The sequence below is a fragment of the Vibrio sp. SSH13-20 genome, from assembly GCF_040104475.1.
GTDB lineage: Bacteria > Pseudomonadota > Gammaproteobacteria > Enterobacterales > Vibrionaceae > Vibrio > Vibrio harveyi.
In genome coordinates this window covers 806,563-921,905 of sequence record NZ_JBECOU010000001.1, presented here as the reverse complement: position 1 = coordinate 921,905, position 115,343 = coordinate 806,563, and the positions used below count along the sequence as shown (strand labels likewise).

Sequence of the window (115,343 nt, the reverse complement as noted above, 5' to 3'; positions counted from 1 at the left end):
AGGCATGTTTACTGTGCTAGGCTTTAGTGAAAACCAAATGGCGCAACTGCGTGAAGATTATGGCATTTATGGTGTCGGTGATGGTCGTATTAACATCGCTGGTTTGACCGAAACTCATATTCCTTACGTTGCTGACGCGATCCAAAAAGTATCTCAACGTTAATTGGGAGAGTTAATGAAGAACTGGAAACTGATTCTGCCGCTAATGATGAGCGGCGGTCTTATTGCTTGTACATCTACACCGACAACCACTGAGCCTGCTGAGCCTGAAACAGAAACGCCAGTTGTGGAGCAACCGGTAGAGAAGCCGGACGTAAAACCTGAAATCGAGCCAAAACCTGAGGTGAAACCGGAGCAAAAACCGGAAACAAAACCTGAGAAAAAGCCGGAGCCAAAACCAGAAAAGCCAGCTAAGGTTCAAAAAACGCCTGATGGCATGCTGGTCCTTGGTGCAGAAGAATGGGTTTACGTACCAGCGATTGACCGCACATTTAAAGCTCGCATTGATACAGGAGCAACAACGTCTTCTATCAGCGCAACCGAAGTGGTTCCGTTCGAGCGTGATGGTAAAGATTGGGTTCAGTTCAAAATCGATATCAACGGTAAAGCAAGTAAAGAATTTAAACTTCCAGTAGAGCGTTGGGCAAAGATACGTCAGTCTTCTTCGGAAGATGTTGATAAACGTCCAGTTGTTGTTGCTTACATCCAGGTAGGCGACCTAAAAGAGCAAACCGAGTTTACTCTAACAGAGCGTGGACATATGAAGTTTCCGATGCTCTTAGGACGTAGCTTTTTCCGAGATGTCGCTGTTGTGGATGTATCAAAAAAATACGTTCAAAACAAACCAAGCGGTAAGTAGTTCATCGTTTGGAAACTGAAACAAAAGAAAGCCTCTCAACTGAGAGGCTTTCTTAATTTTTTCAATAAGTTAACCGAGTTTTAGTTCGCTTGGTTAACCTGTAGAAGTTAGTAAGCGAAACGCGCTGACAACACAAGTTGTTGACCGTAAGTACCGTTATCTTTCAAATCAGCACCTAAAGATAACTGTTGAGTCGAATGGAACCTTGCACCAAGGTTGTAAATCGTTTTTGAATCATCATTATCGATTAATTGGCCAATTCGACCGTGCAATTCGATGTTCTGCATAAACCAAACGCGAGTACCGATGTTCACTTCGGTCTTCCATTCGTCACCGACAAGATCACCACTGTCTTTTTTAATGTTGTGAACCAGCATTTGACCATAGATATCAGCAAACTGACCTGCCGGACCATTAAAGCCAATACCACCGGCGATGTCCCAGTCACCACTGAACTCACTGTCTGCGCGTCCAATAAAATGCGTGTTTTCTGTAAAGTATGTTGTGACTTCGCCGCCAAACGTGCCTGGGCTTGTACCCATGCGGAATTCCATCATGTTGTAATTGAAATTGTTAGCGTGTGCGGCAAGTGGCAAAACAGCGCACAAACCAAAGGTTGCTACCTTTAGAGCTTTACCTAGCATGGGTGTCTCCGGCAAAAAATAATACGAACGAAAAAAAGGTCTGCAAAATGCAGACCAAGATTTACAAAATATCATTATAGGTGTTTCCCGTCACCCTATGCACTAGGACAAAGTGCGCATGATCAATGTTTTATTGCCCAAATTGGCGTTGAACGGGCAGAACTACATCACAACTAAATGTTCGACTTCGATTTCCGGTTTGCTTCCGCCTTCAAACTCACCGAATAGACGTACTTTTGTCGTTTGGTCAATAGGAGTTGTTAGTCGAATATCATCATCCAATTCAACCATGATTTCGCCAGAGCCATCGCTGAAGATAAATTGGTCAGCACGAGTTTGACGTAGTAGATTGCCTTCTACGACAACGTCTTTCTCTGTAAACATGCTTGATTCTTTGATCAACGCATCTACCTTTTCTACCGTTACAGGTCCATTAAATTGGATGCTTGATTGACCGTGGTTGTGGTCTTTAGCCATTGCAACAGTAGGAGCGATAGCAAGTGCAGCGATAGTAGCGATTACAGTATTTTTCATAATTTGGTTTCTCTATATAGGTGTTCGTTTTTGATGGTGCTATTAAAACAAACCGTATTTGAACCATTACTGATTCGAACATTCATATTCGATTCATTTTCTTGAGTCCGATACTGAGATAACGTTATGATTGTTCACCTTCTTTTTTCTCTTATTAAACGTTCATGAAATCACCAATCCCTTCATTAATGGTACAAGGCACGACTTCTGATGCCGGAAAAAGCGTCCTTGTGGCAGGTTTATGCCGTGTACTAGCCCGTAGAGGGATAAAGGTTGCCCCATTCAAGCCACAGAACATGGCTTTAAATAGTGCAGTAACCAAAGATGGTGGGGAGATTGGGCGTGCTCAAGCAGTGCAAGCGCAAGCGTGTAATGTCGAACCAACCGTTCACATGAACCCAGTGCTAATCAAACCGAACAGCGATACAGGTGCACAGATCATCTTACAAGGTAAAGCTTTGTCGAACATGGATGCTGTCGGATTTCATGATTACAAAAAAGTGGCAATGGGAACCGTATTGGACTCATTTTCAAAACTGGTGGATGAATACCAATCCGTCATGATTGAAGGAGCAGGCAGTCCGGCAGAGATTAACTTAAGAGAAAATGACATCGCCAACATGGGCTTTGCAGAAGAAGCCGACGTACCCGTTATTATTATCGCGGATATCGACCGTGGTGGTGTGTTTGCCCATCTGTATGGGACGCTAGCGTTACTATCCAAATCTGAACAAGATCGCGTCAAAGGCTTTGTGATTAATCGCTTCCGTGGCGACATCAGCTTACTTGAATCTGGTCTTGATTGGTTAGAAGAGAAAACGGGCAAGCCTGTACTGGGTGTATTGCCGTATCTTCACGGGCTAAACCTCGAAGCAGAAGATGCCATTACGGCACAGCAAGAGCTGTCTTCACAAGTGAAACTCAATGTTGTGGTACCAGTATTAACCCGCATTAGTAATCACACCGATTTTGATGTGTTGCGTCTTAATCCAGACATTAACCTTCGCTACGTTGGCAAGGGCGAAAAGATCGACAAAGCCGACCTCGTGATCTTGCCGGGTACTAAGTCAGTTCGAGACGATTTGGATTATCTACGTAGCCAAGGCTGGGATAAAGATATTCAACGTCACATCCGTCTGGGTGGCAAAGTCATTGGCATTTGTGGTGGTTACCAGATGCTTGGCAACGTAATTGACGACCCAAATGGCGTAGAGGGTCAGCCTGGTTGTAGTGAAGGTCTTGGTTTGTTAGACATCACTACAACTCTAACCGACAGTAAACAGTTAACGCATACACAAGCGCAGCTTTGCCTAAACGGTAAGACAGCAGACGTGAAAGGCTATGAGATTCACGTTGGTCGAACTGAAGTTAAGAGCGCTCAACCTCTCAAGTTAAATTCAGGGGAGGCAGAAGGATCGCTGAGTGAATGTGGCCAAATTATGGGAACTTACCTACACGGGTTCTTCGATGAGGCAGATGTGTTGAGCTTGGTTTCAGAGTGGGTAAACGGCACTCAAATAAAACAACAAGACTTTGAAGAGTTAAAAGAACAGGGCATTAATCGCATTGCGGATGCGATAGAACAACATATGAATCTTGACTTTCTGTTCAAATAAAACCAGTTTTTAACTGTTTGAAGCACAAATAAAAGTGGACAGATAGCTCCACAGTTTCAACTTCTGCCTGCCTAGAACCGGAGTGTTTTTATGAAAGCATGGAAAATACATGCTTGCCTAGTGGCAATATTGAGCGTTTCATCAGCAGCAAACGCAGCAACTGAATTAAAAGTCTACGCAGCTTCGTCAATGACCAACGCGGTCAACGATATTGCACAACAATTCGAGACAAAGTATGACGTAACGGTCACGCCTGTTTATGGGGGGTCTTCGTCTATCGCTCGCCAGATTTTAAACGGCGCACCTGCAGATATTTTTATCTCGGCAAACACTAAGTGGATGGATTACTTAGTAAAATCAAAAGCAGTAAAAAATGACAGTGTCACTAATTTAGTGCGAAATAGCCTAGTTTTGATTGCACCAAAAGCCTCAACAATCGAGCCTTTTGATTTTTCAGATGCAAATGCATGGAACCAAGCATTAGAAGGTAATCGTCTCGCTTTAGGTAACCCTGTATCTGTTCCTGCTGGTATGTACGCGAAAGAATCGCTCACCAACCTTGGTGTTTGGAAGAAACTAGAACGCCAAATTGCACCTGCAAAGAACGTTCGTTTAGCTTTAGCGCTCGTTGAACGTGGCGAAGCCCCATTGGGCGTGGTGTATAAGACGGACGCACTTTTAACAGATAAAGTAAAAGTGGTGGGCGAGTTTGCAAATGACACTCACGCGGACATCATTTACCCAGCAGCGATTGTTAAAGACTCTACGCAATCCGAGCAATTTTTCGAGTATTTGAAATCGGACGATGCTAAAAAAGTGTTTGCACAGTACGGTTTTCAATAAAAAGGGCACAGAGTGACAGAACTTGAATACCAAGCCTTAATACTGAGCCTTAAAGTTGGAGCATATGCTGTCCTGTGGTTGATTCCTTTGGGAATTGCTTTTGCTTGGTTACTTTCACGAAAAGAGTTTATCGGTAAGTCTATTCTAGACAGCTTGATCCATCTGCCATTGGTTTTACCGCCAGTGGTAATAGGTTATCTATTGCTGATCTCGCTTGGTCGCCAAGGCTTTTTGGGGAATTGGCTATATGAACATTTTGGTTTGGTATTCAGCTTCAACTGGAAGGGAGCAGTGGTTGCTTGTGTTGTTGTAGCTCTACCTTTGATGGTGCGTTCCGTCCGTCTGAGTTTAGATAATGTTGACCCAAAACTTGAGCATGCCGCATCGACGTTAGGCGCATCACCTTTGAAGGTGTTTTTTACGATCACATTGCCTTTAACCATTCCCGGAATTATTACCGGAACGATGTTGTCTTTTGCCCGTAGCCTTGGTGAATTTGGTGCCACAATCAGCTTTGTTTCTAACATACCAGGCGAAACCCAAACCATTCCTTTGGCGATGTACAACTTCATAGAAACGCCAGGAGCAGAGATAGAAGCTGCTCGTTTGTGCGTTATTTCCATTGCTTTAGCACTGTCGACCTTAATGATCTCTGAATGGTTAAATCGTAAAGCGGCTTCACGTTTGGGAGCTAAGCGATGAGTATCAAAATTCAATTTAAACAATTACTTGGCGAAACTGACTTTGACATTGATCTGACGTTACCGGGTAACGGAATAAGTGCCTTATTTGGTCGCTCAGGAGCAGGAAAAACAACGTTAATCAATGTGATTAGCGGATTGGTCACACCCCAACAAGGCAAAGTGTCCATTGGGGAACATGTTCTTTTCGATAGCGATGTTGGCATTAATTTACCCACGCATAAACGCAGAATCGGTTATGTCTTCCAAGACTCGCGTTTATTCCCGCATTACTCAGTGAAAGGCAATTTACTCTACGGTGTCGTGGAAAAAGATGAAGATTATTTTGATAAGGTGACAGAACTGCTAGCTATTAAGCCGCTACTGAAACGCTTTCCAATCTCTTTATCCGGTGGTGAAAAGCAACGTGTCGCTATTGCAAGAGCGCTTCTTTCCAATCCTAATCTACTTTTGATGGATGAACCTTTGGCGTCTCTAGATATGCCGCGTAAGCGTGAAGTAATGCCATTTTTGGAAGAGCTGTCTGAGCAAGTCAATATTCCAATCGTATACGTTACGCATAGCTTGCAAGAAATCTTACGTTTAGCGCAGCACCTGTCGATTCTAGACAAGGGGCGAATCATGACGTCTGGCAAGTTAGAAGATGTGTGGGCATCTCATGCCATGCGCCCTTGGCAGTCATTCTCGGACCACAGTAGCTTGTTTGAAGGAAAGATCGCGACTCATCACGAGAAATACGCGTTGACGTGTGTGAAGCTCGCACCAGGAGCTTGTCTGTGGGTGCAAAAAGTCGATGGCGAGCCAGATACGTCAATTCGTCTTCAAGTACGTGCTAACGATGTTTCTATTGCGTTAGAGAAGCCTGTTGGCACCTCTATTCGTAACGTCTTGGCAGCAACAGTCGCTTCCATAGAAGAGCTGAATACAGGTGAAGACAAGCAAAGTATTACCGTTTCGCTCAAACTAGATGAAGAGTGCCATTTGTGGGCAACGATTACGCCATGGGCATTGGACGATTTGAACCTAAAAGTCGGCGATGCCGTCTACGCTCAGATAAAAGGCGTAAGTGTTACACAACGAGATATTGCGTTAGCTCATCACTGATTACCAGAACCTCAAATACACAAAAGGCCGCAGATGCGGCCTTTATTTTGAAGAGTTTCGGAATTACTTCACGAATACTTCTTTGAATTCACGTTTAAGAAGAGGATCGCGACGTGCTTTCTTAAGTTGCTTAACCATGTCTTTCACGCAGTTGTGTAGAACATTGTCTAGCAGTTGAGCACGGTAGTCTTCTTTGTCTTCATCTGTCATGTTTTCTGGCAGATTTAGTGTCGGGAATTCTTCCATTACATTTAGGCCAGCAAAAGCTTGACCAACAGATACTAGAGCGTGGAATTGCTCGAAGTTGTCCAGAATGTTTTGTGCACTCGCTGGCATTTCATCCCAAGATGCACGAACAGCTTCTTCAGACACTTCATGGATAGAGGTAACCATCTCGAACATTTGCTCAGGAACTTCGTCAAACTCGATAACTTTGCGCAGTTCTGGAGAAATAGTTTCTAGATCGATTTTTTTACTTTCGTTGTTAGTTGCTTCTGACATGGTAAGTCCTGTTAGTACATAAGTGCGCACATTACTTTTAGTGCATAGTGTAACCAGATTACAGTGGCTCTCGTTACAAAAGGCGGGAATATTAATACCAAATGCATCAAATAGCTACCATAAGAACTATTTGATTACGTGACCGTTCAACAAAAAAATATAGCACTAAATTTGTAGCGTAATGCAACAAGTCTGTGAGTATGATATATGTTTAATAAAGACTGATAAAAGAATGGAACGCGCTATGCAACCGACAGGGACATCGATGCGCATTCTGTTAGTTGATGATGTTCAACTAGACCGAATGCAGTTGGCTATCCGATTAAAACAACAAGGTCATATAGTTAAAGCCGTTGGAAGCGGGCTGGAAGCACTCAATACCTATGAAAGCTTCGACCCAGAGCTCGTATTGCTCGACATTGCGATGCCCGACATGAATGGCTTCGAAGTATCGCTTCATATCAGAGAAACCTTCCCGGATTGGATTCCTATTATCTTCTTAAGTAGCCATGAAGAGCCAGAAATGATCGCGAAAGCGATAGAGGCGGGCGGTGATGACTATTTGATAAAGCCGGTCGACAAATTGGTGCTCAATTCTAAACTAATGGCAATGCAGCGTATTGCCCACATGCGTCGTGAATTGAAGCAAGCAACCGCGCAACTTGAAGAAATGAATTCGCGTCTGCAGCAACAGGCGAACGAAGATGGTTTAACAAAGCTGTATAATCGACGCTATATCGATCATAAACTTGAAACCATGATCGCGTGGCATGGTCGCCATCATATGCCGATGGCGTTAATTCTTCTCGATGTAGACTTCTTTAAGCCATTTAATGACAACTACGGTCATATAGAAGGGGATCGATGCTTACAAGCAATCGCAAACCAACTCAAAGCGACATTCTGCCGTTCAGGAGAATATGTAGGTCGTTACGGCGGTGAAGAGTTTGTCATTTTACTGAACAGTACAGACGCCCAGACCGCAGAAAGAGAGGCGGAGCGAATCCAAGAAGCGATGTACTTCTTAGATTACCCACATGCATACTCTAGCGTTGCAAATAGAGTGACAGTGTCACAGGGCGTGTTTGCATTTCAGCCAACAGGTAAGGATAATGTCGCTGAATTATATGCGACTGCAGATAGAGCACTTTACACATCAAAGTCGCTAGGTCGCAATACGTATACTGTAGTAAATGCAAGTTAAATCAATACGATAGAATGAGATACACGCTAGTGACATTGTCACTTATTTCGACTGTTACTTTTGCAAATTCAGCGCAAGTACAGCAAACCTTACAAAAAGAGTTTGAGCGTAATTTCGCAATTGGCATCGTCTTATCCGATAGTGATGTGTTTACGTTAGGATTTCACGATTTTGACCCAAACAAATACCTAAATATCGACAATGAGGATATTGGTACCCAAGATTCGATTGATTTGAGAAAACAGGTCGCAATTTCGACGCTACCTTATCACCTTTCACTGACTGACAACGAACAAACGAAGGCTCGATACAACTTAAAAGGCAGGTTGTACGCACTCAGTATTGATCAAGATGTCACGGTAAACGATGATAAAAGACCTGACCGAAACAAAGAATTGATTCTAGGCGCGTACAATGAACTCCAACGTCAAGACACTCTCTCTGAACACCTCACGCTAAGCACCGCAGCAGGTGCCCATTTTATGTATTATCGCAACGACTATGATTACCGTAGCGATGCTCTCGATAACTTGAAGCCCTATCTAGAGGGAATTTACCTCAATACCGATGCGTGGGCATTGGTTGGTGAAGTTAATGCAGAGCTCAAATACTTAGAAAATGAAAAGTGGGGGAAATGGTACGTTTGGTCTTCGCCGCATTATTTTTACGGTGCCGGCTGGGGCGAAGGTAATAATGGCGATGTGGGTAACCCTGAGGGCTGGTACTGGGTCAATGGCGTAAAGCTTTTCTATGATTTTACTAAGGTGGGTCGCACGGTTCAGTCTGTTTATACAAGCTTTAATCGAGTAGATGTCGGTGGCGATACCAGTAAACCGATGAATACTTCATACTATTATGAAGCAAGCGTCGGCTGGTTGATGACACCGCCATTCAAATCCGATTGGATTGACAATGTCGGACTAGGTCTGACGATCAACTACGGCAGCGCACTCAAAGGCGGCAGTTTGGTTTTGTTCTTTAATCAAGAGTAGAGTCAGTCTATCTCTCTCGGTTGAATTTTGTTCGGATGAGGGACGCCTAGTCAAAATTATTTTAGGCGAGGCAAGGACTGTGTCGTTTAGCCTTCCAAACAAATACTGCTTAATAAACCAGCATAAAACCGCTTGAAAACGCAACCGCTCCTAGGCATAAAGAAAACATTTGCATTTATTTCTTCTCCAAGCCAAAATCGCGCCCCATTTTGCTTAATAGGAACATAAGCACATAAACCAAGTCATGGAACGGCGATAACAAACACATAAGAGTTATGCGTAAGTTGGCTTGTCTGGCGATGGTTTTCGCCTCTACTTCTTCTTATTCCAGTACGGTTCAAAAACAACTTCAAAAAGAGTTCGATTATAACTTTGCATCCAGCATTGTGCTTTCTGACAGCGATGTTTTCACGTTTGGATTTTCAAACTTCGACCCTAATGAGTTCCTTAACCTTGATGATGAATCGTTGGGTGACAGTGAATCCGTCGATTTACGAAAAAAAGTCTCTGTGATGTCTTTGCCATTCAGTGTTCCCGTTAACCATTATCGTTATTCTCCTTATCAAACTAAGGTAAATGGAAGGGGGTATTTACTGTCTGCTCAACAAAAAATATCCGCATTTGAGTCGAGTACACCCGACGAAATGGATGAGTTGACTTTTGGTGGCTACTTAGAAGTCGAACAGGAAGCGTATCTCAACCGAAATGTAACGTTAAGCGCGGCGGCAGGTACACACGTCATGTATTACCAAAATAACTATGCGTACCAGAGTGATACATTAGAAGACTATAGAGACCAGATTGATGGCGTTTATGTCAACACGAGCTCTGTCGCTATGGTTGGTGAACTTAACGCGACTGTAAAATACAGCCCTTACGGTCATTTTGGACAGTGGTACTTTTGGTCCTCACCACACTATTTCAATGGTTTTGGCATCAATCTAGGGAAGGGAGATGATGCTATTAATCCCGAAGGTTGGTACTGGGTCAATGGCGTGAAAGTCTTCCATCGGTTGGCTATTTGGCAAAATATGGTCCAATCGTTTTATACCAGTTTTAATCGTGTAGACATTGGTGGAGACACGAAAAAGCCGTTAAACACAGACTACTACTACGAAGCAAGTATGGGCTGGTTGATGACTCCGCCAGTCAAAATTCCGTTTGTCGTTAACATCGGTGTGGGGATGAGCCTGAACTATGGTAGTGCATTCAAGGGGGGAAGCTTGGTGCTTTTCTTCAACCAAGCATAATGTCCGTACATTGATGTAATACGGATTAAGCGTGGCAGAACCTAACGCAGTTTCTGCCTGCTTTTTTCGCCTTGTACAAGGCGTCATCCGCTAACTTAATAACATCAGCAGGATTGCGAGCACTGCGGCTGTCTGCCACACCAAAACTTGCCGTTACTGACACGGTTTTCTTCTTCGGATCGGTATTACCACGTTTTTTACGACCTTGTTTGTTATCTTCAGGACGGTTGTCTTGATCGCGTAGAATCATTTCATATTGTGCAATCAGTTCGCGAACTTCTTCCACATGCGTTTCGCAATCTTCGGTGTACTTGCCTTTGAAAACGATCGTGAACTCTTCTCCACCAAAGCGGTATACCTTGGCGCCGCCCTGGGTTTTCATTAGGCGAGAAGCCACCATCTTCAATACATCATCACCAGTATCATGCCCATAGGTGTCATTGAATTTCTTAAAATGATCCACATCGAGCATCGCAATGGTGAACTTTCGCCCCATATGTTTTAAGTCTAAATCTAATGCGCGGCGGCTTGGGATGAGCGTCAGGCTGTCAGTAAATGCCAGCTGATGACTTGCTGATGTTGAGTAGATGATGATCAACAATCCAGTTAGCGTGAACATGGTGCTAGATATGTATTGAACATCGAAGAAAATAAACGTTGCTGATGCCAGAACCATTGCAGAATAGGTCATTGCATGGATGATCTTGTTCTTCTTAAGCACTAAGATTCCAAGAAAACAGACAATGCCAATGCAGTAAAGCACCAAGACCAAAGGAAGCTTGGAGATACTCGGTACGATAAACAAGATACCATTAGTCCACTGTTCAAAGCCGCCTTCGACGTAATACGTCAATGTTACGTAAGACCAAAACACAAACAGGATCAACATCAACATGTACGTTAGGGTTGCTCGTGAATCGAAGCCTTCTTTATTGAAGAGAAAAACAGCTAAGAAAGACACAGGAAGCAAACTTGCGAGGATGGTAAGCTCTAAAAGAGCTGTGCCAGTTTGAAGTGGTACCTGTAAGCGGTGCTGAATCACAAAATAAGCGAGGAGCATAGCGATACACACCATGGACTCGCGACCTTGCTTGAACGAGTAACACATTAGTAGTGCACAGCCGAGCAAAATATACGGCAAGTTTGCAGCGATTCCCCAGTTCGACTGAGTCATCTGAATAATGCTATCCATACCCACGCTGACCATACCCAATAACAAAATTGGGAATAGAAACCTAAAGCCTGGGGAGGTCATTAAAGATGAAGCCATCTACTACAAATTACCTTCAAATAGTTGAATATATCTAATGAGTTACATTAAGCATTCAATTAATACCGTGTGTGAACAGTATAAATTCACATGCTTTCAAAACTAACAAGAATACGTGTATTTAGGAAATTTCCAAGCATTTTACAGTCAATGCTTACAAAAAGAGAGAGGTTGATTAAATTAAGAGCAATCAACAAGTTGCATGTAACTTGTGGGTGCTATACTTTCAAAGTGTTGAACAAAGGAGAAAATCGATGCAGATCAGTTCAGACGTACACAATTACATGGAAACTTTGGTAGGACAGGTGCTTGCTTCAGAGCAGTATATCGATGAGTTTGACAATGAGCAGCTCGCCGATATTGCCTGCCTCGCGCTCATACAGTTAAAACCGGTTTATATTCGACACGACATCGATTTTCTTTCTGCACTTCCTGAGCGAAAGCTGGCTCAGTTTAAGCAAAGTGTTGATATCGCAGTCCAAAATGCAGCGGCAATGATCCTAGAAGACAGACGCAAAAATCGTAACAATGATGTGCCTGTAATTTTGTCCCATACCAGTTATGATGAAGACAAAGAACTGGATTGGTTCGAAAAACCGATCCTCAACGTCAACATAAAATAATCGATGTTCATTAGTATCTAAGAGAAGGTACAGATAGTGTGCATCCCCAAGGAGGAACCGTGGGATTCTTTTCACGCTTGTTCGGTGGCAGTGAAAAAGCTGCTGAAGTAAAAACGGTTGAACCAGTTGAGTACAAAGGGTACCTAATCTATCAAGAAAGCCTTTCAGAAGGCGGTCAGTACCGTATTGCTGGACGTATCGAAAAAGACTTTGATGGCGAAGTGAAGTCACATCGTTTTATCCGTTCTGATTTATTGGGTTCAGAGCAAGACGCCAATGAACTGATGCTCAAAAAATCGCAGATGTTTATTGACCAAATGGGTGAAAAGATCTTCGATTAAGAATTCACTGCAACTTGATACGAATCATCTTAAAGAGAGCCATTAGTGTATATGCTGATGGCTCTCTTTCTTTTTTAGGCTTAAATATCTGTTAAATAAGCAGTTAGAGTGTGTCTGGTTAGACCTCTGCTTAGTCATGCTAATCGTTGTTATTTTTCAGCGCGAAGTGGAGAATTATTCATTCCGTGGCGTTATATGTAATGAAATTTAGTATTTTTATTACAAAACACTTGAAGTCACGATTGACGTTAGATAAAAACAGAATAATAACAGGGCTGTTAGTCAAGATGTGACTATGCAAGTGGGTGACCCCAAACACCATCATTCGTTTGCATTTATCTTGCGTCGTAAACAGATAGAAATAAAAAAGAATTAGAGTAGAGCTACGCTCTGTTTTGGGACTAATTATTGATATGTATACAAGGAGTATGCGTTTTGCAAATCGGTGTACCTAGAGAAATACTCGCAGGTGAATCGCGAGTAGCTGCATCACCAAAGTCGGTTGAGCAGTTAATTAAGTTGGGGTTCGATGTCGCTATCGAATCTCAAGCGGGGGTGCTAGCCAGTTTCGACGATGCAGCTTATGAAGCCGCAGGGGCGAAAATTGTATCTAGTGAAGAAGTATGGACATCAGGCTTAATCCTTAAAGTCAATGCGCCGCTCGTGGATGAAGAGAAAGGCATCGACGAAATCGCATTACTACAAGATGGCGCAACACTAGTAAGCTTCATCTGGCCTGCTCAAAATGCAGAGTTAATGGAACAACTTTCTAGCAAGAACATTAACGTTCTGGCAATGGACGCCGTTCCTCGTATCTCTCGTGCGCAAGCATTAGACGCACTTTCTTCTATGGCTAATATTGCTGGCTATCGTGCAGTGGTTGAAGCTGCACATGAGTTTGGTCGATTCTTTACTGGTCAAATTACGGCAGCAGGTAAAGTTCCACCAGCGAAAGTGTTGGTTGCAGGTGCCGGTGTTGCGGGTCTTGCGGCGATCGGCGCTGCTGGTAGTCTTGGTGCTATCGTTCGCTCTTTTGATGTTCGTCCTGAAGTAAAAGAGCAAGTTGAATCGATGGGTGCAGAGTTCCTGACTGTAGACTTCAAAGAAGACTCGGGCTCAGGCGACGGCTACGCGAAAGAAATGTCAGATGAGTTCAACAAAAAAGCGGCTGAGCTGTACGCAGAGCAAGCTAAAGACGTTGATATCATCATCACCACCGCACTAATTCCGGGTAGACCGGCTCCGACGCTAATCACCAAAGAGATGGTGGATAGTATGAAAGCCGGTAGCGTTATCGTTGACCTTGCAGCAGCAAATGGCGGTAACTGTGAATACACTGTAAAAGATCAAGTCATCACAACGGCTAACGGCGTGAAAATCGTTGGTTACACCGATATGGTAGGTCGACTGCCAACGCAATCTTCTCAGCTATACGCGACCAACCTTGTAAACCTTCTAAAGCTGCTGTGCAAAGAGAAAGATGGCAACATCAACATTGATTTTGAAGATGTTGTTCTTCGCGGTGTCACTGTAGTGAAAGAAGGCGAGGTTACTTGGCCTGCACCACCGATTCAGGTGTCTGCGCAGCCACAAGCTAAACCACAAGAACCTGTTAAGCCACAACCTAAAGTTGAAGAACCAACGTCACCAGTTAAGAAGTTTGGTGCACTGGCAGTAGGCGTTGGTGCGTTTGCGTGGGTAGCGTCTGTCGCTCCAGCAGCTTTCCTGTCTCACTTCACCGTGTTTGTGTTGGCGTGTGTGGTAGGTTACTACGTAGTGTGGAACGTAACACATGCTCTGCATACTCCTCTAATGTCTGTAACGAACGCGATTTCGGGCATTATCGTAGTAGGTGCACTGCTACAAATCGGTCAGGGTAATGGCGTTGTTACCTTCCTATCATTCATTGCTGTTCTCATTGCAAGCATTAACATCTTTGGTGGCTTTACCGTGACCAAACGTATGCTTGAAATGTTCCGCAAAGATAAATAATAGGAGTAACCAATGTCTGCAGGATTAGTACAAGCGGCATACATCATTGCTGCGCTATTTTTCATCTTGAGTCTCGCGGGACTTTCTAAACAAGAATCGGCAAGAAACGGTAACTACTACGGTATTGCGGGTATGGCGATCGCGCTTATCGCGACGATCTTCAGCCCAAATGCGGAAGGTTTTGCGTGGATCATTATTGCAATGGTGATCGGTGGTGGTATCGGTATCCACTACGCGAAGAAAGTAGAAATGACTGAAATGCCAGAACTGGTTGCGATTCTACACAGCTTTGTAGGTATGGCAGCAGTACTTGTTGGCTTTAACAGCTACTTAGAGCCACCAGCACCAGTTTCAACTGACCTTGCTGGTATGCACGCTGAACACGTGATTCACCTTGTTGAAGTATTCCTTGGTGTATTCATCGGTGCAGTGACCTTTACCGGTTCTATCGTAGCGTTTGGTAAACTGCGTGGCATCATCTCATCATCGCCACTTAACTTGCCTCACAAGCACAAAATGAACCTTGCGGCGATCGTCGTTTCTACGCTTCTTATGATTTACTTCGTAAAAGCTGACGGCAGCATGTTCGCATTGATCATCATGACGCTAATAGCGTTTGCATTCGGCTACCATTTGGTTGCATCGATTGGTGGTGCAGATATGCCAGTAGTCGTTTCAATGCTGAACTCATACTCAGGTTGGGCAGCAGCAGCGGCTGGTTTCATGCTAGCAAACGATCTTCTGATCGTGACTGGTGCACTGGTTGGTTCTTCAGGCGCCATCCTGTCTTACATCATGTGTAAAGCAATGAACCGCTCATTCGTGAGTGTAATTGCAGGCGGCTTTGGTCAAGAAGTTGTGATTTCCAGTGATGAAGAGCAGGGCGAGCATCGTGAAACGTCAGCTGAAGAAGTTGCAGAAATGCTGAAGAACTCAAAATCAGTGATCATCACTCCGGGGTACGGTATGGCAGTAGCTCAAGCGCAATACCCTGTTCACGAGATTACTGAAACGCTACGCGCTCAAGGAATCGAAGTTCGCTTTGGTATTCACCCAGTAGCGGGTCGCCTACCTGGTCACATGAACGTACTGCTAGCGGAAGCTAAAGTTCCTTACGATATCGTGCTAGAAATGGACGAGATCAACGATGACTTCCCAGAAACGGATACGGTTCTTGTTATCGGCGCGAACGATACAGTTAACCCAGCAGCACTAGAAGATCCAAATAGCCCAATTGCAGGTATGCCTGTATTGGAAGTTTGGAACGCGCAAAACGTAGTCGTATTCAAGCGTTCAATGAATACTGGCTATGCAGGTGTTCAGAACCCATTGTTCTTTAAAGAAAACACCTCAATGCTATTCGGTGATGCGAAAGAAAGTGTCGAGGCGATTTTCAAAGCACTTTAAAATAAGTTGCTTTAAAACTAATCAAGGTCAGCATTCGCTGGCCTTTTTTTGTGCTCTTTCAATGTTATAGTACTGCAAATCCTTAAGCCGTCTAATGTCATTTGCTTGTTTATTGATGTATAGTTCTGGCTAATATAACAAGTAACGGTAACAGTTTGATTAAACAGTTTTTGCTCCGTTCTGCTCTAATGCTGCCACTTTTTTCGGCACCCGCATTTGCAGATTCATTACCAGAACGAATAGATACATTTACAGAGCTATTTAATTATGAAGTGGCTCTTAAATCGTATGATATACGCATACTGCAATCTAACTACCCAACTAAGTTGCTTTCTCCGGATTCAATGCTGCCACAAACCGCAGATTACCCGCTGAAAGACATCCAGCAGTTGTACCGTTTGGCGAACACATGTCGCGGAAAATTACCGTTAAGCCCTTTAATTACTGAACCTTTGGTGTTTACGCGTGCCATATGTAAAGGGACGCAGCTTACACCACGTTGGTTTTCTCGAAGCGGTCTGATCCACCCAGGTGGTGGTACATACGCAGCGCGTTATGCGGAAAAGTATCCTGAGCTACGTAACAAACTTGCTCAGTACATGCATATCAAAGAGAGAAGTAATGATGAAGGAGATGAACTGCTTTCTAGCCTGCAAAACATGGATGACGATGCAATTAATGCACTCATCGCTGGTGCAAGTATGTTCATTGAAGGCAAAGAACTGTGGCTTCGCCGTGGCGACCATTATTTTGTATTCGCTAAAAACGTATGGCAGGAGAACGTTGCAAACGCCGGTCTGTCTTACGGTTTAGCATCAGAAAGCCGAAGCTGCTTCGTAAAACGTGGCAACATTTGTTGGGATGTGGAAGATCACTCGCAAGTGTTGCGGATCAGTATGATCATCCTCGTCATCGCCAACATTTTGTTGGTGATCGGTTGGGCGGTATATCGTTGGAATAGCAAGCGTGAAGAAATGCGCAGCCGTATGTTGGTTCTGCAAATTTTAACGCACGAACTGAGAACGCCGATCGCATCATTGTCGCTAACTGTAGAAGGGTTTCGTCGAGAGTTTGAACACCTTCCGGAAAGTGTCTACGATGAATTCCGTCGATTGTGTGAAGATACGCGCCGATTACGCCAGTTAGCAGAAGCAAGTAAAGATTATTTGCAATCTGATAACCAAATGCTTGCAACAGACTGGGTTCCATCCGTTGCAGAATGGCTAGAATATAAGATTGAAGAAGAATTTGATAACGCTGTACTTTTCAAAATTAATGAAGATGTAGCTGCGAAAGTTAACGTGTATTGGCTCGGGACCTGTATCGATAACTTGCTGCGTAACGCATTGAAGTATGGCGAAGCACCGGTAGAACTTCGTGTTGAAACCAGTGCAGAAAAAATCATTATCCAAGTCATAGATGCCGGCAGCTTGACTGCAAAAGATTGGGCAAACCTAAGAAAACCGTTTGTTAGTAAGAGCGGACTAGGGCTTGGATTAACAATAGTTGAATCAATGGTAGGCCGCATGGGCGGAAAAATGTCCCTAATGGGACCACCTACAACCTTTATATTGGAGATACCTTGTGAAACAGACACTGCTTCTCGTTGAGGACGATAAAAACTTGGCTGACGGCCTGTTAGTAAGCCTGGAACAAGCAGGATATGAGTGTTTACATGTGGAGCGTATTTCAGACGTTGAGCCACAATGGAAAAAGGCTGACTTAGTCATTCTCGATCGCCAACTGCCTGATGGTGATTCGGTACAATCACTTCCTGAATGGAAAAAAATTAAAGATGTCCCAGTTATTCTGCTGACTGCACTGGTGACAGTTAAAGATAAAGTTGCGGGTCTTGACTCTGGCGCGAACGATTACTTAACAAAACCGTTTGCTGAAGCGGAGCTATTTGCACGTATTCGTGCACAGTTGCGTGCACCAGATTCAGCAGAACAAGGTAATGCCGATAAAGTCATGACTAAAGACCTAGAAATCGACCGTGCAACACGCGAAGTCGTTTTCAAAGGGGAGATGATCACTTTGACTCGTACCGAGTTTGACTTGTTATTGTTCTTAGCATCAAACCTAGGTCGTGTCTTTACTCGTGATGAGCTACTTGACCATGTATGGGGTTACAACCATTTCCCAACCACACGTACTGTAGACACACACGTACTGCAGCTTCGCCAGAAGTTACCAGGTCTTGAAATCGAAACGCTTCGCGGCGTTGGTTACAAGATGAAAGCGTAAGAACAAGAATGAAAACACTACTTCCTGTAGTTCTATCATTACTGTTAGTGAAACCAGTCCATGCAACGGACTGGTTTCAATCCAACACACCGCTGACACAAGCACACCAACATCTTTTAGAAGATGACCTCGGTGGCATGTTCAACTCTCTTGTCGAACTTTGGCAAAGTGAACCTAATAAAGAACTAAGACCACACCTTAATGACTTGCTCGCTCAATCACTATCAAAAGACTGTGGAAAATCTTTAACGGGAGTGACTCTACCGGAGTGGATAAGCGGGATTAACGTTATCCGTCAAACCATACAAAGCCCCGGGCGTGATACCTATCGCTTAGTCGTTAAGCTACGTGCAACAACCGACATCGATGACATTTCTTTTCGTCGTTGGGTTGATAGCTCAATCTCGGCGGATAGTTCTTTTAACTACGAAGAGCCTCAACAAGGGACGGAATTAGCCAACGAACGTAACTTCCTCAAGCGCTATAACCTTACGGGTAAACTAGACGCTGGCTTATACCACCTATCTGTGACGACAAAAGACAAACGCACTTACAGAACTTGGGTAATATTAGGTGATTCAAATTCTTCACAATATGTTCGTTGGACCTCCAAAGAAAACTGGAAAGTAGAAAAGAGCGCGCTACGCAACCCGCATTGTCCTTTACCACAACTTGAAGTCGGACTTTACGATTACGTTGAAGGCCAGTATGAACAAGTGTGGAAAAAAACGTATGAGTCGAATTATCCAAACTCATTAGAGTTAGAGGGAATACCAAATGATCGCTATGTTTTAGCTGTAAGTATCAACAGTCGTCGTTGGCAAGGTGACATTATTGTTGAGCAAGCTCAAACTATTAGCCGAACCTATGATGTTTCTCTCGAAGAATAGCTAAAGAAATTACATTTGTGCCGATATAAGTTCAGGAAGAACGAAAACACAAGTGTAGTATGAAGACACAATTCAAAATTTTAGCCACCACCATGACTGCAGCGCTGTTCTCCGGCGCTGCTTCTGCTGCAACTTACGCAATTGAAGCACGCAGTGATGCGATGGGTGGAGTGGGCACTGTATCTGCCTCTTACCTAACCGCGCCATTCTTTAACCCAGCACTGACCGCAATCTATCGTCGTAACGATGATGCAGGCATGATCGTGCCAAGTTTCGGTATCAATTATAACGACCAAAACGGTCTGATTGATGAAATCGAAAGAATCGGCAAACTCACAGATCCAGCAGAGATCGCAAAAGGTCTGAATGGCATCAACGGTCAAAAAATGGATTTCGATATCGGTGGTGTTGTTGCTGTTGGTATCCCTAACAAATTCCTATCTGCGACCGCTTACGGAAAGCTCTACACAGAATCCTTTGTTCAACCGGAAGTTAACGACGTTACGGACATCGACAAAAACTATGTTCGAGGCGTTTCAATCGGTGTAGCAGAGGCGGGGATCTCTTTAGCGAAATACGCTAACTTCATGAATCAACACTTGTCCTTTGGTATAACTCCAAAACTGCAGCGTATATACACTTACTCATACGCTACAAGTTTTGCGTCTTTCGATACCAAAGATCTTCGCGAAAATGAAACCGCAGAAACCATGTTTAACCTAGATGCCGGTGCATTGTGGTTCTTCGGTCCTTACCGATTAGGTATTTCAGCTAAAAACTTGATTGGTCGTGATGTGAAAACAAAAGCGTTTACGTTCACTCAGGGCGGGAATAATTACAACATCAATTCATATGAGTACAGCATGCGTCCCCTTTACACTGTGGGTGCAGGCTACGTAGCGGACTACTTTAGCTTCAGCGTTGACTACGATTTGAATGAAGAGAAAAAGTTCTCTACGTTCGATGACAACACTCAAATGATTCGTGCCGGTTTCGAAATCGATGTACTGCGTCAACTAGCTCTGCGTGGCGGTTACATGAAAAACCTAGCGCGTTCGGATGACGAAGGCACAATTACTGCAGGTATCGGACTGTCACCGTTAAATCTAATCGAAGTAGATATCGCCGCACAGTACACTAACGAAGACGCAATGGGGGCTTCAATTAATTTCCTTGCGACCTACTAAGCGAATCGTTATAGTCAGCTCCTCACAATGAGGAGCTTTTTTTATGTTTGACGATTTACCACCTCTGTCCCACGAAGAACAACAACAAGCTGTTGAGCGCATCCAAGAATTGATGACGAAAGGGACGAGCACAGCAGAAGCAATCAAGATTGTTGCAGAGCAGATTCGAGCCGAATACGCAGCAAAGCAACAAAGCTAAGAAAATTCCAAAGAGCAGGGCAATGACCCTGCTTTTTTGTATCTATCGAAAATCAAATCCTCCCGCAGCAATAGTCCCGCCAATCAATTAAAATTCGACGTTACCACGTCACTAAAAACAAGCGCAAAACAACTGTTACCACTAGAGTAATGAGTTAGTAAAATTTTACTAACTTGCATTAACCATCGCGCACTCAGGCTGGGGTGAATGTATGGCAATCACATAAAAACAAAGCAAACAGGCTATATTTCAATGAGTTACGAAAGAACAAATCTCCACAACGAACAATACCAAACAACCATTGTGTAATTTAATTACAGACCAATTATTTGTGAATAATTTTGGTAGTGATTTATGCTGTAAAAATCTAAAAGAGACAGCGTCACAACAAATTTTCAGAACTTAGCTTTTGAATAACGGGCTATTAGAGAACAGTAAGCGCTTGCGAACAAAATTTGGTCGAGACACAAATTCCCGCCTTAAAATAAGGCGACATCAAAAAACAATCGGATTAGGGGTATGAAGAAATAAAATCTAAAGCAGTAGAATCGATGTAAATGATCTTCAAGTTACATCTATGCGTGTCTATGGAGGGGTAAGCGTTTTACTAAGTAGTTACCGCGTCACAACGAAAGACTGGAACAGAGCCAAGTGTAGATTCACGCTCTCGTTCAAATAGCCGTAGTAGGCTACTACCATCTCTAGATGGTCACACGGAGCAGTGAAAAAAGAACCAGGAAGAAACGAGACGAAGAAGTTTGAATTACATTATTTCGAGAAAGAAATGTATTACCCGTCTAAGCATCATGTACAAACATTAAGCCAAACACTTAAACCTTGCGACGAGCTTCAGACCTACACTAATGATGATTTACATACTGGCAATCGACTCGCTACCTTTGTCATGTCTATTGACCTAGACAGGCTTCAAGAAAGTTAAGTTTTACGTACCAATGATCAGTGAGAAGCCTATTAAAAAGCCGAACCCTTGGCGATGGGGTTCGGCTTTTTTGCATGAAGCAGAGAGAAAGTTAGAAGTTGTATTGCGAAATTTGAGTTGGGGTACCAATGTCAGTCATTGGTTGTGATGCTTTAATCGTGTTGATCTTCATTTGACCACGGTTGAACCAAAATTCAACTCGTTCACCATTGGTTAGCTTTAAGCGATAACGGGTCTCTAAGCGTTGAAAAGAGCCATTGCATTCAAAGTCCTCATATTGGATGTCTAACCCGACAACCTGATCTTGCTGATGACCATTGTTAAAATAGAAATGGTTCGTTTTGAAATCTGCCTGTTTTAATAGATCCAGCATCAATGCTAGCGAATCCGCTGTGAAAATAACCATACGATGGTTCTCCTACCTGTCTTGTCTTATTTATATTGTTTTATTTAGAGCTGCGAAAGAATATATAGGAGAGACTTATTGATGTATGTAAGGAATAGTAAGGAGCAGTAATCCTAAACGTACCTTTGTTAACAGAGCGTTAGATGTGGAGGGAGTTAGCTTCAATTGGTTGCTTAGTCTTTTCGCTCAGAGTCAAAGAGGATTCCAACAACGGGCAGGGAGCCAATACATTTGGCAGGTTGATTGACCTTGACAGGCTTCCAATTCGTTTTCATCGACGTCCACCAAAATCAAGAAGCCTACAGGAAAGCCGAGGGAATAACCTCAGCTTTAATTATTCTAAGTAGGGAGGTAATTACTCTGACAGTTTGCCTTAATTGCATATCGCGCTTTTTTATATAATTCCTGATAAAATCAATGGGTAATGATTCCATTAAGGCATGTATTTATAAATGAATGAAAACTTAACTGTCACAACAACGTCTCCGACAACAGCAGAAACAACTCCATTGTCACTAACACCCTTAGATGCAGACGCCTCTCTACAAACTATTGAGTCAAGTCAAGACATGGAAGCAATCAGCATAAAACAAACAGATCGTGTTCGTCTTGTATTCAAGCCAACGATAATCCGTGATCCAAACAAAAAATTCTGGATCAAAGGGGACTTCCTTTATCAGAAAAAAGGTAAAGCTGATGAATGGCAAGATGTAGATACAGTTAAGTTAAGTTCGTTAAAAAAAGGCGAAGGCGTAAGACTATCACTGACCAGTGACGAACTAGGGGAGTTTTTGCGTTCTGTTGGCGCAATTTTCTCTAGCAAAATGAATCTTGAGCTTAAGCAAGGTAAATCAAGTTATGTGAAAGTAGATTATGATAGGAAAGAATCGGTTCAAAAGTTGCTGACTATCAAGGAGCATGAAATTGACGAGATTCTGGACTTAAGGAATGGCGACTCATTCAACATTATGAAGAAAGTTGCTCAGATGCTTACCAATAGCAAGCATTCGGACCTTATCTTAAGTACGCTTTCACAGTTGCCAGCTGATGACATTAGTAAATTAAATGCTATTACTGGCATTACTACATTAAAAGCTTCGCTGGAGTACTGGGAAAAGAATAAGTACTCTAAAGATGAGGGGATGTGGCAAAAGTATTTTGAAGAAAATCCCTATATTCTAAGCAATATTCTGTGTATTCCTGCATATAAACTCAAAGGTGGCGCGTATACTGGTGGTAAATCAGTCTTCAACCAAGGTGGAAACCTAGTTGACTTTATGTTCAAGTCAGCCCAAACGGAAAATCCAGTTTTGATCGAGATAAAGACTCCCGAAACAAAGATTATCGGAGAGCCATATAGACAAACGTATAGTATGTCGTCTGAAGTATCTGGCTCTGTAGGGCAGATTCTAAACTACTCCAACATGTTGGTGAAAAATACAATGACATTGCTCTATGAATCAAGAAACGATGATGAGCAAATTGATGTATTTAAACCGCTACTTTATGTAATTCTGGGCAATACTAAAGAACTAACATGCTCAAGCAAGAAAGAAGCATTTGAACTCTATCGAAACAATTTAAAAGATGTTCAAATCATCACTTTTGATGAAGTGTTTGAAAAGGTTTCACGTCTAATCGAAACTTTAGAATCGCAAAGTTAACTCATTTAAGTTTACTAGGAACCCATTCGGCGGCTTTCATTCGACGGCCGCCTTTGTTTTCTTTAGCAGGATAGACCTTTGATTGGTCTATATGCCCAAATGTCTCGACTAGCTGACGATGTTCGTCACGCCAGAACACAAAACTTTCTAATTCTTTAGGGCTGAACTCACGGCCAGACGGCGTGATGATGATAGCCCGTTGCTCACAAACACGAAAACCAGACCAACGAATATCATTAGGCAAGTAACCAAGTGATTTGATGAGTAGAAGTTTTTCTGCCATCGGGTTAACAGGCATGGTGCCATCAAGCCAACGTACAACGGTTGGTTTGGTTACATGAAAGTAATCAGCGCCTTGCTTAATAGATTTAAACTCACGCCAAAAGAGTGTGCGGAATGATTCGTGAAACATGACAACAATCAGGTCGGTAACGAGGTTAGTAAACCCGGGGCTTGCGTTTAGAGTGTGGGACCGCAAGTCCGTCGGCGATCATCCATTCGTAATCGACACCGGGTAAAACCTCAAAAGCAAACAATGTTGTTAATCTTAGGAGGACATTTTAACTTGGGTTAAATAGTGACATTACAACTTTGCGCCTACATCTAGAGTGCGCATTATATTTGCTTATGTTTAATGTAGTTGCATATTCAATATTTATAATATGTTCCTCTTTTGAGGGACAATTCAATGAAGTATCACGAAATGACAAAAAACTATATTTTTCGTGAGTTTGAATGTGGTTTATCCGTCGAACAAGCTGCTGAACTTTGTTTAAAAACTGTGAGAACAGTCAAAGAATGGGATAAGGGAAAAACGATTCCACCGGAGTGTAAAAGGCTTATGCGGATGACAAAAGGAAGAGAACTAAGTTCATCTGAGCAGTGGGAACACTTTAAGATGCATCACGATAGATTAGAGCTACCGACTGGACAGCTGGTTACTGCTCAACAAGTTTTGACTGGAATTGCGTTGTTAGAAATTGGTGCGCTTACAGATCTAGAGTCTGCAGGACTTGTTCTCAAGTATGCAAGGGCACTAAAAAATATGATGGAATAATAAAAAGGGCTCCATCAGGAGCCCTTAATCTACAGCTTAAAGCTAATATCTATGAGATCAATTTTCTTACTCGTATCTGAGACTACTGCTTCAATATCAGCAAAAACAAAGTCTCCTACAGGTAGTTCATTAAAAGCACCTTCTTCTATATCGCGACTTCCTTTGTATTGACGGTTCTTAACATCAAACTTAAAGAATACAACATGCTTATTTCTATTAGAAAGCGGTACTGACTTTTTCTCAATATAAACAGGAACGTTTTTAAAGTACTCATCAGAAAAGTTTTTCAATGTTTCTTTATAAGACTGTAAACGTGTTTTAGTATTCTCTTCAAAGACAATCAGAGTTGGTAGTGGTTTATGATCGACTTTACAAGATGATGCCCAATCGAAACTAAACTCTATTTTCTCAGCGCTTTTTGAGAAGAGTTGAAGGAAGTCACTACATAGTTTAGGGTCAATTCCATGCTGTATGAGCTTCGAATAACTTGGGTTTACATTCTCTTTTGTAAACTTACTCAGTTCGAATAGGTTATGCGCTAAATTCTCATTGATACTACGAACGAAGTCTCCCTGACATTCTTCAAATAAATCACCAACTGAATTTTCCACAGGGCAACTTACGTCAGAGGATAACTCAAACTCTGCTTGATAGATAAAAGAGCCAGCACCTGGAGCTAACAAATAGCAACTGTCTAAATATTCACTTAAACCTTTTTTCAAAGCCCCTTTGTGATCTCTAAGCGTTTTTTTGGCTGAATGTATTATCAGGTTATAAAAAGCCTCATGTCCTTTAACTCCCTCAGAAATAGGAATTTTTCCATGACGGATTTCTTCACCTGCAGCACGAATAGAAACTGAGTCAACAGCCTTGTTGTAGCTGTGATAAAACTTCCTTCTTTCCTCAACCATCTTACTGATAGCTTCTTTATCATTAGCTTTGATAAAAGAGGTGTTTTGCCACTCACTATCATAACGTTCTTTTAACGGGCGTGAAGACACAACTCTTTGAGTGGCGTTGTTTAACCATTCCAAAGCGTCATCAAAATTAGATTTTGATTTCATCATTCTTCACCTCCATCCAAAACTTCTTCAACAACAGGTACTTGTGTATCTTGTTCTGTTAAGCTTTCTACTTCTTCTTCAGAAAGCTGTTCCAGTAAAAACGACCTGTGTTCCTCGCTATAGCCTTTAGTCCTAAAAACCGCTTGAGGAGGAATCAAAACTTCTTCCTCATCATCATCATAAAAAGACCACGGAGCTATATATCTACCATTATAGTGTTTTATTAGCAATCTATGGGCACAACCAGACAAATAAAAACCTGCATCACGCGAGGTACTTGTAAATGATGGCTCTTGGATTAGGTTACCTTCCTCACTAACAAGTTCTAGATGCTCGGGAGAGAGGTTTGTCCAGCGAATTACAAAGAGCCCTTCATAAACTGGTAGATTCTCCAAAGCTTGAACAAGTAGTTCTACCGCTATTTGGTGCTTCTCATTTGTCTGGCCACTGCGTATGAGACCATTGATATCTGTAAATCTACGATATGTGTAATTACGGATAGCGACTAAATGGTTGGTTCTTGTTTTATAGAGTTCTGATTCCTCGATGCCTAATTCAGCAGCGAGTTGTTCGTACATCTCTTTGCCAATGACTCTTTGCATAAACAACCTGATTTTTTTTTGGTTTTTATAGCATGAGTTACTGAAAAATAACAGAAATTTCGATAAGTCACGAGCGGGCAACTATCAGCGTGAGTTATGAATGAAGTGAACGTTGTTGATGTAACGTTCCGGTTGCTTAGGAGAGTATGCATTGGCTCTAGGCTTACCGTTAAATAGAACAACATAAAACTCACCCCATTTTCTTATACCTATCAGATAGTGACTCTCTGGAATCTTTATCCAGTTCTTCCCATCGTCAAAGCTGTATTCTGTGAAGCCAACCAACTTAACACGTTGAAAGGAACCACACTCAAAAGCGTTAATCATGCCTCGAAATTTACTGTACTTATATTCGCCATCTCGCAGCAACGCTGGAACATCAACATGCTTCCCGTATATGTCTAAACCGTCAGAGTCGAGTAGGTGGCCAACATGGCTCTTTACGTATCGAATCAGCATAAAATCACAAACACTGTATATATATACATATATATTAGCAAAAGTAGCTCTATTCTATAAACCAAAACTCTCGATACTGATACAAAAGCCGAAAAGAGAAGCCTGTGATCTATTCAGCAGGTTCTACATGCGCAATTGATTTTATATGTATTTTTAATGAAAATCCCCGCAAACAAAAACACAAAAGATATCAATAAACATCCAAGAGAGAACAACTAGAAGATGAAATATAAATGCCTAATACTTGCACTTGCTGCCGTTGCAAACCTTGCATATGGTCAGACATCGGCTTTTCACGAATACGCACCAAGTAAGACTACGAATCACACAACTAACAACAACCAAGTTTTAGTCTCACTTCCGAACAAATACGATGCTTCTGACATACTAAAAGTCGAGATTAACGATTACAGCTATCTAAGTGTCCACTATTTGAATAAGACTACGGGACGAGAAGATGATGTGTGGTGTGCTAGATATACAGATTCCGGTCTAAAAAAAATGGATGCTGCGTTCAAGCCTGTCACAAGACCATTATGTGAAGCAGGAATAGCTGCATTCGAAAAAGCAGCACACTAAGTGCCTCAGTACAGAGAACTGCGATAGTTCTGTGGAATTTACCCCCGTAATACAGATTCGGGGGTTTGACCTCCCGCGCACGTAGCGCAATCGTCCTAGCCCGTCCTCACTTGCTACGCGCTCTGGTCGGTAGGTCTCATCTGATACAGGAAAAGCCTTGCTCGACACTCGCAAAGCTTTGATGTTGATGGTTCGGTTTGTTCCAGTAGGTTCGAACGCCTTTGATGTGGTGAGTCTCTGCAAGGCAGATTCTGGCAGGGCGAGGGGTGGTATTACCTATTTGGCTTGGGCAGATAGGGACACTCGCCAGTCTAAGCAAGTGCCCAAGATCGACAGTAGTGGGTGGCTCGGTGCTTCGTCGTCGCTTCGCAACTCCTTATATCTCGGTGACTCCCTTCGGTCGGGGCGATGCCCATCCTTATTGCGTTAACTCTCGTAAACTATCGAGCGCACCAACATAGTCATTGATTGCTTCTGTATGTCTATACAGTTCGCCTCTAAGCTGTTCATTCTTCCTACGTTCTGCAAGGTATAGCTCTTTGTACTTCAAAGCCTCGTAACCACCTTTGAGCAGCGCTTTACTCATAGTTGATGTGCCCGTTTGCTCTTTCAGCTGTGAGAGCATTTCTGTGTGTTCCTGAGTATCTCGAATTGTAATTGCCATCATTTTACCTCTCTGCAGCAAGTTCCCTGGTTCGATTACGATGGCAAAACAGCATCGATAATCCTGGCACCGGTTCGTATTTTGATAGCAAACGAACTCAGCCATAAATGGCTTTGCTCATCGCTATCTCAAACCGTAAAACAAATAGCCTACGCTCCTGAAACTGCTCAAATGTCGGTGGCCCAACTAAAACGAACGCGCCAAGCGGGGAGTTATAGACCGCACGATTAAACCGTTCTTCTGATTTCATCTTCATTGTCCGTTTTCCTTATTCAGATAGTCAGACAGCATTCGAACACCACTACGAAAGAGATCGTAAACAATGATGACTATGATCGCGTTAAGCATGGAGAGATGGTCAAACAGTTCGATGATTTCGAGCAGTTGCCCATGGGTTACGTATTCGTTCATTAGCTTTCATCGCCTCCAAACAGCCCACCAACAGGCTTGAGCTCAATGTCTGATTTCTGGTTTTGCGCAATCTGCTCATAGGGTGAACACGTCACAAAAAAGTTAGATTCGCCGTCCGATAGCTTCACCAAGCAATCGTCGAGGTATTCCATCTGAACGCCGACTTTCTTTAGGAACACATCATCAAGATAAGACACACCTCTAGGTGTGGTGATTTCGAAATGAACATTCACGTAAACGACTTTTTTCTTGTACCAGCGCTCAACCGCTGAGACATAGATACTTTCAGAATTCGATAGTGGGAACCAAGCTGGAACCGAGCCTACATCATAATAAGACCGACCATCGCAACCAGCGCCCGAACAATCAGAACCACCAGAACCCACGACAGAATGAACCGCATGGTTTTGATTAGGGCGCGTTTGACGGTTTGAAGATGAAACAGCACCTTGCTGCGAAGTTTGATGAGCTGGCGTTCCTTGCGAAGATGTCTCCTCAGAACCAGAAAAAATACCAATAAGCGCATACGTTAAATATCCCATTGAAAGAATGAAGATAGCCACAGCGGCTAAGAACTTAGGATTAAGAAAGATGTTCTTACCAAGCCCCGATTTAGTGATTTGCCCAGTCACCGTAGAGGCATAAAGCAAATGCACATCGAGAGGGACTTTTAGGTTGTAAACCACATCATCTTTACTTGGCACCGTGACAGTACGAAGCGGGTCATGCTCCAATATTCTTGGCTTACGATTAGAAAAGAAGATCCCGTCTTTCCCTTTGTGTTGCTTTGCCAGCTCGGCGACGCCTTTTAACTCTTTAGGGATTTGAGCGAAGTCGGGCGTCAGTAACACAATGTCCCAGTTGTAATGGCGATGCTCCATAAACGCGTTGTTGAAGTTCTCGGGATAGATGATGCGACCTTGCTCATCAAAGCGGGTACGTTGGCAGTCATCGACTTCACCACGGTCTAAACTGGAGGTATCCACAGTAAGCCAGCGAGAGTGGAAGATTTCCGAGAATCCTTGCGGTAAGTGAGGCTCAAAATCAGAGAAAGGGCGCTTGTGTATGTTCGCCATCTTGAAGCCAGCATTGGTGGAATAGATTTGCTGACACTCATCGATGAGGATAAAAGAGCCAATAGGAGCCCAGCAGAAAAAGTACTTCCAAAGCTCGAAGCCGTCAGGGTTTCGAGAGCTAATGCGGATAAGGCGAGCACTGTCAGGAAACTTCTCACCGAGTCTTTTCTCGATCACTTCTAAGGGCTGCATGCCATGGATGTTGGTAATACAGACTCGACCTTCACGAAGTGCCGGAAGTAGGTCAAACCATACTGCGCATGCTGATTTGTAAGAGCCGCCATGACCGTATCGAAATGAAGTTGCCATGTTATCACCAGTTGAAGAAGCGCATGACTAGCGAAGCGGCGAACGAGTCAAAGATAACCCGCAAGCCAGACGTTACCCCGTACTGAGTCAGGATGTAACGCACGTCAGAGGGAAGGGAGTTGAAGTTACTCTCAATCAAGGTATAGACGCCATAGTCTGCCAGTAACGTCTGCGCGATCCTCAACGAAATCTGAATCGATGCGATTTTGATATCCAGCCAAACGGAGATGCACCACAGCGCCGCATACTCGACACAATTAATGATCAAGTCAGGGATGTTTTGAATGAAGTCGAGCAGCGTTTGACCAACATTGGCAATGAACTCCAAAGCTGCGTAGATGTAATCCATGTTATTTACTCCTAGGACCGAACAAGATCCAAAGTGCTATCAAAGCGCAGATAAACAGCACCACTGGGCGAACGTAGCCAGAGACCGAATCGAAACGTTGTAAACCCGATTCAACCGTAGTGCCTTTAACGGTGAATGACTTATCACTGAGTGAGCCGTTATTAAAATTGGTACTGATAGAGACCAGCCCTTTCACCTGGTCGACGTAATCTTGAATCGATTGGCGCTTGTCGTGAATGGTTTCGTTTATTGATACAAAGTCATCTGAAGAGAAGATAACCTCGGCAACATCCTCACCATTGGGTGAGCCAAAGTTACCGCCCGTAAGCAGTCCTTTGATGTCATCTAAATTGCCGTTCAAATCGCCAACGGAAGCATCAAGTTCTTTGAGTCCTTTGACGGTTGCGTTGGTGTTCTTATTCACGGCGGTGGTGATGTCCCCATTCGCTTGTTGGATGAGCGCTTTGGTGTTGTTGTAAATCTTGTTGTCGTTGATTTGCTGCTTTTGAATGGCTTGCGTGTTGCCGACCACCGAGGCTTTTAGGTCAATGACCGCATTGTTAATCTTGGCGTGGGATTCATTCACATCGACGTTTAAGTCATGAATGCCACTGTTCACGTCAGCATTGAGCCCTTTAATCGCGGAAAGAACTGCCGTGTCTGTTGAATCATCGGTGTCCGGGTCTTCCACATCTGGCTTGTCATTCACATCAGGAGGCGTCACCGTATTGGTGGAGTCATCGGGTAAGACGCTTGGGTCTTCGATGTCACCCGTAGGGTCGTCAGGTTTATGCTCTGGGTCATCAGGGTTATCTGGATCAAATGGATCATCTGGACCATTCTTTCCCCAAAATAGTGTGCCGCCATCGCATTGTTTTCCGGTAAAGACAAACTGTGATGTGCAAGTCGTGTTTTGCGTAAACTCACCAGAATCCGCATCAGTACATACCGTCACTGAGACCGGAGGTCGACGCAACTCACATCGAGTAGCACCGAAATCACCATAACAGGCGCCAGTCACTTCAGGACCATAAACATACGCTGACCAATGAAGCAGCTTTTGTTCATTGACAGATTGCTTGAATTGGCAAGCATCCATACAAGAGCCGTCAGGGTTTTCACCAAACTCACATTGGGATTCACACAATCGGGTAGTCGGATTGTATTCCTGATTTTCAGGGCAGGTATCTTGAAACTCCCAGTTAAACCAAATCCGATGTTGAACCGAGTTACGAGTATAAATAACCGAAGCAGAAGGACCGATTTGGATAGAAATACAGTTGATGCCGTTAGGCAAAATCTTCCGAAGAGGAATGGTTTTATTACCCGAGGAATAACCGATATAAGAGCCCACTCCGATGTTCGCACATTGGCGAGCAAGCGGCTCTTCAGCGCTGTTAACGAAGCTGGTTACCTTGGCATAAAAGACTTGGTTAGCATTTGCGTAAAAGGACAGCAAAAGTAACGGCAGGATGTGAAGTAGTTTTTTCATAGAACAACCAAGAAAAAAGGGAGCCGAAGCCCCCTGATTCACTGATTAGTGAGTATTGATGCCACTCACAAAGCCATGGAGAAATGCCCCCGCAAAAGCAACACCTAGAACGATAGCGAGAACATCCCCAAGTAAATTACCAGATATCGGAGGCATAGAGACGAACCGTTACTTACGAAGGAAGCCAACAATCATCGTTACACCAAAGCCCAGTGCCGCCATACCGATAAGACCTGCAACCGTCAACGATACGTTAGCTTGACCACTGGTTGTAGCCGCTGTGATGGCATCGGTAATGCCGTCAGCAAATGCAGGCGAAACCGACGCGACCATAAGCGCAGCACCCACCGCGACTTTCTTGTTTACCACGGCGCTTTTTACGTTATTTACAATAAGTTCTAGTTTTTTCATAAGAATTACCTTTTACTCATAAGGCGAACAACACGGCCTGACCAATGCCCAACAATCATGTTGACCAAAAGCACGCCACTTACATATAAGAACAGGTCGCTATTGAAGGCGACAGGCTCTTGATATTGATTGAAGTCAGTGACCGACATCATCACGTAAGAACTACAGTGCTGAGTAGATTCTCCAGTGGCTTGAAGCCAACCACGACGAGTAACATCGACACAAATAGGCATGGATTAACCTTGCGCTTTCATTGAAGTTTCAAAATGCTTCTTGATTTCTTGGTCGACGGGGATCAACTCCGTCACAATCGCACCGGCCAATGGGTCGTCTGGGTTGATTTCCAAACGCAGCTCGTACTCACGGCGAGGAACAAGCGCGCCAGTGCGTTCAAGGAGCAGGGCGTAAGTATGATCAATCATCAAAGGTTGATCCCATTGCGGGTTAACATCACCCGATTCGCCAATGGTGCGGCGCTTGAATTTCTCCGAGTTAATTTCACGTAGTGGACGTGACACGTTCAGTTGCGCACTGTCACCACGCGCTGAGTTCCAAGTGATGTCCATGCCTAGAACAAAAACAGATTTAGCCATTTGTTAAGTCTCCAATATGTGAGTCACCAACTTGCCGTAGGTATCGGGGAAGGTGAATTTCGTTCCATCACGGACAAGGGAACCGAACACGGTTTCAATGTCGCCCTCATGGAATTCGATTAAAGAGTTGAGAATTTTCCCGTACTGACGACGCATCCAGTGAGCCGAAGCCAACAGGTCTAACGCCGCGCGTTTGGTCGGGACAGGTTTTGTATTGAATTTCTTTGCGGTAGAAATCGACGCCGAGAAGTCATTCAGTGCAGCGAATGCACCAGCTGGGTTGAGCAGAACGTCGATGTTCCATTTTTTAAGTTCGACCTCGGAGCGATACCAAACCAGCCCCGTGTTCGCGAGTTTCTGCTCAAGTGCCTTGTTATAAACACGCCAGTAAATGCGAGAGGTACGAGAGCCAATCGAATATTGCTCTTTGGTGTAATCAGGGCGACCACCGCGATAGCCCGCAATGGTGTGGTCGACATGCAGCACTGGATTGCGACCGCGTTCAGCCGTTCGAAATGCATTGTCATTCCAGGCCGTGCGCGCGTATTCACAATCAAAAATCCCGTCGTAATCATCATAAGCGAGGTCAACACGCGCCAATGTTTGCACACCCAACACGTTAGTCAGCCAATCATGCAGTGACCAAGGCGCGCGACGCGCAAAGACATGCTTGCAGCCTTTACCATTAATCTGAAAATGCACCGTGTCATTGTTGCCACCGATACCAACGAAACCGCAGAAGTCTTCACCGTTCGCTGAGGTAAGTTTCATGGATTCGGTGTAGAACTGAAAACCAAGCCCACGAGGCGCAGACAGCGACAAGCCCAACACTTGATTGGTGAAGATACGAAGACATTCTTCTAAGTAATTTCGGTAACAGATTTCAAAGGCGTCGTTGTACGCATTAATCTCATCCGCCGTCTTGGCAATGGTCGAATTAAACTGAGGTGGAGCAGGGAACTTAGGTGCTTTACAGTTACGCTGTAACAGAGATTTGGGCGCTAATCCTCGGTATTCCTCATGCTTATGCAGACGTTGAAGCGCGTTGTGACAATGGCGTAAGTCCTTGACTGAAAATGTAAAACATAGGTAGTCAATATGAACCGATTGCTCATCAAACTTCTTAAGGATGTTAGTTGCAGTAGTCATCGAACACCCCTAAATCAACGCGCTCTTGGTAAGTTGTGTTGGTGATAGAAACCAACTCGTAAGATAGAAATTGAGACGAAGCCCAAGACTCGAGATGAGACATCGACTTAAGCAAATCCCATTCATCACAGCCTTTGACTAACACGGAAACCGTGTAATCAGGCAGCAAGTCGTAATAGATGATTTGAGCTTCGCTCATGGTTAACGCGCCTCAGTTGCCTGAGAAATAAGAAGACGTTTTGGCTCTTCTTTGATGAAAATACGGATGTCAGCGACTTCGTTAGGCGTTAACTTGCCATCGCTCAACAGCTCGTTTAGCAGCGGTTTTGCTGATGGATGTTCATCAACCCACGTTTGGACTTTGGCGTAAGACTCAGCCGTAGCGTCCATGTAATTGTTCTGATAAAACAAGAACGCCGCAGCGCATAAACCCGCGAGAAGAACTAAGAATGTAAATGAGTGATCACGTTCCATGGTTATCACTCCGAGAAAGAAATAGTGACGCCGTCACAGTTTTGAGTGAACAGATTTTTCATAGCAACACCTTGACCGTTGAGAGCGACCACCAAGGACAGACGAAAGCGTCAAGGGCGAACGCCCGAACCAAGGTGGTTAATACGAAATATTTCGTATAGTTAATACGAGATTCTTCATAGTGTAAATACGATAAATCTCGTACAAATAAGCTAGAATCAAAAGACGTGTTCGAAAGGCAGGATTCAAAAATGTATACAAACCAACTCATTGACGCTTACAAAGAGCAAATGAAGTATGTGCAATACAAACAAATCGCTCCAGATTTAGGTATAAGTCCTCAAATGCTCACAGACGTACGAAAAGGAAGAACGTACTTAAAAGAAAATCAGATACTTATGCTTGCAGAAGCAATTGGTGAAGATAAAGAAAAGGCTTTAGTTGGTTTGGCGTTAGATAAAGCGAAAACATACGAAGCTCAAACGCTATGGACGAATATCGCAAAAAAATTTAATGGGCTTGGATTAGCAAGTATTTCAATGGCTTGTGCAGGATTTGCCTTAGCATTTTCAAGCCCAGTGGGATCCTCAATTCAGTGCGCATTATATGTGTTATGTTAAATAGAATATCAACGTACGCCAATTCTTTCTTCGTTTTGGCTCCTATCCCTCTCAGATTTTAAAATATAAGGCTTTTTATGAGTGTCATTAAACATAACCGCGATTTACCATAAAATAGCTAATATGGATCTATCAATCTGCGATTGCTTGCTCTGCTATTAGCACACTCTTTGATTTTTAGAAAAGTATGAGTTCTAGTCAGTATTCAATATTGATTATCTACTGAGATTGCATCCATCTAGTACAATCGTTTGGCTGACAGTGTTAGTTTGCGCTTTTAAGTATAATCACGCGGGAACATTATGCGTCAGCATTTACAATCTATCGAAAACTATCGAGGGTTCGCCATTATTTGTATTGTCGCAGTACATTGCTTTCATTATGGCATGAGCACTACTTCTGGACCTTGGTTGGCTTTTCAGAGCTTTTTCTATGGCTCAACTTCCTTGTTTGTATTTATTTCGGGATACATGTTTCATCATGTCTTTTACCAACGTGGGACAAAAACAACTGACTTTTATTTGAATAAGTTCAAGGCAGTTGTTTTGCCTTATTTATTCTTGGGCTCTCTAGCGACCATGTTATTGTTCGCTACAAAAACAGGATATTTCGAACCTGGCGTAGAAATTGATTCACGGATGCTCTTCAGTTCTGACGATTCTGTGTTCGCAACCGCAGTTAAGTACATTTTGACAGGACGTATGTTAACGGCTTACTGGTACATTCCTTTTGCTGTATTGCTATTTGCGTCTGCGCCTTTACATACTAAGTTCCTCAGACTTAAAGCGTACCAGCAAGTATCGATACTCGTTTTACTATGTTTAGCGTCTCTGTTTATTCATCGTTCATACGAAAACACGAACCCACTTCAAATGTTTATTTATTTCACGCCAATCTATCTCATTGGTTGTAGTGTTTCTCAACATAGAAGTTCATTGTTAGTAAATGCTAAATCTAAGCTCCTGATTTTAGGAATAATAGTGCTCTGCTTATGTATTTATGAAGCATCTGTTGGTCATCGGGGAAATTACATTAAGGAAATGCTGGTTTATGGCGGGGTTGATACAATGTTTTTACAAAAACTATGTCTCGTGATCGCGTTATTTTACTTCTTCGAAGCCTTTCAGTTCAAATCACACTTGTTATCTCTGTTGGCAAAAACAAGTTTTGGCGTGTTCTTCATTCACCCATGGGTGCTTACTGTACTTAAAAGAACGCCGCTTTACCAATATGCAGAAACTCAAGATACCAACCTCCTACTCTTTCTGTTGACTCTTGGCTTTACACTCACGGTTAGCGTTTCTATCGTTCTTATTACTAAACAGGTTTTCGGGAAAAAACGATATTCTCAATACATTACTGGATATTAAAAAAAAGAAGCCCTCAAAGGGCTTCTTTTTTACTATTAACCGCCGGCTAACTTGACTGTCATGCCTTTCTTTTCAAGGTGCGCTTTAATCTTATCACGCGCATCTCCTTGAATTTCAATGCTTCCATCTTTCACTGAGCCACCACAGCCGCAAACTTTTTTCAGTTCAGCTGCCAGTAGCTTTAATGGCGCGTCATCCAAATCTAAACCAGTTACGATACAAACGCCTTTGCCTTTACGACCTTTAGTTTGGCGTTGAATGCGAACAATACCATCACCTTTAGGACGTTCGATCTTCTCTTCTTCAGGTTTGATTCGACCAGTTTCTGTTGAATATACGAGTGTCATATTCTTATTTCTTTTGTTGTTGAGCTTGTAGCGCTTTCTGTTTTGCAACTAAATACGCTTCGATGTGGCGCTGAATCGCAGCTTTGCCGCCTTTGATTAGTTTGCCATTGAACATACAATACCAAGCGTTTGGCTCGCCAGTGTCGTTCTTTATCGTGTAGCCGTTAAATATTTCAGTTTGTGGACTGTTAGTGCTTTGTGCGCGTTGACCTAAAGTTGCAAACTCTTTTGGATCAATAATAGACGCGGTATCGCACCACCAATCTATGCTCTTTTTTACCGCCGTCAAACTGCCTTGTAAAACGTGGTTTTTGATTTTTACCTTCCAAACGCTACCATCAGGTCCGCCTGATTGCAGGTTAAAACCTCTATAATTTGAAATTGCCATACCACTGAGCCATCTATTTAGTGCTTTTTTACAATCATAATTACAACTGAGCAATAATCAAACATTAATGTTGTTATATCGCTCAGTTATGCCTATTTCTACCACAAAACAAACGACGGTAACGTTATTTAGATTGCAGTATTAATACAATCTGCTAAAAACTCGTGGAACTTGTGACCGTTGTTCTGCAGCATTTTAGGGAACATAGAGATTGGAGTCATACCTGGGAAGGTGTTGACTTCATTCAGATAAATCTCATCATCTTCTGTTAAGAAGAAGTCAATGCGAGATAAGTGACGCAGATTCATCTGTTTAAAGACGGTTTCAGAAGCAATTTGAATCGCTTCAACTTGTTCTGCTGTTAAGTTCTTTGCTTCAACCTCTGTCAAAGAGTGGCTTGAGCTGCTGTACTTCTCATCATAAGAATAAAACGCGCCATCTGGAGCAATGACCTCTCCGGGCTTAGTAATGAACAGTTGACCATTCATTTCGTACGCTGCGACTTCTAGCTCACGCGGCTTCACAGACTTTTCAACTAAAACTTGCTCAGAGTAGCCAAATGCATCGTTAACGGCTTGAATTACACCACCCCTTTCAGTGACACTGTAACAGCCAACAGATGAACCTTGTCGTGCAGCTTTGACAAAAACTTTACCCCATTTATCAAACGCTTGTAATGCTTGCGCATGAGCTTGCTCGTCGTTACGAGTCAAGAATAAGTAAGGTGTATTTGGGATGCCAATCGCGTCGTACCATAGTTTCGAAGTAATTTTGTTGAAGCTGTTACTGCTTGCTTCTGGTCCACAACCTAAATATGGAATGCCTGCGATTTCGAACATAGACTGGATATCACCGGTTTCGCCAGGAAAACCATGGATACAAGGGACAATGAAATCGACTTCTAAGCTTAAGTTGTCAGAACACAATTTTTTGGTGTTGAGATCTAAGTAAACCAACTCACCTTGGTTAGTCACCCAACCTTCATTTTTAATTTCTACACGCGTAACGTTCACGTTTTCGACGAGGTTTAGCTGCTGCTCAACAAAATTAGCAGATAACAGTGAAATTTCGTGCTCAGAAGAGCCGCCACCGCATAGTAAAAGGATATTTTTAATCATGAATCAATCTTTCCGTGATCTCCAAAAGATACTATTCAGTATGATAAACCTTTGAGTAGTAACGTACAGTTATTTTACTGTGAGGAATGCTGTTCGAATAGGATTTGACCAAAAAAGAAGGGAGCATTTCGCTCCCTTCTCTTCGTTAATTAATTTAGCTTATTAAGCGTAGGATATGCCGAGTTCTTAATGGCATCGATACTCTTCACAAATGGCTTAAGCTGTTGAAAATGACCAGGCAGAGAAGAAATTGCCTGCTTTGCTTCTGCACTTGTTGCGTAGTCACCGTAAAGTACCGAGAACCACTTAGTACCGTTCACTACTTTGTAGTTTTCCCAAATTGGCTGACCATTTTGAGGAAGCTGGCGAGCGAACTGATCCACTTTAGCTTGGCTTCCAACCGCGACAACTTGAATGGTATAACCAAAACGCTGGATACCCGCTTGTTTCTTGCTTGGCGGTACGATCTTAACTGGCTTTACCTGCTCTTTCGGTGTCAGCTTAACTACCTTTTTCTCTTCAGGCTTCGCAGTCATTTTAACAACTGTTGGTTCTACGTCTTTCTCTACTACAGCGCTTTCAGACGACATAATAGGTTTTGAAACTGAAGGAGTTTGGTAGTCCTCACGGTAGCTTTCTGAGGTTACATCTGTAATGTAAGTTTCCGAAGCACAAGCAGAAAGCAGTACTGATAAGCCGATGATTGCGATTTTTTTCATGGAGTAACAAACGCTCTAAATAAATATTACGATAAATCATGCCGATAGCAGGTCATTTTATCAAGCACCAAACACAATAAACTGTGATTTTCATGTGATGAGTGACACAAACTCTGTACGCTTGGCTCACTTTTGAGCCAATGTCTGCTTTGTCCATATTTAAAGAGATGCTTATTCGTTTATGATTGTATGAGGAGTGACCAACCGTTCTAGGCGTAAGAGGCCAAGGAGAAAGAATGAATAAATTACAAAAACTCTTCAAACCTAATTCTGTTGCGGTAATCGGCGCCTCTCAAAAAGAGTTACGCGCAGGACAAATAGTAATGCGGAATCTTCTTCAGAGCGGGTTCGGTGGTGCAATCATGCCCGTGACACCGAAATATAAGTCTGTATCTGGTGTTATCGCATACCCTAACGTAGCCTCCCTGCCCTATACCCCAGATATCGCCATTCTTTGTACGAATGTGTCACGTAATAAACAACTACTTGTTGAATTGGATCAGCGCGGCACGGAGTTTGCCATCGTCATTTCAGATGACGTTGAAAGTATTGATTTCTCTGACCTAAACATAAGAGTCTTAGGACCAAATAGCCTCGGGATAATTCTTCCTTGGCATAACTTCAACTGCTCCTTTTCTCCCGTGGCAGCGCAACCGGGTAAAATTGCGTTCATCTCTCAATCCGCTGCAGTGTGTACCACGGTTCTTGATTGGGCAAACGACAAGAATATTGGTTTTTCTTCTTTTATCTCAATCGGTCAAGGGCAAGACATCGACTTTGCAGAACTGCTTGATTATTTAAGCATGGATGCAAAGACCGAAGCCATTCTTCTTTATGTTGATTCAATTAAAGATGCTCGACGCTTTATGTCAGCAGCACGTGCAGCGTCACGAAACCGTCGTATCTTGGTTCTCAAAGCTGGTAGGTCATCACAAGCTCGCCCATTTAGCGATGGCAACACTGATTCATTGGATGTTATCTACGATTCTGCGATAAGAAGAACGGGTATGCTGCGTGTGGGTAATACGCACGAGTTATTTGCGGCAGTAGAAACGTTGACACATTCGGTTCCGCTTCGAGGCGAACGCCTAGCTATCGTAACCAATGGCGGCGGTCCTGCAATCATGGCAGTCGATACTCTATTTGAAAGAGGCGGCAAGCTCGCAACGTTAAATGAAGAGTCTGTCGAACAACTAAAGTCCGCATTGCCTGTTAGTTGGCGTGGTGTTAACCCTATTGATCTTGCAGGAGATGCAACAAAGAAACGTTATGTCGATACCATAAACGCGCTGATGAACGGAGACTGCGCTGATGCCATCTTAATAATGCATAGCCCTTCAGCGGTGTCGGATTCATTAGAAACCGCGAACGCTGTGATTGAAGCAATTCAAGCTCATCCCCGACATAAGCATTTCAATATATTAACCAATTGGTCTGGTGAGCAGACATCGAGAGAGGCTCGGCTAGCCTTTACACGTGCGGGCATTCCAACTTATAGAACACCTGAAAGTGCTGTCGTTGCTTACATGCATTTGGTCGAATACCGACGAAATCAAAAACAATTGATGGAAACTCCAACAACCGCTGAACCTTTACACTCCGGTAGCGTGAGTTCAGCTCGTGAATGGGTAAACGAACAATTACTGGACAAACAAACAGTAATGCTGGATACGCATCAAACCAGCCCTTTGTTTGAACAGTTTGGCTTTAATATTCTTCCGACTTGGATCGCTTCTGAAGTTACTGAAGCGGTCCATATGGCGGAAAATATTGGCTACCCGGTCGCGGTAAAGCTTCGCTCTCCCGATATTCCTCATAAGTCTGATGTACATGGTGTTGCACTCAATTTGCGTAATAGCCAAGAGGTATCTAGCGCCGCGCAAGCCATTCTCGACACCGCAAAGCTGAGCTATCCAGCGGCGAACCTACAAGGGTTGTTGGTCCAAGGAATGGCGAAACTAGGTAGCGCTGAGGAGCTCAGAATTAGCATCGCGGTTGATAAAGTATTCGGTCCAGTGATTTTGCTCGGACAAGGAGGCTCAGATTGGAACATCACTCAAGATGCGGTTGCGGCATTGCCACCACTGAATATGAACCTAGCTCGTTATTTAGTGGTAATTGCGTTGAAATCAGGGAAAGTTCGCTTGCAAAAGCATAAAGACGCGATTGATGTGAACGAACTGTCAAAGTTTCTGGTTCGCATATCTCAAATGGCGGTTGAACTACCAGAAATAGAAAGCCTGGATATACATCCAGTATTGGTATCAGGTAGTGAATTAACCATAATCGACGCAGACGTGACACTCAAAAAGTACCATGGAGATGCGCAGGAACGCTTAGCTATTCGTCCTTTCCCCGCAGAGTTTGTTGAGACAGTGACATTACGTGACGGGCAACCTATTCTGTTGCGCCCAATTCTTCCTGAGGATGAGCCAATTCACGCTCAATTTATAAATAGCGTATCTAAAGAAGACCTCTACAATCGGTTTTTCTCCGATGTTGGGGAGTTTAATCATGAGGCGCTTGCAAATTTAACTCAAATTGATTACGACCGTGAAATGGCATTTGTTGCTGTTGCCTTTGATGATAATGGACCTTCCATTATTGGTGTATCTCGAGCTCTGATAACACCGGATAATAGTGATGCAGAGTTTGCGATTTTGGTCCGATCAGATTTAAAGGGTAAAGGTCTGGGCAAAGTACTGATGCAAAAAATCATTAGTTACTGCCAAGCAAAAGGCACCAAGCAGATTTCCGGAATGACAATGCCAACCAATCGAGGCATGCTGTCACTCGCACAAAGTTTAGGATTTGAGTTGGACGTACAATTTGCAGATGGCACTGCAGATATGGTGTTACCACTCAAACGAAAATGATGTCTGATAAAGCAAAGATTTGGGCTGTAAGTTTTCAGCCCTACCTATTATCCTAACTTCAGACTTTGTTGGATAACCTGAGTAAACATTTCATAAAATAATAAACCAATCGCAAATCATGCATAACTACCGCCATGACCCATGCACCACAACAATACGTAAACACCATTAAATCACACTGGCGCATGCCTACTTTTTCATCAAACTGCAATTTACGTGACCGACATCTCATTTGCTAATTTTATAGAACTTATCGTCGAGCTTATGTCATAAAAAGCTATCCTGTTGAATTTTATGCACTAAATACAAAAAGGTCATTTCTCTGACATACCTAACAACCACTTTAGTGATAACAATAATAGCACTTGCAAACAAAACCGGGGACCTTGAGTCTTTAGTTGCTTACACTCGCCGTGATGGTAGCGAGCTTGATAACTTTGGTGATTTAGCGGATGCCGATACCTTTGCCAATAACCTTTTAGTGAAATTACAATATCAGTTAAACGAAGCAAATAGACTTGAATTTAACGGTAACTACATTCGCAATGAAGGTGATGGCATTCAATCATATGATGGCTACACGGATGGACGAAGCGAAGATACAACTGAACAATATCAAGTCGGTATTAAGCATATTTGGGATGCTCAAGCATCAATTGCTGACACATTAACGTGGCAACTAGATTACTTAAGTAAAGACGAAACTGGCATAACACATCGTGTCAAAGGCTTGAACAATCAACGCAAAGATTACACCTACAGCGATGAAGGCTTCCAGTTCGACATGCAGTTAGATAAGTACCTAACGCTTGGTAGCACTGAACATTACATTGTTTATGGTGCGTCTTACTTAGATAAAGACATTAAGAACATAAACAAAGAGTTCAATAGCGCTGGGACGGATAAAGAGATCTTCTACATCCCTTCGGCAAGTGAACGTCGTTACGGAGTCTTCCTACAAGACGAGATTACCGTCGGCAACTTCATCATTACTCCTGGTGTTCGTTATGACTCATTCGAAACCGATCCTGGCAACGCTAGCGACAACCCAAGTGGTAACCCTGATAACGAATACAAAAAGTTCTCTGACTCCGCGTTTACTGCTCGTTTAGGCACGATCTACAAACTAAACGAACAACACCGTTTGTTTGCCCAGATAAGCCAAGGTTTCCGCGCACCTGATTTTCAAGAGCTGTATTACTCGTTTGGTAACCCGATGCACGGTTACATAAACAAACCAAACCCAGACTTGAAAGCAGAAGAAAGTATTTCTTATGAGTTTGGCTGGCGCCACAACAACGACATCTCAAGTAGTGAAGTCGCGGTATTCTACAGTGACTACGATAACTTTATCGAGCGAAAACAAGTTTCAGGCAGCTTTATTCCAGGTATCGACCCTGCGGTTTACCAATCCGTGAACATTGGTAAAGCAACAATTAAAGGTATTGAATTTTCCAACCAACTGTCTTGGGATAAGTTCATGCCAGTAAAAGGTTTTAGTTCTCGAGTTGCTGAAGCCTACATTGAAGGTGAAGACGGAAACAACGATCCATTAAACAGTGTTAACCCATGGAATCTAGTTGCTGGCTTCAACTACGACTCTGAACAGAACTGGGGTTCTTCACTAACGGTTAACTACACTGCGTCGAAAGACAGCAGTGATATCAATGGTGATGACATCCTACCAATTTCTTCAGCAACCGTTGTTGACGTAACTGCATACTACAAGCCAATTAAAGATCTCACCCTGCGAGCGGGAGTATTTAATGTGGCAGACGAAGAATACTACAGTTGGAATGATGTAAGCGGAATGAAAACTGAGAATAAAGACCTAACACAAGCTGGCCGTAACTGGGCTATTACAGCGAAGTACGAATTTTAGTTATCAACACACTTCTTAACGAAAAATCCCAGCATCATATGCTGGGATTTTTTTATTTGAGACGCCAATTTTTCTTAAGGTATTGTACGCACCAAGATTTGGCTTCGCCCATCGTATTTCTGCGCCACGCTAAAATAATATCAATTGGCTGTTCTTCCGTACCTTCAATGCGTTTAAGAACGCCACTCTCAATTAAAGGTTCCGCGATTTGACTTGGTAGCGTCCCAATACCTAACCCGGAAGTTAGTGCTTCCACTTTGGCAGGGAAATTGGTCACTGTGAGTCTTGGCTGTTTTTGCATTACATTGATTGATAGCGCTGGCTGCTCTCTTGCCGTATCAGCAATCGCAATAACGCGATATTTTTCTCGGGCATTGTCATCAAACGCCCCACTTCGCTTATGCACATAATGATCAGAAGCGGCGACCCAAACCATACTCATTTTACCAATTTTTTCGGCCTTAACATCTTGCGGAAGTGTATCGAGAGCCGGACATATCAATAAGTCTGCCCTTCCGGTATTTAGCGACTCCCAACTTCCCGCAAGAATCTCTTCTTGTAACCTCACCCTTGTACTACTCACGTTAGATAGCGCATCTACCATTGGGAAGAAATTTGAAATAGGAATAATTCCATCAAAAGCCACCGTAATATCAAGTTCCCAACCATTGGCCAGGAGCGTTGCATCATTAACAAGCTTCTCACTAGCTTGCAGAATTGCCCTACCACGCTCAAGAATCAACTTCCCGGCTTCTGTGAAATGTGCTTTGTGACCTGAACGATCGAAAATGATGATATCGAGATCTTGTTCCAGTTTCTGAATTTGATAGCTAAGCGAAGAAGGCGCGCGATCTAATTCGTTCGCAGCAGCAGCAAAACTTCCTCTTCTATCAATAGCATCCAAGATATGAAGTGCTTCTAAAGTGATTGGGCTCTGCACTATAGCTCCCTATTTGCGTGATTTAAATCACAGTAGTGGTATTTAAAAATTTATACTAGAAAATGACTTTAAACAATATAACAGATTGATAAATAAAGACTAGGTTGCGCATAGCACAAATTTCCATTGACAAAAATAACACCAAATAACAATAGTAATGATAGTAATTACCATTTGTATAAACTAAGATACCGCACGTTGTTATTGCCTATTATGGATTTAAGGTATTGAAGCCAATGTATAAAAAATCAACTTTGTCAGCCTCTATTCTCATTGCCCTATCACAAGGCGCATACGCAGAAGAAAGCTCAACTTTCAATGAAGTTGTCGTCTCTGCAACTCGTACCGAACAAAACGTTAATGATGTTTCAGCTTCAGTTGAGACCGTATCGTCAAAAGATATTGACCGCACACTTTCAAAGAACCTTTATGATGCCGTTCAATATACCCCTGGTGTGGAAGCAACGACTTCCGGTCGTTTTGGCATTTCGGGCTTTAACATTCGCGGCATGGAAGGCGACCGTGTGAAAGTTGTGATTGATGGCGTTCAGCAAGTTACTCCTTTCAATCCAGGTGGCGGTGCGGTTCAAGCAATTTATCCGAACGCGATTGAACTCGACACACTGACCAGTATAGAGATTAACAAGGGTCCATCCTCTACCCTATATGGTTCTGACGCAGTGGGTGGCGTTGTTGTTCTTAAGACAAAAGATCCTTCAGACGTTCTAAAAACTGACGGTGACGAGACTCGTTTTGGCATTAAATCGAGCTACTTCTCTGCAGACGAACAATTCAAGAACACGTTAACTTGGGCAATGCGCCGTGGCAAGTTTGAAACACTATTGATGGGAACTTACTCTACCGGCAGCGAGCTTGAAACCTACGGTGATGGTTCCGACATTGATGGTTCAGCACGCGGGCTTCAGAACCCAGCAGACAAAGATCTAAATAACATTTTGGCAAAAGCTTATTACAACATTAACGATGTCAACAAACTCGGCTTTGTCTTCGAGCGCTATAACTACAACTACGATGAAAACGATCGTCGTGGCAACTACACACTTAATTTTGGTCCAAGACCTGGCGTTACTTATGCTAACGCAAAAGCTAGTGATGACATGACACGTACGCGTTATGGCGTAAACTACGAACTCACTAAAGCAAATGCAGCTTTCGACTCAATGAAATTAGACCTTAACTATCAGGTCACAGAGAGCGAAAACTCTAACTTCGCTAATGTCACTGACCATTTAGGTTACATTGGCTATAACGGGGATCGCACTCGCCTACGTCAAGCTGAAGACGAGTCACTTCAGTTTGATGCTCAGTTCGACAAGGTAATCACAACCGGAAATGCAATTCACGAACTGACCTACGGTCTAAATTCTGTGGTGACAGATTTTAGTCTAACGAATGTGGATATTTACCACGACAATGGGACTAGTAAACCTGGCTCAACGACAATCCCTGATGCCACCGTCACCGAATGGGGTATTTTCCTTCAAGACAATGCATTCTTACTTAACGATACACTAGTACTAAATGCGGGCATCCGTTACGATTCATTTGAAGCGGATCCAACATCTGACGCAGGCTTTACTACCGAACGAGGTAAGAACAGTAATGACGCATTTACTGGGAAACTGGGCGCGGTTTACCACCTTAACGACAAACTAAGTACTTTTGCCCAAATCAGTCAGGGCTTTAAGGCACCTACAGTTGAGCAGCTTTACTATGAATACGACACTGGTGCTGAATTCGTTCCTAACCCAGATTTAGAAGCCGAGAAAAGCCTTTCTTACGAAATTGGCTTCCGTGGTCAAAACAACTTTGCGCAGTTTGAACTCACAGGCTTTATCACTCAGTACAAAGACTTTATCGACTCAGAAGAACTACCAAAAATCGATCCAAATAAAGACCGATTCACGATCGTAAACCGAGATGAAGTCGACATTTCTGGTGTTGAATTTAGTTCTACACTTTTGCTAGATGAAGCTTTTGACGCCCCTAAAGGTATGTACACGAGAGTATCTGTGACATACCTAGATGGTGAAGATAAAACAACAGGTAAAGCACTAGATAGTGTCGCTCCTTTGTCTTCTGTACTTGGTTTAGGTTACGACAACGTCGAGCATCATTTTGGTGGTCTTGCGTCTCTTAAGCTTGCAGCTAAGAAAGACGACTGGTCTAGTGATGACCAAATTGATTCGGCAGGTTACGGTGTAATGGACTTAACCGCATATTACATGCCTATCAAAGACCTAACGCTGACAGCAGGCTTGTTCAATGCATTTGATAAGAAATACTGGACATACCAAGATGTTCGCGGTCTCGAAAGTACGGACAACAAAGACTTCCATAGCTTACCGGGTCGTAACTGGGCAATTTCTGTAGATTACCAGTTCTAAGTGACATCAATTTATAAAACTGTTCGTAAAGCACCCGCTTAGTTGGGTGCTTTTTTGTTTTTCCACTTTCAAACAAAGCTAACTATCTGCAGTGGCATCGTGAAAATGATTGATAAATGAGTCATAAACGAAGAACTTGCGCTACAAAAACAAAAAAGCCAGCAATATGCTGACTTTTTTTACGCGTTTTCATTTCAAAAATGTTAAGAAAAGAATGAAAAATGAAAACTTACTGCTTTGCCATCTCTTTTTTCACCATGATTGCTGCAGCCACGATGAAAGCGATGATTAGACCAAGTTCCATGAACTACCCCGATAGTCTTAAGAAAATTTACGACCTAAATTAAGAGTCGGACATAGTTTAGCAGTTCTATTTATCTAAGCTACCTTTTAACCAGTAATTTACGAATTTTTCCGATTTAGATCAAAAAAGGCGCAGAAGTGCGCCTTTTTGTTATTAATATGTAAAACTTGATTTTTTAAGCGTCAGGGTAACCTTGAGGGTTATTTGACTGCCAACGCCAAGTATCACCTGTCATTTCTTCTAACGTGCGCTCAGCCTTCCAACCAAGTTCGTTTGCAGCTTTTGAAGGGTCAGCCCAACATTCCGCGATATCACCAGGGCGGCGATCAACTAACTTAAACGGCACTTCTTTGCCTGATGCGTTTTCAAATGCTTTAACCATTTCAAGAACGCTATAACCATTACCGGTACCAAGGTTGTAAATATGCAGGCCAGCTTTATTGCCAACTTTTTCAAGAGCGGCTACATGACCATCAGATAGGTCCATTACATGGATGTAGTCACGCACACCAGTACCGTCTTTTGTTGGGTAGTCACTACCAAACACAGATAAAAACTCACGACGACCTACTGCGACTTGCGAGACAAAAGGCATTAGGTTGTTTGGGATGCCTTGAGGATCTTCACCTAGCTCACCCGTTGGATGAGAACCAACAGGGTTGAAGTAGCGGAGAAGCGTAATACTCCAATCTGGGTTCGCTTTTTGGAAGTCTGTTAGACACTCTTCAACCATTAACTTACTACGGCCGTAAGGGTTAGTTGCGCTAGTTGGGAAGTCTTCAGTGATAGGCACAGATGCAGGATCACCATATACTGTCGCTGAAGAACTAAATACGATGGATTTAACTCCTGCTTCACGCATAGCATCAACAAGCACTAGCGTACCATTAACGTTGTTATCGTAGTACTCAAGCGGTTTTTCTACCGACTCGCCCACTGCTTTTAAACCGGCGAAGTGAATAACAGCTTCAATGTTGTGCGCTCTCATTGCTTCAACAAGCGCGGCTTTGTCGCGGATGTCCGCTTCAATAAACTCAGGTCTTGCACCACAAACCTTTTCAATGCGCTCAAGCACTGTAGGTTTGCTGTTGTATAGGTTATCAAGGATCACTGGCGTCATACCAGCTTCGATCATTTGAATACAAGTGTGGCTGCCAATGTAGCCCATACCACCCGTAACAAGTACTTTCATGTTATATATCCTTCTGACGCGAATCAGGCTAGTCTAAAGGTTTTTAGCCCACAGTTAAACAGTCTCTGGGGATTCGCAACCCATTAAAATTGCTTGACCTTTACCTGCTTTCTTAGCTTGGTACATTGCTGTATCGGCACTCTTAAGAATACGCGTTGCGTCACGCTCGTTAACGCCAACCAGTTTCACACCAATGCTCACGCCAACTTTGAGCAGGGAGCCTCGGTATTCAATTGGAGAGCAAACCGTTTCAAGTAACTGTTCTGCAATCCTTGTTACGACCTTCTGATTTGCTGGGTTGACCAACATGACAAATTCATCTCCCGATAAACGAGCAATCAAATCGCTATGTCGAGTTGCCGCAGCCATCCGGTCTGCCACTTGTTTGAGCACTTCGTCACCTGCATCATGACCATAAGTGTCATTGATATTCTTAAAGCCATCTAAATCCAAGTAAAGTACCGCGAATTCGTCGCGCAAATAGCCTGATCTTTGTACCAATTCTTCGAGCTCTAGGTGGAACTTAGAACGATTTGCCAACCCGGTTAAGGCGTCGTGATGTGCAAGATACTCCAAACGCTCCATCTCTTTTGCACTTGATAGGTCGGTTAGAATGATGACCATGTCATAAGTGTTTTGGTCATCGCTCTTGTTAATGCAATTAACCTTTGCAAACATTGGAACGAGTTGACCTAGATGGTTCTTCTCAATCACTTCTCCTTGCCACATACCATAGTTTTCAATAGATTCTTGAATGCTCGGCATCATAGCTTGTAGCTTTCTCCAGCGAATTGATTTGATGAACGGCTTACCCACTAATTGGTCAGCTTCTACACCGACGAGCTTCGTCACTGCTGGATTAACCATGGTAATAATACCTTGGTGGTTCAACACCACTAAGCCATCTTGACTGCTTTCAAATACACGACCCGCTACTCTTTGGCGATTCATTGCCTCTTCAATCTCGGTGATGTCCTGAATTACGAAAAGCATATAGCCGTTTTTCGCTAAGCGTCGGCTGGTTAAACTTAGCTGTTGCTTCCCTTCACCACTTTCCAGGTGGATATCATCACATTCAAGCCCTCGGCTTAGTATTTGTCCAAGCTCGTTTGGCGTCTTGGTCTGGATTAGATCGCAAATGTTTGCCGTTTCTATCCCTTGGTAAGTATGTTCAAAAATACGTTGCGTAGCAGTATTACAATGAATCACTCTCCCTAAGTTGTCCGTGACTATTAACGAATCCTGAATAGAATCAATCACTTCTTCGGCGAACCCCTTACGGCGCTCTAGCACTTCCAAGCTATGTTTGCGCTGCTTTTCAAGTCGCTGCTGTTTTTCAACCATAAAGTTGAAAGAAGCGACCAATGCACCGACCTCGTCTTTTGATTTATGGTGAATCCTTCCACTAAGGTGATGCCCGTTAGCTAAATCTTGCAACGCTCGATTGACTTCCTCTATGGGACGAAGAACTCGTCGTTCAACCCCAAAGTAGAACATAACTCCACCAGCTAAAAGAATGACTAAGAACAGCCCACCGTCTTGTAGCAATGCATCTCGTACTTCGAACAATGGAATTCGTGACAACGTCACCCTAATCGATCCGATGACTTGTCCTTCGTGAATAATAGGCTCAAAAACGTACAGAAAGTGTGCAGATAGTGCGTATCCTACTTCATGCAGACGACTTCGCTCTTTAACTGTCGGCGAAGGTGCAGCAAAGCCATCCAAAGCAAATACAGCAAATGGATTATTGTCTTTGTCGTAAAGCTTTACGCGTGATACGTTTGGCTTCTTAAGCAGATCAGCCAAAATGGTTTGCGCTTTTGGTTTGTTCTTTGTTGCAAGCGCATCTTTAATTGAGTGAGAAGCATCATTGATCAGAACTTTGGTCTGTTCGACCAGTTCATGTTTGGCGGACTGATAAGTGTTATATGACGTGTAACTTTGAGATGTAACAAAGATGACCGTGATGAAAGCGAGAATCGGCCATATTAGCTTTGCTCGTAATGACATATATATTCCTGTCGCAGAAAGCAATCAAAATAACGAAAGGATTGCTATGCAAACTATCACACAAAAAAGAAGAGCCAAGACTAACACGACAAATCTTGAAATGAAGCCGTAAATCTCAATTATTAGACTGATTAGTCATGATTTTCTTAAAATTTCGGATCATTTCAAAGAACACGACGATCTTTTCACCATTTCATTTGATAATCTTCTTCTTGAAGAATGAAGTTAGTCACTGAACTTAAACGTAATTTCCTGCATTTTTAAAGCATACTTTGGACTTTTATAAACGTATGACATTGAATAACCAGCAACTGACACTGAATTGCGACATGGGCGAAAGCTTTGGCGCGTGGAAAATGGGTGCCGATGAGAGTGCAATGCCTCACATTGACATGGCGAACATCGCTTGTGGATTTCACGCATCTGATCCTAATGTCATGCACGATACGATTACTCTCGCTAACCAACACGACGTTGAAATTGGTGCTCATCCTGGTTATCCCGACCTACAAGGCTTTGGTCGTCGGAGCTTAAAAATGACCAACGATGAAATTACCAACATGGTGATTTATCAAGTTGGCGCGTTACAAGCTTTGTGCAAAGCGCAGTATACCGACATAGGGTACATCAAACCCCATGGTGCGCTTTATAACGATATGATGCAAAGCGATGGCGTTTTTCTCGCCGTAGTGAAAGCAGCGGCACTTTTTAAAGTTCCACTAATGATCCTCGCCTCTCAAGAAAATGAAAAGTATCTCGAAATAGCAGATGATTTTGATGTACCTCTGCTATTTGAAGCCTTTGCGGACCGTCTGTATCAAGATGATGGAATGCTCACACCCAGAACACAACCTAATGCGGTCTTAAACAGCGAACACGCTATATTAGAACAAGTCAAAATGCTTGCTGAATCAGGAAGAGTCAAAACGGCATCGGGTCAATATATTTTGTTAGAAGCTGACACAATTTGTGTCCACGGAGATAATGACGAATCCATCGCATTGATTCAAAAGATTCGCCAAAGTCTCTACACCGGAGGAAATTAATGAATCAAGGGCAGTTTTCAATCTCTCCTATCTCTGAATGCAGTATTCTGATTCGCTTTCATGAAGCGGTGACCGTCGAACACATTGGTGAGTTAGCACATCAGATTGCCGATAAACTTAGCCTCATAATCATGAATGTTGTTCCGTCATACCGAACTATTTTGATCGATTACCTGCCCTTTAGAATTAACGAATCCATCATCCTCAAAGAATTGAACCAACTCGTTACTCGTTTTGATGTCCGCTCGATGGATAATAAGCAACCTAACTACATTTCCATTCCGGTTTACTACTCAGAAGAGACCGCGCTCGATTTAGAACGATTCAACGATGCTGGTTTGCCGTTGGCTGAATTGATCGAGCTGCATACCAAAACGGTTTACACGGTATCAGCAATCGGCTTTGCGCCAGGGTTCGCGTTTCTTTCAGACTTACCAAAGGCATTACACATGCCACGACACAATACCCCCCGCACTCACGTTCCAGCCGGCAGCGTCGCGATAGCGGACAGTAAAACCGCTGTCTACCCTTCAGATAGCCCTGGAGGCTGGAACATCATAGGTCGAACACCCATCTCGTTGTTCACTGATACGCCTCCATTTATTCCTTTTGAAGTTGGTGACAAGGTCACTTTTGGTTCAATCACAAGACAGGAATACATCAATTTAGGGGGCAAATTATGAGTTTTTCAGGTTTAATCGTAGAGAAACCAGGTCCACTCTCATTGATTCAAGATTTCGGTCGTTTTGGGCTCGCGCATATTGGTATTACGCAAGGCGGTCCGGTTGATGATTACGCTTACAGTTGGGCAAATCATCTATTAAAGAATCCTGTAAATTGCTCAGTCATTGAAATTACGCTCGGGAATGCCAGCTTCAAAGCACTAGAAGACTGTCACCTTTCTATTTGTGGGGGTGATTTAAATGCTTCTATTGACGGAATAGCACTCACCAATTGGTCTGACTTTTCGTTAAAAAAAGGACAAACACTTAAGTTTGGAATGCCACGCAATGGTCTTCGAGCTTACTTAGCCGTGAAAGGCGGTTTTAATGTCGAGAAACATTTAGGGAGTTCATCAACAGTATTAAGAGAATCCTTAGGAGGCATCGAACAAAATGGCTTGGCATTGAAAGCTGGAGACATCATAGGTTTCAACCCACACGCACTCCCTAGCCGAAAGTCCAAGCAAATGACTTTTCGTTTTAAGCCTGATTATAACCTTCCTATCAAGCTTCGCGTTATTGAGGGTTATCAATACAACGACTTCTCTCAAGAAGCGATCGACCGTTTCTATTCCACGATATTTGAAATATCGCCAAACTCGAATCGCATGGGTTATCGCCTAGAAGGGGAAACTATCACTCCTCCTTACGATGGCATTTTATCTGAGGGTATTGCGCTTGGGTCTATCCAAATACCAAACGACGGGAAACCAATCATTTTGTTAAATGATCATCAGACTATTGGGGGGTATCCTAAGTTTGGCTGCGTCGCTAGGATTGATTTGCCGCGCTTGGCTCAGGCAAAACCGGGACAATCCGTGAGCTTTATACGAGGAGATAGACAAGGTCTACAAGATGTATGGTGTCAGTGGGCTCAATTTTTTGGTTATTGAGCCCTTCTAGTAGTTTAGTATCAAGCGCGGATGTTACATACCGTAGCGCTCTGCTAATGCTTGCGGATAACCACGCTCATAGGTCAGTTTGAGCGCACAATCCTCTACTTCTTGATCAGTCCAATGGACAGTCACAGGATGCTGCTGCTCGACGTTATCGCTAGGTTCAATATCAAACCAATATTGCGCCATTTTCTGCGCAGCGAGTAATGTAGACGACGCTTTAACCACTTCGATACGCGCGTAGTTATTTTCTTCAAACGTGACGTCCGCGGCTCGCAGTACTGGATCTGTCCCTGGGATCTGCTGAGCACCAAATAACGCCTTACCACCTCTTACTGCCGTATGATAATCTGGAATGAACTGCGCCATGTGTGCTATCGCATTGTCGGTACGCTCATCAAGTATCTCTTGACGCCAACCATGTCGTATTTTCGATAACAAACTTGTCGGTAGTTCTGGCTGCGCAGAAGCCTGTGAACTTTCGACTAAACCATCGTCAAACAACGTAATACCTTTGGTCATCCCATGTAGTTGAAAATAACCATCGCCATAAGGTGTTAATTGAGCCATGCCCTTATCAGTACCACGAGGACCATGGAAAATAACCTCTGGCCATTGTTGAGTACATTCGTTCCAACGAGTGACGTATGCTGCCTTAAACTCAACAAGACGTTCACGCCGGACACCTACCTTGTCGTCCACGACTCCGGTTTCAAAACCGCACGCATTCACTAAGAAGTCGCAGTTCAACGCATGTTCAGAGCCATCTTTTGTATAAGCCAAAGTCCAAGCAGAACCATTCCAATGAGACTCCACCAATTCCGCTTGTGTAATTACATCGACGTTTGGCATCTGCTCTAAAGTCATGTTCGCGATTGCAGCAAGACGGAATACGCTCCAACCATACTCTTGAACCGCCACAACCGGGTATTTAAGCTCATCTAGATCGGCATGCTGAGCAAATGGGATGCACCATTCATCAATGCTTTGAGGCTGTTCTGGTTGAGCTTGGCTCGCAAGTTGTAGTAACGCTTCCTTCGAGTAGAGTTTGTAGTACTCATCAGGTTCACCTAGAACTTGGTTTCGAGAGTCTTGGGCAACCAGCGTTTGGTAAGCACGTTTAATCACTTCCAGTCGTGGTAACAAAGTTTCTGGTTCACCACCGTCTGAATACGGAACAGCAATAATAGTCGGACGAATATTCAGTGAATGGGGATACAAGCGAATCGTCTCAATAGACTGGGTTAGAAGATCTAAACATTGTTGTTCAGAAATCTCTCGATACAGGTTGCCGCCGGCATGCAAATGGCATATTGGGGGACCATTCACCAACGATACCCCTTTTTCGATTACGGACACTTTAAAACCTAACTCGGCAAAGTGAATCGCAGCAGTTGAACCTGCTACGCCACCACCAACGATAGCGATGTGTTTATCTTTACGATTTGGAAACTCAGACTTCATTGCTTCACTGAAAATTTTATAAGGAGAAATCTTTACTTAGTGTCGATTCTACTCGGGTTTGAGTATGATTAAAATCACAAAAAGTTCATGGGTTTGCGTTTGTTAACGGTATACGTCAAAAGTTACTTTTGAGAGCAAAAAATTTCCGAAAAAAGTGCTTGACGAGGTTGTTAGGAAAGCGTGTTTTTGACCCTGTGTGAATAATATTTTTACGCTAACACCCATGGCATAAAGCCTGCGGAAACACCCCACTTTACTAACGACTCAGTTATCCCAAAAGTTATCCACCGTTTTTGTGGATAACTAAAATAAAACTGTCATGGAGTGCATCCGCGGTAGTTAAACGGAGGCTAATTAAGTGTTTACTGGCGTTAACAATCTTTTCAAAAGGCTCATTACCACTAAAGCAAGAACAACAAACGTAGCGAAAGGTAAAGCTATCCACAATTCAGGGTGGATCTGCGCATTAAGCTCAAAGCCATATATCATCACAGCAGCGACACAGAGCTCTGCTGCAAACACTGCAACGCCACTCGCCACCATTGCCATAATGCCGTATTCAGCCCATAACGTAGTGTTGATACGCTTCTTACTTGACCCCAATGTTCGATAGAGTCGAATTTCCTGCTGGCGTTGAGACAAACTCAAACGAAGCAATGTAAATATCAGCAAAAGACCAGCCACTACACCAAGCAATGCCAATATGGTGATTGCCGATACAATTTGTTGGATAAGTGTTTGGATTTTGTCACCCATGGTTCGAATATCGAGTACGGAGACCGTCGGATGTGCACGCGACATCGACGTCAACAATGCATTGTTATCATCGTCGATACGATAACTGATCAAATAAGAGCCTGGTAAGCTTGCCATCACGTCAGACGAAAAGATGAAATAGAAGTTAGGCTTCATATCACGCCACTCAACATGTCGAATGCTATCAACAGTGGCATCGAAGTTTTGGCTGTTAATGACAAACCGCAATTTGTCACCAAGTTCGATACCCAGTTCATCTGCAACCTGTGCTTCTACCGATACACTGGCTTTGTTTTTCCACTCACCAGATATGACATCGTTGTACTCAGGAAGTGTCTCCCCCCAAGTGAGGTTAAGTTCACGACTCACGGCATCTGAGCCTTGCCCCTCTGATTTAATCTCTTTAACGCTTACATCATTAATTTCTGCTAATCGACCACGAATGATTGGGAAGGCTCGTGACCGCGTCACGTTGTTTTTGTCCAATGTTTCTAGATAACTGTCTAGTTCGTAATCAGCGATATTCAAAGCAAATACGTTAGGTGCGTCCGCAGGAAGTGTTCTCGACCAATCAGCAAGAATATCGCTACGTACTAACCAAATTATCGAAAGTAACATCAGAGAAAGCGATAAAGCGCCAAACTGCAAACCACTGGTGACTGGTGTGCGATTGATTCGACTGAGTGCAAGCTTCATTGCTGGTCGAGTAGAAACTTGAGCAAATAACTTAGTAAGCGCAACGCTCGTTGCCGCAAGCACGACAAATAACATCGCAATGCCCGCAAGTACAATCCAAACCAGAGTGTTGTTTGCATAAAGGATAAGCAAAGGCACGACTGGCACTAAGATAAGCCACATGCGTTTCCAAGAGCGTTTGCCAGAACCTTGTTGAAGAACTTCTAGAGCAGGTGTTTTGATTAATCCGAGTAAGGGAATCCCAAGCGCTGGAACAGTAATAAGAACCGCTGATGCAACTGAAATCAATACAGGAGTGACACCGTAACTTGGCAGTGGATTAGGCAACAAATCCCTGAGGGGAATTCGCAATAAATACTCCAAACCACTACCTAATAGCAGACCAACAATACTGGCACTAAGCAGCAAAATAGTGACTTGAATCAAAAGCCACTTTTCAATCCAGCGGCGACTCGCCCCCAAGCTTTTCAACATTGCGATGGTTTGCGTTCGGCTGTTCACGTAGCTTTGGCAAGTCAAAACCAACGTCGTTGCCGCCATGATGATAACAATAGCAACCGTCAAAGACAGGTATTGAGTTGTTCGTTCGAAGACTTCGTTACTTCGACTTGCAGTATCTTGCGTTCTCCAGCGATCACTTGGTGACAATTCAGTACTGTCTTGCAGTTGCGTTAATGTTGCATCGTCGCCTTTTAAAAACAAACGATATTGAACACGGCTCCCCAACTGGATTGCCCCTGTTTTTTCAACATCGCTTTGATGAATATAGGCTGAAGGCATTTGTTGGAATGGGTTAAAGCTCAAACCTGGTTCCATCAAAACTGCACCTGAAACGATAAAGTCCGCATCACCAATAGTGACAGCGTCACCCTTTTTAACATCAAGCTGCGCCATGATGCGTTCATCAAGCCATAGCTGGTTTTCTTTGACGTGGCCGGCTGAGTTATTGTCCAAGACTAATTCACCCATCAGAGGGTACTGCTCATCAACGGCACGAACAGAGATAAGCTGCATGCCAGTATCACTGAATGCCATGGTAGCGAATCGTGTCATGGTAGAGCGTGGCATCTCGTCGGTAGCAGCCAACAAAGTATTTGGTATAGGATTAGCAGACACAAAAACAGCATCAGCTGTTAACGCATCTTTACCTTGCTTAACGATCACCTGCTCCATTCTTTCTGCCAGAGCCGAGAGCGCAAAAATACTGGCAATCACGAGAATCAAGGCAACACTGATCGGCCATAGGTTTCCTTGACGGATTTCACCGAGACTCCAACGTACTAAGCTTTTGTTTGGCGATTGTTTAGCCTGCTTAGGCATCTGAGTTGAGTCTTGCTCACTTGAAGAGATCACGGACATATCACCTCCTCCTGCAACTCGCCTGCTTCCATTCGATATACACGGTCACAACGACTGGCTAAATGACTGTCGTGAGTAACCAGTATTAACGTTGTGCCATGCTGTTCATTCAAATCAAACAGAAGCTCGATGACTCTTTCGGCGGTTTGATGGTCGAGGTTTCCCGTTGGTTCATCGGCAAACAGCAGTTCTGGCTGAGTCATAAATGCCCGTGCAAGAGCGACACGCTGTTGTTCTCCCCCCGACAATTGACTTGGTAAGTGGTCGAGACGTTTTTCCAGCCCAACCGCTGTCAGCAATGCTTTTGCTCTTGCATCATCTTCAGCTTCACCACGTAGAAGACAAGGTAACGTGACATTTCGTAATGCGCTCAAACTTGGAATGAGAAGAAAGCTTTGAAATACGAAGCCCAACGAGTCCGCACGAATTTTTGCACGAGCTTCATCGTCTAACTTTGAAAGCTCATGCCCTAATAAGGTGATTTCGCCTGAGGTTGGTGTATCTAATCCAGCGAGCAGTGTCATCAATGTAGACTTGCCCGCGCCAGAGGTACCAACGATGGCAATCTTCTCGCCCTTTCTAATGTCAACATTTACATTTTTAAGGATTGTTAAATGTTCTTGATTAGTAGAGACTTGTTTAGAAACTAAATTAGCTTGAACAATAGGTGCTTTAAGTACAGGTGTTTGCATGATTCGTATACTTTCCTTAGTTCTTTTTTTCTGTCTTTCCGTTTCTGCGCAGGCGAACGAAAAGTTGCTTGTTTTGGGTGACAGCCTAAGCGCTGGCTATCAAATGCCAATCGAAGAGAGTTGGCCTAGCTTACTTCCTGATGCGTTACTAGAACATGGTCAAGATGTAAAAGTTGTAAATGGCAGTATCTCAGGAGACACCACAGGTAACGGTCTTGCGCGTTTGCCAGCTCTCCTTGAGCAGCACACTCCTGACGTCGTCCTTATTGAACTCGGTGCCAACGATGGTCTTCGTGGATTCCCACCTAAACTTATTACGTCGAACTTATCGAAAATGATTACCATGATCAAAGATTCTGGTGCGGATGTTGTGATGATGCAAATCCGTGTGCCACCAAACTACGGTAAGCGCTATAGCGATATGTTCTACGATATTTACCCTAAGCTTGCTGAACACCAAAAAGTGGCTCTGATGCCCTTCTTCTTAGAGCACGTCATCATTAAACCTGAATGGATGATGGATGATGGTCTGCACCCAAAACCAGAAGCTCAGCCTTTTATCGCAGACTTCGTTGCGCAAGAATTGGTTAAACATCTCTAATTTTGATGGTCTAGCTCAATAAGTTTTACCAAACTTTACGTTACTCTACTCGGCATCTTATTCACCAAGGTTAGATAATAACAATGCAAATAGAACCGTTAATTCAAGGTGTTGTAGCTCGATCGGCACATCCGTATGGGTGCCGCGCTTCCATCAAAGAGCAAATTAATTACGTAAAACAAGCTCCGCAGATCCAACATGGTCCCAAACGGGTTTTGATCATCGGTGCGTCTTCCGGCTTCGGATTGGCTGCTCGCATCGCCCTCACCTTTGGCGGCGCTGAGGCCGACACGATCGGCGTTTCATTCGAGCGTGGACCATCTGATAAGGGCGTTGGTAGTGCTGGTTGGTACAACAACATTTACTTTAAAGAAGAAGCGACTCATCACGGTCGAACAGCAGTAAACATCGTGGGCGATGCTTTTTCTGATTCTGTGCGCAACCAAGTAATCGAAGCTATCGAAACTCACTTTGAAGGTGAAGTAGATTTAGTCATTTACAGCTTGGCGACTGGTGTTCGTCCGAAGGCAGAATCTGACGAGTTTTGGCGCAGTGTCATCAAACCTATTGGTGAATCTGTCACTGGTGCATCGATTATGCTGGAAAACGATCAGTGGATAGACTCCACTCTTGCTCCAGCATCAGAAGAAGAAGCTGAAGCAACAATTAAGGTGATGGGCGGAGAAGATTGGGAAAGCTGGATCGATACGCTGATCAACTCTGAATCGGTGGCAAAAGGCTGCAAAACGATCGCCTTCTCTTACATGGGACCCGAAGTCACACACCCAATTTATCTTGATGGCACGCTAGGTCGTGCAAAAGTCGATTTACACCAAACCAGTCATGCATTGAACATAAAGATGGCAAACTTTGGTGGTGGCGCTTACGCGACCGTGTGTAAAGCGCTTGTCACAAAAGCGAGTGTGTTTATTCCTGCTCTCAGTCCTTACCTACTCGCTCTGTATCGTGTGATGAAGGAAAAAGGCACCCACGAACGTTGTATCGAGCAAATGCAACGTCTGTTCACGACGAAGTTGTACGACCAAGAAAAAGTACCTGTCGATGGTGAACGTTTGATTCGAATCGATGATCTGGAGTTAGATCCCCAAGTTCAGAAAGAAGTCAGTGAACTTCTTTCACAAATGAACGCAGATAACTTCAAACAAGTGGGTGACTATGCTGGATTCAAAGACGAATTTATGAAGCTAAATGGCTTCAACTTTGAAGGTGTCGATTACTCTCAAGATATATCGATGAAAGCACTCAAGGCGCTCAAGCCATAGGCTTGCACTTGGATTCTAGCGTCTCACTACTGAGATAGTGCCAAGTATTTCAAAGTCCTGAAAGGTTTTCAGGACTTTTTTTTGTTTCGGGTTCTGCCGTCCCTATACTTAAACTAAACGAATGGTTAAATAACTACTCAACAACAAGAATAAGCTCACATAAAAATTACAACGACTTTCATTCACAGGACGTGAACTTACGGGAAAGGATTACCTTTATGGGCACATTGCAAACCTTGGATTATGAGATCCCCGATTCAATGCGGAGAAGTTGGCAAAACATCGTCAACTTGTTAGCCCGCATTGCGGATGTTCCCACTACGCTTATCATGCGTGTGCATCCAGAGCATATCGAAGTCAATACCTCTAGCGAAACGGAAAATAACCCCTATAAAGTGGGTGACAAAGAAGCCCTTGGACATGGTCTGTATTGTGAACATGTCATTCAACACAAGCGCGAACTCCTGGTCTCGAATGCACTCAAAGACCAGGAATGGAAAGACAACCCGGATATCAAACTTGGTATGATCTCCTATTGTGGGCTGCCTTTGTACTGGCCGAACGGTGAAACCTTCGGTACCATCTGTATGCTAGATACTAAAGAGAACCAATACAGCGACACCTACCGTGAGTTATTAAGTTCTTTCAAAGAATCTATCGAGGCGCAACTTGCGGTTGTATTCCAGCAACACAAATTAGTAAGGCTAAATAGCGAATTAAAAAACAGAGTCGAAACGCGCACTACCGACCTTGCGCAACTCAGTTATTCATTGACGAAAGAGATCGACAGACGCAAAGCTGCCGAGAAACAAGTCAACTATCAACAAACTCACGACCAAGGCACTGGTTTTCTTAACCGCGCTGCTTTAGAAGAACAACTAGACGAAGTCATTGAGTCCATCAACCATGACGATCAATCTTTGGTCGTGATTAACATTGGATTCAGTAACGCCCGTAGCATCCAAACCAAATACGGATTCGAAGCTTTCGACGAAGTGTTGAAGGAGTTTCGCTTTCGTCTTGGTCACAGTGAATCCAGTTATTTTGTCACAGGGCGACCAAGCTCCAACGATCTTGTGCTCATTGTTTCAGGCGAAGATATCGAGCCGAAAGTCCAACATTTACTCGACGAAATTACTCATGTGAGCGTTGGCAATTTTTATATCGATGACAATGAAGTGCATCTTCATTCTTACATTGGTGTCGTCCAAGCTCATCGAAACAGCCATGCCAAGCAACTGCTACAAAATGCTTGCTATGCAATGTTGTTGTGCAAAGAGTCTGGCGAGTCATACAATTATTTCTGCGAAAGTCATACGCAAGATCTCAACAACCACAATCAATTAGAAAGCTATCTTCTACAGGCAGTTCGTAATGATGACCTGATGTTGTACTTCCAACCTAAGGTGCTTCCCCACACGCACAAATGGATAGGTGCAGAAGCGCTGTTACGTTGGCGTCATCCTGTCTTAGGTGATGTCTCAAATGAAGCGCTAATTCATATGGCAGAGCAAAACGGCTTGATCTTTGAGGTGGGTTCATTCGTTTTACGCACAGCCATAGACAAAGCCAAGCAATGGTCTGAGTTAGTGGATAACTTCAAAATTGCCGTTAATGTTTCGCCTATACAATTGCAAAACGTTAACTTTGCCGAACAGATAGAACATCTACTTGAAACCTTCCATCTACCAGCACACTTCCTTGAGCTAGAAGTGACTGAGAGCGCTTTAATCGCAGATGAAGTCGTTGCACGTAACACGTTGAATAAACTACACAAGCTTGGCGTTACACTGTCACTAGATGACTTTGGGACAGGCTATGCCTCTTTCAGTTACTTGAAGAAATACCCTTTTGATGCGATTAAAATTGATAAAAGCTTTGTTCAGCAGATGGAAAAATCTGACGATGACAGAGCCATTATTTGTTCCATTATCCATATTGCTAAAAAGCTTGATCTCCAAGTTGTCATTGAAGGTATTGAATCCAGCCAACAAGAGCAGTTTCTAATTGGTGAAGGCTGCGATATCGGACAAGGTTTTTTGTATGGTAAGCCAATGCCTTGTAATGAATTCGAACAAAGTTTGTTTAATCAAAACCTATTAGGTGGTCAATACACCTATTCTTCCTAAGCATTTCCTTTACTCTGTTGGCGGTGGTTTCTATAATCGCCGCCCGCTTCCAATAAAAAGGCCATTATCTTCATGGATCAGTTGACTGCCACGCTTAAGAAAATCGAAAAGCAGAACTACCGCGCATACCAACAAATCAAAGGTCAATACGACTTCGGTGATTTCGACTTGTACATCGACTACGTACAAGGTGACCCGTACGCATCTGCTTCTCGCCTACGTGCAACTCGCGCGTGGTCTTTGACCGGTCTCGAATGGCTAAAAGATGAATCTCCAGCATTCCAGCGTGCAGCTCGTGACTTCATTGCGCGTAGCTTTGATGAGTTTGCAAAGCAAGAGAATACCGTAGCTATCTCACTTAGCGGTCAAACCGTTTTGGACAATACGGCAGTACTTTTCACTGAAGAAGGTATTGAGCTTCGCTTCCGTGTTAACCTACCAGCTGAAGGTCGCTCTGTTCTTGGCAAAAAAGCGAATAACATTCTGACTTTCTACTTGCCGAAGTTTATTCGTCGCGCAACATTAGAGCGCGAGCTGAACAAAGACGCATTGATTGAGCACTGTAAAGTGGTTGAGGACCAAGCGTCTCTGCGCGAGCAACTTGAAGCAAACAATCTAGTCGCTTTTGTGGCGAATGGCAGCATCCTTCCGCGTATTGCAGGTAACTGTGACTTGCCGATGAAAGACGCGGTTGAATTTAAAGCGCCAGAGTCACTTCAAGTAACTTTGCATGCGCCAAACAAAGGTTACGTAACAGGTTTGGGTATTCCAAAAGGCATCACATTGATTGTTGGTGGTGGCTTCCACGGTAAATCAACGTTGCTAAATGCGATTGAACGCTCTATTTACGATCACATCCCTGGTGATGGTCGCGAATACATCGTCACTGATGCGAACGCGATGAAGATTCGTGCAGAAGACGGTCGCTGCGTTCATCACTTGAATTTATCTAACTACATCAACCATTTACCAATGGGTAAAGATACGGCAGATTTCTCTACGCAAGACGCTTCTGGTTCAACCTCTCAAGCCGCTTGGTTGCAAGAATCTATCGAGGCCGGCGCTAGTTCACTGCTTATTGATGAAGATACGTCAGCAACTAACTTTATGATTCGTGATGAACGTATGCAGGCATTGGTTGCCAAAGGCGACGAGCCTATCACACCTTTGGTAGATCGCATCGGACAATTGCGTGATGAGCTTGAAATCTCGACCATCATCGTTATGGGTGGCTCAGGTGACTACCTAGACGTTGCAGATACCGTTATCCAAATGCACGATTACCAAGCAGTTGATGTAACAGAAAAAGCGAAGCAAGTTATTGCACAGCATCCGACTCAGCGCCACAACGAGTCAGAAGAAAGCTTGCAAACATTCCGCCCTCGTGCGTTAAACCGTGTAGCGCTAATGAACATCCTGACAGACGGCAAGTTCCGTGTGAATGCAAAAGGCAAAGATTCTCTTCGCTTCGGTAAAGAATTCACAGATCTAAGTGCGCTTGAGCAACTTGAGTCAGCGGATGAAGTAAACACGATTGGTTGGTTGTGGTTCCAAATTGCTCAACTTCCGGGTTGGTGTAACCACCCTGCAAAAGAAATCGAAGACATGCTTACTGGTGAATGGTACGCGACCTTGCCTAAACAAGGCGACTTAGCGAAACCTCGTACATTGGACGTAATGGCAGCGCTGAACCGTATGCGTAAGTCTCAGTTCAAACCTTCTCGTTAATACCCAACGAACAGCTAACAAAGGCAGCGATAAACGCTGCCTTTTTAATCTTGTACGAATCATGACGCCCAACACGTGACAATGTAACTTAAAATGAATTCATTATCCGTTTCGAAGTACGTTCCAAGCATTGCATAGCACTCTAAACCTATCTGCATTACCGTTCTCTCGGTCTGGGTGCCAACGTAATGCCAGCTTACGCCATTGTCGGCGAATCTCAGTTCGGGTTGCGTCTGCATCTAGCTCAAATAAATGTAGCGCTTTACTTCGGTCTAGGTCATCAGAGACATTTCCCCCGATGTAACGTTGATATCGACTCCAGAAATCATTAAGTAGTCGGCGCACCTCGCCTTCGTCCGCTTCGTAGTTCTTCCAATCAAGGTAATACTCTCTTAGAGGATCATTGGTATCAACGCTGTGGCGAGAGGCTTCTATGGCGGACATAAGCACAATATTCATTGCTTCAACTTGCAACCAACCATCGGGATAAAGCGTTTCTTGCAATTGATAGAGCGCGTTCATTAATAAGAAATTTCGCTTGAAAAGATCTTTATCCGGAGATTCATCTAACTGTTGTATGTAGCCCTTTTGGCTGAGCTCATGAGCTAAAGTATGCACCTTCCAATTTGAAGGCTGCTTTCTGAGGATGTCTAAAATGGGCCACAATAATGGGTTTTCCATGTATTGCTGACTGTTTTGGCAAACATTGAGTTGTTCGTCCATGTATCCCCTAACCGTTTAAGTACCTGTTATATAAAGCTAGTCAATTTGTACCATAAACACAAAAAGGCTGACAGTCATAAACCATCAGCCTTTTGAAGCAAGATCTCGTTAACTTAAATAACGCCTAATTCTCTTAAACGTTCCATCAGGTAGCTGTGCGCAGTGTAACGCTCTGAAAGTACCGTATCTGGTTTCGGGTGCAAGAAAAGCGGAAGCGAAATACGCGACTTTTCTTGGCGACCGCCGGTTGGGTTAATCACGCGGTGCGTTGTTGACGGGAAGTAGCCACCAGACGCCTCTTGCAGCATATCACCGATGTTAATGATCAAGTTACCGAAGTCACATGGCACATCTAACCAGTCACCTTCTTTGCTCATTACTTGCAGACCAGGTTCGTTTGCTGCTGGCAGAACCGTTAGTAAGTTAATGTCTTCGTGCGCGGCAGCACGAATTGCGCCAGGCTCTTCTTCACCCGTCATTGGTGGATAGTGAAGAACACGAAGTAGCGTTTTATCGCTGTTGTTAATCATCTCTGACAGCGCAATTGAGAATTTCTCTTGAACGTCTTTTGGTGCGTATTCTTCTACCCAACCAAGCAGTTCTTGAGCGAATGCATTAGCGCGCTCGTAGTACTCTAAAATCTCTTCTCTTAACTGTTCTGGCATCTGACCCCAAGGGTACACGTGAAAGTACTCTTTGATGTCTTTGACTGAATGACCTTTCGCAACTTCAGAAACTGATGGTGGAAAATATCCGTCTTGTGTTTCAACATTGAAGTGGAAATCGTTCTTTTGCTCTGAGCAGAAAAACTCGTACCAGTTTTTGTAAATAGATTCGACCAGCTCTTGAGGAATTGGATGGTTCTTAAGAACACCAAAACCCGTTTCGCGCAGTGAGGTGACGAACTGTTGAGCAGCATCGTCAGCAAGATAATCGACAGTTTCCAGTTTCATGACTTTACTTCTTTTTTATTAGACTGAACGGTGAATTCTATGGATGGGTATGTTGTAAATCAAACTTTAATGAAATGTTTACGCGCAAACGTTTTATTGTTGAGCAGTTTGGCAATATATCAACATAAAAAGTAATCATCTCCTTGTTAAATTTATTAATTGCACACCGTTCAATTAAGTGTAATCATAGAGCCAGTATTTAATTGAAGGATCAATTTCTGTATGAAAAGCACTTCTACCCTGTTGGGTTTGACCATTTTCTACGCCATCGTTTTTCTATATTCTGCACTCGAGCCAAGTTCACGCGCAGTTTGGTTCGCGGAAATCGTACCAGCTATTGGTATTCTTATTGCCATTTGGGCACTGTCTATTCGCTATCAGTTTAGTAACACAGCCTATGTACTGATGTTTATTTGGTTATGCCTTCATACGATCGGCGCAAAATATACCTTCGCAGAAGTCCCATTTGATTGGTTTAATAACTTAATTGGCTCTGAGCGTAATAACTTTGACCGCGTCGCTCACTTTTCTATCGGCTTGTATGCCTATCCTATTGCTGAATATCTAATTAATAAGAAAAGGATCAGTTCCGGATTTGCATCTTGGTTTGCGTTGTTTGCGATTATGTCACTCGCAGCTGGTTACGAAATCATTGAATGGTGGTATGCGGCAATAGCTGGTGGTGATGAGGGTATTGCCTTTCTGGGTTCACAGGGTGATATATGGGATGCCCAGAAAGACATGTTGTGCGACACCATGGGAGCAATTGTGTCGTTACTTTTACTGACAACTCAGCGTCGACTGGCGAAGCCATTCTAAATACGGGTTAAAACCTTCGACAATTGGGACCTGTACGATTTGAGCGACCTCATACTCGTGCAGGTCTTTTATTTTATCTTCTACTAATGCATAGAGATCTTTGCGTGTCTTGATGATCAACAACCATTCATTGTCGCTGCAGACTTCACCTTTCCACACATAGTGACTCTCTATTGCCATCGTCTGAATGCAAGCGGCTAACTGCCCTTCCAGTAGCCCTTTGATGATTTCGTCCCGGTTCTTCTCTGTACCAGAAGTACTCAAAACCATACAGTATTCGTGTTGTTCGCTCATAACTTACTCTTACTTCATCGTTACCTTACCACCAATCATCTTGTAGGCAGGCGTTCCTCTTACTAAGGTGTCTCTTGCAAACTCTTGTTCACAACCAGGGCAAATGCAAGGCGTGTTGGTAAAGTCTTCGACAATACGTTCCTTAAAACATTTAACGAGGGCACCTTTGCCGCCCTTGCGGTACTTGAACAGCTGCGCTTTACATTTGGCGCAATATATCTCGACGGTTTTAGTCGGTTGCTTCTTATTCGGTTTCGCCATCTTTCTCTATTTTTGGTTTTACCCATACGTTGCTGAAATCGAACCACCCTAGCGCATTGCATTTGGCGTTTTGTAGCGCACCACTATGGTCTTTGTTTACGCCTAGCCAACAATGGAACATAGGGATCACTTGGCAGCTCTTCACAAGTTGCCTACCTAACTCACGAGCTGGGAAATCGCTGTGTTGACCAGCACGCCATTGATCCACCAGCCCTGCCCAACCAGAGAAATCATATCCGGCACTGAATTTGTCAATGTCACTGTAATCTAACAACCATCCTGCGAGCGCATCGTTACGGTTGGTGGCGATCCCCATTGCTTTGATCCAAATATCCACTTCTTCTGGTGACGGTGGTTGCGTGTCATAACGGATGAACTCAACCTCAACACCATGTGGCTTTAGCAAGGTTTTGATCGCTTTAGCAATAACAGGAAACATTGGGTGCTTCTTTTGGTAAGCGACGTAAATGACTTTATCTTTCTGAGGTACTTCACCCGCAACACTTGGTCTCAGATCGATCCAGCCCGGCTTCAAACCAAAGGCTTGTAACACACCCAGCTCTATGATTTTGTCTTGAGGTACATGAGCATACACCTGGTAACTGTTTAATGTTTGACTAAGAAACTCAGCCCAACGTGGGTCTTTTGCAACACCTGTATTTTTATTCAGTAGTAAGAAAGTGCAACCGGGATCCAGCTCAACCTCGTCAGTAGAGGCTTGTTTATCCATTTGGGGTTTGGTCAAACTTGGGTAAACCATTGACGAATAGGCTTCATCGATCACCCACACCTCTACTTGGTCTAACAGAGGACGTAACCCAAAGTAGCCATCAAACGCAGTCAAAATTAAGCGCTTGTCGTCATTTACTTTAACTTGGAATGGTCCAGTCCCTACTGGCTTTCTATCGAATTCTTCCGAACGCAGCGTGCTCGGTAAGAGTACTTTTGCTTGGGATTCACTCAGAGCAAGTGGTAAGTATTTATCTGGACGAACAAGATGAATATCCACCGTCCAAGGCTCTGGCGACATTACATTTTCGATATGAGAGAAAAGATTCAACTCGCTTAACGCACTAATACTCTCAATGACACAGTCGGTGGTCAGTAGTTCACCGTTATGAAAACGAACACCTCGACGTAAATAGAAACGCCAATGAGTGTCTGAAAGCGCTTCCCAATAATGCGCCAAATCCGGTTGGAGGTGTTCATTATCATCCAGTCTAGTTAATCCACTGAATACCTGACGTGCGATATGCTGCTCAGAACGGCGCATCGGCTTTTGAGGGTTTAACATCGCAAGTGGTCGGTAGTACGGCAAACGCACAACTTGCTCACCTTGACGATGTTGGAGACCAAGATAACCTTGAATAACTTGGGTAAGCTTGGCGGCGTCATTATCTAGCGCCTCCAATGCTTGACCAATTTTACCTTCATCTAGATAACGGCGTGCGAGGTTCTCGCTAACATCACTGCGATTACGTTTAAAAATGAGTGTAGAAAGCTTTCCTCGACCAGCGGCAGGATGCCATTCAATCCACCCTTCTTCCTCTAATTTATTGAGGACGATTCGAGCGTTTCGGCGAGTACAGAAAAGTGCATCGGTAATATCTTCGAGTTGAACTTCCGTGTTATTACCAGAGAATTTTTCAAACAGTGTTTCGAATTGAACACGTAAACGAGGGCTACTCATAAAGAGGAAATTTTAGTTTTCATAACGATAAACTAAGTTTCCTCATTTTTTGCAAAAAGTGCAAACCTAGACATGCAAATTATTGAATGTCGATACCAATTTCTTGCGCTAGTTGGCGTAATTGATCTTCATCATCGAGTTTGATCGACCATTTTGTTTCTGCACCATGTGCCAAAACAACGTTTGCACCACGACCAAGTAACTGAATCGCATCAACTTGTGCTTGCATTGTAACCATGCCGTTACCATTGAGTTTAATAACGACTTCTCGCTGCGTTGCGATGATTTTACCAAGAGAAAATTCAATAACCATGTTCGTCTTGTACTCGTTAATGTGACTTTTCTTTTTGGTGTTTCACGGCGATCGTCAGTCGGCTGGTGCAAACTAATCGACCTCGTTCATCAGCGATGTCGATTTGCCACACCTGAGTTGAGACGCCGAGATGAACGGGCTTTGCAGTGCCAATGACATAGCCGCTGCGCATTGCACGGACGTGGTTAGCATTAATATCTAATCCAACGCAATAACTGCCTTCTCCAACACAAAAGTTTGCAGCGAGCGAGCCTAAAGTCTCTGCCAAGACGACAGACGCACCACCATGAAGCATACCCAGTGGCTGATGCGTAAAACTGCAAACAGGCATGGTTGCTGATAACGAATCATCAGTAAAATCGGTGTAAACGATTTGCAGATGCTCCATCATGGTGTTTTTTGATGTGGCGTTAAGAATGTCCAAGTCGATTGGCTTTTTCCAGATACTCATTTGTTCGCTCTTATCTCATCCAGTATTGCACTGGTGCTCAGTCTTTAAAAGTGCGTCTAGCATAGACCTGAATGCATCGCTACTTCAAGGCGCAACGCATTACATAATGTGATTTATGTATTCCCAAATAACCTAGAGATACGTCGTTAAGCGAGAATGGCTTAAAGTTTCTTTACTAAGCGTTATACTATTGGTACAAAACAGAAAAAATACTTATGGACCCCATTATGAGAACATGGATTAAAGCCTCAATTCTTATGACCGTTGCTGGCTTAACAGCATGTAGCGCTTCACCGACAGGTCGAAACCAAATCTTGATGTTTTCCGACCAAGAGATGTCTTCTCTCGGTGCCAAATCTTTCGAGCAAATGAAGAAAGAAATACCGATTAGCAAAGACAAAAAGACCAACGCTTATGTTCAATGCGTGGCGAAGCAAATCACAGACACTATCCCTCCTCAGCCGGGCTTTAAAGATTGGGAAGTGGTGGTTTTTGATAGTGACCAAGTCAACGCCTTCGCCCTTCCTGGAGGGAAGATTGGTGTATACACGGGCTTATTGAAAGTGGCGAAGAACCAAGATCAGCTAGCGACCGTAATTGGTCACGAGGTTGCACACGTACTTGCTGACCACAGTAATGAGCGTCTATCTCAAAGCCAATTAGCAAATGCTGGATTGTCTCTAGCCAATGTCGCAATTGGTGCATCTGAATATAAACAATACCAACAAATGACAATGGCAGCGCTTGGGGTTGGCGTGCAATATGGGGTAATTTTACCTTACGGTCGTACGCAAGAGTCCGAAGCAGATATCGTGGGTTTAGGGTACATGGCGAAAGCAGGTTTCGATCCAAATCAAAGCGTCGATCTTTGGAAAAATATGAGCGCGGCTGGTGGCGCCCAACCGCCAGAATTTTTCTCTACTCACCCATCACACAGCACGCGTATTCGTGATTTGCAGGCGACGATTAAAACGCTACCAGCTTCAAACGTAAAAGCACCGAAATGTGGTTAAATTGCTTAGCCAATCTAGTGTAAGCAACCTACTACTCTCTAGCTCGCTTTCTCAAACGAGTTAAACGAGCAAATAGAAGTCAAAAAGAAAGCTCCATTGGGAGCTTTCTTTTTTATTTAATGCGCATTAGCCCTTTACGTACCAAGGATTTGCAGTGGCAGGCTTAACAGGCTGTCGCCAAGACCCGCAAAATACCAAATGATAGCGATGAAGCCTCCAATGGACACTAGATACCAAGCGAAAGAGAAAAGCTGCCCATATCGAGTTAAAGGCAACAGATGACTATGGTGTCTTGTGCGCCACTCCACCACAACTTCCAACATCCCCATGATGAGCAAGAATCCCAACAACGTTAAACCGAATGCGTAGCTAATATAGATACCCAATGCTGCAGTCGCGACGCTACCGGCTAGACCAATCCATGAGTTCATGGAGAAAGTAATACTCTTCAGTACATGTCCACCGTCTAGAGGTAAAATCGGCAATAGGTTAAAGAGGTTTAACAAGGCGTTAAATACCGCAAGGCCGGCAAAGATCATCTCTCCCGTCACCCAGTACAAAATTGTAAATACAATACTCAACACCAATCCAAAGAAAGGTCCCATGATCGAAATAACAACGTCTTGCCAGCGTGTATTGATCTTTTCATCGCTCAGCGCCAACCCGCCCAAAAAAGGAATGAGATATATCCCCTTCGTTTTCATACCGAAGTATTTCATTGCACGGATGTGCCCGTATTCGTGAAAGACCAGGCATGCAACAAGCGCAAGCGCGAACTCTATCGAGAACAACCATGAGTAGGCAGCTAAACTCGCAGACGCTAACGCAACCTTAATCACTTTCGCACTCTTAAGCGCTTTCATTCCCAGCGACACAAGACCAATGATGCTAAAGCGCTTTTCTGTTGGTGGCGGCTCAACTGGAACTTGTTGCTCAATATCCTTTTCATTACGAGTTCCTTCAGCCACAAGAGCCTCATTAACCGTAGCTTGATATTTGAAGTCAAAGGGTTGCCAATTTAACTCACAGCTCAGTTGGCAGTTCAATACCTGCTCTCCAGAAGAAAGTTTGAATTGATGTTGCGTCTTGCCGGAATCATCATCACTAGCATCAATTTGTGATACCAGAGTGTTATCCCAAAACAGTTGTTGCCAACCCGCCATAGAACCTTCCAGCCTAAGCGATTTCCCCAAAAATTCGATGTGTAGTAATTCCAACGCGATTTCCAATGCGATAAACACAAAGTGGGAATTATGCCTGTAATGGAATAGAACGCAAAGCATGTTAACAACAGGTGTTTGGTTAGCGATTAACCATAAGATTTACAAAACAAGTCTGGTCGTACCATTTGCTATAAAAATATCACCATAATACATGACCTTATTAATTGCTGTTTGACCTATGCATCAAATTTAAAACGCAATATACGTCTAATCTTTGACAAGATAATAAACATACAATTAACATTATATTTACATTGCAGTTGTAATTCTAACCGACAGCAACTGGTGTAAAAGGCATACAACAAATACAAAGACTTCGGTCTAACATAATGACACCCTAGGAGGGTCAAGGATGAACAAGAAGCACTGCTCTCTGCTTACAATTTCAATATTGTTTGCGTGTAATGCCCAATCTGCGGGCTTTCAGGTTGCTGAACACTCGGCATCTGGTCTTGGTAGAGCATTTTCAGGTGAAGGCGCGGTTGCGGATAACGCAAGCGTTTTAGCGCGTAACCCGGCTGCGATGACACTTTTTAAAGAAGCTCAGTTTTCAGGTGCGCTATCCATCGTCGATCCTGAAGTTAACGTCTACGACACTTACCATAAAGAACATGCAAAAGACGTAGCTCCGCTGCAAATCGTTCCTGCTGGCTACTACATTAGCCCTATTAACGATCAATGGGCTTGGGGTCTTGGTATGTTCACAACCTACGGTGTTGCCACTGACTACCCGAATGATATCTCTGCCGGTGATATGGCAGGCGATACTTCTTTGCTGTCTGTAAATATCAACCCAAACATTGCTTACCGCATCAATGAACAATTCAGTGTTGGTGGTGGTATTAACCTTGTCTACGCGCAAGCGGAATTGACTCGTCATAAAGGTGCCCTAGCTCCCCTATTTGGTCCTGGTAGTAAAAAGTCTGACAACCTAATTGGTATGGAAGGCGATACGTTTGCCTGGGGCTGGAACATCGGTGCGCTATATGAGTACAACGAAAATAACCGCTTTGGTTTCGGCTATCGCTCTAAAGTGGATTTAGACTTCGACAATGGTGAGTTCAGTAGCTATGACTCTGGCATCGCAACGGCACCAAAAGTCGATGGTCGACTACAAATTTCGCTTCCTTCTATCATCGAACTATCTGCATTCCACCAACTAAACGACAAGTGGGCTATCCACTACGGTTGGCAGCAAACAGATTGGAGCACATTTAAAGAACTAAAAGCGACGAGCCCACAATGTAACGACGGCACCGCTGGTCAATGTTTCTTTAAACCTGAGAAATACGAAGACAATAACCGCTACTCTTTCGGTGGTACATATACTCTGAACAATCAATGGACATTACGCGCTGGTATCGCATTTGACGAACAAGCGGGTAAAGCGACGTTGAGTATTCCTGATAGCGACCGTTTCTGGTACAGCGCGGGTGTGACTTATGTAATGCAAGAAAACTTAAGCTTCGATGCTGGTTTTGCCTTTGTTAAGAGTAAGTCTGGCTCGTTCACTGAAACAAACGCAGCAGATCAAGAGATCACATTTGATTCAGAAGGTACGGCTTACATCAGTGCTGTACAGATGAACTACACCTTCAAATAATCAGGATTAACGGAGTAAACCAATGAAACATACGTTTAAATTATCACTGCTTTGTTCTGCAATCCTACTTGCAGGTTGTGGTGACGACACTTCTAGCTCAGGCACTTCAGATACCGCAACGTTTGAACCTGCGGTTCAGGCACTACTTGACCGTAACACGTCGGTTAGTTTCACGGTTCAAGGTTCGAATGCTGATGTACCAGCGCCTTCTTACTTGCTAATGGATAAAACAGATGGCACGCTCGGTCTGCCGACTGGTGGTGATGATGCGCTAACCAACCCTCGCGCCGCCATGAACACTATGGATGGTTGGTCAACATCAATGCCAATCGTTCTGAATTTCAACGGTGCAGGCTTCGCTGATGGTTTAGTAACGTCGGGTATTAGCGTTATTAAGCTAAATCAACGCATCACCGATTGGGATGGTAAGACAAACCCAATCGAAAAAGTTTTAAAGATCCAAGATGGCGCAACTGCTGATGCAGACTTCCAAGTCGTATCAAGTGGTAAGAGTCTTTACATCCAATTCGCAGACTCATTCGATGAATCAAGCGAATACATTTTTGCAGTGACTCAAGCAGTAAAAGATGTAAATGGCGACGCAATCGGTACATCCGGTAGTTACGCGACGGCAAAATCGAAAGAAGTCGTGTACGAATCTGGTGATCTTGCTTCTCTACAAGCTGCAACAACGGCGGTTGAAGGAATCTTTGGTCTTGCTACTCAATCTGGCTTACTAAACGTTGTACCTTCAGACATCATCTACTCATCATGGTTTAGCACACAGTCGGTAGGTGACACACTTGCAGCAGTGAAAGGCGTAACCGCAACCGGTTTTGCTACCGGTGCAAACACGCTCAACACGGTTTACAAGAATGACTCTAACCCAGGTTCGGTCGACCTTGCGACTGCATACACGATGTCATTGGGTGCGACTCAAGACTTCATTACTGCGTTAGATGCAGATGAAGACTTCAACAGTTACATCAGTGACTTAGACTCAACAAAGACCGCAATAAAAGGGCTTTACACGAAGGCCGGTGTTTCAGTCAACGTAACTCAGGGTGTGGTGAGACTACCTTACTATCTAGAGAAAGGTGCTGACTGGAACATGCAGCCAATGGTTTCAGCAATGCCAAGCCTTGTGAAACTGCAAGCCGCTTTATCAAACAAAGATGAACAAGCAGGCATAATTCAGCAGTTGTCTAGTGGTGAATTTGCAAATGACCCTGTTGATGTGAGCAAGCTCGCTACTGATCCTACAGAGCAGCTAAAACTTGTTGGCGCCAATCTAAAACTATCTGACGGCACTCCACTGGATAGTGACCGAGTGATCACTCGATACTCACCAGTGCCAGCGGTTAAGTCTCTAGAAGATGTCGAGTTCCTGTTGTTCACTCCAGAAACTGGCACGCCGACCAACGTTGTGATTTATCAACATGGTATTACTTCAGCAAAAGAAAATGCTTACGCTTTTGCCTTTAACATGGTTAAAGCTGGCGTAGCGGTGATCGCTATCGACTTACCAATTCATGGCACTCGTAGCTTGGATGACCAACGTTCTGCAAATTCAAACGTGTTAGCATATTTGAACTTGTCTAACTTGGCAGTAGCGCGTGATAACCTTCGCCAAAGTGTCCTTGACGTATTAGGTCTTCGCGCAAGTCTTGTGGTTTCTGCTCAAGCGGGTCTTCTTGCGAATAGCCCACTTAAAGGGTTTAACCCAGCAACTGGCTCAAAAGTTAAGATGCTTGGTCACTCATTAGGAGGCATCGTTGGTACGTCAGCCGTTGCAGCGGCAAACAACTCTCTGGGCTCAGTATCAGCAGATGCGTTGTACAACTTCAGTAGTGCATCTATCCAAAACTCTGGTGGTCAAATCGGTAACTTACTGCTTGGCTCTTCCAACTTTGGTCCGCAAATCAAACATAACCTAGCGTACGCGGCTTCCGCAGACTATGCGAGTTATGCAGATGCATCTTGTGCAGAACTTAGCGATAAAGTGTGTTACGAAACGTTTGAGAAAGGCGCAAGCCCTGAAGCTCTGGCTCAATTAAACGCTGGTTTCTCTAGCTTTATCTATGCTGCGCAAACAACACTTGATACCGTTGACCCGTTCACAAATGCTGCTGATCTTATGAAGACTGGTTCGTTATCAACACCATTCTTCATGACAGAAGTAGATGGTGATGCAACCGTTCCAAACAACGTACCTAATGCGCCATTTGCAGGTACCGAGCCACTTGCGAAGAAGCTAGGCTTGAAAACGGTTAACAGCTCAGACACTGCTGTGAATGCAACAGCAAGCTTTGTCCAATTTAACGCAACGGCATCACACAGCACGTTTGCCTCTCCGGCAGGTACGTTGGCAGACCTTCCTCACCACGCAGAAATGCAGGCTGAGAATGCTGATTTTGTAGTGGATGATGCACTAAGCAAAGTAAGTAATGCGACAGTACTAAAATAATCTTGTACATCCCCTCAAAGCCCAGTTTCTACTGGGCTTTTTTGTTTCTATGCCTTTCAGACCCACTCATAGTTTCCTCTGCTATAGTTAAAACGATGTCTTTGTCTAACTCACTTGTTTGAAAAGGAAAACTCTATGCGCGTATTGACCGTGATTGCCACTGCACTACTTCTTGCCGCTTGCGGCAGCAGCCAATATCTTATGTCAACGAATGAAGGGAAAATCATCACCTCGTATGGCAAACCAGATCTCAATGAAGATACTGGCATGTACGAGTATGAAGACGTGGATGGCAAAGAAATGAGTATCTCACAAGACCAAATCGTACAAATTATCGAACGTTAGATCCTTTGCCTCCTGTCAAGTCAGGGGGCATTTTCAATCAATCTCCCTACCATCGATAACATTCATCAATGCAACTGATTCATCATTCAAAACAATCAACACCCTTATTTATATTCTAGATATTATTTGTTTAGCCAATATTTTACATCTTTACTCCTTTCAGGTTGGAATATTGTAAAATCTCGCCTTTAATTCTCTAACACCCTTTTATTTCTCAGGATAAAGTGGATAATACCGCCACCCAAAAACATTACTAAGGTGAGTCCTTATGTCTATCGAAGCTACTCTGCTTGCTCGCTGCGAGTCAAAATGTGAACTGTGTTCTTCTGAAACTCAACTAACTGCTTACGCTGTGCCACCACACGGCAACGTAACGGTTGATACTGCTATCATGGTTTGTGATAAGTGTCATGGTGAGATCGAAGACCCTAAAGACATTAACCACTGGCGCTGCTTGAACGACAGCATGTGGAGTCAGGTTCCTGCAGTACAAGTAACTGCATGGCGCCAACTTACTCGCCTAAACACAGAAAGCTGGGCTCAAGATGCTCTTGACATGATGTACATGGAAGAAGAGCAAATGAACTGGGCAATGAAAGGTATGTCTGCTGACGATAAAACTGTTGACTGCAACGGCACTGAACTTAAGAAAGGTGACGATGTAACAGTAATCAAAGACCTACCAGTTAAAGGTACAAACCAAGTAATCAAACAAGGTACTGTTATTCGCGGTATCAGCCTTGGTGATGATCCTAAACTTGTTTCAGGTAAGGCAAACGGTGGTCAGTCAATGTACGTGATCGCTGAGTACTGCCGTAAGAAGTAATCCCAACATTACTTTCGAATTGAACGGGGTTCCAGTTGGAACCCCGTTTTCGTTTCTGCAGTCCCCACCTTTTGTCTTATCTAGCTCACTACTAATCTACCCACCTACACGACCTATCCTTTTCCGCTCGTCACTTTCGTTCATAGCCATTTTCATTTAAGGTTCAACAAGGAAGAATTAAGATGGACTGTAGTATGAAAAAGTTAACCATCCTTGATGGCGGTATGGGAAGAGAGCTGAAACGCATGGGAGCCCCATTCTCTCAACCACTTTGGAGCGCACAAGCTCTGATTGAATCGCCAGAATTCGTTTACCAAGCGCATAACAACTTTATCCACGCTGGCGCAGAGATCATCATTGCCAACAGCTACGCTTGTTTACCATTCCATCTGGGACAAGAACTTTACGAACAACAAGGTAGTGAACTAGCACGCTTTGCAGCCCAAATTGCTCGTGAATGTGCAGATAAGTCACCGGAACGCGTTCTAGTAGCTGGTTGTATTCCACCAGCGTTTGGGAGTTATCGACCAGATCTGTTCGAACCCAAATTAGGTGAAATCATTTTCAAGACTTTGTTTGAAGCTCAAGAAGATTATGTAGACCTTTGGCTAGCGGAGACCATATGCAGTTTAGAGGAGCTAAAGTGTTTACAAAGAGTCTTCACAAGCAGCATCAAACCTACTGTGTATGCCTTTTCTTTAAGTGATGACTCAGTGGAAACCGCGTTGTTGCGCTCTGGGGAAACCGTTATCCAAGCCATTGAGCATATTGCACAAAGTGCAGACAACACCAATACCATCAGCGTTTACTTTAACTGCTCGGTACCTGAAGTAATGGCAAAAGCGGTCAGTGATACCAAAGCAGTTTTAGACCAACACAAGCTAGATATTGAAATTGGGGTTTACGCGAACAACTTCACCGCAATCAAATCTAATCACGAAGCCAACAGCGCATTACAAGCGATGCGAGAACTCTCACCAGACGAATACTTAACCTTTGCAAAAGAATGGTATCAGCGCGGAGCTACCATTATAGGTGGGTGCTGCGGTATTGGACCAGAACACATCAAAGCGCTTTCGGATTGGAAGGCATCCCTCTAGTTCATTTATCGAATCTCACCCGCGACAGTCTGCACACGATTAAAAGTCCCTGGCTCAGTCACCCACGCCGCAACGGCATCAATGTTGTTGATGGGCTGATTGAGCTTAAACGTCCACTCTCCACTCTTTGAGCGACCTTGTTGTTTCTCCAATGCAACGAAATCATGCTCTAGTACTTTCCCTCGGTTTTCACCGCGCTTAACTGGTGTGGTTTCATTACTTGAGAGAAACACAATCGTTGCATCATACGAGCCTTTCTCTTCAAACCGTAAAGAGAATTGGTTGCCAGAGCGCTCTAGTGTCAATGATTGGGCTTTTACGTTGTCGTTGCTGGGTAATACGCGCTTGCGCCAATTAAAAAAGCCGCGCCATTCTTCACTATCAACGACAAATGCTGGAGTATAGACACTCCCTACCGCGCCATAAGCGCGATACAAACGTTGCAACTGAGAGAATTCAGGCTTTGCAAATTTGTCTTTCCAACCAAGATAGTCCCAATAATCAACGTGGTATGCGACAGGAATGTACTTTTCCCACAAATCAGGGTTGGATTGAAACGTAGAAAGGTATTTGTCTGCAGGTGGGCAACTTGAACAGCCTTCTGAAGTAAATAGCTCTATCACTTGTGCGGGCTGTCCTTCATGAACCCAACTTTGTGATGCAGAAAGACTGGTAATAGCAGCAAGTGCAATCGCGTTAATCATAGGCAGCTCCTTTTCTTTGATACTGACTATGACCGTACGAGCAAGAGATAGCTTTCAATGCGGTCTTAGGTGTAGCGATTTCAGATACAAAAATGCCGGCGATTAAGCCGGCATTTCGAATTCGCTTTCCATTCAGATTAACGGTACATACCGATGTCTTTCTGAATGTGTGCAGATAGGTCTTCTGCGTAGTAGCTGCGAGGTGCAGAGTTATCTACGAAAAGAATATCCAGTAAGTGAGCAATCAATCCTTTGAAGTTAACCGCGTAGGTCTTCTTATCCATAGAGGTTGGTAAAGCTACATTTGTCATTTGCATTGCTTGTGCCATGATTGCCTCTCTATAAAGCAGTAATTTGTTTTGTTGGTTGTATATTAGTCATTTTTTCTTTGAGCAAAAAATGACAAAATTTAGTTATTCAGATTAGATTTTCTTATAAAACAAATCTGTTACAACCCTTAAGAATACAAAACCCAAGCAGCTGCATATCTATTCAATAAAGCGCATCTTTAGTTGAATAACTTGGATTTACGCTGGTAAATCCAAGTCTATTTGCAACAGTTAATTAACCAAACAATCTTTTAAAGGATTTTGAATTTACAAAATCATTAAGAGTTTTGATTAGTAATTTTAACGCTAGAACTATTGGTTTCTTTGTTCTTATAGATAGAAGCAATAACCGCTGTCGTCATCACTGTTACTAGGAAAGTTAATGACCAAACCGTTGGGATTTCGTATTGCGTGCCAACCAGTAGCATCTTCACACCAATGAACATCATGATCACTGATAACGCTGGTTTTAGGTACACAAACTTATCCAGCATTGCTTGCAATACAAAGTACAGAGAACGTAAGCCAAGCAGAGCAAACACGTTAGCCGCTAATACTAAGAACGGTTCACGCGTTACTGCAAAGATTGCAGGGATAGAATCCAGTGCGAACATCACGTCCATCACTGCAATCACACCAACAACGATCAGCATTGGCGTTGCAACCCACTTACCTGCTTGTTTCAAGATCAAGTGGTTATCTTGATACTCTTCTGTCACTGGTAAGAATTTACGAATGAACTGCTCAGGGTATGGGTTCACCTCTTCTTCTTCGCCTTTATCTCGCGCTAGTTTAATACCCGTCCAAATTAGGAACGCAGCGAACAGATAAAGTACCCAGTGGTACTGAGCAAGTAATTGAGCACCTACTGCGATCATGATTGCACGTAGAACTAACGCACCAATCACACCCCACAATAGAGCGCGTGGACGCAAATGCTCTGGCACCTTGTATTGCGCAAAGATGATTGCGAACACAAACAAGTTATCGACACTTAACGATTTCTCAAGCAAGTAACCAGTTAAGAATGATATGGTCGCTTTTTCGTGTGTATAAACGCTATGAGGCGCGTAATAATCCCAAAAGAAATAGATAGAGCCTGCAAAGACAAACGCTAATAAGAACCAGAATACGCTCCAACCAATTGCTTTTTTCATGGTAATCACGCCGCCACGAGTCTGATAGATATCGAGAGCGACTAAAACCAAAGTAAATAGGCCGAATACACCGTACATTGTCAGTGATTCTTGCAGTGGAACAGACTGGGATAATTGGGTGGTATTTTCGATAAGAGACATGCTTCCTCCCATGCGGAAGGACATTATTCGGGCTGACCTTCCGCAAACAATACAAACCAGCAGTCACATTACCCATGTGTCTGCTAGCCAATGAATGCGTTGGTCTCGTTGAAGTGATCACGTGATGAATCAAGTGACACCTTTATTTACCGGATAAGCTGATGCTTAACGAGATGACGATAAATAAACTTGCGCTAACTACTCCCCAAACGCCGCCATCATACCCCTGCTTGCGTCGATCTCCAACAAAAAATCGTTATCGATAAAAACAAAGTATTTTGTGAAAAATGTTTATCAACATCATGAATTCAAGCCGGTTCAGATACAAAAAAAGGAGCACTTATGCGCCCCTCATTTGTTGAATAGTCGATCTTTAAAAACCAGTTAGCGGTACAAAGTAAACCAGTGTTGACCAAACTGCGACCCAAGCAACGACAACTGCTGCGTCAGCCCAATCTTTTTTCCACATACTCTCTTCCCTCTTCATCGCATGTGCATTAGGGAGTGAGCAAAAAAGATACCAATAACGGTTATTGATTCTTCTGCGAGTAAAGTTTGTGACTTTGGTTCAAACAGTTTGGTTCGTCCGTTAGTAGTTCAACAAAGCAATCTGCCATGGAAAGATTACTGACAAAGCCTTCACCTTTCATATCCAGCAACGCTTCATAACCTTCTTTACCTTTCATAGTATAAGCAGACGAAGTACCACGGTACCAAAGCTCATCTTCCATCTCACACCAACGCTTACCATCAAAAATTTCTAGTTTTTTAATGCGTTGTCCTTTTGGCGCATCGGCTTGATATTCAAAGTTCACATTATGTGTGTATGGGTAGCTGCCAGAACCAGTGCCTTCAACACCATTGTTAAGTGCATTATTGATCGCGCCTTCCAATGCTAAACGAACAACTTTGCCTTGTACGTCATAAAAACCGATAGGAACGGCAAATGGCAACAATCGTCCGGCAACGTCTGCCACGGTAATATTTCCCGGATTGAGAGAAGTACGCACACCTCCCGCATTATGAATGGCAAATTGAACCTTGTGCCCACGCTTGTTAAGCGCATACAAGAATGAATGCGCTACTGCTGGAGCAAGTTCGCTTCCGCCAAATTCGTCAGGAATACGTACATGGCGCTTCTTCTCTGCCACATTTGCAATTACTTGTGATTGAAGCTTACGCACTCTTGGGATGTACTTATCATTTAAGATCGCTTGTGTCTCTGGGTGCTTTTTACAAACAACTACGTTTGGTTGACCATGAATAAAGTCACACGCTTCTTCAAACACACCTTGGTCAAGCTGCTCATTTAGTGTCGAATCCCAGAAAATGCGTCTTCCGAGTAGCAATTCATTTTGACCACTTAACATGGTCGCGGTGCCATTTTCATCAAATTCAAGAACACAATGCCCCATGGTTAATGCGTGATAACCAGCTTGAACGACATAAGTATCGTTTACCTTGACGCCATATGGGTCATCTTCGCCTAAGCCAATAGCGGTAAAGTTACCTTGTAACCTATGACTGTGACCACCGACTATGATGCCAATGCCATCCACTTGAGCTGCAAGCTCGAGATCCCCTTCATAACCTAAGTGGCTCAAAAGGATGATGTTTTTAATACCCGCTTGGTGGATGTTTTCAACAGTATGTTTTGCTGTTTCTATTGCAGAGATAAATGGTGTGTCGGCATCTGGGTTGGCAATATCGCTCATCTTATCGATAGACAAACCAAAGATGGCAACTTTCTCTCCGTGAAATTCTTTCACCAGATATTGCGCGCTTTGAGTCTCAGTGTCGAAGCTCAATACGTTATCGCAATCGCCCATGCGGTGATCTTTAGTTGGCAATTCATTGGATAAGTCCCAGTTACCTGCAAGCAACGGGAAGTTGGTACGCTGACAAAACAAAGCAACCGGTTCATTACCCATATCAAGTTCATGATTGCCCAGAGCCATCGCATCGATGTTAAGCGCGTTTAATAGGTCGGCGTTTGCTTTGCCTTTGAATAACGAGAAGTACAGAGTGCCCTGAAAACAGTCGCCAGCGTGTAAAAACAACATGCCCTGACCTTGACGTTGGGCATCATCACGAAGCTGTTCTACGCGTGTTGCGATACGTGAAAACCCACCAGCGCTCACGTAAGGCTCTAGTGTACGTTCGTTATCAATATTGAGTTTTAGCTGTAATGACGTTGGCTCAAAGTAGGAATGAGTGTCATTGATGTGTGCCAGTTTGATTCTGACTGGCTTATGATTTTTATTCATTGTCATCTTCTCTCTTTTCATTCCGAAATGCCCAAGTGACCTCAAGACGCAGTATTCAGAGCGATGTCACTGATTTAAGTTCAAGGACAACGATGCAGCGTAATAGTCATCTATTTCCCAATTGTTTGACAAAGAAATTGAATCAGTGACACGCTCCCTTCGGGCGAGTTGACTTGGTTTGTATACGTTGTTAACGCTTTTTAACTTAGGGCCACTAGGTTTTCAAATCGTTGCCTAGTCTACAAACCAAGTCATTCTCGCTGAACTAAGCATCTCGAGGTTACTTGGACATCATTATTAGAACTGAATCATGACAGAATCATGAATTTTATGAAACAGAGAAATTGTCATTTCATTTTTACGTGATCAAGATTCATCTTGCGTACAAGTTTGAAAGTGACTTTACGCCTAAACGGTCTCTATTCATAGGATGAATGCTCTTAAATTTGTGAACTGAGCTTAACTTGCCATGATCAATTTCATATATGCTTATGAGGAGCAAAAGAACTCTCGATAATTCAAATAATTGCAAGGAGGAGTGAGATGAGACTAGAACGCATCGAAATCTCTGGGTTTAGAGGCATTAAACGCCTTTCACTCTCTTTTGACGAACTGACGACCTTAATCGGTGAGAACACTTGGGGTAAATCCTCCCTACTCGACGCCCTGTCTCTCGCCTTACCTGCAGATGGCTCTCTCTATCAATTTGAAATGACGGACTTCCACGTCGACTATTCCATCTCGCACCCACAAACACAGCATCTTCAAATCGTACTCTGTTTTAAATCTCAAGATAAACAAGAAGTGAATGCTGGACGTTATCGTCGCATTAAACCTACATGGTGCATCAACGAAGACAATGAACACGTCATTTATTACCGTTTAAGTGCCAGTAGAGATGGCCACCACATCACAACCAAGTACGCATTCTTGGACTGTGATGGCGAAGCGAAGCAACTGCATCATGCAGAGAAACTCGCAATTGAACTGATGACCCTTCACCCAGTAATCCGATTACGCGACTCACGCCGTTTCCCCGAACCCAATCACATTAATGGTGACAACAAAAATGCTCGTATAGAAAAACGCATTAATAATACCTGCCGTCGCCTGTTTGCTATGCCTGGTCATGTGAACAAAGGTGAAGTTCGCAGCAGTCTTGATTCAATGCACACGTTAGTCGAGCACTATTTTGCATTCCGAAGCGTGAAGAAAGGTCACCCGAGAAAACCGCGAGACGGTCTGTTCTATGCCAGCCCTTCTGCTGAAAAAGGGTTATCGCAGTTTTTGAAAGAGACGAATAACAAGCAAACTCGCTTACTACTTATGGGATTGTTAAACGCGTACCTACAAGCCAAAGGTCCGACAGACTTAAGACGTTGTGCACGTCCCATCTTGATCATTGAAGATCCAGAAGGTCGTTTACATCCTACTCATCTATCCCGCGCTTGGAGCCTGTTGCAACTGCTTCCGATGCAGAAGATTCTCACCACAAACAGTGCCCGTTTACTCGGCTCTGTGCCATTGGCATCGATTCGTCGATTAGTTCGTTTGTCAGATCGAACCATTGCAAAGTCACTCAACACAAACCGCTTTAGTGTCGACCAACTCCGTCGGATTGGCTTCCACATTCGTTTTCATCGTGCTGGTGCCCTATTTGCTCGTTGCTGGCTATTGGTTGAGGGTGAAACAGAAGTTTGGTTATTTAACGAACTGGCACGTCAATGCGGGTATGACTTAGCGGCAGAAGGCGTACAAATCGTTGAATTTGCCCAGTCTGGGTTGAAGTCTCTGATCAAAGTCGCCAAAGAATTTGGGATAGATTGGCACGTCGTCACTGACGGAGATCCTGCGGGTAAGAAATACGCTCATACAGTAAGAGCGCATTTGGATAACGACCAAGAACGCCATCGCTTAACGGAATTACCTGACAGAGACATCGAGCATTTTCTCTATAACAATGGTTTCGAACTTTTCTTTAAGGACATTATCAAAGTTCCTCATGAGCACCCAATCCCAGCAAAGAAAGTCGTAAATCGCGTTCTGAAGAAACAAGCAAAACCCGATCTCGCCTTAGCGATTGTCGCTCATTGTGAGGAACGAGGTGTAGATTGCATCCCTGTGCTACTGCGCTGGACGTTGAAACGTGTCGTTACCATGGCAAACGGAAACACCTAACAAGCGTATAAATAAAAAAAAGCACACCAACCTGGTGTGCTTGTATCAAGAATCAGTAATTTTGATTAACTGTATTGAGCGGGATAAGTCTCAACACACAGCGGATACAAATAAGATCGGGGGTTCACTACTGTACTTGCTCAGCGAGCGAAGAAGTAGCGGCTGATTTCGCATGTAACCAAAGTCCTGTTGCTTTCATTAAGTAGCCAAACACGCCACCTAAAATCAGCGATGGCACTACAAGTTGCCAATTGCCGTCTGCAGCAAAAGTGGCGCATGAGCCAATGAAAGTGCCAGGGATGTACGCTAGCCAAGCTTGTTTCGCTTGAATACACATAAAGAACGCGACTACAGCAGTAATTACATAACCGATAATCTCTACACCTACGTAAGTTGAACCGTAAATGATTACCAACGCCCAAAATACGCCTGTCATATTGGTGATCAAACTTTCTGCTAGCCCTTTTAAGCCACTTGTCGGGGATGCAAAGTAACTTGTACAGCCAAGAAAGCCTGCCCAAGACAACAGACCAAGGGAGATAGCGATCCAGCCCCATACGCCAGAGAGAATGCCAGTTGTAATTGAAATTGCTAAAAGTGTGGTCATGGTATTCTTACCCGCTTGACTAGTTTCGTACCACTTGGTTCGAAAACTGCCTTCATACATTGAAATCAGGCAGTCAATACTAGGCACATCCCTCATTGACTTCGGTGATCAAGATCGCATTAACATCCTATAACGTTGCATGTTTTACACGTTAAATTTGACGCAACCGATAAATCAACAGATTTCGAAAATAACAAAATCACAATAAATTGGGCGAAATAAGCAATAGATGACAAAAAAGGCCCTGCACAATGCAGAGCCTTTACTAAGATGCGATCATTTTGTTTCGAATATCGCTTAAAGCACTGAAGGTTTGCCTTTCATCATGCGTAAGCCTTCACGTTTGATGCAGTCAACCAATGGGTTTTCCGCCATATCAGCACGCCATATAAACGATAATGTTCGATCCATCTTCAGATCAGGTACGTTCAGCGCAACCAAATCACCAGCTTCAATGTAACGTTCTACATCAAGATAAGGCAGGCACGTCAAATACTGACCATTGGATACCAAGCTTCTTAGAACTGGAACGTGTTCGTATTCACGCCACACGTCCAAATCTTCAATAAGATGGTGAATCGAACTATCAAAAATCTTGCGAGTACCAGAACCATGTTCTCGCAACACCCATTTAGCTTGTTCAAGTTGAGCTAAACTCACTGATGAGTTACGCGCAAATGGATGGTGGGACGCTGCGACTACAGTAAGATGGTCTCGACACCAAATCTCTTGGTGTAAACGGTTATCGTCACAGCGACCTTCAATCACGCCCAGATCGTATTTGTAATCCAAGACACCATCGATGACGGCCTGAGTACTCTGTACGCCTAAGGAGATACGCATCTCTGGAAAATCATTATCAATGATACTGATAAGGTCAGGAACTAGGTGTTCTGCAGGTGTTTGACTCGCGCCTAATCGAATGTGTCCACTCAACAAGTGTTGCTCGTAAAAACCCATTTCAATTTGTAGCGCGTCTTGCAGTAAACGCTTTGCTTTTGGTCTTAACCACATCCCCCAATGTGTTAAAGCCATTTGTTTGCCTTGCCTTTCAAATAAAGGTCTACCAAGCATTTTTTCCAACTGAGCAAGCGACATGCTCGTCGCCGATTGTGTCAGAGCCAGTTTATCCGCGGCCTGGCTTACACTGCCGGTATCTGCAACAGCGTCAAAAACCGCTAATTGCTTAAGTGAGTAGCGCAAAGTGTCCTCCCTAATTGGCGAGTATTCCCCATACTCTCGCAACCCAAAAATACATGCGTCGATACGCAATGAGGTTCATTTTACCTGCCTTTAAGAACTTATCAAATAATTTGATGAGGATTCTAAATATTATCAATTTTACCTGTAGCTCTGACCTGCTTAATCTGGATATGCGGTTCGGGAACACCGCAACAAAAAACAATAACACCTTCTCTTTCGAGTACAGAAAACGTCTCGATTTCATTAACCAAGGAGTTCATATGGAACCACAGACTAAGGAGTCATTATGGCGGTGACCAGCTCTCAAAATATCCAGTATTTCTCTCCAAAAGAAATGATGGCTGAAGCTGAGAAGTTTGCACTTAGTAAAGCAAACAAAACCAGCGGCATGACACTGGGTTTGGCAATTATGGCAGGCGCATTCATAGGTTTAGCATTCTTGTTCTACATCACAGTGACAACAGGTAGTGCGGATGCAGGTTGGGGTCTTAGCCGTCTTGCAGGTGGTTTAGCATTCAGTATGGGTTTGATACTCATCGTCATTTGCGGTGGTGAGTTGTTTACCAGTTCAGTGCTTTCGAGCATCTCATGGGCAAACAAACAAATCTCATTCGGCAAAATGTTGTCGATTTGGGGCAAGGTTTATGTAGGTAACTTCATCGGTGCAATGTTTTTACTTGCATTGGTAAGTGCGGCGGGCTTGTACCAAATGGATGCAGGTCAATGGGGCTTAAACGCACTCAACATCGCACAGCACAAACTACACCATACATTGGTACAAGCTTTTGCATTAGGCATTTTATGTAACTTATTGGTTTGTCTTGCAATCTGGCTGACATTCAGCTCGGCAAACGCTATGACAAAAGCAGCAATGACCATCATGCCAGTAGCGATGTTCGTTAGCAGTGGTTTTGAGCACTGTGTGGCAAACATGTTCATGGTACCGCTAGGTATCGTTATCGCAAACTTCGCACCGGAATCTTTCTGGACTGCGGTTGGTGTACCAGCTTCTCAATATGCAGATCTGAATGTCGGTCACTTCATCACTGCAAACCTAATTCCAGTGACTCTAGGCAATATCGTTGGTGGTGCAGTATTGGTTGGTTTAGCTAACTGGTGCATTTACCGTCGACCAGAACTTAAAGCAGCAAAAGTTGCATCAATTACAAACACTACAACACTCACGTCAGTTAAGGAACGCACTATGAAAAACGCATCGATTGTAAAAGAGATCATGAACCCGAGCCCAGTTACTCTGAGCGTAGAAATGCCAGTATCAACTGCACTAGATACCCTGTTGGACAACAATCTAATCAGTGCACCTGTTGTTGACATTGAAAACCGTTTGGTTGGTTTCTTCTCAGCACACGACGTAATGGTTGAATTATGGTGCCAAGATTACATCCCAGCTCAAGAACAAAAAGTTGTCGATTTGATGAGCCGTGACGTAGTAGCAATTGATGCAAATGACCGCTTAGTCGACGTTGTTGAGTTCTTATGTATCGATAAAGAACAACTTTACCCAACGACGAGCATGGGCATGGCGACTCGCTTTACTTCTCTTTCTTTAGAAGAACGCGCGAAAAGTATCAAAGTAAGCAAGCCTCAAGTGCTGCCTGTACTAGAAAACGGTCTGATGGTTGGCGTGGTGACACGTAGTGAAGTTCTTAAAGCTCTTCGTCCGGTATATGGCGAGCGTCTAAACCTAGTTGAAGATAACGTTCTAGAAACAGCATAAAACTATTACAACCAGCAACTAACAACAAAAGTTGGCACCAATAAAAAAGCGCTCTATTTAGAGCGCTTTCTTTATTTATACACACAAGAGCAAGAAATTACTTCTTAATACCTTCGATGTGCAGTTCCATATCAACGTAGCTCGATGAGCCCATTACAGGGATTTCGAAATCAGCAAGCTCAAGACGGGTTTGACCAATGAAGCCCGCACGCTCACCACCCCATGGGTCGTTACCCGCGCCAACAAATTCTGCTTCGATTGTGATTGGCTTAGTGACACCGTGAAGAGTGAGGTCACCTGTTACATCTAGCTTACCGTTGCCTTTGTCTACAACTTTTGTACTCTTAAACGTCGCTTCGCTGTATTTACCTGCATCGATGAAATCACCGCTACGAATATGTTTGTCACGCTCTGCATGGTTTGAATCAAGGCTAGTGGTATCAACTACTACGTTTACTTTCGAATCAGCAATGTTGTTTTCATCAAAAGAAAAGTCACCAGAAAATGTATTAAAACGACCTTTGATGAAACTGTAACCTAAGTGGCTTACTTTAAAGTTAATAGATGCGTGAGCGCCTTTCGTATCGATAACGTAATCTGCAGCGTTAGCACCAAACGGTAGTGCCATAGCGATTGCTAGTCCTGTAGCGAAAAGTGACTTTTTCATTTTGAAGCTCCTAACATTTTTCTTAATGTGTTGTCTTTATCGATAAAGTGATGTTTTAGTGCAGCAGCGGCATGCAAACCAGCCATTAGGATTACAGCCCAAGCTGCATAGAAGTGAATTTCACCCGCAATATCTGATTGACCGGGAAATAACTCCCCTGCGCCTGGTACCGTAAACCAATTAAAAACTTCGATACCGCGACCATCAGATGTTGAGATGAGGTAACCTGAAATAAAGATAGTGATGAGCAATAAGTACATCACACCATGTGCCGCCTTTGCTGCAGCCACTTCATAAGGTTTACCTTCTACTTTTGGTGACGCCGTCACATGTTTCCACACGATGCGAGCCAAAGTAAGTATTGCCAATAGAATGCCCACAGAGCGGTGATAATGTGGCGCCGTACGATACCATTCGCTGTAGTAGCTAAGGTCGACCATCCACAAACCCACAGCAAACAAACCGATGATGCAAAGTGCTGATAACCAATGCATAAATCGTGCAGGTAGGTTGTAGTTCTTTACCAGTGTTTCCATCTCACGTTCCTAGATATGTTCCTAAGTTGATGTTGAGCAAGAAACACAACATTAACTTATTTACCTTGTATGAAACAGATTATTTACCATCCTTTACATCTAACCAATATTGCTTGTTAAAACATCTTGTTCGAAAAATTTGAAGGAACTTAAAATCGTTTGTAAAACGTAAACTTAGATCTGAACTTCTTGTTCTATTTCATACAGTTCATCGCTCATTTCTAACATACGCCGTTCAATTACTGTTTTTGCATCTTCAATCCCTTTGTTGTAATAGATCGGTGCGAGTTTTTCTGTGATGAAATCAATCAAAAATTCGCTGTCAAATTGCCCGATTTCAAGACTCAGTTCGTCCTGCATGTAATCTTGAATGGCTGTCGCCAATGTTTCTTTTTGTGCTCTTTCTAGTTTGATCATATTTTACCTACGGAACTCTATTCTCAATTTTGATGTTTAGATCAAGAAGTTGCCTATCTAAATTAGTCTATCCTAAAAGGACTATGCTAACCTTTCGCCGTTCATATTGTTAACCGTTAAGGGATATTCTTTGCTACTCGACTTAGTCATTCAAAGTGTCAATGATTTTCAGGACGATTGTCTCAAACTGTGTGAGAAGCATTATCCTGCGGTACATAACCAAGGTATGAGTGAACACCATCTCGGTCTTGCATTTGCACGACGTATGGAGCACACATTTCGTCACTTTGGTTACAGTAGTATCATCAAACCAATTGAAGTACTTGATGCCCCAGATTTACCTCACCATTATCGCATCTCATCTGAAATTGGTACGGTCTGGGTATTAAGCCATCATATGGTCAGTGCAGGCAATTCATGCCGCGAAAACCTACTTTCTTCTATCACTGAATGGCAAAGTGAGTACGGCTATGCATTGCAGCCGAATGACTTACTATTTTTGGTGAGCGATCATTGGATCAGCCGTAGTAAAACCAGTCGAGAGTTATTACATTGGTGGATGGGTGAGCTACCTGAGCCAATTAATGAATATACCGAGCAAGGCATCACATTGTTTACCAGCGAGTCACAGCTTACCCATTCCCTAGATACGCGCTTTGGTATCAGCCCTTGCTACATTAAATTTGGACATCCTTTGCGCCGCTCAAACAAGCAACAACTGGTCAGAAAGTACCTTCAACTGTACGCGGTTTTACAGTGGTAACATCAAATTTCAACAGGTAGATTATCAGCCTATTCGCCTATTTGTTTGAGGCTGATCGATATTTCCATTCAATACAAGCTAACTCTCTTGCCTTGACCCCTTCAGCACAATTAGATTCGACTTACTGAAGTAAAACTAGATGCACAACAATCAGTTAGGCATCAGTGAAAGTATCTTGGTCTAGGTTACAAACAATAATGATGAGTATCTCGCAGCTACTGGGCTGCATTTCAAAACAATTAGATGGACAATACGTCGCACAATATAAGCAACTGACGTTGAGAAGCGTATTTCAACCCATCTATCAGAAAGATCTTTCTATCATCGGTCTTGAGGCGCTGGTACGTATCAGCAATCAAGATGGGCTCATGATTAGACCAGACCAATTCTTTCACTCAACGAGCATCCCCAGTGAAGATCAAATCAATGTTGAGCGCTTAAGTCGACTCATTCACATCAGCAATTTCGGTCAGTCCAAGTTTAGCAATAAAAAGCTGTTCTTAAATGTCTTACCAAAAGCAGCAGAGATGCTGGCAAAAGACATGTCTTATAGTAATTTGCTAAATCAATCCATCGTCGAAGCCGGCTTGCGCCGAAAGCAAATCGTCATGGAGTTAGTTGAACTTGATGCAAGTGATGAAAACTTCCTCTACAAAGCTACGAAAGAGCTCAGTGATAATGGCTATATGCTTGCCATTGATGATTACGGAATTGATGCCTCAACGATTGAGCGCGTTAGATGCGTAAAACCGAACATCATAAAAATAGATCGATCGTTGCTATTGAGGTACGAAAATGGCGACTTTTCGTGTTTGATGGAAGCACTCTCGCTAGCGAGAGATGTGAACTCAAAAACCGTTATTGAAGGAATTGAAACCGAGCATCAACTTAACTTAATGAAAAAACTCGGTTTCGATATGTATCAAGGCTACTTATTAGCGATGCCTCAAACGCTTGAAGCGTACCAAGAAGCAAAGACTGCGTAATCAAGGTTATTGATAATCGCAATCACCTTTTTATTTTCGGTTTTTTCCACGGTTTTTATGGATTGCCAGTTTTGCCTTCATCTTACGTTTTTCAGCAGAACGACTCTTACGGCGACCACCACTATTACGCTCAGGTTCAATTTCTTCTATTAAGCTTGGTTCAAAGCCTTCTAACCACTCTTGCGGTAAGCGTTGGTCAAGCAGGTTTTCAATGGCGTGCAATAGATACTCTTCATCACGACTCATCAAAGAAACCGCAAGACCAGATTTACCCGCACGTCCCGTACGACCAATACGGTGAACGTAGTCTTCCGCCTTAAATGGCATATCGAAGTTAACGACTTGCTCAAGTTGTTGAATATCTAAACCGCGAGCGGCAACATCAGTTGCAATTAACGCACGTACTTTACCTTCTTTGAACTCGTCAAGCGCACGTTGACGAGCACCTTGAGATTTATCTCCATTGATAGAGACCGCTTTAATGCCATCCAGTTTAAGCTCTTTAGCCAATTCGTCACTGCCTTGCTTAGTCTTGGTAAATACCAATACCTGCTGCCAGTTACGTGAACCAATTAAGTACGCTAGCAGTTCGCGTTTACGCTTCTTATCGACTGGGTAAACCATTTGTTTCACTGTTTCTGCCGTCGTATTTGCTGGTGATACTTCCACCTCGACCGGAGAATCCATCAATTTGTAAGCAATGGTTTTAATGCGCTTCTCAAACGTCGCTGAGAAAAGCATCGTCTGTTTCGTTTGTGGTAAACGACGAAGGATACGTTGCAGATCAGGCCAAAAACCCATATCCAACATACGATCCGCTTCATCCAAAACAAGGATGCCTGTTTTAGAAATGTTTACGTTGCCATTAAACAAATGGTCAAGTAGGCGCCCCGGTGTTGCGATAAGGATGTCTGCGCCCTCTTCAAGCTTTTTCTTTTGTACGCCAATACTCGTGCCACCGTAAACACACACTATTTTAAGATCAGTATTTGCTGAGTATTGCGTGAGGTTGTCCATCACTTGCTGAGCCAGTTCTCGAGTCGGCACGAGAATCAGTGCTTGCGGCGTGCCATTACGTTTCTGTTGCTGAACAGTCTGGATGATTGGCAAGCCAAATGCCGCTGTCTTACCTGTACCGGTTTGTGCAGCAGCAAGCAGATCTTTACCTTCCAGTACGTGTGGAATCGATTTTTCCTGAACAGGAGTCGGCGTAACAATATTCAAACCACCTAGGGTCTCAACCAACGGTTGTTCAATGCCAAGATCAGCGAAATTAACGGACATGATAAACCTCTTAATTTTTGGAGCGCAGAGTTTACCAGAGCGCCTTTGGGCATACTACCTTTAGCAGTCAATGCGTTATGAATTAATTAGCTGTTGATGATACTCAGCAGATTGACTCAACACATCTCGATACAGCGCAGCAAACTTCCCTTCCAATTGTTCATATTCATTATCCAGAACCTCAAACGTCGTCGTGAGGTCTGCCATACGCGGCGTTCTTTGCGACATCCGATGAAGGGCAAATTCGATGTTTTCTAAGTATTGATAAGACTGCAACCAACCACCACTCCACATACGACTATGTAATAACAAAAATCGTGGAGGAAGTTGTTCTGATATTTGTTCATTCACTTGAAGATAAGCATATTGAACAAAGGAATCTAAAGATTGCTCGCTAAATGAATACCAATGCTTGGCTAAACAGTGGTCCCAAAACATATCAAGAGCGATAGGCGCAAAGCGTCGTGCAACGCCAGTAAAGTGTGGTTTGCATTCTTCGACAATAGCGTGGTGATCGGTGATACGATCCACAAAACGATGGAGTTTAATACCATTGGAAATATCAGCTTGATATTGCTTGCTTGGATCTCCCTTTACGAAATCTCCAAGCAAGTTTCCCATTAAATTGCTATTACAGTGATCTGCAATATGCAGGTGGGCTAGAAAGTTCATTAGACGCTGTGAGTGGCCTTTTGGCTCGTCTTACATGAACTTAGTATAACGTCTGTAGTGACGCGGTGAGAGTACTAATTGTACTTATTCGGCTTCTTCTTCTGAGCCAATGTAGTCCGACAAGATAATACCGATTTCGAGTGCATCAAGCATCTCTAGGCATTCGTCGTTTTGGTATTGGTCGCTCATTGTGACCTCCTTTGTTTTACATCTCCTGAAGCATTCATGCTTCGATTCTACTGCCATAACTTCTTCTTTATCGATGACAGCAACTCCTTTTTATAGCCTTTATATGACACATTCATGACAGCGAAAAGTAAAGTTTTGGAAAGCTATGACAGAAATCATAAGTAAACGTTTGCGGTCAATATTCCCAAAAAACCAGACACCAATGTCAAAGCACTACCATTTCATATGCATGCAATTGTCAGATTTTAATTAGTTTTCTGTCATTAATGGATATGATGTACCGTTATAGGTAGCTTCAGATCTCATATTTTGAAATCGATTAGCCACTTGTTACATATTTTGCTGATAAGCCGCGCATATTTTGTTTCGATATAACTATAAGTTTGTTCAACACCGTTTTCATCTCAAATGGAGCTATAAATGAGAGAAGTTGAGTTTAGAACGATAGACAGGTTGTTTATCAAAATGTCTATCAACGACAAAATGTGGGTCATTTTCCTTCTGTTCCTAGTGACTTTAACTTCAGTGGCAGGCAGCCGCTATTTCAATGACATTCAACAATTTGAGCAGCAGTCGATCATTGCTGCGCAAGCTCGGCTTTCGGGTGTGGTCGAATCACAACCAGATAGCCTACGCAGCATCAATGGCGTTGTGAACGTAAGCTCGGTCAACGATGCGAAGTTTGAAAACGGTACGGTGACCGTTTATTCTTCATTAAAATCAGGTCAAGCTATTCAGCTCACTGAAAACTTATCTAGCCAATATCAACAAGCGAAGTCAGGGGCTTTAACTACGTTCCTTCTAAGCTTACTTTGGGCTGTACCGTTCGCCCTATTCTCTTATTGGGTAGCAACCTTTATTGGTGGTGCTTTGTGGGTGTTGTACACAACAACTGAAAAGATTGGCGACGGCGATTTAACGTCACGATTAGGTTTTCATCCAGGGCGCGATGAGTTCGGCACTATCGGTTGTGCGCTCGATAAGTCAATGGATACTCTGACCGAGCTAGTAAACAGCGTAAAAGATAACGCAAATACCCTAAGCGAAACATCGGCTTCCTTCGAACAAGATATGAAGCTAAGCGAAACGCAAATCGCACATCAATACCAGACATTAGATTCTGTTGCGACGGCAATGGAAGAAATGACAGCATCAGCCAAAGAAGTATCGAGTGTTTCTCAGCAAGCAACGCTTCAATCAGACCAAGATGCGCAACAGATTGAGAACAGTCGTAACCGCGTACAGAGTGTTATCACCGAAATTGAAACTTTATCGAGCTACATTGAGCAAGCGTCAGCTTCTGTTGGCAGCTTGAACGAAAATACTACGCAAATTAACGACGTTATCACCACCATCAATGCGATCTCTGAGCAAACCAACCTACTCGCACTAAATGCAGCCATTGAAGCGGCTCGCGCTGGCGAACAAGGTCGTGGCTTCGCTGTGGTTGCTGATGAGGTTCGAACACTTGCAAGTCGCACCCAACAGGCAACGGTTGAAATTCAAGCTATGATTGAGAAGCTCCAGGTCGAGAGCCAAAACATTGCTTCTATTACAGATCGTACCGTTCAACAAGCGCAAACTAGTAGCCAACTGATTGATGAAATCGGTGGTGATGTAACAGCGATTGCTGACTCAGCACGTTCACTGATGGATATGAGTATTCAAATCTCAACCTCAGCGGAAGAACAAAGCGCAGTCGCAAACGACATTGCATCTGAACTGTCAGACATTCGTTCTCAATCTAATACGATCAGAGAAGTAGCAGAACAATCAACAAGTGGGGTTGCTGCGTTAACGCAAGCGTCTGTCTCGCTTGGTGAAGTATTGAAACGCTACCGCACAGCATAATCGAAATTAAGACAAAAAGGGCTCCGAGTAAGGAGCCCTTTTTATTTATTGTGGATTTTATTGTTATACCCAAGTGACTTCAAGATGCAGGGTTCAGAGCGTTGTCATTGATTCGAGAGCAAGAAAAACAACGCAAGGTACTATGTAACCTGGATGCACTTGAGTATACAAATTTTGCTAATCAAGCATTATCTGGATATCAAATCACTTTACTTTGAAGTGAATCGAAATAATTCTCTGAACTTGATGAAAGAATGTTCAAAGGTTAGACGTTCCGCTATTCTAGATATTGCCAATAAAATTTGCTGCTGGTGAACAATATGAATAATTACAACAAAACAAAAGACACTGATGATCTTCAGTGTCCCCTATGCCAATGCGATGAATATATGATTTCATCAGATGGCGAAAAATTCACATGTGCTTCTTGTGGATTCCATACAAAAAACTTTTCATCTATCCAATGCTTGCATCAAACCCCTTTATTACAAACTAAATTCAAACACATCCATAGTTTAAGCAATGTTTGTCACTAAACTGAGCAGCCTAAGAGCTGCTCTTTTAGTTCATCAAGGTGTGAAATTTGAATAACGCGCTCATCGTTTACTAGATTAATCGGTGCGCCGTTATAAAGCTGAATGGTTCTTACGCCTGCATTTAAACCAGCTTCCACGCCTTTAGGCGTATCGTCAATGTACAAGCAATCACTAGGGAGAAAGCCCATATTCATTGCGCTGTACATAATGAGATCCGGTTCCGGCTTCCAACTGTTCGCATCAAATGCAGAAAATACTTTGCCTTTAAATGCGTCCAATAGCCCTGTCAGCTCTAGTGAATACTCAATCTTGTCTTTAGGACCATTAGAAGCAACACAATATTCAATGTTGTGCGAATCTAAAAACTGAATAAGCCGTTTTGCCCCGTCCATTGGTTGCAAATGACGCACAAATAGCTTTTGTAACTCTTCTCTATATTGCGGTTCAAGAACATCAATAGAGGCATTTACGCTCATCAACTCTTTCGCATCACGGAGAATGTCTGCCAACTTACCGCCTTTAAAATGCTCGACACACTCATCGAAGCTCATTTCAGCGCCATACTGGCTAAACACGTTCACCAATGCTTGGCAGCACAAACGTTCACTGTCTACCAAGGTCCCATCACAATCGAATATGACGCATTTAATATTGTTAATAGCCATACGCCAGTCCCCCGCCAACGAATATTACACACTCTGCTGTTCAATTAAGTTTGAACTTATTGACTTATTTATTTGTACTAAATATGTATACCCATGATAGGTAAGTTTAGAAATGTTTAAACGACAGACTTGGCATTTCGTAGAAATGAGAAAGAGCAATTAACATTTTTTTAAGCAAGATCACCGAATGAAGCGCCAAAATTAAGAAAGATGAAACTTCATTTAGCGTGGTAATTAGCATTAAACTTCGTTATCTGGGTACAAATAACGCACTTCTATAAAATCATCCAAATTATTTAACAGAAGCTGAGTCAAGACAGGGTCGAAGTGTTTGCCCTTTTCTTGCCTGAACAGCTCGACGACCTCTTCAGTTGTCCATGCGCGTTTGTAACATCGCTCGGTAAATAGAGCGTCAAAGACATCTGCAATCGCAACAATGCGCGCAAACAAGTGGATATCTTCACCTTTTAAGCCATTTGGATACCCAGTTCCATCCCAACGCTCGTGATGTTCGTGTGCGACGATGGCTGCAAGTTTGGTGATTTCACCTTCACGATTATTGAGTAACTCAAACCCTTTCGTAGTGTGACGCTTCATGATCTCCCATTCATCTGCATCCAACTTACCTTTTTTATCTAGGATGGATTCAGGTACAGAGATTTTCCCCACATCATGCATTGGACTTATGACTTCAATCATTTCCACTTCGCGATGGCTAAGACCATAAAATTCCGCCAGAGTGGCAGATAGTCTCGCGACGCGCTTTACGTGCTGCCCAGTTTCCCCAGATCGGCATTCAATCGCCTCGCCCAATATGTGAATCATTTCCTTTTGAACACTCAACGTTCGCTTTTGTAGCGTTACGATCTTTCGATTCTTTTGGTCAATGACTTTACGTTGGCGCATGGTCATAAACTGACTGACGATGACCAGAAACAACAGAATAATCAGCGCACAAGCAAACAAGAGCAATTTGATGTTTACTTGAATCGCCGGTGGTGGCGCATTAATGATGTGTGCGCTTTCAGGAATATCGTAACGGCTGATTCCGTATTTTTGGATAGCAGTAAAATCGAGAACTGCCTCGGATATCAGCTCATCATCCACTTTGGTCATGGACAACCCCAATTTCCCAGCCATCAACTCAGCAGCCTCGTAGCCGTATTGTTCAGAGCGGTTGACAAAACCACCTAAAATGCCCGGTTCTTCAAGGTACATTTCCCACAGAACAAACACAGGAGCGGCGCTTTTTGCACCAATAACATGCGCCACTTGTTGATAAGAGTGGTAATGCCCTTGCTCTGCCTCTGTATTAAAATGAGTGAGTAGAACCGCATCATTTGGGCTTATGTTCTCTAGTTGCTTTGATGCGTCATCAAGGGTTTCATCACGTAGCTCGATTAGGTTGATCTGAGGAAACTTTTTCATTTCCGCAACGACACGCTCATGAATAAGCTCAGACGTCATGCTACGATCAGCTAAGTAATAAAGGTTCTTGATTTGAGGACGTAGCTGGTTGATAAGCAGAATATTTTCGGCGACTCGGTCTTGTTCATAAAGCACGCTACCAGAAGAACTCAACGTATCAAGCGTGGCGTCCGCGTCATTTATTCCAACCGCTACGAGAGGGGTAAAACGTTCATCATTCGCAAGGTATCGCTTTGCAAACTGCAATGCGGCATCGTCAGAAATGATGACACCATCAAATTCATAGTCTTTGTATTTTAACTTAAGGTAATTGGCCATCCGTCTAAAATAGCCATCGGTATGCACTCGCTTTGCATCCAGATATTCAATCGACAGCTTTACTTCGCTGTTCGTTTGTTTGAAGCCCTCTTCTATGCCTTTTTGAATATCACTGGTCCATTGATATGAAGGCTCATAGGAGTGTAACACCAGTACTCGTTCGATTTCCCAATCAGTATTGTCAGCATTGACTACGACCGTCCCTAGGCACAACAAAAGACCCAATAAACGCGTCAAACGCTTAAACATGTTTTACCCAGCCGAGAAAAAGAAGATTTTGCACATTCTAAACATCGATTCCCTTCAGGGAACCGATATCGATCAATTTTCAATGACTATTGTTTCACTCAACTTTTGATCGTGGTTCAGCTTTTTTCCTAAATCACAGACAAACTGGCGTTTATCTAAATTTTGAGAAACCACTAAATCAGAAATAAGGGTGTTGCCTTCATATTGACTTACAATCGCGGCACCAACCGGCTCCCCTTCTTTAAATCCGACATACAACTCAAATTCTGGTGTAAGGATGATTTGGGTAAGGAACTCAACAATCATTTCTTGTTCGTGCTTGTCTGCCCAACGCTGCGATTGAAGAATTGAAAACATCACGGTAAGTCGATGAAAATCAACTAAGAATATGTCTTCTACCGATAAGTTTGACTCATTGTCTAAGAGCAACGTATTACTACTCACCTCGTAGGTTTTCTGCTCAAGCATACGATTGTAAATTTCACGACCTTCCAAACTTTCTTTAGTAGGGAATTCAACTTCTACTAAATCATGCAGCCACTCGTTTTTTCTTTTAATGCTTTCTAACTGTTGTTCGTTCATTTTCTTACCTTAAGCGCTGCTAGTTCAATTTTGGACAGCGTAAAAAAGACAGGACTTTGATTAGAAATGTAGTGCTCACCTGCTCTGGAGCGGTACATTAGCATGAAGCCTCTTACAAACCTAGCTAAACTCCTGAGGTAACGCCAAATTTTGTTTTAATCGTGTGCGTCTGATAAATTGAATCAATAAATTAGCCTATTTAAGGGATGAAAAATGAAAAAAAGCTTGCTTGCTTTAGGTTTGGTAACGGTCTTGGCTGGGTGTAGTGATAATGAAGTGGGCGACGTCTCACTAGGCATGTTCACAATGAAAGACATTAAAATTGGTCACCTACAAGATGAAGTAGTAACTGGCGTAACTTGTCATATTGCTTCTATTGAAGCGAACCTAAGTTTGTCTGATCCGAGTGACAGCTCAATCTCTTGTCGTCAAACCGGTGATATCACACCAGAAATGATTGCAAAAATAGACAAGAGCAAGTCAGGGGAAGTGGTATTCAAAAAATCGAAAAGTATCTTCTTTAAAACGATGAAAGTGCGTCGAATCTACGATCCAGAGAATCAAACGTTACTTTACTTATCATACACCACGAAAGAGACCGAAGGCAGCTTCAAACATAGCTTGTCAACGGTGCCATTATGGGGCACGAAAGCTTACGTCGAACCGACTGTAACTCCTACAAATTAACCCCAAATCGCTGCTAAAAACACCAGCCCGCTGCATTTTTCAGCGGGCGAATTTCTTTGTAATAAAACACAACGATTTTCAAAATTTTGTGATACAATCCCGCCTCTTTTTTTCTCACTCAAGAACAAGCATGAAGTTTCCTGGACAGCGTAAATCTAAACACTACTTCCCAACTCACGCTCGAGATCCATTAGTCAACCAAATTCGACAGGCGCCTAAGCTGTACCGCCCTACGATTGTCGGCGTTGGTCAAACCATCGTAGATATCGAAGCGCGCGTAGACGATGCGTTTTTAGAAAAATACAACCTTAGCAAAGGTCATTCTCTCGTTCTTGAAGAGAGCAAAGCAGACGCACTATATGAAGAGTTAGTAGAGCAAGGTCTGATTACTCATCAATACCCAGGCGACACTATCGGTAACACTCTGCACAACTACTCTGTATTGGCAGACAGCAAATCTGTACTACTTGGTGTTATGTCTAAGAACATTCAAGTCGGTTCTTTCGCATACCGTTACCTGTGCCGCACCTCTTCACGCATGAACCTTAACCACCTGCAAACTGTAGATGGTCCTATTGGTCGCTGCTACACCCTAATTTCTCAAGATGGTGAACGTACTTTCGCAATTAACGAAGGTCACATGAACCAACTAGCTCCTGACAGCATTCCTGAAGAGGTGTTTGAAAAAGCCTCTGCTCTTGTCGTTTCATCTTACCTAATGCGCGGTAAAGAAGATGACCCAATGCCAAAAGCCGTTCAAAAAGCGATCGACTTTGCTAAGAAGCACGACGTCCCTGTTGTACTAACGCTGGGTACAAAATACGTGATCGAAGGCAACGCTGAGTGGTGGCAAGAGTACATTCGAGACAACGTATCTGTTGTTGCAATGAACGAGGAAGAAGGCGCTGCGCTTACTGGAGAAACTGATCCACTTGCTGCCGCAGACAAAGCACTCGAGTGGGTAGACCTTGTTTTGTGTACTGCTGGTCCTGATGGTCTATACATGGCTGGTTACACCGAAGAACAAGTGAAACGCGAAACAACGCACGATATCCTTGAAGGCTCAATTGATGAGTTCAACAAGTTCGAATTTAGCCGTGCTATGCGCAAAGAAGACTGTAAACAGCCGATGAAAGTGTACTCTCATATTGGTCCTTACCTAGGTGGACCACTTGAGATTAAGAATACCAACGGTGCTGGTGATGCCGCGCTATCTGCTCTTCTGCACGACATGGCTGCCAACTCTTTCCACCAGAAAGAAGTTCCTAACTCAGAAAAACACGAAGTACGTTGTCTGACTTACTCTTCGCTATCTCAAATTTGTAAGTATGCTAACCGTGTAAGTTACGAAGTGCTAACCCAACACTCTCCTCGCCTATCCCGTGCTCTACCAGAGCGTGAAGATAGCCTAGAAGAAACCTACTGGGATCGCTAAGAACCAAGCACTTAGAGCGAAAAATATGCGAAGGTCACCGTTTGGTGACCTTTTTGTTTTGATCTAGCGCAGTATTTAGTGTTTTTTGTTATTATGTAGCACGCTAAGGCGCACGAACTGCTTTACACCTCTTATTTTACCAGTATTATTCTCGCGCAAACGTTTGCGCAACAGCAATACAGTCTTTCGATTGCTTGATGTTGAACGCCACGTGTTAGCCATTTTTTTGGAGTATCCATGCAGTCTGATATTGAAATTTGCCGAAACACACCTTTGTCTTCTATCGCTACTGTCGCAGCAAATGCAGGTCTTTTGCCGCACGAATTTGATACACACGGAAAACACAAAGCTAAAGTTCATCCCCAATGTCTTGAGCGCCTCAATACAAATACAAATCAAGACGGAAAGTTAGTGTTGGTCACTGCGATTACCCCTACTCCTTTGGGTGAAGGTAAGACCGTTACAACAATCGGCTTATCTCAAGGGCTATCTAAAATCAATCAATCGGTCATGGCATGTATTCGTCAACCGTCAATGGGTCCAGTATTTGGCGTTAAAGGTGGGGCTGCTGGCGGCGGTTACTCTCAAGTTGCACCAATGGAGGAGCTAAACCTGCACCTCACTGGTGATATCCACGCGGTTACCGCAGCGCATAACCTTGCGTCCGCCGCGCTTGACGCTCGTCTCTATCACGAGCAACGAGAAGGCTACGCGGCGTTCGAGGCACGAACTGGACTAAAAGCACTTAAAATCGATGTTGACCGAATCACGTGGAAACGTGTAATGGACCACAACGATCGTGCACTACGCATGGTGAAGATTGGTCTGAATGAAGAAGGCAAGACCATTAACGGTTTTGAACGTAGTGAAGGTTTTGATATCTCCGCAGCCTCTGAGCTTATGGCTATCCTTGCCCTAGCAAAAGATCTTAAAGACTTACGTAAGCGTATTGGGCGTATTGTCGTGGCATACGATATCGAGGGACAACCGGTTACCACAGAAGACTTGCAAGTCGCAGGTGCAATGGCTGTCACACTCAAAGAGACAATAGCTCCAACATTAATGCAGACTCTAGAAGGTGTGCCAACCCTTATTCATGCAGGTCCATTTGCTAATATCGCTCACGGTAATTCCTCTATCATTGCAGACGAAATTGCTCTTAAACTATCAAGTTACGTTGTCACTGAGGCAGGTTTTGGTTCAGACATGGGGTTCGAAAAAGCTTGTAATATAAAAGCGGCGGCGGCTGGTCGAGCTCCTGATTGTGTTGTGATTGTTGCGACATTACGCGGCCTAAAAGCAAACTCCGGTCACTACGATTTGCGTCCGGGCATGGCTATTCCGGATTCGATTTTCAACCCCGATCAAGCGGCATTAGAAGCAGGGTTTGAAAACCTGAAATGGCACATCAATAATGTTCATAAATACGGTATTCCTGCTGTCGTTGCGATCAACCAATTTCCGCAAGATTCTGTAGAAGAGCTGTCTGAATTAGAGTCTTTAATAGAACGCTTTAATCCTGAAGTAAAAGTTGCCATCAGCACCGCATTTGCAAAAGGCGGTGACGGTGCCGTTGAGCTTGCTAAGCATGTTGTTGAAGCATGCGAGAATCCATCGGAGTTCACCCCTCTTTACACGAAAGAGCAATCATTGAAAGAAAAGCTGATGGCGGTCTGTGAAGCTGGTTATGGTGCATCAAATATCGAGATGAGTGATCTAGCAAAACAGCAGCTCAAGCACTTTGAAACGCTTGGCTTTGACGGCTTAGCTGTGTGCATTGCTAAAACGCCGTTGTCGCTCAGTACTGATTCAGCAATTAAAGGCGCACCTAGTGGCTTTAACGTTCCGATTCGTGAACTTCGCTTGTGTGCCGGAGCAGGCTTTGTATACGCACTTTCAGGAAACGTCATGACCATGCCAGGGCTACCAGACAAACCTGCATTTATGAACTTAGACCTTGATGATCAAGGTAACATCATCGGTCTGTCATAACCTCACTGCTGTTTTCTACAATGGACAGGAGCCTTTGAGCTCCTGTTTTAATTTCTGCTCGTCCCCCGTTACCTCATTGTTTTAACGCCGCTTTACATTGTAAATCGGGTTATAGACAACCTTTGGTCACTCCGGTCTCACCAATTTAGTGCACGACATATTTCCCCACTCCCTAATATAGTGCAAAGTTAACGCTTCATTTATCAAAATGTATTGATTTCATTGATAAAATTCTATGGCTCGAATCTTGTACTAGGGTATATAACAAAACGATTTCTAAAAAACAAAGGACACTCACTGTGCACATCGAATAGCAATCAGCAGTTGGCTAACTCCTCAGGCTTTAGAGCGCTTTCGAGGCACGTAAGATAAGGGAAAGGGAAGATTATGCAAGATGCACTCGCGGTAATTTTAGCCGGTGGTATGGGGTCAAGGTTAAGCCCTCTCACCGATGATAGAGCCAAGCCAGCGGTTCCTTTTGGCGGTAAGTATCGTATCATTGATTTCACGCTAACTAACTGTCTTCATTCAGGTTTACGCAAGATATTGGTTCTCACTCAATACAAATCACATTCACTACAGAAACACTTGCGAGATGGTTGGTCCATCTTTAATCCCGAACTTGGTGAGTACATAACGGCAGTTCCACCTCAAATGCGCAAAGGTGGTGCATGGTACGAAGGTACAGCCGATGCGATCTACCACAATATGTGGCTACTTTCGCGAAACGATGCAAAGTACGTCGTCGTTCTTTCTGGTGACCATATCTACCGCATGGATTACGCAGCGATGCTCGAAGAGCATAAAGAAAACGGTGCGAAGTTAACGGTCGCTTGTATGGATGTTCCTGTTGAAGATGCAACCGCCTTTGGGGTCATGGGCATCAAAGAGAATGGTTTGGTCGAATCTTTCGTCGAAAAACCAGAAAACCCACCTACTCTGCCAGATGATCCAACTCAAAGCTTGGCTTCTATGGGTATCTATATTTTTGATATGGACGTACTACAAGACGCTCTTGAAGAAGATGCGAAACTCGACGATTCCAACCATGACTTTGGCAAAGACATCATCCCAAAGCTCATCGATACTCAATCCGTTTACGCTTATAAATTCTGTGGCAGTAAAGGTCGTGTAGACAAAGATTGCTACTGGCGCGATGTAGGTACAATTGACTCTTTCTATGAAGCCAATATGGACCTTTTAGAACCCGTACCACCAATGAATTTGTATCAGCCTAACTGGGCGATTCGCACTTATGAAGCGCAATTTCCACCAGCAAGAACCGTTTCATCAGCCACAGGTAATGAAGGTATTTTTATAAACTCAATCATCGCCAATGGCGTTATCAATTCGGGAGGGTCTGTTCAGCACTCAGTGATCGCATCAAATGTGCGCATTCATGATAGTGCAACTGTCGTAGATAGCATTATTTTTGATGATGTCGAAGTTGGAGAAGGCTGTCAGTTGGTGAGTTGTATTATCGACAAGCACGTTCGAATTCCCCCTCATACTCAAATTGGAATAAACAAAATTGAAGACGCAAAGCGATTCCATGTTTCTGAAAAAGGCATCGTAGTTATTCCGGAAGGTTACCAGTTCTAGCTTTTTTGCTCTCATGTAATCATCAATAGAGAAAAACCAAGCTCACCAAATAAAAAAGCGCGCGATGTAAATCGCGCGCTTTTGTCATCCACTCAAATTGGATTAGATATTACATACTGTTGACCAGCTACCATCACTACCCGGCTCTGATGCAGTCCACCAGTTTGCTTGGTATACCACACCATTGTGAATCACTTTGTCACCTTGGTTAGCGTGGCTTGGGTTACCTTGCCAATCAGTTTGTGGCAGATCTGGGTAAGTAACTAACCCTGCAGTGTCACAAGTACCAGGCTCAGTACCGCCACCACCACCGGTGCCAGAGTTTAAGTCACCAATTGGTAGATCTGGTTGCTCAAACTTAAACGCAAACTCTTTACCGCCAGAAATTACGGTGTAATTAGCAGGACCAGAGATTGGTAGGTAGTAAACCATATCGAGCTCGTAAGTACCGCCTGCTGGTAAGTCTTTCCATGCAGGTAGAGAGAAAGATACGCGATGCATAACACCATCTAGACCACCGATGTTGTTTGCACGAGTGTGACCAGAAGCAATCACACTTAGACCACCACCAGATTGATCTTTCGCGTTATCCGGTGCTGATACAGGAATATCAAACTGGAATTCTGTACCACCAGGAATCGCTTGACCAGTGTTGTTCGTAAACGTGATCTTAGGATTGATTGGGTAGTTTTGGTCACCAACTTTAAAGCCACCAACGCTAACAGCGATGTCTACTGCTTCTGTTGGAATCGGACCTGTCGCGATCTTGTTTCCGTAAGGTGTTGCAGACTTAAACTTATCGTAAATCGCCTTGGTCATCGTGTTACCCATGTGGTATTCACCATTACCTGCAGCACACGCTTGTTCAGTTGCATCTATCGTTGTACGGTTGCCGTTCGCATCTAGGACGTAACAGTTGTAGTCACCCGCAAGCTCCCAGAACATGATACCGCCGATCTCTTTATCGATAACGTAGTCCGCTTTCACTTCAACAGACGCTTTATCTTCTGTTGAAAGGAATACGCTCTTCTCTGCGTTCCATAGCCATGGAGCTACCGCAACATCATCATAGTTACGCGTGTAGGTACCAACCAATTGGTCTGAAGGGTCGTTAACTGGATCTAGACCATACGCTTGAGCATAGGAACCCCAAATGCCTTTCTCTAGGTTCTTCGCGTGCCACATTGGGTTAGAACCTGCGCCCATTTCGTTGCCTTTAGGGTCAGTATCGTGCCACATGTTATCGATACCTAGAGCACCGTGACCACAGTTGTTCTTCTCACCTTCACCTGTACCAGGCGCACATTCAGACTGGTTTGGTAATGCTGCACGACCCCAAAGGCCGTTTTCACCACCTGTCACACCTTGCCAACCACGAGTATAGTAAGGAACACCAATGTTAATACGACCAGCCGGCATTGAACCGCGGAAGTAATGGTATGCCCAATCCGTGTTCAAGTAGCCGATACCACCGTAAGCCGCAGTGCCATATACATTCCACTGTGCTAGCTCAGAGTCTTTACCTGTATCGAACAGTGCCGCGTTATGACCAACGTGGTCGTTCCAAGCACCGTGTAAGTCGTAAGACATGATGTTTACGTAATCTAGGTACTTAGTAACGTCGAAGGTTTCCATACCACGTAGCAAGTAACCTGAAGAAGGCGCTGCAATCGTTAGCATGTAGTGATGACCATCTTGTGCTGATGCTGCATCCAATTTCTCACGAAGCACTTTCATAAGTTCTTGGTAAGACGCCCACAAGTATGGACGACGTGGTTCCATGAAGTCTTTATCGTAAGGATTACCCGCTCCTGCCATAGAAGTTGGGTACTCGTAGTCAATGTCTAGACCATCGAACTTGTATGTACGCATCATTTCAACAGCAGATGTCGCAAACTTCTCGATACCCGCATGGTTGATTGAACCGTCTGCGTTAGTCGTCATCGTGTAGAAGCCACCGTCAGCAACACGGTTACCGTCTGCACCGAAGTGACCACCCGTTTCAGCCCAACCACCAATAGAAATCAAAGTCTTAACATCGTGTTTCTGTTTGTAAGTCGCTAATGCACCAAAATGACCTTTAAAGCCTAGCGCTGGATCTACTTCAACACCCGGCCACGTTTTGCCCGTCGCAGGGTTAGTTGGATCATTCACATCACCAACATTAACTTTGCCGTCAGAGCCGATGCTCACGAACGCGTAGTTGATGTGAGTTAGTTGATCCCAAGGGATGTCTTTAACTAGATATGCTGCTTGTGGGTCATCACCACTACGCCAGCTAGTAAAGTAACCGATGACACGACGTGGGTGATCGGCACCCATTTTTTCACGACCTTCTTCGTCGTAAATAGTACAGTAAGGTACATCTAGACCCGTTGTTTGGTACAGACCGTCAGGACGACAGTTCGACGCCACTGCGCCACCATTAACGGTCAAGGAAACAAGTGAAGAATCTGTTGTTGCGCCAGCATCGTCAGTTGCTTTCGCGTAAACAGATACGCTACCCGCTTGTGCAGGCATAAAGTCAACGGCATAAGGTGCTGCTGTTGCGGTGCCGATCAACGCACCCGCAGCGAAGAACTCAACTTTATCGACTGTGCCATCTGCATCAGCAGCATTCGCAGTTACCGTGACTGAGCCACCAAGTTCGATAGAAGTTGCAGATAGTGCAACATCAACAGTTGGCGCTTCGTTGCCTGGCTGACCTGCATTTACATTAAGAGTGACAGCACTAACCGCACTCACTGCATTTTTGTCATCATACGCTTTGGTAGAGAACTCGTGAGCACCTTCAGTTGCCGTCCATGAAGCCGTGAAAGGCGCTGCTGTTGCAGTGCCAACCAGCGCACTATCAACAAAGAACTCAACTTTACTGATTGTGCCGTCAGTATCTACGGCATCCGCAGCTAAGTTAACCACGTCACCGGCGGTGATCGAAGCCGACGCAGAAGGTGATGTTAACGTAACCGTCGGTACTTCATTCACAGGTGGATCGACAGGTCCCGTATCACCACATGCGCCTAGGTTTTCCCATTCACCCCACTGACCTGATTGCGCAGGGTTGTTGTTTTGGGTCCAATAACGCGCTTTGTAAGCGTTGTTTTCGTGTTGAACTTGGTCACCGCCATTGTAAACCTTTGACAAATCCCAAACTTCTAGAGGGGCACAATCAACCGCCGCATAGCTGTTGAAAGCCATTAGACAAGATGCAGTTAACGTACTGAGTGTAAATACACTCTTCACTGCTTTCCCGTTTCTAAGGTGCATATTGCTCTTCCTTAAGTTATTGTTAATACAATACAAAATACGCTTAACTACCGCGCACTATTACTTTTGTTTCGACGTAAAATAACTTAAGTACAACTACAGAGTTTCACACTATATATTTATAAATTTTCAGCAACACCTCTCAAGAATCCACTAAAACGTTGCAACAAAAGACATCTTATTTTGCACCAATAACTAATTTTATTACTCAAATAAATATGTCGATCGCAATTTATTAAAAAAGACGAAAAAAGTCGTAATTTTGAAATAAAGATCACTAAGCCTTTGTTGATCTTGGAGTTTCGTTAAAGTGGCGCTTGTACTCTCGACTGAACTGTGATGGGCTACTGTAACCAACTAAACGTGCTGCATCGTTTACCCGTCTTCCTTCTAACTGAATTAATTCGCGTGCTTTATTTAAGCGAACCTTTTTGATGTATTGCAGAGGTGATTCAAGCGTTACGCTTCGAAAGGCTTGATGAAACGCTGAAACACTCATGTTCGCTTCTTCAGCTAGCGTCTGAACATTCAGTTGTTCATGGTACTCTTGATGAACGCGGTTAAGCGCTTTCGCCACGCGCGCATATGACCCTTCTTGATGTGCTAATTCGAACAAAACATGCCCTGACTCACTCACTAATGTTCGATAGACAATCTCTTCCAGTAACATGTCGCCAAGCATTGCAACTTCAAGATCATCGCACAAAGCCGTCATCAAACGTTTACACGCATCCAGCATCTGCTCATTCATTCGAACTGACTTCAAACCACAACGGGTCTCGTCTTCACATACATTACTAAAGCGTTGCGATTCCAGTTTCTTTACCAGCTTTTGCAGCATCGCAGGCGAGATATCAATTGAAATCCCGAGCAACGGCTCATTATCGACGGCAATGGCTTCACATTCTAAAGGCATAGGAACTCCAACCACCAAATAGTCATCTGGTCCATAGCGAACTGGCGTCTGACCGATATGGATGTTCTTGTGTCCCTGCCCAAGAACAATGATTCCAGATTGATAAACAAAAGGTTGGCGGTTGTTACCTTTGCTACTGCGATAAAACCACACGCCGTCAATAGCGGTTTCTTTAATGCCTTCTAATTTATCCAAATCAAATTTAGTGGCGTACTGTTGCATGATCTGAGCAAGTGTCTTCATTGTGTCACTCCAATAACTTTCCACGCACTATACTTGGAGTTCTGTTTACAGTTCCAGCACAACGAACACACATTTGTAGAAATAGGCAAAAAAATTACAGAAATCGACCTACTAAGGCGCATCAACGCGTACTAATATGCATGTATTCACTCTCCTCACAATGGAAGCAAGAGGTCTAATAATGAACTTTTCATACGTCAACCCAACTCAAATCTTCTTCGGACAAGGTCAAATCGCCGCAATTACAAACGCGATCCCTACCGGTCAAAAAGTACTTGTCATTTATGGTGGCGGTTCAATTAAGAAGAACGGTGTTTACGACCAAGTCGCGCAAGCTCTAGAAGGCCGCGAGTGGCTTGAGTTCTCAGGTGTAGAGCCAAACCCAACCAAAGAAACGCTAGATAAAGCCGTTGCAATCGTAAAAGAACAAAACGTTGATTTTATCCTTGCCGTAGGTGGTGGTTCGGTTATTGATGGTTCTAAGTACGTTGCAGCATCGGCAAAATACGACGGTGATGGCTGGGACATCATGGTTGGCAAACATCAAGTGACAGAAGCGACACCACTAGCCGCGATTTTGACACTTCCAGCTACTGGCTCAGAATCAAACATGGGCGCAGTTATCACCAAAAAGGAAACTCAAGATAAATTGGCGTTTCTTGCTCCTGCCGTGCAGCCTAAATTTGCGGTCCTTGATCCTGATGTAATGAAAACACTCCCAGAGCGTCAGTTGATCAACGGTGTCGTAGATGCATGGGTACACGTTTGTGAGCAGTACCTAACACTGCCTACTGGTGCAATGGTTCAAGACGGCTATGCAGAAGCACTACTGAAAAACCTAAAAGTTCTGGGCGAACAGTTTGAAGAACGTGACAACGACCAATGGCGCGCAAACCTGATGTGGACAGCAAACCAAGCACTCAACGGTCTAATTGGTAGTGGTGTTCCACAAGATTGGGCAACGCATATGATCGGTCACGAACTTACAGCATTGTGGCATGTTGACCACGCTCGTTCACTTGCAATCATTCAACCATCCCTACTTCGCAACCAAATGCAATTTAAGCGTCCTAAGCTTGAGCAAATGGGTCGCAACGTATTTGGTTTGTCTGATGGTGATGATTTGGCAGAGCGCACGATCCAAGCGATCGAAGCTTTCTACCACCAACTAGGTGTAGCAACACAATTAGAAGGTTACGGTGATGACCGCGAAGCAGCAATTGACTCAGTGATCGCACAACTGAGCAAACATGGCATGACTGTTCTTGGTGAAAACCAAGCAATCGATCTTGAAAGCAGCCGCCAGATTCTTGACCTAGCAGTCGCTTAACGACTCAATCTATCAAAATACTGCCTTTTTTAACGGTATTGTGTCCTCGTAGACACAATACCGTTTTTTTATGTTAATTTAGCCGAACACTGACAATGCAATAAATATTGAACTTTTCTGCTAGAAAAATAACAAATAGGCGATAGTTCGATGTGTTTATGTAAGCCAATGACTAAAAACAAACCAAGTGCTTACTATTCGAAGTGTCCTTTTTAGCTTGCTCATCAAACATTGAGCGTAATGTCGTCTATTCAAGAGTTAATCGTATGTGGCTGATTGTCATTGCTTGTGCGCTCATACATATCATCAGCATTAAGACTGGTCCAAAGTGGCTGTTCTTTCTGACCAAACCACTGCCACTCATCGCTATGATTGGCATGTTACTCATGTCTCCAGCCAGTCACCTTCCCTACACAAAGTGGGTAATCTCCGGACTTTCGTTGTCTCTGATCGGTGATTTAATCATGATGCACCCAAAAGATAAGTTTGTTTTTGGGATCAAACTGTTTTGTCTCGCACAGATCAGTTACGCCTTGGGCTTCATTAATATGGCAGCCTGGCACTTCACCCCTTGGCTCCCATTTGCTGTATTCGGCGCTGGACTCTGCGCTTACTCGTTCTTTAAGCCCGACTTGGGTAAAGAAAAATGGTCCGTTGCTAGCTACATCTTTGTTTTGATGACGATGCTATGGATGGCCATGGAGTATTACGCAAGTGGTAAAACACAATCGTCAGCTTTCGCGGTGCTTGGCAGTTTCATCTTCACTATGTCTGGCGTTGTGCTTGCCTTTGAGCGCTTTGGCAGCACTTCGATATTTTCACGTCAAGTCGTCATGACAACCTACTATTCAGCTCAGTTTCTGATCACCATGTCTGTCTTCGCGATAGTGATCCGTTTTCTTTAAAATTGACTACATTATCAGGTAGTTTTGTAATGAGTTATTTGCTCACCAGTTGGACAGTTTAACCCTTATAAACAGGTGCAATACGGTTAATAACTTGTTATTGTAGAAAGAAATTTATTCTAAAAGTTGGCAGCCTTGAAAGAAAAAAATATCGTTGTTGAATTCAGCGGCGTAAACAAGTGGTATGGAGAATACCACGCACTTAAAGATATTAATTTTTCAGTACATACCGGTGAAATCGTTGTTGTTTGTGGTCCTTCCGGTTCAGGTAAATCCACTCTTATTCGTTGTATCAATCACTTAGAATCTATCCAAGAAGGTGAACTCAACGTCTTTGAGCAACCAGCTAACGCCAAAACCCATAAGCCGGGTAAAGTCGGCATGGTGTTTCAACACTTCCATCTATTCCCGCATCTGACCGTTTTAGAAAACCTTACTCTCGCGCCAATTCGTACATTAAAACTGTCGAAACAAGAAGCAGAAGAGCGAGCGATGCACTACCTCAAGCGCGTCAACATTGAAGAGCAAGCAAACAAATATCCGATTCAACTATCAGGCGGTCAGCAGCAACGTGTTGCCATTGCCCGTTCTCTTTGTATGGAGCCGGACCTTCTCTTATTTGACGAACCAACATCAGCACTTGATCCAGAGATGATCAACGAAGTATTAGATGTCATGGTAGAACTTGCCCAGAGCGGCATGACCATGATTTGTGTGACGCATGAAATGGGCTTTGCAAAGAAAGTAGCGAATCGTGTTGTGTTTATGGACGAAGGTGAAATCATCGAGATGAACTCCCCCGTTGCGCTATTTGAAACACCACAACACCCACGTACGCAAGCATTCTTAAATCAAATCCTGAGCTACTAGCCTATGGTTGTTCGAATCCTTAAACCGGTCTTACAAGCCATATTACAAATCGCGATTCTTTTGATTGCGATTATTTGGGTGCTCGATTCAGGAGCTCAAGCCATGGGCTACCAATGGCAATGGGAGCGCGTGCCCGACTACATTGCCTTCTACGAAGATGGTGAATGGTGGCCAGCAGAATTGGTCGATGGTCTCATCGTTACCTTAAAAATCTCTGCCATTAGTCTATTCTTCACTTTGGTCATTGGTTTAATCACCGCTTTATTGCGTTTGAGCAATTCCAAAGTAGGCAACGCGATTGGCACAGCTTATGTGGAACTGATTCGTAATACGCCGTTGTTGGTACAAATTTACCTGCTCTACTTTGTGTTTGGACCAGTCATTGGTTTAGATCGATTCAGCACTGCGGTGTTGGCGTTGTCGCTTTTCCAAGGTGCATATACGGCAGAGATCTTCCGAGCAGGCTTGAACAGCATTCCAAAAGGTCAATTTGAAGCAGCGAAGACCTTAGGTTTATCGCCTTTCTTTGCATACAAAGACGTGATCCTACCGCAGGTGCTTCAGCGCACCCTGCCGCCATTGACGAACGAAGTCGTGTCATTGATTAAAAACTCTTCGATTGTGAGTGTTATGGCAATATTCGACTTAACGACCGAGGCAAGAAACATCGTATCGGAAACGGCGATGCCATTTGAAATTTGGTTTACTGTGGCAGCAATCTACCTTGCTCTCACATTATCACTTTCTGGCTTATCCGCTTGGCTAGAACACAAACTAGGAGCCAGTTGGCGCAAATTATAAGGAGATAACATGAAGTTATTCAAAGCGACCATTACTGCATTATTGGGGCTTGCGATTGCTCTACCTTCGTTAGCCAATGAGCAAGCAGCAACACCAAACGTAGATCAAATCAAGGAACGAGGCACACTTCGCGTTGGTATGTCGACATTCGTACCTTGGGCAATGCGAAATAAACAAGGCGAACTGATTGGCTTTGAAATTGATGTCGCTAAACGCCTAGCCGCAGATTCAGGTCTGAGGGTTGAGTTCGTACCAACAGCATGGGACGGTATCATCCCTGCTCTACTAGCCAAGAAATTTGACGTTATCATTGGCGGTATGTCGATTACTCCAGAACGTTCTAAGAGCGTACTGTTCACTGAACCTTACTCACACTCGGGTGTTCAAGTTGCAGCGAACAAAGAACTGGCAGCTGGCTTTAGCGAGTTTTCTGACTTTGATTCTCGCCGAGTGAAAATTGCAGCTCGTCGTGGTGCTTTTACCGTTCAAGTAGCGCGTGAAACATTCCCGAAAGCAAAAATCCTTCAATTTGATGATGACGCACAAGCATTCCAAGAAGTTCTAAACGGCAATGCACATGCGGTGATTGCATCGAGCCCTAAACCTGAGCATGAAGCGATCAAACACGCGGATAAGTTGTTCATTCCATTTACTGAGCGTCTATCCAAAGGTAACGAAGCCTTTGCCGTTCGCTTAGGTGAAGAAGACAAAAAAGCCTTCTTCAACAAATGGATTGAAGCACGTACCCAAGACGGTTGGTTAGATGAGCGCTACGAATACTGGTTCTCAACACTGGATTGGCAAGACCAAGTGGCACACGGTCAATAAACGCAAAAACTAATACATCGAATACACAGACCGACTCGAATGAAGGGTCGGTCCTCGCTTTACTATCGGAGTCAAACCTTGAGCGGACAAACCACCACTCGTGTTGCACCAACCAAAACAAAGTCAGGCTTTTTCTTAAACCGTTTTAACCTACTTGATTGGGTGTTGCTTGCCATCTGCGCGTTAGTTGGGGGTTGGCTTTACCACCGCTCCACCGTAGGGGTGAACTACATCTGGCATTGGAAAGAAGCCATTGATTTGTTGTTTACTCCGCGTGCTGATGGTGGGCTGCCATATTTTTTTCAAGGCTTGATTTCAACGTTACGCCTGAGTTTATGGGGCATTAGCTTCGCACTTATATTAGGCACCCTACTTGGCTTAGCCCGCTTCTCGGAATCGGCTTGGTTTCGCACACCTGCCAACGCGTTTATTCAGTTAGTAAGAAATATTCCACCATTAGTATTCGTCTTTATTTTCTACTTTTTTATTTCAAACCAGTTAATCCCGTTACTTGGGTTAGAAGATCTACTTCGCAACTATCGCGGCGAACCCAATGCACTGCAAAGCTTCTTCTTTGGTCCGGCGAATTTGTGGGAGAACCTAGCGTCAGGAGTTCTCTGCGTAGGCTTGCTCTCTTCCGCTTACATTGCTGAGGTGGTTCGTGCTGGTTTACAAAGTGTCGATAAAGGACAGTGGGAAGCCGCAGATTCTCTCGGTTTATCTCGTTGGGTCAAATATCGCTTTATCATTGCCCCACAAGTGCTCAAAGCTATTACGCCAGCATTGGCAGGCCAAACCATCTCCTTAGTCAAAGACACATCTATTGTCTCACTGATTTCGATTCAAGAAATGACCTTCGTTGGTACCGAGATGGCAAACTCTTCCGGTTACATTTTTGAAATTTGGCTAATTGTGGGCTTGGTTTACTTTCTGATTTGTTTCGGTCTATCAATGTTTTTTAGATACATCGAGAAAAAATCGGAATCTATTTCAAATTAACTCAAAGGGCTTCAAAATTAAGACAGCCTAGCGCTTCAAATCCGAATTCCATCCTGTTACATTCGCTCTCATGCTATTTTTTTGGCGTTTTTCATGGAGTTAAAGAAGCAGTCCGATTACGAGCAATACATAAGGCAGGACAGCCTTGGCGAATATTACGTCGTGCTCAATCAATATACTTTCCATAGTGTTTATCAACCAATCTTCGATAAACACCAAAACATGATCGGGATGGAAGCCCTATTGCGCATTCGAGGCGCAGACGGAG

The 115,343-nt window shown here is 43.6% G+C and carries 109 protein-coding genes and 1 pseudogene (2 of these 110 only partly in view); 56 read left to right on the top strand and 54 right to left on the bottom strand.

Going from position 1 to position 115,343, the window contains the following annotated elements; all coding sequences use genetic code 11:
* Positions 1-163: the 3' end of an amino acid aminotransferase gene (locus ABMY42_RS04085; protein ID WP_005446889.1), read on the top strand. It extends 1,025 nt beyond the left edge of the window; 163 of the gene's 1,188 nt are visible here — the last part of the coding sequence; its start codon lies off the left edge, out of view; the stop codon is at positions 161-163.
* Positions 164-175: 12 nt separating this feature from the next.
* Positions 176-859, top strand: coding sequence for an ATP-dependent zinc protease (locus ABMY42_RS04080; RefSeq protein WP_349266015.1), 684 nt, complete (start codon positions 176-178; stop codon positions 857-859).
* 107 nt (positions 860-966) lie between these two features.
* Here ABMY42_RS04080 and ABMY42_RS04075 read toward each other — a convergent pair whose 3' ends face one another.
* Complete coding sequence (locus ABMY42_RS04075; RefSeq protein WP_005446887.1) at positions 967-1,503, bottom strand: hypothetical protein; 537 nt, start codon at positions 1,501-1,503, stop codon at positions 967-969.
* Between the two features lie 162 nt (positions 1,504-1,665).
* Positions 1,666-2,037 (bottom strand): NirD/YgiW/YdeI family stress tolerance protein, encoded by a 372-nt coding sequence (locus ABMY42_RS04070; protein ID WP_005446886.1) that lies wholly within the window; start codon positions 2,035-2,037, stop codon positions 1,666-1,668.
* A 164-nt stretch (positions 2,038-2,201) separates the two neighbouring features.
* Between ABMY42_RS04070 and ABMY42_RS04065 the strand changes: the two genes are divergently transcribed.
* The 4 genes from ABMY42_RS04065 to modC all read left to right on the top strand — a co-directional run bounded on the left by ABMY42_RS04065 (position 2,202) and on the right by modC (position 6,301).
* Entirely contained in the window at positions 2,202-3,653 is a 1,452-nt protein-coding gene (locus ABMY42_RS04065) for a cobyric acid synthase (protein WP_349266014.1), read from the top strand.
* Between the two features lie 90 nt (positions 3,654-3,743).
* Entirely contained in the window at positions 3,744-4,496 is a 753-nt protein-coding gene (gene modA, locus ABMY42_RS04060; protein ID WP_009696663.1) for a molybdate ABC transporter substrate-binding protein, read from the top strand.
* A 12-nt stretch (positions 4,497-4,508) separates the two neighbouring features.
* Positions 4,509-5,198: a molybdate ABC transporter permease subunit gene (gene modB / locus ABMY42_RS04055; RefSeq protein ID WP_009696664.1), complete on the top strand. Its 690-nt coding sequence runs from the start codon at positions 4,509-4,511 to the stop codon at positions 5,196-5,198.
* Positions 5,195-6,301, top strand: coding sequence for a molybdenum ABC transporter ATP-binding protein ModC (gene modC / locus ABMY42_RS04050; RefSeq protein ID WP_349266013.1), 1,107 nt, complete (start codon positions 5,195-5,197; stop codon positions 6,299-6,301). The genes modB and modC overlap by 4 nt, the downstream gene beginning before the upstream one ends.
* Positions 6,302-6,364: 63 nt before the next feature.
* Here modC and ABMY42_RS04045 read toward each other — a convergent pair whose 3' ends face one another.
* Positions 6,365-6,802, bottom strand: a complete 438-nt coding sequence (locus ABMY42_RS04045; protein WP_005446880.1) for a DUF3069 domain-containing protein — start codon at positions 6,800-6,802, stop codon at positions 6,365-6,367.
* Positions 6,803-7,046: 244 nt separating this feature from the next.
* Between ABMY42_RS04045 and ABMY42_RS04040 the strand changes: the two genes are divergently transcribed.
* From ABMY42_RS04040 to ABMY42_RS04030, 3 genes are all read left to right on the top strand, one after another.
* On the top strand, positions 7,047-8,006 hold the full coding sequence (locus tag ABMY42_RS04040) for a diguanylate cyclase (protein ID WP_005446879.1): 960 nt from the start codon (positions 7,047-7,049) through the stop codon (positions 8,004-8,006).
* A 14-nt stretch (positions 8,007-8,020) separates the two neighbouring features.
* Complete coding sequence (locus tag ABMY42_RS04035; protein ID WP_349266012.1) at positions 8,021-8,998, top strand: Solitary outer membrane autotransporter beta-barrel domain; 978 nt, start codon at positions 8,021-8,023, stop codon at positions 8,996-8,998.
* A 275-nt stretch (positions 8,999-9,273) separates the two neighbouring features.
* Positions 9,274-10,248, top strand: a complete 975-nt coding sequence (locus ABMY42_RS04030; protein ID WP_349266011.1) for a Solitary outer membrane autotransporter beta-barrel domain — start codon at positions 9,274-9,276, stop codon at positions 10,246-10,248.
* 25 nt (positions 10,249-10,273) lie between these two features.
* Here the strand turns inward: ABMY42_RS04030 and ABMY42_RS04025 are convergent, their stop codons facing one another.
* Positions 10,274-11,518, bottom strand: a complete 1,245-nt coding sequence (locus ABMY42_RS04025) for a GGDEF domain-containing protein (RefSeq protein ID WP_009696667.1) — start codon at positions 11,516-11,518, stop codon at positions 10,274-10,276.
* Between the two features lie 254 nt (positions 11,519-11,772).
* On the opposite strand from ABMY42_RS04025, the gene ABMY42_RS04020 reads away from it, so the two are divergent.
* The 9 genes from ABMY42_RS04020 (at position 11,773) to ABMY42_RS03980 (ending at position 20,404) form a co-directional block, all read left to right on the top strand.
* Positions 11,773-12,141 (top strand): late competence development ComFB family protein, encoded by a 369-nt coding sequence (locus ABMY42_RS04020; protein WP_005446871.1) that lies wholly within the window; start codon positions 11,773-11,775, stop codon positions 12,139-12,141.
* 59 nt (positions 12,142-12,200) lie between these two features.
* The gene (locus ABMY42_RS04015; protein WP_005446863.1) at positions 12,201-12,482 is read left to right on the top strand and encodes an HlyU family transcriptional regulator; all 282 of its coding nucleotides are present in this window, start codon (positions 12,201-12,203) and stop codon (positions 12,480-12,482) included.
* A gap of 435 nt (positions 12,483-12,917) precedes the next feature.
* On the top strand, positions 12,918-14,474 hold the full coding sequence (locus ABMY42_RS04010) for a Re/Si-specific NAD(P)(+) transhydrogenase subunit alpha (RefSeq protein ID WP_009696668.1): 1,557 nt from the start codon (positions 12,918-12,920) through the stop codon (positions 14,472-14,474).
* Between the two features lie 12 nt (positions 14,475-14,486).
* Positions 14,487-15,881 (top strand): Re/Si-specific NAD(P)(+) transhydrogenase subunit beta, encoded by a 1,395-nt coding sequence (pntB, locus tag ABMY42_RS04005; protein WP_005446861.1) that lies wholly within the window; start codon positions 14,487-14,489, stop codon positions 15,879-15,881.
* Positions 15,882-16,069: 188 nt separating this feature from the next.
* Entirely contained in the window at positions 16,070-17,491 is a 1,422-nt protein-coding gene (vxrA, locus tag ABMY42_RS04000; protein WP_301182665.1) for a sensor histidine kinase VxrA, read from the top strand.
* Positions 17,466-18,128 (top strand): response regulator transcription factor VxrB, encoded by a 663-nt coding sequence (gene vxrB / locus ABMY42_RS03995; RefSeq protein ID WP_005446851.1) that lies wholly within the window; start codon positions 17,466-17,468, stop codon positions 18,126-18,128. Before vxrA ends, vxrB begins: the two co-directional genes overlap by 26 nt.
* A gap of 8 nt (positions 18,129-18,136) precedes the next feature.
* Positions 18,137-19,018 carry a DUF2861 family protein gene (locus tag ABMY42_RS03990; RefSeq protein ID WP_005446850.1) on the top strand — a complete coding sequence of 294 codons (882 nt, stop codon included), beginning with the start codon at positions 18,137-18,139 and terminating at the stop codon, positions 19,016-19,018.
* Positions 19,019-19,077: 59 nt separating this feature from the next.
* Positions 19,078-20,205, top strand: a complete 1,128-nt coding sequence (locus ABMY42_RS03985) for a conjugal transfer protein TraF (RefSeq protein ID WP_005446848.1) — start codon at positions 19,078-19,080, stop codon at positions 20,203-20,205.
* Between the two features lie 43 nt (positions 20,206-20,248).
* The gene (locus ABMY42_RS03980; RefSeq protein ID WP_005446846.1) at positions 20,249-20,404 is read left to right on the top strand and encodes a YoaH family protein; all 156 of its coding nucleotides are present in this window, start codon (positions 20,249-20,251) and stop codon (positions 20,402-20,404) included.
* 1,031 nt (positions 20,405-21,435) lie between these two features.
* Here the strand turns inward: ABMY42_RS03980 and ABMY42_RS03975 are convergent.
* Complete coding sequence (locus ABMY42_RS03975; RefSeq protein WP_005451803.1) at positions 21,436-21,750, bottom strand: hypothetical protein; 315 nt, start codon at positions 21,748-21,750, stop codon at positions 21,436-21,438.
* A gap of 452 nt (positions 21,751-22,202) precedes the next feature.
* On the opposite strand from ABMY42_RS03975, the gene ABMY42_RS03970 reads away from it, so the two are divergent.
* Complete coding sequence (locus ABMY42_RS03970) at positions 22,203-23,414, top strand: Shedu immune nuclease family protein (protein WP_349266010.1); 1,212 nt, start codon at positions 22,203-22,205, stop codon at positions 23,412-23,414.
* A 1-nt stretch (position 23,415) separates the two neighbouring features.
* On the opposite strand, the gene ABMY42_RS03965 is transcribed toward ABMY42_RS03970, so the two are convergent.
* Positions 23,416-23,826, bottom strand: coding sequence for a phage protein (locus tag ABMY42_RS03965; protein WP_349266009.1), 411 nt, complete (start codon positions 23,824-23,826; stop codon positions 23,416-23,418).
* 276 nt (positions 23,827-24,102) lie between these two features.
* Between ABMY42_RS03965 and ABMY42_RS03960 the strand changes: the two genes are divergently transcribed.
* Positions 24,103-24,471 carry a regulator gene (locus tag ABMY42_RS03960; protein WP_349266008.1) on the top strand — a complete coding sequence of 123 codons (369 nt, stop codon included), beginning with the start codon at positions 24,103-24,105 and terminating at the stop codon, positions 24,469-24,471.
* 29 nt (positions 24,472-24,500) lie between these two features.
* Here ABMY42_RS03960 and ABMY42_RS03955 read toward each other — a convergent pair whose 3' ends face one another.
* From ABMY42_RS03955 to ABMY42_RS03890, 14 genes are all read right to left on the bottom strand, one after another.
* Positions 24,501-25,538, bottom strand: a complete 1,038-nt coding sequence (locus ABMY42_RS03955; protein ID WP_349266007.1) for a hypothetical protein — start codon at positions 25,536-25,538, stop codon at positions 24,501-24,503.
* Positions 25,535-26,137, bottom strand: coding sequence for an ADP-ribosyltransferase (locus ABMY42_RS03950; RefSeq protein WP_349266006.1), 603 nt, complete (start codon positions 26,135-26,137; stop codon positions 25,535-25,537). Before ABMY42_RS03950 ends, ABMY42_RS03955 begins: the two co-directional genes overlap by 4 nt.
* An 84-nt stretch (positions 26,138-26,221) precedes the next feature.
* A complete protein-coding gene (locus ABMY42_RS03945) occupies positions 26,222-26,596 on the bottom strand; it encodes a hypothetical protein (RefSeq protein ID WP_349266005.1) in 375 nt (124 codons plus the stop codon).
* A gap of 997 nt (positions 26,597-27,593) precedes the next feature.
* Positions 27,594-27,839: a hypothetical protein gene (locus ABMY42_RS03940; protein ID WP_349266101.1), complete on the bottom strand. Its 246-nt coding sequence runs from the start codon at positions 27,837-27,839 to the stop codon at positions 27,594-27,596.
* Positions 27,840-28,091: 252 nt separating this feature from the next.
* Positions 28,092-28,250, bottom strand: coding sequence for a hypothetical protein (locus ABMY42_RS03935; RefSeq protein WP_005445749.1), 159 nt, complete (start codon positions 28,248-28,250; stop codon positions 28,092-28,094).
* Entirely contained in the window at positions 28,250-29,635 is a 1,386-nt protein-coding gene (locus ABMY42_RS03930) for a zonular occludens toxin domain-containing protein (RefSeq protein WP_274884485.1), read from the bottom strand. Before ABMY42_RS03930 ends, ABMY42_RS03935 begins: the two co-directional genes overlap by 1 nt.
* Before the next feature lie 4 nt (positions 29,636-29,639).
* Positions 29,640-29,984 (bottom strand): DUF2523 family protein, encoded by a 345-nt coding sequence (locus ABMY42_RS03925; RefSeq protein ID WP_349266004.1) that lies wholly within the window; start codon positions 29,982-29,984, stop codon positions 29,640-29,642.
* A gap of 1 nt (position 29,985) precedes the next feature.
* Complete coding sequence (locus ABMY42_RS03920) at positions 29,986-31,476, bottom strand: hypothetical protein (protein WP_050933580.1); 1,491 nt, start codon at positions 31,474-31,476, stop codon at positions 29,986-29,988.
* 168 nt (positions 31,477-31,644) lie between these two features.
* Entirely contained in the window at positions 31,645-31,887 is a 243-nt protein-coding gene (locus ABMY42_RS03915) for a hypothetical protein (RefSeq protein WP_349266003.1), read from the bottom strand.
* 5 nt (positions 31,888-31,892) lie between these two features.
* Positions 31,893-32,120, bottom strand: coding sequence for a hypothetical protein (locus ABMY42_RS03910; RefSeq protein ID WP_045487871.1), 228 nt, complete (start codon positions 32,118-32,120; stop codon positions 31,893-31,895).
* Between the two features lie 3 nt (positions 32,121-32,123).
* On the bottom strand, positions 32,124-32,480 hold the full coding sequence (locus ABMY42_RS03905; RefSeq protein WP_017190168.1) for a DUF1293 family protein: 357 nt from the start codon (positions 32,478-32,480) through the stop codon (positions 32,124-32,126).
* Between the two features lie 3 nt (positions 32,481-32,483).
* Entirely contained in the window at positions 32,484-33,629 is a 1,146-nt protein-coding gene (locus ABMY42_RS03900) for a replication initiation factor domain-containing protein (protein WP_349266002.1), read from the bottom strand.
* The gene (locus ABMY42_RS03895; RefSeq protein ID WP_349266001.1) at positions 33,613-33,828 is read right to left on the bottom strand and encodes a hypothetical protein; all 216 of its coding nucleotides are present in this window, start codon (positions 33,826-33,828) and stop codon (positions 33,613-33,615) included. Before ABMY42_RS03895 ends, ABMY42_RS03900 begins: the two co-directional genes overlap by 17 nt.
* Positions 33,829-33,830: 2 nt before the next feature.
* Positions 33,831-34,103: a hypothetical protein gene (locus ABMY42_RS03890; RefSeq protein ID WP_079324902.1), complete on the bottom strand. Its 273-nt coding sequence runs from the start codon at positions 34,101-34,103 to the stop codon at positions 33,831-33,833.
* 251 nt (positions 34,104-34,354) lie between these two features.
* Here ABMY42_RS03890 and ABMY42_RS03885 point away from each other — a divergent pair, with 251 nt between their 5' ends.
* Both ABMY42_RS03885 and ABMY42_RS03880 read left to right on the top strand, forming a co-directional pair.
* Positions 34,355-34,723 (top strand): DUF3693 domain-containing protein, encoded by a 369-nt coding sequence (locus ABMY42_RS03885; protein WP_045487865.1) that lies wholly within the window; start codon positions 34,355-34,357, stop codon positions 34,721-34,723.
* Between the two features lie 302 nt (positions 34,724-35,025).
* Positions 35,026-36,093: an acyltransferase gene (locus ABMY42_RS03880; protein ID WP_080994607.1), complete on the top strand. Its 1,068-nt coding sequence runs from the start codon at positions 35,026-35,028 to the stop codon at positions 36,091-36,093.
* 35 nt (positions 36,094-36,128) lie between these two features.
* Here the strand turns inward: ABMY42_RS03880 and yciH are convergent, their stop codons facing one another.
* The 4 genes from yciH to ABMY42_RS03860 all read right to left on the bottom strand — a co-directional run bounded on the left by yciH (position 36,129) and on the right by ABMY42_RS03860 (position 38,665).
* On the bottom strand, positions 36,129-36,440 hold the full coding sequence (gene yciH, locus ABMY42_RS03875) for a stress response translation initiation inhibitor YciH (protein WP_009696673.1): 312 nt from the start codon (positions 36,438-36,440) through the stop codon (positions 36,129-36,131).
* 4 nt (positions 36,441-36,444) lie between these two features.
* Positions 36,445-36,828: a DUF3319 domain-containing protein gene (locus ABMY42_RS03870; RefSeq protein WP_005451794.1), complete on the bottom strand. Its 384-nt coding sequence runs from the start codon at positions 36,826-36,828 to the stop codon at positions 36,445-36,447.
* A gap of 128 nt (positions 36,829-36,956) precedes the next feature.
* Positions 36,957-37,946: a D-alanine--D-alanine ligase gene (locus tag ABMY42_RS03865; protein WP_050903004.1), complete on the bottom strand. Its 990-nt coding sequence runs from the start codon at positions 37,944-37,946 to the stop codon at positions 36,957-36,959.
* Positions 37,947-38,095: 149 nt separating this feature from the next.
* Positions 38,096-38,665 (bottom strand): SPOR domain-containing protein, encoded by a 570-nt coding sequence (locus ABMY42_RS03860; RefSeq protein WP_005451792.1) that lies wholly within the window; start codon positions 38,663-38,665, stop codon positions 38,096-38,098.
* Positions 38,666-38,901: 236 nt separating this feature from the next.
* On the opposite strand from ABMY42_RS03860, the gene ABMY42_RS03855 reads away from it, so the two are divergent.
* On the top strand, positions 38,902-41,541 hold the full coding sequence (locus ABMY42_RS03855) for a bifunctional acetate--CoA ligase family protein/GNAT family N-acetyltransferase (protein ID WP_050934171.1): 2,640 nt from the start codon (positions 38,902-38,904) through the stop codon (positions 41,539-41,541).
* A gap of 358 nt (positions 41,542-41,899) precedes the next feature.
* Positions 41,900-43,423 (top strand): annotated as a pseudogene (locus tag ABMY42_RS03850) (TonB-dependent receptor); the annotation flags it as partial.
* Between the two features lie 52 nt (positions 43,424-43,475).
* On the opposite strand, the gene ABMY42_RS03845 reads toward ABMY42_RS03850, so the two are convergent.
* Positions 43,476-44,363 carry a LysR family transcriptional regulator gene (locus tag ABMY42_RS03845; protein WP_005451789.1) on the bottom strand — a complete coding sequence of 296 codons (888 nt, stop codon included), beginning with the start codon at positions 44,361-44,363 and terminating at the stop codon, positions 43,476-43,478.
* Positions 44,364-44,599: 236 nt separating this feature from the next.
* On the opposite strand from ABMY42_RS03845, the gene ABMY42_RS03840 reads away from it, so the two are divergent.
* Positions 44,600-46,771, top strand: a complete 2,172-nt coding sequence (locus ABMY42_RS03840; protein WP_349266000.1) for a TonB-dependent hemoglobin/transferrin/lactoferrin family receptor — start codon at positions 44,600-44,602, stop codon at positions 46,769-46,771.
* Between the two features lie 479 nt (positions 46,772-47,250).
* Here ABMY42_RS03840 and galE read toward each other — a convergent pair whose 3' ends face one another.
* Together galE and ABMY42_RS03830 are read right to left on the bottom strand one after the other, a co-directional pair.
* Positions 47,251-48,267: a UDP-glucose 4-epimerase GalE gene (gene galE, locus ABMY42_RS03835; protein ID WP_005451787.1), complete on the bottom strand. Its 1,017-nt coding sequence runs from the start codon at positions 48,265-48,267 to the stop codon at positions 47,251-47,253.
* 54 nt (positions 48,268-48,321) lie between these two features.
* Positions 48,322-50,280, bottom strand: coding sequence for a diguanylate cyclase (locus tag ABMY42_RS03830; protein WP_349265999.1), 1,959 nt, complete (start codon positions 50,278-50,280; stop codon positions 48,322-48,324).
* 290 nt (positions 50,281-50,570) lie between these two features.
* On the opposite strand from ABMY42_RS03830, the gene ABMY42_RS03825 reads away from it, so the two are divergent.
* Genes ABMY42_RS03825 through ABMY42_RS03815 form a run of 3 tightly spaced genes read left to right on the top strand, consistent with a single transcriptional unit; the run spans position 50,571 to position 52,941 of the window.
* Complete coding sequence (locus tag ABMY42_RS03825) at positions 50,571-51,326, top strand: 5-oxoprolinase subunit PxpA (protein ID WP_349265998.1); 756 nt, start codon at positions 50,571-50,573, stop codon at positions 51,324-51,326.
* Complete coding sequence (locus ABMY42_RS03820; protein WP_047515782.1) at positions 51,326-52,009, top strand: carboxyltransferase domain-containing protein; 684 nt, start codon at positions 51,326-51,328, stop codon at positions 52,007-52,009. The genes ABMY42_RS03825 and ABMY42_RS03820 overlap by 1 nt, the downstream gene beginning before the upstream one ends.
* Entirely contained in the window at positions 52,006-52,941 is a 936-nt protein-coding gene (locus ABMY42_RS03815) for a biotin-dependent carboxyltransferase family protein (protein WP_050935914.1), read from the top strand. Before ABMY42_RS03820 ends, ABMY42_RS03815 begins: the two co-directional genes overlap by 4 nt.
* A 33-nt stretch (positions 52,942-52,974) precedes the next feature.
* Here ABMY42_RS03815 and ABMY42_RS03810 read toward each other — a convergent pair whose 3' ends face one another.
* From ABMY42_RS03810 to ABMY42_RS03800, 3 genes are all read right to left on the bottom strand, one after another.
* Positions 52,975-54,408, bottom strand: a complete 1,434-nt coding sequence (locus ABMY42_RS03810) for an FAD-dependent oxidoreductase (RefSeq protein WP_050903893.1) — start codon at positions 54,406-54,408, stop codon at positions 52,975-52,977.
* 354 nt (positions 54,409-54,762) lie between these two features.
* Complete coding sequence (locus ABMY42_RS03805) at positions 54,763-57,219, bottom strand: FtsX-like permease family protein (protein WP_349265997.1); 2,457 nt, start codon at positions 57,217-57,219, stop codon at positions 54,763-54,765.
* Positions 57,210-57,911, bottom strand: coding sequence for an ABC transporter ATP-binding protein (locus tag ABMY42_RS03800; RefSeq protein ID WP_005451774.1), 702 nt, complete (start codon positions 57,909-57,911; stop codon positions 57,210-57,212). The genes ABMY42_RS03805 and ABMY42_RS03800 overlap by 10 nt, the downstream gene beginning before the upstream one ends.
* On the opposite strand from ABMY42_RS03800, the gene tesA reads away from it, so the two are divergent.
* From tesA to ABMY42_RS03780, 4 genes are all read left to right on the top strand, one after another.
* Positions 57,910-58,512, top strand: a complete 603-nt coding sequence (gene tesA / locus ABMY42_RS03795) for a multifunctional acyl-CoA thioesterase I/protease I/lysophospholipase L1 (RefSeq protein ID WP_005451772.1) — start codon at positions 57,910-57,912, stop codon at positions 58,510-58,512. The two genes, ABMY42_RS03800 and tesA, sit on opposite strands and share 2 nt — an antisense overlap.
* Before the next feature lie 83 nt (positions 58,513-58,595).
* The gene (gene fabV, locus ABMY42_RS03790) at positions 58,596-59,795 is read left to right on the top strand and encodes an enoyl-ACP reductase FabV (RefSeq protein ID WP_005451770.1); all 1,200 of its coding nucleotides are present in this window, start codon (positions 58,596-58,598) and stop codon (positions 59,793-59,795) included.
* A 218-nt stretch (positions 59,796-60,013) separates the two neighbouring features.
* Complete coding sequence (locus ABMY42_RS03785; protein WP_017189042.1) at positions 60,014-61,924, top strand: EAL domain-containing protein; 1,911 nt, start codon at positions 60,014-60,016, stop codon at positions 61,922-61,924.
* Positions 61,925-61,996: 72 nt separating this feature from the next.
* On the top strand, positions 61,997-63,652 hold the full coding sequence (locus ABMY42_RS03780; RefSeq protein ID WP_053050637.1) for an ABC-ATPase domain-containing protein: 1,656 nt from the start codon (positions 61,997-61,999) through the stop codon (positions 63,650-63,652).
* Between the two features lie 102 nt (positions 63,653-63,754).
* On the opposite strand, the gene ABMY42_RS03775 is transcribed toward ABMY42_RS03780, so the two are convergent.
* Positions 63,755-64,375, bottom strand: coding sequence for a DNA-J related domain-containing protein (locus tag ABMY42_RS03775; protein WP_005451766.1), 621 nt, complete (start codon positions 64,373-64,375; stop codon positions 63,755-63,757).
* Between the two features lie 113 nt (positions 64,376-64,488).
* Entirely contained in the window at positions 64,489-65,328 is an 840-nt protein-coding gene (locus ABMY42_RS03770) for a 2OG-Fe(II) oxygenase family protein (RefSeq protein WP_005451765.1), read from the bottom strand.
* Positions 65,329-65,550: 222 nt separating this feature from the next.
* Between ABMY42_RS03770 and ABMY42_RS03765 the strand changes: the two genes are divergently transcribed.
* Positions 65,551-66,147, top strand: coding sequence for a DUF2238 domain-containing protein (locus ABMY42_RS03765; RefSeq protein WP_005451764.1), 597 nt, complete (start codon positions 65,551-65,553; stop codon positions 66,145-66,147).
* On the opposite strand, the gene cutA is transcribed toward ABMY42_RS03765, so the two are convergent.
* The 5 genes from cutA to ABMY42_RS03740 all read right to left on the bottom strand — a co-directional run bounded on the left by cutA (position 66,109) and on the right by ABMY42_RS03740 (position 69,156).
* Positions 66,109-66,441 (bottom strand): divalent-cation tolerance protein CutA, encoded by a 333-nt coding sequence (gene cutA, locus ABMY42_RS03760; protein ID WP_017189039.1) that lies wholly within the window; start codon positions 66,439-66,441, stop codon positions 66,109-66,111. The genes ABMY42_RS03765 and cutA overlap by 39 nt on opposite strands.
* Positions 66,442-66,450: 9 nt before the next feature.
* Positions 66,451-66,702, bottom strand: coding sequence for a hypothetical protein (locus ABMY42_RS03755; RefSeq protein WP_005451762.1), 252 nt, complete (start codon positions 66,700-66,702; stop codon positions 66,451-66,453).
* Positions 66,686-68,392 (bottom strand): SgrR family transcriptional regulator, encoded by a 1,707-nt coding sequence (locus tag ABMY42_RS03750; RefSeq protein ID WP_272760489.1) that lies wholly within the window; start codon positions 68,390-68,392, stop codon positions 66,686-66,688. The genes ABMY42_RS03755 and ABMY42_RS03750 overlap by 17 nt, the downstream gene beginning before the upstream one ends.
* Before the next feature lie 79 nt (positions 68,393-68,471).
* The gene (locus tag ABMY42_RS03745) at positions 68,472-68,705 is read right to left on the bottom strand and encodes a DUF3389 domain-containing protein (protein WP_009701825.1); all 234 of its coding nucleotides are present in this window, start codon (positions 68,703-68,705) and stop codon (positions 68,472-68,474) included.
* A gap of 16 nt (positions 68,706-68,721) precedes the next feature.
* Positions 68,722-69,156: a hotdog fold thioesterase gene (locus ABMY42_RS03740; RefSeq protein WP_009701824.1), complete on the bottom strand. Its 435-nt coding sequence runs from the start codon at positions 69,154-69,156 to the stop codon at positions 68,722-68,724.
* A gap of 227 nt (positions 69,157-69,383) precedes the next feature.
* Here ABMY42_RS03740 and ABMY42_RS03735 point away from each other — a divergent pair, with 227 nt between their 5' ends.
* A complete protein-coding gene (locus ABMY42_RS03735; RefSeq protein ID WP_005451756.1) occupies positions 69,384-70,169 on the top strand; it encodes a M48 family metallopeptidase in 786 nt (261 codons plus the stop codon).
* A 134-nt stretch (positions 70,170-70,303) separates the two neighbouring features.
* Here the strand turns inward: ABMY42_RS03735 and ABMY42_RS03730 are convergent, their stop codons facing one another.
* Positions 70,304-71,332, bottom strand: a complete 1,029-nt coding sequence (locus tag ABMY42_RS03730) for a site-2 protease family protein (protein WP_050567825.1) — start codon at positions 71,330-71,332, stop codon at positions 70,304-70,306.
* A 412-nt stretch (positions 71,333-71,744) separates the two neighbouring features.
* Here ABMY42_RS03730 and ABMY42_RS03725 point away from each other — a divergent pair, with 412 nt between their 5' ends.
* From ABMY42_RS03725 to ABMY42_RS03705, 5 genes are all read left to right on the top strand, one after another.
* Positions 71,745-72,995 (top strand): outer membrane protein transport protein, encoded by a 1,251-nt coding sequence (locus ABMY42_RS03725; RefSeq protein ID WP_005451753.1) that lies wholly within the window; start codon positions 71,745-71,747, stop codon positions 72,993-72,995.
* 22 nt (positions 72,996-73,017) lie between these two features.
* Positions 73,018-75,462, top strand: coding sequence for a VolA/Pla-1 family phospholipase (locus ABMY42_RS03720; RefSeq protein ID WP_274804206.1), 2,445 nt, complete (start codon positions 73,018-73,020; stop codon positions 75,460-75,462).
* Between the two features lie 135 nt (positions 75,463-75,597).
* Positions 75,598-75,807, top strand: coding sequence for a YgdI/YgdR family lipoprotein (locus ABMY42_RS03715; protein WP_005451749.1), 210 nt, complete (start codon positions 75,598-75,600; stop codon positions 75,805-75,807).
* 268 nt (positions 75,808-76,075) lie between these two features.
* Positions 76,076-76,633 carry an alkylphosphonate utilization protein gene (locus ABMY42_RS03710; RefSeq protein ID WP_005451748.1) on the top strand — a complete coding sequence of 186 codons (558 nt, stop codon included), beginning with the start codon at positions 76,076-76,078 and terminating at the stop codon, positions 76,631-76,633.
* A gap of 182 nt (positions 76,634-76,815) precedes the next feature.
* Entirely contained in the window at positions 76,816-77,733 is a 918-nt protein-coding gene (locus tag ABMY42_RS03705) for a homocysteine S-methyltransferase family protein (RefSeq protein ID WP_349265996.1), read from the top strand.
* Positions 77,734-77,738: 5 nt separating this feature from the next.
* Here ABMY42_RS03705 and ABMY42_RS03700 read toward each other — a convergent pair whose 3' ends face one another.
* The 4 genes from ABMY42_RS03700 to ABMY42_RS03685 form a co-directional block, all read right to left on the bottom strand.
* Positions 77,739-78,437 carry a DUF1223 domain-containing protein gene (locus tag ABMY42_RS03700; RefSeq protein ID WP_009702296.1) on the bottom strand — a complete coding sequence of 233 codons (699 nt, stop codon included), beginning with the start codon at positions 78,435-78,437 and terminating at the stop codon, positions 77,739-77,741.
* 137 nt (positions 78,438-78,574) lie between these two features.
* Positions 78,575-78,766, bottom strand: coding sequence for a hypothetical protein (locus tag ABMY42_RS03695; RefSeq protein WP_005451745.1), 192 nt, complete (start codon positions 78,764-78,766; stop codon positions 78,575-78,577).
* Positions 78,767-79,044: 278 nt separating this feature from the next.
* Positions 79,045-80,064, bottom strand: coding sequence for a TerC/Alx family metal homeostasis membrane protein (locus ABMY42_RS03690; RefSeq protein WP_349265995.1), 1,020 nt, complete (start codon positions 80,062-80,064; stop codon positions 79,045-79,047).
* A gap of 530 nt (positions 80,065-80,594) precedes the next feature.
* Complete coding sequence (locus ABMY42_RS03685) at positions 80,595-82,337, bottom strand: bifunctional UDP-sugar hydrolase/5'-nucleotidase (protein WP_349265994.1); 1,743 nt, start codon at positions 82,335-82,337, stop codon at positions 80,595-80,597.
* Between the two features lie 537 nt (positions 82,338-82,874).
* On the opposite strand from ABMY42_RS03685, the gene ABMY42_RS03680 reads away from it, so the two are divergent.
* Positions 82,875-84,509 carry a DUF2813 domain-containing protein gene (locus ABMY42_RS03680; RefSeq protein ID WP_005451741.1) on the top strand — a complete coding sequence of 545 codons (1,635 nt, stop codon included), beginning with the start codon at positions 82,875-82,877 and terminating at the stop codon, positions 84,507-84,509.
* A gap of 127 nt (positions 84,510-84,636) precedes the next feature.
* Here ABMY42_RS03680 and ABMY42_RS03675 read toward each other — a convergent pair whose 3' ends face one another.
* Positions 84,637-85,116 carry a DUF1097 domain-containing protein gene (locus ABMY42_RS03675; RefSeq protein ID WP_005451739.1) on the bottom strand — a complete coding sequence of 160 codons (480 nt, stop codon included), beginning with the start codon at positions 85,114-85,116 and terminating at the stop codon, positions 84,637-84,639.
* Between the two features lie 297 nt (positions 85,117-85,413).
* Positions 85,414-86,319 (bottom strand): LysR substrate-binding domain-containing protein, encoded by a 906-nt coding sequence (locus ABMY42_RS03670; protein ID WP_005441888.1) that lies wholly within the window; start codon positions 86,317-86,319, stop codon positions 85,414-85,416.
* Positions 86,320-86,605: 286 nt separating this feature from the next.
* Here ABMY42_RS03670 and focA point away from each other — a divergent pair, with 286 nt between their 5' ends.
* The gene (focA, locus tag ABMY42_RS03665) at positions 86,606-88,057 is read left to right on the top strand and encodes a formate transporter FocA (RefSeq protein ID WP_005451736.1); all 1,452 of its coding nucleotides are present in this window, start codon (positions 86,606-86,608) and stop codon (positions 88,055-88,057) included.
* Positions 88,058-88,154: 97 nt separating this feature from the next.
* Here the strand turns inward: focA and ABMY42_RS03660 are convergent, their stop codons facing one another.
* From ABMY42_RS03660 to ABMY42_RS03650, 3 genes are all read right to left on the bottom strand, one after another.
* On the bottom strand, positions 88,155-88,724 hold the full coding sequence (locus ABMY42_RS03660) for a YceI family protein (protein WP_005451734.1): 570 nt from the start codon (positions 88,722-88,724) through the stop codon (positions 88,155-88,157).
* Complete coding sequence (locus ABMY42_RS03655) at positions 88,721-89,260, bottom strand: cytochrome b (protein WP_005451730.1); 540 nt, start codon at positions 89,258-89,260, stop codon at positions 88,721-88,723. Before ABMY42_RS03655 ends, ABMY42_RS03660 begins: the two co-directional genes overlap by 4 nt.
* A 174-nt stretch (positions 89,261-89,434) precedes the next feature.
* Positions 89,435-89,677, bottom strand: coding sequence for a DUF2164 domain-containing protein (locus tag ABMY42_RS03650; RefSeq protein WP_009696700.1), 243 nt, complete (start codon positions 89,675-89,677; stop codon positions 89,435-89,437).
* A 130-nt stretch (positions 89,678-89,807) separates the two neighbouring features.
* Here ABMY42_RS03650 and ABMY42_RS03645 point away from each other — a divergent pair, with 130 nt between their 5' ends.
* Together ABMY42_RS03645 and ABMY42_RS03640 are read left to right on the top strand one after the other, a co-directional pair.
* Positions 89,808-90,440, top strand: a complete 633-nt coding sequence (locus ABMY42_RS03645) for a hypothetical protein (RefSeq protein ID WP_005451726.1) — start codon at positions 89,808-89,810, stop codon at positions 90,438-90,440.
* A gap of 197 nt (positions 90,441-90,637) precedes the next feature.
* On the top strand, positions 90,638-91,426 hold the full coding sequence (locus ABMY42_RS03640; protein ID WP_009696701.1) for an EAL domain-containing protein: 789 nt from the start codon (positions 90,638-90,640) through the stop codon (positions 91,424-91,426).
* Between the two features lie 30 nt (positions 91,427-91,456).
* Here the strand turns inward: ABMY42_RS03640 and ABMY42_RS03635 are convergent, their stop codons facing one another.
* A complete protein-coding gene (locus ABMY42_RS03635) occupies positions 91,457-92,710 on the bottom strand; it encodes a DEAD/DEAH box helicase (RefSeq protein WP_017819590.1) in 1,254 nt (417 codons plus the stop codon).
* A gap of 75 nt (positions 92,711-92,785) precedes the next feature.
* Entirely contained in the window at positions 92,786-93,382 is a 597-nt protein-coding gene (locus tag ABMY42_RS03630; protein WP_349265993.1) for an ACP phosphodiesterase, read from the bottom strand.
* Between the two features lie 609 nt (positions 93,383-93,991).
* Here ABMY42_RS03630 and ABMY42_RS03625 point away from each other — a divergent pair.
* Together ABMY42_RS03625 and ABMY42_RS03620 are read left to right on the top strand one after the other, a co-directional pair.
* Positions 93,992-95,422: a methyl-accepting chemotaxis protein gene (locus ABMY42_RS03625; protein ID WP_009696704.1), complete on the top strand. Its 1,431-nt coding sequence runs from the start codon at positions 93,992-93,994 to the stop codon at positions 95,420-95,422.
* Positions 95,423-95,742: 320 nt separating this feature from the next.
* Entirely contained in the window at positions 95,743-95,958 is a 216-nt protein-coding gene (locus ABMY42_RS03620; RefSeq protein WP_074051515.1) for a hypothetical protein, read from the top strand.
* Here the strand turns inward: ABMY42_RS03620 and ABMY42_RS03615 are convergent.
* The 3 genes from ABMY42_RS03615 to ABMY42_RS03605 all read right to left on the bottom strand — a co-directional run bounded on the left by ABMY42_RS03615 (position 95,955) and on the right by ABMY42_RS03605 (position 99,200).
* Positions 95,955-96,623 carry an HAD-IA family hydrolase gene (locus ABMY42_RS03615; RefSeq protein WP_026000203.1) on the bottom strand — a complete coding sequence of 223 codons (669 nt, stop codon included), beginning with the start codon at positions 96,621-96,623 and terminating at the stop codon, positions 95,955-95,957. The genes ABMY42_RS03620 and ABMY42_RS03615 overlap by 4 nt on opposite strands.
* Before the next feature lie 240 nt (positions 96,624-96,863).
* Positions 96,864-98,618, bottom strand: a complete 1,755-nt coding sequence (locus ABMY42_RS03610; protein ID WP_349265992.1) for an HD domain-containing phosphohydrolase — start codon at positions 98,616-98,618, stop codon at positions 96,864-96,866.
* A gap of 72 nt (positions 98,619-98,690) precedes the next feature.
* Positions 98,691-99,200, bottom strand: coding sequence for a hypothetical protein (locus ABMY42_RS03605; RefSeq protein WP_009696706.1), 510 nt, complete (start codon positions 99,198-99,200; stop codon positions 98,691-98,693).
* Between the two features lie 213 nt (positions 99,201-99,413).
* Between ABMY42_RS03605 and ABMY42_RS03600 the strand changes: the two genes are divergently transcribed.
* The 4 genes from ABMY42_RS03600 (at position 99,414) to glgC (ending at position 104,916) form a co-directional block, all read left to right on the top strand.
* A complete protein-coding gene (locus ABMY42_RS03600) occupies positions 99,414-99,887 on the top strand; it encodes a CreA family protein (RefSeq protein WP_005451711.1) in 474 nt (157 codons plus the stop codon).
* A 130-nt stretch (positions 99,888-100,017) separates the two neighbouring features.
* A complete protein-coding gene (locus tag ABMY42_RS03595; RefSeq protein WP_009700365.1) occupies positions 100,018-101,322 on the top strand; it encodes an inosine/guanosine kinase in 1,305 nt (434 codons plus the stop codon).
* Between the two features lie 237 nt (positions 101,323-101,559).
* A complete protein-coding gene (locus tag ABMY42_RS03590; RefSeq protein ID WP_349265991.1) occupies positions 101,560-103,314 on the top strand; it encodes a formate--tetrahydrofolate ligase in 1,755 nt (584 codons plus the stop codon).
* A gap of 387 nt (positions 103,315-103,701) precedes the next feature.
* On the top strand, positions 103,702-104,916 hold the full coding sequence (glgC, locus tag ABMY42_RS03585) for a glucose-1-phosphate adenylyltransferase (protein WP_005451706.1): 1,215 nt from the start codon (positions 103,702-103,704) through the stop codon (positions 104,914-104,916).
* Positions 104,917-105,018: 102 nt separating this feature from the next.
* Here glgC and ABMY42_RS03580 read toward each other — a convergent pair whose 3' ends face one another.
* Both ABMY42_RS03580 and ABMY42_RS03575 read right to left on the bottom strand, forming a co-directional pair.
* Positions 105,019-108,183 (bottom strand): glycosyl hydrolase family 18 protein, encoded by a 3,165-nt coding sequence (locus tag ABMY42_RS03580; protein WP_349265990.1) that lies wholly within the window; start codon positions 108,181-108,183, stop codon positions 105,019-105,021.
* Between the two features lie 277 nt (positions 108,184-108,460).
* Positions 108,461-109,342: an AraC family transcriptional regulator gene (locus ABMY42_RS03575; protein ID WP_059678394.1), complete on the bottom strand. Its 882-nt coding sequence runs from the start codon at positions 109,340-109,342 to the stop codon at positions 108,461-108,463.
* Between the two features lie 181 nt (positions 109,343-109,523).
* Here ABMY42_RS03575 and ABMY42_RS03570 point away from each other — a divergent pair, with 181 nt between their 5' ends.
* The 7 genes from ABMY42_RS03570 to ABMY42_RS03540 all read left to right on the top strand — a co-directional run.
* Positions 109,524-110,672, top strand: coding sequence for an iron-containing alcohol dehydrogenase (locus ABMY42_RS03570; protein WP_005451698.1), 1,149 nt, complete (start codon positions 109,524-109,526; stop codon positions 110,670-110,672).
* Between the two features lie 266 nt (positions 110,673-110,938).
* The gene (locus tag ABMY42_RS03565; protein WP_005451697.1) at positions 110,939-111,577 is read left to right on the top strand and encodes a lysoplasmalogenase; all 639 of its coding nucleotides are present in this window, start codon (positions 110,939-110,941) and stop codon (positions 111,575-111,577) included.
* Positions 111,578-111,712: 135 nt separating this feature from the next.
* Entirely contained in the window at positions 111,713-112,447 is a 735-nt protein-coding gene (locus ABMY42_RS03560; protein WP_005451695.1) for an amino acid ABC transporter ATP-binding protein, read from the top strand.
* A 3-nt stretch (positions 112,448-112,450) separates the two neighbouring features.
* The gene (locus tag ABMY42_RS03555; protein WP_009703114.1) at positions 112,451-113,248 is read left to right on the top strand and encodes an amino acid ABC transporter permease; all 798 of its coding nucleotides are present in this window, start codon (positions 112,451-112,453) and stop codon (positions 113,246-113,248) included.
* A 9-nt stretch (positions 113,249-113,257) separates the two neighbouring features.
* Positions 113,258-114,076 (top strand): transporter substrate-binding domain-containing protein, encoded by an 819-nt coding sequence (locus tag ABMY42_RS03550; RefSeq protein ID WP_349265989.1) that lies wholly within the window; start codon positions 113,258-113,260, stop codon positions 114,074-114,076.
* Between the two features lie 78 nt (positions 114,077-114,154).
* The gene (locus ABMY42_RS03545; protein ID WP_005451690.1) at positions 114,155-115,075 is read left to right on the top strand and encodes an amino acid ABC transporter permease; all 921 of its coding nucleotides are present in this window, start codon (positions 114,155-114,157) and stop codon (positions 115,073-115,075) included.
* A gap of 93 nt (positions 115,076-115,168) precedes the next feature.
* On the top strand, positions 115,169-115,343 hold the 5' end (the start) of the coding sequence (locus ABMY42_RS03540; protein ID WP_274881899.1) for an EAL domain-containing protein. The gene runs 644 nt beyond the window's last position; only the first 175 of its 819 coding nucleotides appear in the window; the start codon lies at positions 115,169-115,171; its stop codon lies beyond the right edge, outside the window.

Excerpts from the sequence above, each read along its gene's own strand:
- ABMY42_RS04080 (WP_349266015.1), top strand. The coding sequence starts at position 176 with ATGAAGAACTGGAAACTGATTCTGCCGCTAATGATGAGCGGCGGTCTT.
- ABMY42_RS04075 (WP_005446887.1), bottom strand. The coding sequence starts at position 1,503 with ATGCTAGGTAAAGCTCTAAAGGTAGCAACCTTTGGTTTGTGCGCTGTT.
- ABMY42_RS04070 (WP_005446886.1), bottom strand. The coding sequence starts at position 2,037 with ATGAAAAATACTGTAATCGCTACTATCGCTGCACTTGCTATCGCTCCT.
- ABMY42_RS04065 (WP_349266014.1), top strand. The coding sequence starts at position 2,202 with ATGAAATCACCAATCCCTTCATTAATGGTACAAGGCACGACTTCTGAT.
- modA (WP_009696663.1), top strand. The coding sequence starts at position 3,744 with ATGAAAGCATGGAAAATACATGCTTGCCTAGTGGCAATATTGAGCGTT.
- modC (WP_349266013.1), top strand. The coding sequence starts at position 5,195 with ATGAGTATCAAAATTCAATTTAAACAATTACTTGGCGAAACTGACTTT.
- ABMY42_RS04045 (WP_005446880.1), bottom strand. The coding sequence starts at position 6,802 with ATGTCAGAAGCAACTAACAACGAAAGTAAAAAAATCGATCTAGAAACT.
- ABMY42_RS04040 (WP_005446879.1), top strand. The coding sequence starts at position 7,047 with ATGCAACCGACAGGGACATCGATGCGCATTCTGTTAGTTGATGATGTT.
- ABMY42_RS04035 (WP_349266012.1), top strand. The coding sequence starts at position 8,021 with ATGAGATACACGCTAGTGACATTGTCACTTATTTCGACTGTTACTTTT.
- ABMY42_RS04030 (WP_349266011.1), top strand. The coding sequence starts at position 9,274 with ATGCGTAAGTTGGCTTGTCTGGCGATGGTTTTCGCCTCTACTTCTTCT.
- ABMY42_RS04025 (WP_009696667.1), bottom strand. The coding sequence starts at position 11,518 with ATGGCTTCATCTTTAATGACCTCCCCAGGCTTTAGGTTTCTATTCCCA.
- ABMY42_RS04020 (WP_005446871.1), top strand. The coding sequence starts at position 11,773 with ATGCAGATCAGTTCAGACGTACACAATTACATGGAAACTTTGGTAGGA.
- pntB (WP_005446861.1), top strand. The coding sequence starts at position 14,487 with ATGTCTGCAGGATTAGTACAAGCGGCATACATCATTGCTGCGCTATTT.
- vxrA (WP_301182665.1), top strand. The coding sequence starts at position 16,070 with ATGCTGCCACTTTTTTCGGCACCCGCATTTGCAGATTCATTACCAGAA.
- ABMY42_RS03990 (WP_005446850.1), top strand. The coding sequence starts at position 18,137 with ATGAAAACACTACTTCCTGTAGTTCTATCATTACTGTTAGTGAAACCA.
- ABMY42_RS03985 (WP_005446848.1), top strand. The coding sequence starts at position 19,078 with ATGAAGACACAATTCAAAATTTTAGCCACCACCATGACTGCAGCGCTG.
- ABMY42_RS03980 (WP_005446846.1), top strand. The coding sequence starts at position 20,249 with ATGTTTGACGATTTACCACCTCTGTCCCACGAAGAACAACAACAAGCT.
- ABMY42_RS03975 (WP_005451803.1), bottom strand. The coding sequence starts at position 21,750 with ATGGTTATTTTCACAGCGGATTCGCTAGCATTGATGCTGGATCTATTA.
- ABMY42_RS03970 (WP_349266010.1), top strand. The coding sequence starts at position 22,203 with ATGAATGAAAACTTAACTGTCACAACAACGTCTCCGACAACAGCAGAA.
- ABMY42_RS03965 (WP_349266009.1), bottom strand. The coding sequence starts at position 23,826 with ATGTTTCACGAATCATTCCGCACACTCTTTTGGCGTGAGTTTAAATCT.
- ABMY42_RS03960 (WP_349266008.1), top strand. The coding sequence starts at position 24,103 with ATGAAGTATCACGAAATGACAAAAAACTATATTTTTCGTGAGTTTGAA.
- ABMY42_RS03955 (WP_349266007.1), bottom strand. The coding sequence starts at position 25,538 with ATGATGAAATCAAAATCTAATTTTGATGACGCTTTGGAATGGTTAAAC.
- ABMY42_RS03950 (WP_349266006.1), bottom strand. The coding sequence starts at position 26,137 with ATGCAAAGAGTCATTGGCAAAGAGATGTACGAACAACTCGCTGCTGAA.
- ABMY42_RS03945 (WP_349266005.1), bottom strand. The coding sequence starts at position 26,596 with ATGCTGATTCGATACGTAAAGAGCCATGTTGGCCACCTACTCGACTCT.
- ABMY42_RS03940 (WP_349266101.1), bottom strand. The coding sequence starts at position 27,839 with ATGGCAATTACAATTCGAGATACTCAGGAACACACAGAAATGCTCTCA.
- ABMY42_RS03935 (WP_005445749.1), bottom strand. The coding sequence starts at position 28,250 with ATGAACGAATACGTAACCCATGGGCAACTGCTCGAAATCATCGAACTG.
- ABMY42_RS03930 (WP_274884485.1), bottom strand. The coding sequence starts at position 29,635 with ATGGCAACTTCATTTCGATACGGTCATGGCGGCTCTTACAAATCAGCA.
- ABMY42_RS03925 (WP_349266004.1), bottom strand. The coding sequence starts at position 29,984 with ATGGATTACATCTACGCAGCTTTGGAGTTCATTGCCAATGTTGGTCAA.
- ABMY42_RS03920 (WP_050933580.1), bottom strand. The coding sequence starts at position 31,476 with ATGAAAAAACTACTTCACATCCTGCCGTTACTTTTGCTGTCCTTTTAC.
- ABMY42_RS03915 (WP_349266003.1), bottom strand. The coding sequence starts at position 31,887 with ATGAAAAAACTAGAACTTATTGTAAATAACGTAAAAAGCGCCGTGGTA.
- ABMY42_RS03910 (WP_045487871.1), bottom strand. The coding sequence starts at position 32,120 with ATGCCTATTTGTGTCGATGTTACTCGTCGTGGTTGGCTTCAAGCCACT.
- ABMY42_RS03905 (WP_017190168.1), bottom strand. The coding sequence starts at position 32,480 with ATGGCTAAATCTGTTTTTGTTCTAGGCATGGACATCACTTGGAACTCA.
- ABMY42_RS03900 (WP_349266002.1), bottom strand. The coding sequence starts at position 33,629 with ATGACTACTGCAACTAACATCCTTAAGAAGTTTGATGAGCAATCGGTT.
- ABMY42_RS03895 (WP_349266001.1), bottom strand. The coding sequence starts at position 33,828 with ATGAGCGAAGCTCAAATCATCTATTACGACTTGCTGCCTGATTACACG.
- ABMY42_RS03890 (WP_079324902.1), bottom strand. The coding sequence starts at position 34,103 with ATGGAACGTGATCACTCATTTACATTCTTAGTTCTTCTCGCGGGTTTA.
- ABMY42_RS03885 (WP_045487865.1), top strand. The coding sequence starts at position 34,355 with ATGTATACAAACCAACTCATTGACGCTTACAAAGAGCAAATGAAGTAT.
- ABMY42_RS03880 (WP_080994607.1), top strand. The coding sequence starts at position 35,026 with ATGCGTCAGCATTTACAATCTATCGAAAACTATCGAGGGTTCGCCATT.
- yciH (WP_009696673.1), bottom strand. The coding sequence starts at position 36,440 with ATGACACTCGTATATTCAACAGAAACTGGTCGAATCAAACCTGAAGAA.
- ABMY42_RS03870 (WP_005451794.1), bottom strand. The coding sequence starts at position 36,828 with ATGGCAATTTCAAATTATAGAGGTTTTAACCTGCAATCAGGCGGACCT.
- ABMY42_RS03865 (WP_050903004.1), bottom strand. The coding sequence starts at position 37,946 with ATGATTAAAAATATCCTTTTACTATGCGGTGGCGGCTCTTCTGAGCAC.
- ABMY42_RS03860 (WP_005451792.1), bottom strand. The coding sequence starts at position 38,665 with ATGAAAAAAATCGCAATCATCGGCTTATCAGTACTGCTTTCTGCTTGT.
- ABMY42_RS03855 (WP_050934171.1), top strand. The coding sequence starts at position 38,902 with ATGAATAAATTACAAAAACTCTTCAAACCTAATTCTGTTGCGGTAATC.
- ABMY42_RS03840 (WP_349266000.1), top strand. The coding sequence starts at position 44,600 with ATGTATAAAAAATCAACTTTGTCAGCCTCTATTCTCATTGCCCTATCA.
- galE (WP_005451787.1), bottom strand. The coding sequence starts at position 48,267 with ATGAAAGTACTTGTTACGGGTGGTATGGGCTACATTGGCAGCCACACT.
- ABMY42_RS03830 (WP_349265999.1), bottom strand. The coding sequence starts at position 50,280 with ATGTCATTACGAGCAAAGCTAATATGGCCGATTCTCGCTTTCATCACG.
- ABMY42_RS03825 (WP_349265998.1), top strand. The coding sequence starts at position 50,571 with ATGACATTGAATAACCAGCAACTGACACTGAATTGCGACATGGGCGAA.
- ABMY42_RS03820 (WP_047515782.1), top strand. The coding sequence starts at position 51,326 with ATGAATCAAGGGCAGTTTTCAATCTCTCCTATCTCTGAATGCAGTATT.
- ABMY42_RS03815 (WP_050935914.1), top strand. The coding sequence starts at position 52,006 with ATGAGTTTTTCAGGTTTAATCGTAGAGAAACCAGGTCCACTCTCATTG.
- ABMY42_RS03810 (WP_050903893.1), bottom strand. The coding sequence starts at position 54,408 with ATGAAGTCTGAGTTTCCAAATCGTAAAGATAAACACATCGCTATCGTT.
- ABMY42_RS03805 (WP_349265997.1), bottom strand. The coding sequence starts at position 57,219 with ATGTCCGTGATCTCTTCAAGTGAGCAAGACTCAACTCAGATGCCTAAG.
- tesA (WP_005451772.1), top strand. The coding sequence starts at position 57,910 with ATGATTCGTATACTTTCCTTAGTTCTTTTTTTCTGTCTTTCCGTTTCT.
- ABMY42_RS03800 (WP_005451774.1), bottom strand. The coding sequence starts at position 57,911 with ATGCAAACACCTGTACTTAAAGCACCTATTGTTCAAGCTAATTTAGTT.
- fabV (WP_005451770.1), top strand. The coding sequence starts at position 58,596 with ATGCAAATAGAACCGTTAATTCAAGGTGTTGTAGCTCGATCGGCACAT.
- ABMY42_RS03785 (WP_017189042.1), top strand. The coding sequence starts at position 60,014 with ATGGGCACATTGCAAACCTTGGATTATGAGATCCCCGATTCAATGCGG.
- ABMY42_RS03780 (WP_053050637.1), top strand. The coding sequence starts at position 61,997 with ATGGATCAGTTGACTGCCACGCTTAAGAAAATCGAAAAGCAGAACTAC.
- ABMY42_RS03775 (WP_005451766.1), bottom strand. The coding sequence starts at position 64,375 with ATGGACGAACAACTCAATGTTTGCCAAAACAGTCAGCAATACATGGAA.
- ABMY42_RS03770 (WP_005451765.1), bottom strand. The coding sequence starts at position 65,328 with ATGAAACTGGAAACTGTCGATTATCTTGCTGACGATGCTGCTCAACAG.
- ABMY42_RS03765 (WP_005451764.1), top strand. The coding sequence starts at position 65,551 with ATGAAAAGCACTTCTACCCTGTTGGGTTTGACCATTTTCTACGCCATC.
- cutA (WP_017189039.1), bottom strand. The coding sequence starts at position 66,441 with ATGAGCGAACAACACGAATACTGTATGGTTTTGAGTACTTCTGGTACA.
- ABMY42_RS03755 (WP_005451762.1), bottom strand. The coding sequence starts at position 66,702 with ATGGCGAAACCGAATAAGAAGCAACCGACTAAAACCGTCGAGATATAT.
- ABMY42_RS03750 (WP_272760489.1), bottom strand. The coding sequence starts at position 68,392 with ATGAGTAGCCCTCGTTTACGTGTTCAATTCGAAACACTGTTTGAAAAA.
- ABMY42_RS03745 (WP_009701825.1), bottom strand. The coding sequence starts at position 68,705 with ATGGTTATTGAATTTTCTCTTGGTAAAATCATCGCAACGCAGCGAGAA.
- ABMY42_RS03740 (WP_009701824.1), bottom strand. The coding sequence starts at position 69,156 with ATGAGTATCTGGAAAAAGCCAATCGACTTGGACATTCTTAACGCCACA.
- ABMY42_RS03735 (WP_005451756.1), top strand. The coding sequence starts at position 69,384 with ATGAGAACATGGATTAAAGCCTCAATTCTTATGACCGTTGCTGGCTTA.
- ABMY42_RS03730 (WP_050567825.1), bottom strand. The coding sequence starts at position 71,332 with ATGGCGGGTTGGCAACAACTGTTTTGGGATAACACTCTGGTATCACAA.
- ABMY42_RS03725 (WP_005451753.1), top strand. The coding sequence starts at position 71,745 with ATGAACAAGAAGCACTGCTCTCTGCTTACAATTTCAATATTGTTTGCG.
- ABMY42_RS03720 (WP_274804206.1), top strand. The coding sequence starts at position 73,018 with ATGAAACATACGTTTAAATTATCACTGCTTTGTTCTGCAATCCTACTT.
- ABMY42_RS03715 (WP_005451749.1), top strand. The coding sequence starts at position 75,598 with ATGCGCGTATTGACCGTGATTGCCACTGCACTACTTCTTGCCGCTTGC.
- ABMY42_RS03710 (WP_005451748.1), top strand. The coding sequence starts at position 76,076 with ATGTCTATCGAAGCTACTCTGCTTGCTCGCTGCGAGTCAAAATGTGAA.
- ABMY42_RS03705 (WP_349265996.1), top strand. The coding sequence starts at position 76,816 with ATGGACTGTAGTATGAAAAAGTTAACCATCCTTGATGGCGGTATGGGA.
- ABMY42_RS03700 (WP_009702296.1), bottom strand. The coding sequence starts at position 78,437 with ATGATTAACGCGATTGCACTTGCTGCTATTACCAGTCTTTCTGCATCA.
- ABMY42_RS03695 (WP_005451745.1), bottom strand. The coding sequence starts at position 78,766 with ATGGCACAAGCAATGCAAATGACAAATGTAGCTTTACCAACCTCTATG.
- ABMY42_RS03690 (WP_349265995.1), bottom strand. The coding sequence starts at position 80,064 with ATGTCTCTTATCGAAAATACCACCCAATTATCCCAGTCTGTTCCACTG.
- ABMY42_RS03685 (WP_349265994.1), bottom strand. The coding sequence starts at position 82,337 with ATGACAATGAATAAAAATCATAAGCCAGTCAGAATCAAACTGGCACAC.
- ABMY42_RS03680 (WP_005451741.1), top strand. The coding sequence starts at position 82,875 with ATGAGACTAGAACGCATCGAAATCTCTGGGTTTAGAGGCATTAAACGC.
- ABMY42_RS03675 (WP_005451739.1), bottom strand. The coding sequence starts at position 85,116 with ATGACCACACTTTTAGCAATTTCAATTACAACTGGCATTCTCTCTGGC.
- focA (WP_005451736.1), top strand. The coding sequence starts at position 86,606 with ATGGCGGTGACCAGCTCTCAAAATATCCAGTATTTCTCTCCAAAAGAA.
- ABMY42_RS03660 (WP_005451734.1), bottom strand. The coding sequence starts at position 88,724 with ATGAAAAAGTCACTTTTCGCTACAGGACTAGCAATCGCTATGGCACTA.
- ABMY42_RS03655 (WP_005451730.1), bottom strand. The coding sequence starts at position 89,260 with ATGGAAACACTGGTAAAGAACTACAACCTACCTGCACGATTTATGCAT.
- ABMY42_RS03650 (WP_009696700.1), bottom strand. The coding sequence starts at position 89,677 with ATGATCAAACTAGAAAGAGCACAAAAAGAAACATTGGCGACAGCCATT.
- ABMY42_RS03640 (WP_009696701.1), top strand. The coding sequence starts at position 90,638 with ATGATGAGTATCTCGCAGCTACTGGGCTGCATTTCAAAACAATTAGAT.
- ABMY42_RS03635 (WP_017819590.1), bottom strand. The coding sequence starts at position 92,710 with ATGTCCGTTAATTTCGCTGATCTTGGCATTGAACAACCGTTGGTTGAG.
- ABMY42_RS03630 (WP_349265993.1), bottom strand. The coding sequence starts at position 93,382 with ATGAACTTTCTAGCCCACCTGCATATTGCAGATCACTGTAATAGCAAT.
- ABMY42_RS03625 (WP_009696704.1), top strand. The coding sequence starts at position 93,992 with ATGAGAGAAGTTGAGTTTAGAACGATAGACAGGTTGTTTATCAAAATG.
- ABMY42_RS03620 (WP_074051515.1), top strand. The coding sequence starts at position 95,743 with ATGAATAATTACAACAAAACAAAAGACACTGATGATCTTCAGTGTCCC.
- ABMY42_RS03615 (WP_026000203.1), bottom strand. The coding sequence starts at position 96,623 with ATGGCTATTAACAATATTAAATGCGTCATATTCGATTGTGATGGGACC.
- ABMY42_RS03610 (WP_349265992.1), bottom strand. The coding sequence starts at position 98,618 with ATGTTTAAGCGTTTGACGCGTTTATTGGGTCTTTTGTTGTGCCTAGGG.
- ABMY42_RS03605 (WP_009696706.1), bottom strand. The coding sequence starts at position 99,200 with ATGAACGAACAACAGTTAGAAAGCATTAAAAGAAAAAACGAGTGGCTG.
- ABMY42_RS03600 (WP_005451711.1), top strand. The coding sequence starts at position 99,414 with ATGAAAAAAAGCTTGCTTGCTTTAGGTTTGGTAACGGTCTTGGCTGGG.
- ABMY42_RS03595 (WP_009700365.1), top strand. The coding sequence starts at position 100,018 with ATGAAGTTTCCTGGACAGCGTAAATCTAAACACTACTTCCCAACTCAC.
- ABMY42_RS03590 (WP_349265991.1), top strand. The coding sequence starts at position 101,560 with ATGCAGTCTGATATTGAAATTTGCCGAAACACACCTTTGTCTTCTATC.
- glgC (WP_005451706.1), top strand. The coding sequence starts at position 103,702 with ATGCAAGATGCACTCGCGGTAATTTTAGCCGGTGGTATGGGGTCAAGG.
- ABMY42_RS03580 (WP_349265990.1), bottom strand. The coding sequence starts at position 108,183 with ATGCACCTTAGAAACGGGAAAGCAGTGAAGAGTGTATTTACACTCAGT.
- ABMY42_RS03575 (WP_059678394.1), bottom strand. The coding sequence starts at position 109,342 with ATGAAGACACTTGCTCAGATCATGCAACAGTACGCCACTAAATTTGAT.
- ABMY42_RS03570 (WP_005451698.1), top strand. The coding sequence starts at position 109,524 with ATGAACTTTTCATACGTCAACCCAACTCAAATCTTCTTCGGACAAGGT.
- ABMY42_RS03565 (WP_005451697.1), top strand. The coding sequence starts at position 110,939 with ATGTGGCTGATTGTCATTGCTTGTGCGCTCATACATATCATCAGCATT.
- ABMY42_RS03555 (WP_009703114.1), top strand. The coding sequence starts at position 112,451 with ATGGTTGTTCGAATCCTTAAACCGGTCTTACAAGCCATATTACAAATC.
- ABMY42_RS03550 (WP_349265989.1), top strand. The coding sequence starts at position 113,258 with ATGAAGTTATTCAAAGCGACCATTACTGCATTATTGGGGCTTGCGATT.